The sequence below is a fragment of the Mumia sp. Pv4-285 genome, from assembly GCF_041320275.1.
Lineage (GTDB): Bacteria > Actinomycetota > Actinomycetes > Propionibacteriales > Nocardioidaceae > Mumia > Mumia qirimensis.
Genome location: NZ_CP162023.1, coordinates 4,021,278 through 4,136,620, shown reverse-complemented (window position 1 = coordinate 4,136,620; position 115,343 = coordinate 4,021,278). Strand labels below are relative to the sequence as shown.

Annotated in this window: 97 protein-coding genes (2 of these 97 cut by a window edge); 69 read left to right on the top strand and 28 right to left on the bottom strand. The window is 70.5% G+C overall.

The features are described from left to right. A protein-coding gene (locus AB3M34_RS19830; RefSeq protein WP_370616540.1) for a DUF885 domain-containing protein crosses the window boundary here: on the top strand, nt 1-1,316 show its 3' portion. Its footprint begins 376 nt before the window's first position; the window shows 1,316 of its 1,692 coding nt (coding positions 377-1,692); its start codon lies beyond the left edge, outside the window; it ends in the stop codon at nt 1,314-1,316. Further along, the gene (locus tag AB3M34_RS19825) at nt 1,313-2,227 is read left to right on the top strand and encodes a GNAT family N-acetyltransferase (protein ID WP_370616538.1); all 915 of its coding nucleotides are present in this window, start codon (nt 1,313-1,315) and stop codon (nt 2,225-2,227) included. Before AB3M34_RS19830 ends, AB3M34_RS19825 begins: the two co-directional genes overlap by 4 nt. Here AB3M34_RS19825 and AB3M34_RS19820 read toward each other — a convergent pair. After that, nucleotides 2,219-3,220 (bottom strand): N-acetylglucosamine kinase, encoded by a 1,002-nt coding sequence (locus AB3M34_RS19820; protein ID WP_370616537.1) that lies wholly within the window; start codon nt 3,218-3,220, stop codon nt 2,219-2,221. The two genes, AB3M34_RS19825 and AB3M34_RS19820, sit on opposite strands and share 9 nt — an antisense overlap. 103 nt (nt 3,221-3,323) lie before the next feature. Here AB3M34_RS19820 and AB3M34_RS19815 point away from each other — a divergent pair, with 103 nt between their 5' ends. The 8 genes from AB3M34_RS19815 (at nt 3,324) to AB3M34_RS19780 (ending at nt 12,406) form a co-directional block, all read left to right on the top strand. Beyond that, the gene (locus AB3M34_RS19815) at nt 3,324-4,295 is read left to right on the top strand and encodes a MurR/RpiR family transcriptional regulator (RefSeq protein ID WP_370616536.1); all 972 of its coding nucleotides are present in this window, start codon (nt 3,324-3,326) and stop codon (nt 4,293-4,295) included. Next, nucleotides 4,288-5,043, top strand: a complete 756-nt coding sequence (locus AB3M34_RS19810) for a sugar isomerase domain-containing protein (RefSeq protein WP_370616534.1) — start codon at nt 4,288-4,290, stop codon at nt 5,041-5,043. Before AB3M34_RS19815 ends, AB3M34_RS19810 begins: the two co-directional genes overlap by 8 nt. Before the next feature lie 29 nt (nt 5,044-5,072). Continuing rightward, complete coding sequence (gene ngcE, locus AB3M34_RS19805) at nt 5,073-6,491, top strand: N-acetylglucosamine/diacetylchitobiose ABC transporter substrate-binding protein (RefSeq protein ID WP_370616532.1); 1,419 nt, start codon at nt 5,073-5,075, stop codon at nt 6,489-6,491. Beyond that, nucleotides 6,488-7,480, top strand: coding sequence for a carbohydrate ABC transporter permease (locus AB3M34_RS19800; RefSeq protein ID WP_370616531.1), 993 nt, complete (start codon nt 6,488-6,490; stop codon nt 7,478-7,480). The genes ngcE and AB3M34_RS19800 overlap by 4 nt, the downstream gene beginning before the upstream one ends. Then, complete coding sequence (locus tag AB3M34_RS19795) at nt 7,477-8,379, top strand: carbohydrate ABC transporter permease (protein ID WP_370616530.1); 903 nt, start codon at nt 7,477-7,479, stop codon at nt 8,377-8,379. The genes AB3M34_RS19800 and AB3M34_RS19795 overlap by 4 nt, the downstream gene beginning before the upstream one ends. A gap of 231 nt (nt 8,380-8,610) precedes the next feature. Beyond that, a complete protein-coding gene (locus AB3M34_RS19790) occupies nt 8,611-9,435 on the top strand; it encodes a hypothetical protein (RefSeq protein ID WP_370616529.1) in 825 nt (274 codons plus the stop codon). 9 nt (nt 9,436-9,444) lie between these two features. Continuing rightward, entirely contained in the window at nt 9,445-11,073 is a 1,629-nt protein-coding gene (pgm, locus tag AB3M34_RS19785) for a phosphoglucomutase (alpha-D-glucose-1,6-bisphosphate-dependent) (protein WP_370616527.1), read from the top strand. Nucleotides 11,074-11,131: 58 nt separating this feature from the next. Continuing rightward, nucleotides 11,132-12,406 (top strand): C40 family peptidase, encoded by a 1,275-nt coding sequence (locus AB3M34_RS19780; protein WP_370616525.1) that lies wholly within the window; start codon nt 11,132-11,134, stop codon nt 12,404-12,406. 77 nt (nt 12,407-12,483) lie between these two features. Here the strand turns inward: AB3M34_RS19780 and AB3M34_RS19775 are convergent, their stop codons facing one another. Next, nucleotides 12,484-12,978 (bottom strand): inorganic diphosphatase, encoded by a 495-nt coding sequence (locus AB3M34_RS19775; protein ID WP_370620077.1) that lies wholly within the window; start codon nt 12,976-12,978, stop codon nt 12,484-12,486. 260 nt (nt 12,979-13,238) lie between these two features. Between AB3M34_RS19775 and dacB the strand changes: the two genes are divergently transcribed. Then, on the top strand, nt 13,239-14,720 hold the full coding sequence (gene dacB, locus AB3M34_RS19770; RefSeq protein WP_370616523.1) for a D-alanyl-D-alanine carboxypeptidase/D-alanyl-D-alanine endopeptidase: 1,482 nt from the start codon (nt 13,239-13,241) through the stop codon (nt 14,718-14,720). 12 nt (nt 14,721-14,732) lie between these two features. Here the strand turns inward: dacB and AB3M34_RS19765 are convergent, their stop codons facing one another. Then, nucleotides 14,733-16,346 carry an SLC13 family permease gene (locus AB3M34_RS19765; protein WP_370616522.1) on the bottom strand — a complete coding sequence of 538 codons (1,614 nt, stop codon included), beginning with the start codon at nt 16,344-16,346 and terminating at the stop codon, nt 14,733-14,735. 116 nt (nt 16,347-16,462) lie between these two features. On the opposite strand from AB3M34_RS19765, the gene AB3M34_RS19760 reads away from it, so the two are divergent. The 11 genes from AB3M34_RS19760 (at nt 16,463) to AB3M34_RS19710 (ending at nt 25,356) form a co-directional block, all read left to right on the top strand. Then, complete coding sequence (locus AB3M34_RS19760; RefSeq protein WP_370616520.1) at nt 16,463-17,545, top strand: zinc-dependent metalloprotease; 1,083 nt, start codon at nt 16,463-16,465, stop codon at nt 17,543-17,545. 9 nt (nt 17,546-17,554) lie between these two features. Next, nucleotides 17,555-18,559 (top strand): tRNA lysidine(34) synthetase TilS, encoded by a 1,005-nt coding sequence (gene tilS, locus AB3M34_RS19755; RefSeq protein WP_370616519.1) that lies wholly within the window; start codon nt 17,555-17,557, stop codon nt 18,557-18,559. Nucleotides 18,560-18,582: 23 nt separating this feature from the next. Beyond that, nucleotides 18,583-19,140, top strand: coding sequence for a hypoxanthine phosphoribosyltransferase (gene hpt / locus AB3M34_RS19750; RefSeq protein ID WP_370616517.1), 558 nt, complete (start codon nt 18,583-18,585; stop codon nt 19,138-19,140). 183 nt (nt 19,141-19,323) lie between these two features. Next, nucleotides 19,324-21,360, top strand: a complete 2,037-nt coding sequence (ftsH, locus tag AB3M34_RS19745; RefSeq protein WP_370616515.1) for an ATP-dependent zinc metalloprotease FtsH — start codon at nt 19,324-19,326, stop codon at nt 21,358-21,360. Nucleotide 21,361: 1 nt separating this feature from the next. Next, nucleotides 21,362-21,961 (top strand): GTP cyclohydrolase I FolE, encoded by a 600-nt coding sequence (folE, locus tag AB3M34_RS19740; RefSeq protein WP_370616513.1) that lies wholly within the window; start codon nt 21,362-21,364, stop codon nt 21,959-21,961. Next, on the top strand, nt 21,961-22,815 hold the full coding sequence (folP, locus tag AB3M34_RS19735; protein ID WP_370616512.1) for a dihydropteroate synthase: 855 nt from the start codon (nt 21,961-21,963) through the stop codon (nt 22,813-22,815). The genes folE and folP overlap by 1 nt, the downstream gene beginning before the upstream one ends. Further along, a complete protein-coding gene (locus AB3M34_RS19730) occupies nt 22,808-23,212 on the top strand; it encodes a nuclear transport factor 2 family protein (RefSeq protein ID WP_370616510.1) in 405 nt (134 codons plus the stop codon). The genes folP and AB3M34_RS19730 overlap by 8 nt, the downstream gene beginning before the upstream one ends. Continuing rightward, complete coding sequence (folB, locus tag AB3M34_RS19725) at nt 23,209-23,586, top strand: dihydroneopterin aldolase (RefSeq protein WP_370616509.1); 378 nt, start codon at nt 23,209-23,211, stop codon at nt 23,584-23,586. Before AB3M34_RS19730 ends, folB begins: the two co-directional genes overlap by 4 nt. Continuing rightward, nucleotides 23,583-24,146, top strand: a complete 564-nt coding sequence (gene folK / locus AB3M34_RS19720) for a 2-amino-4-hydroxy-6-hydroxymethyldihydropteridine diphosphokinase (protein WP_370616507.1) — start codon at nt 23,583-23,585, stop codon at nt 24,144-24,146. The genes folB and folK overlap by 4 nt, the downstream gene beginning before the upstream one ends. A gap of 5 nt (nt 24,147-24,151) precedes the next feature. After that, nucleotides 24,152-24,634 (top strand): DUF3180 domain-containing protein, encoded by a 483-nt coding sequence (locus AB3M34_RS19715; protein WP_370616505.1) that lies wholly within the window; start codon nt 24,152-24,154, stop codon nt 24,632-24,634. Between the two features lie 65 nt (nt 24,635-24,699). Beyond that, nucleotides 24,700-25,356 (top strand): hypothetical protein, encoded by a 657-nt coding sequence (locus AB3M34_RS19710; RefSeq protein ID WP_370616503.1) that lies wholly within the window; start codon nt 24,700-24,702, stop codon nt 25,354-25,356. Between the two features lie 28 nt (nt 25,357-25,384). On the opposite strand, the gene AB3M34_RS19705 is transcribed toward AB3M34_RS19710, so the two are convergent. Then, the gene (locus AB3M34_RS19705; RefSeq protein WP_370616502.1) at nt 25,385-26,518 is read right to left on the bottom strand and encodes a betaine/proline/choline family ABC transporter ATP-binding protein; all 1,134 of its coding nucleotides are present in this window, start codon (nt 26,516-26,518) and stop codon (nt 25,385-25,387) included. 3 nt (nt 26,519-26,521) lie between these two features. Here AB3M34_RS19705 and AB3M34_RS19700 point away from each other — a divergent pair, with 3 nt between their 5' ends. From AB3M34_RS19700 to AB3M34_RS19690, 3 genes are read left to right on the top strand one after another with little or no spacing between them, the layout of a single operon-like run. Further along, on the top strand, nt 26,522-27,241 hold the full coding sequence (locus AB3M34_RS19700; protein ID WP_370616500.1) for an ABC transporter permease: 720 nt from the start codon (nt 26,522-26,524) through the stop codon (nt 27,239-27,241). Then, on the top strand, nt 27,238-28,023 hold the full coding sequence (locus AB3M34_RS19695; protein WP_370616498.1) for an ABC transporter permease: 786 nt from the start codon (nt 27,238-27,240) through the stop codon (nt 28,021-28,023). Before AB3M34_RS19700 ends, AB3M34_RS19695 begins: the two co-directional genes overlap by 4 nt. A gap of 13 nt (nt 28,024-28,036) precedes the next feature. Further along, nucleotides 28,037-29,002, top strand: a complete 966-nt coding sequence (locus AB3M34_RS19690) for an ABC transporter substrate-binding protein (RefSeq protein WP_370616496.1) — start codon at nt 28,037-28,039, stop codon at nt 29,000-29,002. Nucleotides 29,003-29,023: 21 nt separating this feature from the next. Here the strand turns inward: AB3M34_RS19690 and AB3M34_RS19685 are convergent, their stop codons facing one another. Then, a complete protein-coding gene (locus AB3M34_RS19685) occupies nt 29,024-29,821 on the bottom strand; it encodes a metallophosphoesterase (protein ID WP_370616494.1) in 798 nt (265 codons plus the stop codon). A 244-nt stretch (nt 29,822-30,065) separates the two neighbouring features. Next, nucleotides 30,066-31,274: an NADH-quinone oxidoreductase subunit D gene (locus AB3M34_RS19680; RefSeq protein WP_370616493.1), complete on the bottom strand. Its 1,209-nt coding sequence runs from the start codon at nt 31,272-31,274 to the stop codon at nt 30,066-30,068. A 114-nt stretch (nt 31,275-31,388) separates the two neighbouring features. Between AB3M34_RS19680 and AB3M34_RS19675 the strand changes: the two genes are divergently transcribed. Beyond that, entirely contained in the window at nt 31,389-32,837 is a 1,449-nt protein-coding gene (locus AB3M34_RS19675; protein WP_370616492.1) for an Ig-like domain-containing protein, read from the top strand. A gap of 78 nt (nt 32,838-32,915) precedes the next feature. On the opposite strand, the gene AB3M34_RS19670 is transcribed toward AB3M34_RS19675, so the two are convergent. After that, complete coding sequence (locus AB3M34_RS19670) at nt 32,916-34,295, bottom strand: M14 family zinc carboxypeptidase (protein WP_370616491.1); 1,380 nt, start codon at nt 34,293-34,295, stop codon at nt 32,916-32,918. 249 nt (nt 34,296-34,544) lie between these two features. On the opposite strand from AB3M34_RS19670, the gene AB3M34_RS19665 reads away from it, so the two are divergent. Together AB3M34_RS19665 and AB3M34_RS19660 are read left to right on the top strand one after the other, a co-directional pair. Further along, entirely contained in the window at nt 34,545-36,194 is a 1,650-nt protein-coding gene (locus AB3M34_RS19665) for a long-chain fatty acid--CoA ligase (protein WP_370616489.1), read from the top strand. Nucleotides 36,195-36,199: 5 nt separating this feature from the next. Beyond that, nucleotides 36,200-37,039 (top strand): class I SAM-dependent methyltransferase, encoded by an 840-nt coding sequence (locus AB3M34_RS19660; protein WP_370616488.1) that lies wholly within the window; start codon nt 36,200-36,202, stop codon nt 37,037-37,039. Here AB3M34_RS19660 and AB3M34_RS19655 read toward each other — a convergent pair. After that, entirely contained in the window at nt 37,023-37,937 is a 915-nt protein-coding gene (locus AB3M34_RS19655) for an SAM-dependent methyltransferase (protein WP_370620075.1), read from the bottom strand. The two genes, AB3M34_RS19660 and AB3M34_RS19655, sit on opposite strands and share 17 nt — an antisense overlap. A 49-nt stretch (nt 37,938-37,986) precedes the next feature. On the opposite strand from AB3M34_RS19655, the gene AB3M34_RS19650 reads away from it, so the two are divergent. Beyond that, nucleotides 37,987-38,847, top strand: coding sequence for a TylF/MycF/NovP-related O-methyltransferase (locus AB3M34_RS19650; RefSeq protein WP_370616486.1), 861 nt, complete (start codon nt 37,987-37,989; stop codon nt 38,845-38,847). Nucleotides 38,848-38,861: 14 nt separating this feature from the next. Here the strand turns inward: AB3M34_RS19650 and AB3M34_RS19645 are convergent, their stop codons facing one another. Then, the gene (locus AB3M34_RS19645) at nt 38,862-40,649 is read right to left on the bottom strand and encodes a glycosyltransferase (protein WP_370616485.1); all 1,788 of its coding nucleotides are present in this window, start codon (nt 40,647-40,649) and stop codon (nt 38,862-38,864) included. A gap of 82 nt (nt 40,650-40,731) precedes the next feature. On the opposite strand from AB3M34_RS19645, the gene AB3M34_RS19640 reads away from it, so the two are divergent. Beyond that, the gene (locus tag AB3M34_RS19640; protein WP_370616483.1) at nt 40,732-43,032 is read left to right on the top strand and encodes a hypothetical protein; all 2,301 of its coding nucleotides are present in this window, start codon (nt 40,732-40,734) and stop codon (nt 43,030-43,032) included. Nucleotides 43,033-43,063: 31 nt separating this feature from the next. Here the strand turns inward: AB3M34_RS19640 and AB3M34_RS19635 are convergent, their stop codons facing one another. Genes AB3M34_RS19635 through AB3M34_RS19625 form a run of 3 tightly spaced genes read right to left on the bottom strand, consistent with a single transcriptional unit; the run spans nt 43,064 to nt 47,236 of the window. Continuing rightward, nucleotides 43,064-44,443 (bottom strand): sugar nucleotide-binding protein, encoded by a 1,380-nt coding sequence (locus tag AB3M34_RS19635; protein ID WP_370616482.1) that lies wholly within the window; start codon nt 44,441-44,443, stop codon nt 43,064-43,066. Then, a complete protein-coding gene (rfbB, locus tag AB3M34_RS19630; RefSeq protein WP_370616480.1) occupies nt 44,440-45,438 on the bottom strand; it encodes a dTDP-glucose 4,6-dehydratase in 999 nt (332 codons plus the stop codon). The genes AB3M34_RS19635 and rfbB overlap by 4 nt, the downstream gene beginning before the upstream one ends. A gap of 37 nt (nt 45,439-45,475) precedes the next feature. Next, nucleotides 45,476-47,236 (bottom strand): glycosyltransferase family 61 protein, encoded by a 1,761-nt coding sequence (locus AB3M34_RS19625; RefSeq protein WP_370616478.1) that lies wholly within the window; start codon nt 47,234-47,236, stop codon nt 45,476-45,478. Between the two features lie 69 nt (nt 47,237-47,305). On the opposite strand from AB3M34_RS19625, the gene rfbA reads away from it, so the two are divergent. From rfbA to AB3M34_RS19600, 5 genes are all read left to right on the top strand, one after another. Next, nucleotides 47,306-48,184, top strand: a complete 879-nt coding sequence (rfbA, locus tag AB3M34_RS19620) for a glucose-1-phosphate thymidylyltransferase RfbA (protein WP_370616476.1) — start codon at nt 47,306-47,308, stop codon at nt 48,182-48,184. Between the two features lie 17 nt (nt 48,185-48,201). Then, nucleotides 48,202-50,520, top strand: a complete 2,319-nt coding sequence (locus AB3M34_RS19615) for a CDP-glycerol glycerophosphotransferase family protein (RefSeq protein WP_370616474.1) — start codon at nt 48,202-48,204, stop codon at nt 50,518-50,520. Nucleotides 50,521-50,584: 64 nt separating this feature from the next. Further along, nucleotides 50,585-52,723 carry an acyltransferase family protein gene (locus AB3M34_RS19610; RefSeq protein WP_370616473.1) on the top strand — a complete coding sequence of 713 codons (2,139 nt, stop codon included), beginning with the start codon at nt 50,585-50,587 and terminating at the stop codon, nt 52,721-52,723. Between the two features lie 27 nt (nt 52,724-52,750). Further along, on the top strand, nt 52,751-53,698 hold the full coding sequence (locus AB3M34_RS19605; RefSeq protein ID WP_370616471.1) for a hypothetical protein: 948 nt from the start codon (nt 52,751-52,753) through the stop codon (nt 53,696-53,698). Between the two features lie 166 nt (nt 53,699-53,864). Then, nucleotides 53,865-54,800, top strand: coding sequence for a class I SAM-dependent methyltransferase (locus AB3M34_RS19600; protein WP_370616470.1), 936 nt, complete (start codon nt 53,865-53,867; stop codon nt 54,798-54,800). A gap of 10 nt (nt 54,801-54,810) precedes the next feature. Here AB3M34_RS19600 and AB3M34_RS19595 read toward each other — a convergent pair whose 3' ends face one another. Beyond that, complete coding sequence (locus AB3M34_RS19595) at nt 54,811-57,894, bottom strand: bifunctional glycosyltransferase/CDP-glycerol:glycerophosphate glycerophosphotransferase (protein ID WP_370616468.1); 3,084 nt, start codon at nt 57,892-57,894, stop codon at nt 54,811-54,813. An 83-nt stretch (nt 57,895-57,977) separates the two neighbouring features. After that, nucleotides 57,978-59,066 (bottom strand): mannose-1-phosphate guanylyltransferase, encoded by a 1,089-nt coding sequence (locus tag AB3M34_RS19590; protein WP_370616467.1) that lies wholly within the window; start codon nt 59,064-59,066, stop codon nt 57,978-57,980. A 155-nt stretch (nt 59,067-59,221) separates the two neighbouring features. Here AB3M34_RS19590 and AB3M34_RS19585 point away from each other — a divergent pair, with 155 nt between their 5' ends. The 7 genes from AB3M34_RS19585 (at nt 59,222) to AB3M34_RS19555 (ending at nt 65,372) form a co-directional block, all read left to right on the top strand. Then, nucleotides 59,222-60,271, top strand: coding sequence for a DUF6270 domain-containing protein (locus AB3M34_RS19585; protein WP_370616465.1), 1,050 nt, complete (start codon nt 59,222-59,224; stop codon nt 60,269-60,271). Nucleotides 60,272-60,392: 121 nt separating this feature from the next. Beyond that, complete coding sequence (locus tag AB3M34_RS19580; RefSeq protein ID WP_370616464.1) at nt 60,393-61,316, top strand: Rossmann-like and DUF2520 domain-containing protein; 924 nt, start codon at nt 60,393-60,395, stop codon at nt 61,314-61,316. After that, nucleotides 61,313-62,182, top strand: coding sequence for a pantoate--beta-alanine ligase (gene panC / locus AB3M34_RS19575; RefSeq protein WP_370616463.1), 870 nt, complete (start codon nt 61,313-61,315; stop codon nt 62,180-62,182). Before AB3M34_RS19580 ends, panC begins: the two co-directional genes overlap by 4 nt. After that, nucleotides 62,182-62,607, top strand: a complete 426-nt coding sequence (gene panD, locus AB3M34_RS19570; protein ID WP_370616461.1) for an aspartate 1-decarboxylase — start codon at nt 62,182-62,184, stop codon at nt 62,605-62,607. Before panC ends, panD begins: the two co-directional genes overlap by 1 nt. Nucleotides 62,608-62,632: 25 nt before the next feature. Further along, a complete protein-coding gene (locus tag AB3M34_RS19565) occupies nt 62,633-63,403 on the top strand; it encodes a type III pantothenate kinase (RefSeq protein WP_370616459.1) in 771 nt (256 codons plus the stop codon). Nucleotides 63,404-63,524: 121 nt separating this feature from the next. Next, nucleotides 63,525-64,982, top strand: a complete 1,458-nt coding sequence (lysS, locus tag AB3M34_RS19560; RefSeq protein WP_370620073.1) for a lysine--tRNA ligase — start codon at nt 63,525-63,527, stop codon at nt 64,980-64,982. A gap of 51 nt (nt 64,983-65,033) precedes the next feature. Beyond that, nucleotides 65,034-65,372, top strand: a complete 339-nt coding sequence (locus AB3M34_RS19555) for a histone-like nucleoid-structuring protein Lsr2 (RefSeq protein WP_370616457.1) — start codon at nt 65,034-65,036, stop codon at nt 65,370-65,372. 40 nt (nt 65,373-65,412) lie between these two features. On the opposite strand, the gene AB3M34_RS19550 is transcribed toward AB3M34_RS19555, so the two are convergent. Both AB3M34_RS19550 and wecB read right to left on the bottom strand, forming a co-directional pair. Then, complete coding sequence (locus tag AB3M34_RS19550; protein ID WP_370616455.1) at nt 65,413-66,282, bottom strand: FkbM family methyltransferase; 870 nt, start codon at nt 66,280-66,282, stop codon at nt 65,413-65,415. Nucleotides 66,283-66,360: 78 nt separating this feature from the next. After that, nucleotides 66,361-67,440, bottom strand: coding sequence for a non-hydrolyzing UDP-N-acetylglucosamine 2-epimerase (gene wecB, locus AB3M34_RS19545; RefSeq protein ID WP_370616453.1), 1,080 nt, complete (start codon nt 67,438-67,440; stop codon nt 66,361-66,363). Between the two features lie 80 nt (nt 67,441-67,520). Here wecB and AB3M34_RS19540 point away from each other — a divergent pair, with 80 nt between their 5' ends. Together AB3M34_RS19540 and AB3M34_RS19535 are read left to right on the top strand one after the other, a co-directional pair. Continuing rightward, nucleotides 67,521-68,780 (top strand): nucleotide sugar dehydrogenase, encoded by a 1,260-nt coding sequence (locus tag AB3M34_RS19540; protein ID WP_370616452.1) that lies wholly within the window; start codon nt 67,521-67,523, stop codon nt 68,778-68,780. A 27-nt stretch (nt 68,781-68,807) separates the two neighbouring features. After that, nucleotides 68,808-71,489: a bifunctional glycosyltransferase/CDP-glycerol:glycerophosphate glycerophosphotransferase gene (locus tag AB3M34_RS19535; RefSeq protein WP_370616450.1), complete on the top strand. Its 2,682-nt coding sequence runs from the start codon at nt 68,808-68,810 to the stop codon at nt 71,487-71,489. A 20-nt stretch (nt 71,490-71,509) separates the two neighbouring features. Here the strand turns inward: AB3M34_RS19535 and AB3M34_RS19530 are convergent, their stop codons facing one another. Beyond that, nucleotides 71,510-73,591, bottom strand: coding sequence for a glycosyltransferase (locus AB3M34_RS19530; RefSeq protein ID WP_370620071.1), 2,082 nt, complete (start codon nt 73,589-73,591; stop codon nt 71,510-71,512). 90 nt (nt 73,592-73,681) lie between these two features. Between AB3M34_RS19530 and AB3M34_RS19525 the strand changes: the two genes are divergently transcribed. Next, nucleotides 73,682-75,412 carry a class I SAM-dependent methyltransferase gene (locus tag AB3M34_RS19525; protein ID WP_370616448.1) on the top strand — a complete coding sequence of 577 codons (1,731 nt, stop codon included), beginning with the start codon at nt 73,682-73,684 and terminating at the stop codon, nt 75,410-75,412. A 44-nt stretch (nt 75,413-75,456) separates the two neighbouring features. After that, nucleotides 75,457-76,542: an acyltransferase family protein gene (locus AB3M34_RS19520; RefSeq protein ID WP_370616447.1), complete on the top strand. Its 1,086-nt coding sequence runs from the start codon at nt 75,457-75,459 to the stop codon at nt 76,540-76,542. 21 nt (nt 76,543-76,563) lie between these two features. Here the strand turns inward: AB3M34_RS19520 and AB3M34_RS19515 are convergent, their stop codons facing one another. Together AB3M34_RS19515 and AB3M34_RS19510 are read right to left on the bottom strand one after the other, a co-directional pair. Beyond that, a complete protein-coding gene (locus AB3M34_RS19515) occupies nt 76,564-79,800 on the bottom strand; it encodes a CDP-glycerol glycerophosphotransferase family protein (RefSeq protein ID WP_370616446.1) in 3,237 nt (1,078 codons plus the stop codon). Further along, nucleotides 79,797-82,196 carry a CDP-glycerol glycerophosphotransferase family protein gene (locus AB3M34_RS19510; RefSeq protein WP_370616445.1) on the bottom strand — a complete coding sequence of 800 codons (2,400 nt, stop codon included), beginning with the start codon at nt 82,194-82,196 and terminating at the stop codon, nt 79,797-79,799. The genes AB3M34_RS19515 and AB3M34_RS19510 overlap by 4 nt, the downstream gene beginning before the upstream one ends. Before the next feature lie 88 nt (nt 82,197-82,284). Here AB3M34_RS19510 and AB3M34_RS19505 point away from each other — a divergent pair, with 88 nt between their 5' ends. Together AB3M34_RS19505 and AB3M34_RS19500 are read left to right on the top strand one after the other, a co-directional pair. Further along, nucleotides 82,285-83,919: a glycosyltransferase family 2 protein gene (locus tag AB3M34_RS19505; protein ID WP_370616443.1), complete on the top strand. Its 1,635-nt coding sequence runs from the start codon at nt 82,285-82,287 to the stop codon at nt 83,917-83,919. After that, nucleotides 83,804-85,513, top strand: a complete 1,710-nt coding sequence (locus AB3M34_RS19500; RefSeq protein WP_370616441.1) for a glycosyltransferase family 2 protein — start codon at nt 83,804-83,806, stop codon at nt 85,511-85,513. Before AB3M34_RS19505 ends, AB3M34_RS19500 begins: the two co-directional genes overlap by 116 nt. Here the strand turns inward: AB3M34_RS19500 and AB3M34_RS19495 are convergent. Beyond that, nucleotides 85,493-86,458: a class I SAM-dependent methyltransferase gene (locus AB3M34_RS19495; protein ID WP_370616439.1), complete on the bottom strand. Its 966-nt coding sequence runs from the start codon at nt 86,456-86,458 to the stop codon at nt 85,493-85,495. The genes AB3M34_RS19500 and AB3M34_RS19495 overlap by 21 nt on opposite strands. Nucleotides 86,459-86,732: 274 nt before the next feature. On the opposite strand from AB3M34_RS19495, the gene AB3M34_RS19490 reads away from it, so the two are divergent. Together AB3M34_RS19490 and AB3M34_RS19485 are read left to right on the top strand one after the other, a co-directional pair. Next, nucleotides 86,733-89,270, top strand: a complete 2,538-nt coding sequence (locus AB3M34_RS19490) for an ATP-dependent Clp protease ATP-binding subunit (RefSeq protein ID WP_370616437.1) — start codon at nt 86,733-86,735, stop codon at nt 89,268-89,270. Between the two features lie 132 nt (nt 89,271-89,402). Beyond that, nucleotides 89,403-90,437, top strand: coding sequence for a sulfotransferase family protein (locus AB3M34_RS19485; RefSeq protein WP_370616436.1), 1,035 nt, complete (start codon nt 89,403-89,405; stop codon nt 90,435-90,437). Between the two features lie 6 nt (nt 90,438-90,443). On the opposite strand, the gene AB3M34_RS19480 is transcribed toward AB3M34_RS19485, so the two are convergent. After that, entirely contained in the window at nt 90,444-91,358 is a 915-nt protein-coding gene (locus AB3M34_RS19480) for an A/G-specific adenine glycosylase (protein ID WP_370616435.1), read from the bottom strand. A gap of 46 nt (nt 91,359-91,404) precedes the next feature. Between AB3M34_RS19480 and AB3M34_RS19475 the strand changes: the two genes are divergently transcribed. Continuing rightward, a complete protein-coding gene (locus tag AB3M34_RS19475; protein ID WP_370616433.1) occupies nt 91,405-92,154 on the top strand; it encodes a hypothetical protein in 750 nt (249 codons plus the stop codon). A gap of 10 nt (nt 92,155-92,164) precedes the next feature. On the opposite strand, the gene disA is transcribed toward AB3M34_RS19475, so the two are convergent. The 5 genes from disA to AB3M34_RS19450 form a co-directional block, all read right to left on the bottom strand. Beyond that, entirely contained in the window at nt 92,165-93,253 is a 1,089-nt protein-coding gene (gene disA / locus AB3M34_RS19470; protein ID WP_370616431.1) for a DNA integrity scanning diadenylate cyclase DisA, read from the bottom strand. A gap of 35 nt (nt 93,254-93,288) precedes the next feature. Further along, on the bottom strand, nt 93,289-94,698 hold the full coding sequence (gene radA, locus AB3M34_RS19465; protein WP_370616429.1) for a DNA repair protein RadA: 1,410 nt from the start codon (nt 94,696-94,698) through the stop codon (nt 93,289-93,291). 89 nt (nt 94,699-94,787) lie between these two features. Then, entirely contained in the window at nt 94,788-95,234 is a 447-nt protein-coding gene (locus AB3M34_RS19460) for a hypothetical protein (RefSeq protein WP_370616428.1), read from the bottom strand. Between the two features lie 97 nt (nt 95,235-95,331). Next, nucleotides 95,332-95,970, bottom strand: a complete 639-nt coding sequence (locus AB3M34_RS19455) for a VOC family protein (RefSeq protein ID WP_370616426.1) — start codon at nt 95,968-95,970, stop codon at nt 95,332-95,334. Nucleotides 95,971-96,024: 54 nt separating this feature from the next. Next, nucleotides 96,025-96,771: a hypothetical protein gene (locus tag AB3M34_RS19450; RefSeq protein WP_370616425.1), complete on the bottom strand. Its 747-nt coding sequence runs from the start codon at nt 96,769-96,771 to the stop codon at nt 96,025-96,027. Nucleotides 96,772-96,819: 48 nt separating this feature from the next. On the opposite strand from AB3M34_RS19450, the gene AB3M34_RS19445 reads away from it, so the two are divergent. The 10 genes from AB3M34_RS19445 to AB3M34_RS19400 all read left to right on the top strand — a co-directional run bounded on the left by AB3M34_RS19445 (nt 96,820) and on the right by AB3M34_RS19400 (nt 105,272). After that, on the top strand, nt 96,820-97,743 hold the full coding sequence (locus AB3M34_RS19445) for a Ppx/GppA phosphatase family protein (protein WP_370616423.1): 924 nt from the start codon (nt 96,820-96,822) through the stop codon (nt 97,741-97,743). 24 nt (nt 97,744-97,767) lie between these two features. Beyond that, entirely contained in the window at nt 97,768-98,607 is an 840-nt protein-coding gene (locus AB3M34_RS19440; RefSeq protein ID WP_370616422.1) for a sugar phosphate isomerase/epimerase family protein, read from the top strand. Nucleotides 98,608-98,686: 79 nt separating this feature from the next. Next, complete coding sequence (locus AB3M34_RS19435; RefSeq protein ID WP_370616421.1) at nt 98,687-99,280, top strand: TetR family transcriptional regulator; 594 nt, start codon at nt 98,687-98,689, stop codon at nt 99,278-99,280. Nucleotides 99,281-99,289: 9 nt separating this feature from the next. Then, nucleotides 99,290-100,015 carry an ABC transporter ATP-binding protein gene (locus AB3M34_RS19430; RefSeq protein WP_370616419.1) on the top strand — a complete coding sequence of 242 codons (726 nt, stop codon included), beginning with the start codon at nt 99,290-99,292 and terminating at the stop codon, nt 100,013-100,015. Further along, complete coding sequence (locus AB3M34_RS19425) at nt 100,012-100,749, top strand: ABC transporter permease (RefSeq protein WP_370616417.1); 738 nt, start codon at nt 100,012-100,014, stop codon at nt 100,747-100,749. The genes AB3M34_RS19430 and AB3M34_RS19425 overlap by 4 nt, the downstream gene beginning before the upstream one ends. A 46-nt stretch (nt 100,750-100,795) precedes the next feature. Then, on the top strand, nt 100,796-101,593 hold the full coding sequence (gene proC, locus AB3M34_RS19420) for a pyrroline-5-carboxylate reductase (protein ID WP_370616415.1): 798 nt from the start codon (nt 100,796-100,798) through the stop codon (nt 101,591-101,593). A 59-nt stretch (nt 101,594-101,652) separates the two neighbouring features. After that, nucleotides 101,653-102,843 (top strand): acetoin utilization protein AcuC, encoded by a 1,191-nt coding sequence (locus AB3M34_RS19415; protein ID WP_370616413.1) that lies wholly within the window; start codon nt 101,653-101,655, stop codon nt 102,841-102,843. A 123-nt stretch (nt 102,844-102,966) separates the two neighbouring features. Then, nucleotides 102,967-103,068, top strand: coding sequence for a 30S ribosomal protein bS22 (locus AB3M34_RS19410; protein ID WP_100414870.1), 102 nt, complete (start codon nt 102,967-102,969; stop codon nt 103,066-103,068). A gap of 16 nt (nt 103,069-103,084) precedes the next feature. Continuing rightward, nucleotides 103,085-104,068, top strand: coding sequence for an NAD-dependent epimerase/dehydratase family protein (locus tag AB3M34_RS19405; protein WP_370616412.1), 984 nt, complete (start codon nt 103,085-103,087; stop codon nt 104,066-104,068). Continuing rightward, nucleotides 104,061-105,272, top strand: coding sequence for a lysophospholipid acyltransferase family protein (locus AB3M34_RS19400; RefSeq protein ID WP_370616410.1), 1,212 nt, complete (start codon nt 104,061-104,063; stop codon nt 105,270-105,272). The genes AB3M34_RS19405 and AB3M34_RS19400 overlap by 8 nt, the downstream gene beginning before the upstream one ends. Here AB3M34_RS19400 and AB3M34_RS19395 read toward each other — a convergent pair. Next, on the bottom strand, nt 105,265-106,158 hold the full coding sequence (locus AB3M34_RS19395; protein WP_407070170.1) for an HAD family hydrolase: 894 nt from the start codon (nt 106,156-106,158) through the stop codon (nt 105,265-105,267). The two genes, AB3M34_RS19400 and AB3M34_RS19395, sit on opposite strands and share 8 nt — an antisense overlap. 63 nt (nt 106,159-106,221) lie before the next feature. Between AB3M34_RS19395 and AB3M34_RS19390 the strand changes: the two genes are divergently transcribed. The 7 genes from AB3M34_RS19390 to hemB all read left to right on the top strand — a co-directional run bounded on the left by AB3M34_RS19390 (nt 106,222) and on the right by hemB (nt 113,792). Beyond that, nucleotides 106,222-107,775 (top strand): AMP-binding protein, encoded by a 1,554-nt coding sequence (locus tag AB3M34_RS19390; RefSeq protein ID WP_370616409.1) that lies wholly within the window; start codon nt 106,222-106,224, stop codon nt 107,773-107,775. Further along, the gene (locus AB3M34_RS19385) at nt 107,772-108,026 is read left to right on the top strand and encodes a glutaredoxin family protein (RefSeq protein WP_370616407.1); all 255 of its coding nucleotides are present in this window, start codon (nt 107,772-107,774) and stop codon (nt 108,024-108,026) included. The genes AB3M34_RS19390 and AB3M34_RS19385 overlap by 4 nt, the downstream gene beginning before the upstream one ends. A gap of 131 nt (nt 108,027-108,157) precedes the next feature. Continuing rightward, nucleotides 108,158-108,856 (top strand): redox-sensing transcriptional repressor Rex, encoded by a 699-nt coding sequence (locus tag AB3M34_RS19380; protein WP_370616406.1) that lies wholly within the window; start codon nt 108,158-108,160, stop codon nt 108,854-108,856. Beyond that, nucleotides 108,853-110,172, top strand: coding sequence for a glutamyl-tRNA reductase (locus tag AB3M34_RS19375; RefSeq protein ID WP_370616405.1), 1,320 nt, complete (start codon nt 108,853-108,855; stop codon nt 110,170-110,172). Before AB3M34_RS19380 ends, AB3M34_RS19375 begins: the two co-directional genes overlap by 4 nt. Then, on the top strand, nt 110,169-111,092 hold the full coding sequence (gene hemC, locus AB3M34_RS19370; protein WP_370616404.1) for a hydroxymethylbilane synthase: 924 nt from the start codon (nt 110,169-110,171) through the stop codon (nt 111,090-111,092). The genes AB3M34_RS19375 and hemC overlap by 4 nt, the downstream gene beginning before the upstream one ends. Before the next feature lie 43 nt (nt 111,093-111,135). Next, entirely contained in the window at nt 111,136-112,812 is a 1,677-nt protein-coding gene (locus tag AB3M34_RS19365) for a uroporphyrinogen-III synthase (RefSeq protein ID WP_370616402.1), read from the top strand. A 2-nt stretch (nt 112,813-112,814) separates the two neighbouring features. Further along, nucleotides 112,815-113,792 (top strand): porphobilinogen synthase, encoded by a 978-nt coding sequence (hemB, locus tag AB3M34_RS19360; RefSeq protein WP_370616400.1) that lies wholly within the window; start codon nt 112,815-112,817, stop codon nt 113,790-113,792. A 5-nt stretch (nt 113,793-113,797) separates the two neighbouring features. Here hemB and AB3M34_RS19355 read toward each other — a convergent pair whose 3' ends face one another. After that, nucleotides 113,798-115,051, bottom strand: coding sequence for a lytic transglycosylase domain-containing protein (locus AB3M34_RS19355; RefSeq protein ID WP_370616399.1), 1,254 nt, complete (start codon nt 115,049-115,051; stop codon nt 113,798-113,800). 259 nt (nt 115,052-115,310) lie between these two features. On the opposite strand from AB3M34_RS19355, the gene hemL reads away from it, so the two are divergent. Continuing rightward, on the top strand, nt 115,311-115,343 hold the beginning of the coding sequence (gene hemL, locus AB3M34_RS19350) for a glutamate-1-semialdehyde 2,1-aminomutase (protein ID WP_370616398.1). Its footprint extends 1,281 nt past the window's final position; the window shows 33 of its 1,314 coding nt (coding positions 1-33); it begins with the start codon at nt 115,311-115,313; its stop codon lies off the right edge, out of view.

Here is a 115,343-nt window from a genome sequence, read left to right as displayed (position 1 = left end):
GGGCGCACATCGCGGCGCGTTTGGCGAACGTGCCGGACGCCGTCGGCGGATACGTCGAGTCGCTGCGCGCGGGGATGGCCGCCGGCACCGTGCCCGCGGTGCGGCAGGCCCGCGAGGTCGCAGGTCAGGCGCGGGCGCACGCGGCCGCCGACGGGTTCTTCGCCCGGCTGGCCGCCTCACCGTCGGCTCCGGAGTCGCTGCGCGGAGACCTCGAACGCGGGGCGCAGGCGGCAGCAGCGGCGTACGAGGCGCTCGCCCTCTTCCTCAGCGCCGAGCTCACCCCGGTCGCACCGACCACCGACGGGGTGGGCCGTGAACGGTACGCGCTGGCGTCACGCGGCTTCGTCGGCGTGGAGATCGACCTCGACGAGACGTACGCGTGGGGCCTGGAGGAGCTGGCCCGGATGGTCGCCGAGCAGGAGGCGGTCGCTGACCGGGTGTTCCCGGGCGCCAGCGTCGCCGAGGCGGTCGCCTACCTCGAGGCCGACGAGTCGCGCCGCCTGCACGGCACCGACGCGCTCCGCGAGTGGATGCAGGCGGCGAGCGACCGCGTCGTCCGCGAGCTCGGCGCGACCCACTTCGACATCCCCGAACCCGTGCGGACGCTGGAGTGCATGATCGCGCCGACGCACGACGGCGGCATCTACTACACCGGACCGACCGACGACTTCTCCAGGCCGGGGCGCATGTGGTGGGCGGTCCCCGAAGGCGTCACCGAGTTCGATACCTGGCGTGAGCTCACGACCGTCTACCACGAGGGCGTGCCCGGACATCACCTCCAGGTCGGCCTCGCGACGTACAACAGCGCGCACCTCAACGGCTGGCGACGACTGTCCTGGAACTCGGGCCACGGCGAGGGCTGGGCGCTGTACGCCGAGCGGTTGATGGCGGATCTCGGCTACCTCGACGACCCCGCGGACCGGCTCGGGATGCTCGACGGGCAGCGGCTGCGCGCGGCGCGGGTCGTCGTTGACCTCGGTGTGCATCTCGGCCTGCCGAAGCCCGACGGTTCCGGGCCCTGGACCGGTGACGACGCGCTGCCGTTCATGCTCCAGCACGTCAACATGGACGAGGCGTTCACCCGTTTCGAGGTCGACCGCTATCTCGGCTGGCCGGGCCAGGCGCCGTCGTACAAGGTCGGGCAGCGGCTGTGGGAGCAGCTGCGTGACGACTGGGTCGGGGCGAACGGGGGCGACGAGGCAGACCTCAAGGAGTTCCACCGTCGGGCGCTCTCGATCGGGAGCGTCGGCTTCGGGACGCTGCGCCGGTCGCTGCGCGACCAGCTCGGTGCTCCCGCGGTGGGGCGACTGTCATGACCGTCGTCCGACCGATCGCCCCGGACGACAGCGCCGACGTCCTCGAGCTGCTGCGCCGCGGGCTGCCCCACGACTCCGGCGACGATGCCGACGGACTGCGCCACGTCCTGTGGGGCGACCCGGAGGAGCACGCCCCAGCGTTCGTCGCCGAGGACGACGGGCTCGTCGGCGCTGCCTTCGGCAAGGTCGCGGAGCGAGACGGCGAACAGCGGGCGTACGTGACGGCGGTCGTCGTCGCCGACGGTCACCGGCGCGCGGGCCTGGGGCGTGACCTCCTGGCTGCGCTCGAGGCTGCGACGGCAGCCCGGGGGGCGACCACCATCCAGGCCGGCGGCAGCGTGCCGGCGTACTGGTGGCCGGGAGTCGACACCGCCGACGCCGACACTCTCGCCTTCTTCGCCGCCTGCGGGTACGCCGATCCGGGCACGGAGCCCGCTCCCAACCTCGACGTCGACCTCGTAGCCCACCAGGACCTCGTACGCCGCACCGCCCCGCCGAGCCTGCCGATGCACCGGTTGACGCCGGAGGAGTGGCCGGCGTTCGAGGCGTGGATGCGGTCCACCTGGGGCGAGACGTGGGCCGCGGAGGTGAGGACGGCGCTGCAGCGCGAGCCGGTCAGCTGCTTCGTCTCGCGGGAGGACGGCGAGTACCTCGGCTTCGCCGCGTACGACACCAACCGCGCGGGCTGGTTCGGGCCGATGGGATCCTCTCCCGGGGCGAGAGGTCGTGGCGTCGGCGCGGCGCTGCTGCGTGCGTGCCTGGCCGACTACCTCGATGCAGGGCGCACCACGTGCGAGATCGCCTGGGTCGGCCCGGTCGACTTCTACGCCCGCACCGTCGGCGCTGAGCCGGGCCGGACCTTTGTCGCGTTCCGCAAGCCGCTGCCAGCGGGAGGGGCCGCCTCAGCGTAGGGCGGCGAGGCTGCTCGCGACCCGGTCGAAGACCTCGTCGTCGACCGTCGTGCCGCCGTCGCGGAGCGCGAGGACGGCCGCGCCCGCGGTTCCCTCCTCGACCAGGCGCACCGGACCCGTACGCCCTCCCGTGCGCCAGGCCCTCTCCACGGCGCTGGACGCGACCTCCTGCCGGAGCAGCACGCTCCCGCCCAGCACGAGCGGGCCGTCGACGTCAGGGTCGATCGCGGCGTTGATCGTCGCGGTCAGGGCGGTCGTCGCTGCGTCGACGACGCCACGTGCGACCGGGTCCGCCGGGTACGCGAAGGCGAGCGGCGCGAACTGCGCGAGACGGACGGGGCGCATCTCGTACAGGACCTCCACGAGCCGGTGCAGGGCCTCCGGTCGCGGACCGGACGGCGGTGTGGCGCCGGAGGACAGGTCGAGCATCTCGAGCAGTGCCGGCGTCATCGGCGTCGCGGGGCCGCGGCCGTCGATGTCGGCGACGACGGCCCGGGTGACCGCGTGGCCGATCCAGAACCCTGACCCGGCGTCGCCGAGCAGCCAACCCATGCCGTCGACGACGTGCTCGACCTCGCCGGCACGCACCCGGACGGCAGCAGCTCCGGTCCCGGCGACCATCGCGTAGCCGTCGAGCGCAGGTGTCCCGGCGCAGAACATCGCGAGCAGGTCGGAGCGGAGACCGAAGGCCGCGTCGACGCCGCACCCGATGAGGGCGTCCGCGATCACACGGTTGCGAGGGTCGTCGGCGGCCAGGTGGGTCGACGCCCCGGCCATGGCGATGGTCGTGGACGCGATCGTCGAGGGATCGGTGCCCGCCTGTCCGATCGCGCCGCGGACCGCCGTGCCGAGCGACTCCGCGGCGGTCGCCGGTCCGGACGAGAGCGGGTTGCCGCCCCCGGCCCGGCCGTAGCCCAACGATCGGCCCGACAGGTCCACCACGAGGGCGCGGGTCGAGGTCCCTCCAGCATCGACGGCGAGGACGACAGACATCGTTACCGATCCGATACTGCGAGTGATCTTGACCACATGCACGTGATGGGAATAGTTTTCAACGAATTTCCAAGTCTCTGAGATCAATTTTCACGGAGTGCGCATGGACGATCTGATCGACGCCGTGGCGTCGACTCCGAGCGCGCTGGGAGTGGCCGAGCGGATCCAGGCTAGACGCCCGCAGATGTCGAGCGCCATGGGCAAGATCGCCGCACTCCTGCTCGAGCACCCGACCGCACCGCTCGAGCTCTCCATCACCGAGCTCGCGTCCCGCGCCGGCACGTCCCCCGCCACGGTCACGCGGTTCTGCCGGCTCATCGGCTACTCCGGCTACGTCCCCCTGCGGGTCGGGGTCGCCGCCGACGTCGGCCGAGGCGACGTCCATGCCTCGTGGCACACCGACATCGGTCGGGCGTTCGACCCGGAGGACTCCTCCCACGACATCCTCCACTCGCTGCTGCACGCCCACACGCGCTCCGTGCAGGCGACCGCGAGCTCCGTCGACCTCGAGCAGATCGACCGCATCGCGAGCGCGGTCGCGACCTGCCGGCACCTCGACATCTACGGCATCGGCGGCAGCGGCTTCATGGCGGACGAGCTGCAGTCCCGCCTGTACCGCATCGGCATCGACGCCCACGCCTGGTCCGAGGTCCACGCCGGCCTGGCGAGCGCATCGATCCAGGACGAGAGCAGCGTCGCCATCGGCATCTCCAACACGGGTCGCACCCGCGAGACGATCCAGATGCTGGCGCAGGCCAGCTCCTCGGGTGCATTCACGGTCGCGCTGACCAACAGCGCCGACTCCCCGCTGGCCGCGGTCTCCCGGGAGCACGTGCTCGCGGCTGCCCCGGAGCAGTACCTGCAGCCCGACGACCTCTCCGCGAAGCACTCCCAGCTCTTCGTGCTGGACCTCCTCTACCTGCTCATCGCGCAGCAGGACTTCGCGCGCACCACGACCAAGCTGGCCGCCTCCGCGATGGCCGTCCTCCCGCACCGCCGCTCCGTACGCTCGCGGCCCCGCCCCGCCACCCTCGGCACACCCTCCGACAGCTCAGGAAGCGAGCCGCATGTCTGACACCACCACCCAGTTCCTGCGCGAGACCACCAGCCGGCTCGACCGGCTCGCGACGCTCGCCGAGGAGGGCGCGCTCGACCCCGCGGTCGACCTGATCACCGCGTCCTTGCAGGCCGGGGGCATCGTCCAGGCGTTCGGCACCGGCCACTCGCAGGCGTTCGCGATGGAGATCGCCGGCCGCGCCGGAGGGCTGATCCCGACCAACAACATCGCCCTGCGCGACGTCGCGCTGTTCGGCAGCCAGGACGTGGCGATCCTGACCGACCCGACGCTCGAGCGCGATCCCTCCATCGTCGACGAGCTCTGGGAGATCTCCGGCCCGGGGCCCGACGACGTCTTCGTGATCGCCTCGAACTCCGGGGTCAACGGGTCCATCGTCGGCACGGCCCTCAAAGCGAAGGAGAACGGCAACCCTGTCATCGCGGTCACCAGCCTCGAGCACACGACGCGCGTCACGCCGAAGCACCCGAGCGGCAAGCGCCTCAGTGAGGTCGCCGACGTCGTCATCGACAACCTCGCCCCGTACGGCGACACGACCCTCGCGCTGGACGGCGACATCGGCATCGGCGCCGTGTCCTCCCTGACGGCCGCGTTCATCGCGCAGCTCCTCACGATCGGTGTCGCCGAACGCCTCGCGGGCGCCGGCTCCGTGCCACCGATCTATCTCTCCGCCAACATCCCCGGCGGGGACGACCACAACCACCGACTCGAGGACCAGTACGGCGACCGGCTCCGCCGCCACGCCTGACACCACACCACCACCGGGAAGGCACTCACATGACTATCGACAAGAAGACGATCGACCGACGCACCTTGCTTCGAGGCGCCCTCGCAGCAGCTGCCGTCGTCCCGTTCAGCAGCGCGCTCGCTGCCTGTGCGGGAAGCAACAGCGACAACGACGACGACAACGCGTCCAAGGGTGGCGAGAAGAGCGCCGACAACCCGTTCGGCATGGCGGCCGACTCGACCACCGACGCGGTCATCTTCGACGGCGGCTACGGCACCGACTACGTCGCCTTCGCCGCGACGATCATGCAGAAGAACCACGAGGGCTCGACCGTCAAGGTGTCGCCCACGACCGAGATCTCGCAGGAGCTGCAGCCGCGCTTCGTCGCCGGCGACCCGCCCGACCTCATCGACAACTCCGGTGAGAACTCGATCGGCTTCAGCACGATCCTCGACCAGGTCGAAGACCTGTCCGACGTCCTGGACGCCAACAACCTCGAGGGCACCAAGATCCGCGACACCCTCTTCGGCGGCGTCGAGGCTCCCGGCACCTTCGACGGCAAGCTGGCGGCCCTGAACTACGTGATGACGGTCTACGCGGTGTGGTACTCCGCGAGCCTGTTCGAGGAGAACGGCTGGACCCCGCCGAAGACCTGGGACGAGGCGCTCGACCTCGGCGCCAAGGCCAAGGCGAAGGGGAAGTACCTCTTCCTCTGGGGCAAGGAGGCCGCCACCTACTACCAGACGCTGGCCATCGGGTCGGCGATCAAGCAGGGCGGCGACGAGGTCCGGCTGGCGCTGGAGAACCTCGAGGCCAACTGCTGGTCGATGGAGCCCGTGCAGGCCGTGTTCGAGGGAATGGGCAAGATCATCGACGCCGGCTACGTCAAGCCCGGTGGCGCAGGCACGCAGTTCACCGCCGCGCAGGCGCAGTGGAGCAACAACCAGGACGCGCTGCTCTACCCGTCCGGGTCCTGGATCGAGAACGAGATGAAGGACCAGACCAAGGCCGGGTTCGAGATGAAGGGCTTCCCGGAGATGACGGTCACCGCCGACTCGGCGATGCCGTACACCGCCCTGCACAGCGCTGCGGGTGAGCCGTTCATGATCCCGTCGCAGGGCAAGAACGTCCCCGGCGGCAAGGAGCTGCTGCGGACGATGCTCTCCAAGGAGGCGGCGACCAACTTCGCCAAGACCAAGCTGGCTCCGACGATCGTCAAGGACACCGTCCCTGCCGACGGATTCGGCTCGACGGCGCTCGTGTCGCAGAGCGAGATGCTCACCGCGGCGGGCACCGACGTCTTCACCTGGTCGTTCGTCGACCTCTACGGCACGAACGTCGACCAGCTGGTCGTCTGGAACAGCTTCCTCGCCGGCAAGTCCAGCGTGAAGGAGCTGACGACGCGCCTGCAGGACATCACCGACAAGATCCGTGAAGACGACTCGATCAAGAAGATCCCCGTCACGTGATCGAATCCCCACTGGTCCCTGCCCCGGACACCGAGAAGCCGCGCAAGAAGTCGCGGCAGCCCTGGACGTTCGACCGCATCAGCTTCGTGCTGGTGTTCCTCGTCCTGCCGCTGGCGCTCTTCTCGGTGTTCGTGGTGTGGCCCTTCATCCAGGCGTTCTGGTACTCGCTGACGGACTGGTCCGGCTTCACGCCCGACATGAACTTCATCGGGCTGGAGAACTACCAGAAGCTGCTCGACGACGACATCTTCATGACGTCGTTGCGCAACAACGTCATCCTGGCGATCGTCGTGCCGTTCGTGACCGTCGTGCTCGCGTTCGCACTGGCCACGATGATCACGGTCGGCGGCTCGTCGCACGGCGCCACCCGCGGACTGAAGGGCTCGAGCTTCTACCGTGTCATCTCGTTCTTCCCGTACACGATCCCCGCGATCGTCATCGGGCTCATCTGGTTGCAGATGTTCGACCCGTCGAACGGACTGCTCAACGGTGTCCTCACCGGGATCGGGTTGGACCGGTTCGAGTCGTTCCCGTGGCTCGGTGACTCCAGAACGGCGATGCCCGCGTCGATGTTCGTCATCATCTGGGGCTTCGTGGGGTTCTACATGGTGCTGTTCGTCGCAGCGATCAAGAGCGTGCCGGGGGAGCTGTACGACGCGGCACGGATCGACGGCGCCGGTCGGCTCCGTACGGCGTTCTCGGTGACGTTGCCGCTGATCCGTGACAACGTCCAGACGGCGTACATCTACCTCGGCATCCTCGCGCTCGACGCGTTCGTCTACATGGCTGCTCTCAACCCGGGCGGCGGTCCCGAGAACTCGACGCTGGTCATGCCGCAGCGTCTGCTCGTGACCGCGTTCGAGAAGGGGCAGTTCGGGCTCGCGAGCGCGATGGGTGTCGTCATGGCCATCGCGACGCTCATCTTCGCCGCGATCGTCTTCTCGCTGAACCGCCTGCTGGGCGGCCGACAGGAAGGGGTGCGCCAATGACCGCGGGCACCGACACGTCGCGGCCCCCCGCCGCGCAGGAGTCCCCTCCGCCGGGCAAGAGGCAGCGACGGAAGGGTGACCGCAAGGTCTCGACGGCCGCGCACGTCATCCTCGGCATCTGGGCGGCGCTGGTCATCATCCCGCTGCTGTGGACGCTCCTGTCGTCGTTCAAGACCAGCAGCGAGATCTTCTCGTCGCCGTTCACGCTCCCCGCTCACTGGAGCTTCGACAACTACGTCTCGGCGTGGACGTCGGAGGGCATCGGACGCTACTTCCTCAACACCATCGTGGTGGTGGGGTCGGCGCTGGTCCTGGTCATGCTGCTGGGTTCGATGTGCGCGTACGTCCTGGCGCGCTTCGCGTTCCCCGGCAACCGGATCATCTACTACCTGATGCTCGTGGGTCTGACGTTCCCGATCTTCCTGGCGATCGTCCCGCTGTTCTTCGTGCTCAAGGGCTTCGGGATCCTCAACACGCTCCCGGGTCTGATCGTCACGTACGTGGCGTTCGCGCTGCCGTTCACCGTCTTCTTCCTGTACCCGTTCTTCAAGGTGCTGCCGCAGGACGTCTCGGAGGCGGCGGAGATCGACGGCGCGGGCGAGTGGCGGAAGTTCTTCCAGGTGATGCTGCCGATGGCGAAGCCGGGCATCGCCTCGGTGGCGATCTTCAACTTCCTGGGCCTGTGGAACCAGTTCCTGCTCCCGGTCGCGCTCAACACCAAGCGCGAGAACTACGTGCTGTCGCAGGGGATGGCGGCGTTCGCGTCGAGGGCCGGCTACAACACCGACTACGGCCGGTTGTTCGCGGCCGTCGTGATCACGATCGTGCCGGTGCTGATCGTGTACGTCATCTTCCAGCGGCAGCTGCAGGGCTCGGTGTCGCAGGGGGCGAGCAAGTAGACCACCCTCGTCGCCCCCGGGCGAGGGTTCGGCCGTGGTCCGGTGTCACGAGTGGCACCGGACCGCGGCTTCTCGTCCGTACGGCCGGGGGTCAGGGCCTGCGGTTCTGGGGACAAGGGGGTTCGCGGCCCCGTACGATCCGGCTGCCCCCTATGAAGGATCTCCCGTGATGCGTCTCCGTGCTCGGCCCCTCGCCCTGCCGCGGTACCCACGGCTCGTCGGAACGGATCGGTGGGTGACAGGTCAGTGGTGAGCAGCGAGGCGCCTGCACTCCCCGGCACGCTGCGCCGCCGCGTCGTGCTCGGGACCGTCGCGGCGGTCGTGGCCGGGGTCTTCGTCCTCGCGGCGATCGCCGTCGGCGTCCATCACAGCGTGTGGATGCAGGCGCGGGCGGAGTGGCTGGCCGCGAGCGAGCCGCACGTCACGGCGCGCTACCTCGGGTGGGACAGCGACGAGCACGATGGGGCCGGGATCCACCTATCGTTCTCGGACGACGAGTACGTACGCCTGGAGAGCGGGCGCACGCTCCGCCTGTGGCGCCCCGAGTACCCCGCTTCCGACGTCGTCCTGGACGACAGCGTCGAGGTCGTCGTCTTCCCCGGCGAGGACCGGGCGTTCGTCGCGGACGAGCTGCCGGACGCCACGTACCCGGCGTGGCAACGCATCGTCGACTGGCTGGGGTCGCTGGCGCTCGACGGCCTGCTGTTCTTCGCACTCGTCCTCTCCATCGCGTACGGCGCCGTGTGGCTCGTGCTCGGGTTCTCGCCGTTCGCCCTGCCGTCGCTGCTGCGCCGTCGCGAGCACGCGACTGCCCTGCTCGTCGACTACGCGCGACCGGTCAAGCCGAGCGAGGTGCTCCTCACCGCGACGATCGGCGACTCGACGTACCAGTGGGCGGCTCGCACCACCTCCGACGCCCCGCTACGGATCGACGGCACGCTGCACCTGGTCGGCCACCCCCGCGAGGGTGGCTGGGTCGTCGCCTGGACCGCCGACGCCCACCTCGTGCCGGCCGGGCCAATGCGCGCGCCGGACGCGGAGGCGGTACAGCCCTAGGCTGAGGCCATGGTGGATCCACGGGCCGGCAAACCGGCCGAGCCGAAGGACCTCGTCGATCTCGACGCCCTGGCGACGGCGTACTACGACCGCATCCCCGACCCTGACGACCCCGCCCAGCAGGTGGCGTTCGGGACGAGCGGGCACCGTGGCTCCAGCCTCGACGGTGCGTTCAACGAGGCGCACATCCTGGCGACCACGCAGGCGATCGTCGAGTACCGAGCCCAGGCAGGCATCGACGGCCCGATCCTCATGGGCCGCGACACCCATGCGCTCTCGTTGCCGGCCTGGCACTCCGCGCTGGAGGTCCTGATCGGCAACGACGTCGTCACCCTCGTCGACGCCGAGGACGGGTTCACGCCCACGCCGGCGGTCTCTCACGCGATCCTGCGGCTCAACGGTCTGGGTGCGCACGGGCAGGTCGACGGCATCGTGGTCACGCCGTCGCACAACCCGCCGCGCGACGGTGGCTTCAAGTACAACCCGCCACACGGCGGCCCTGCCGGGTCCGACATCACGGGCTGGATCCAGGACCGTGCCAACGACCTGCTCCGCGACGGGCTCCGCGGGGTGAAGCGTGCGACCACGGACGAGACTCGCGACCGGGTCCAGAGCTACGACTTCCTCACGCACTACGTGAACGACCTGGGGTCGATCATCGACCTGGAGGCGATCGCGGGAGCCGGGATCCGCATCGGCGCCGACCCGCTCGGCGGGGCGTCCGTCGCGTACTGGGGGAGGATCGGCGAGGAGTACGGCCTCGACCTGACCGTCGTCAACAGCGCCGTCGACCCGCAGTGGGGCTTCATGACCCTCGACCACGACGGCAAGATCCGGATGGACTGCTCCTCGCCGTACGCGATGGCGTCGCTGGTCGCGCAGCGGGAGCGCTACGACGTCGCGACCGGCAACGACGCCGACGCGGACCGCCACGGCATCGTGACTCCGGACGCCGGGCTGATGAATCCGAACCACTTCCTCGCGGTCGCCATCGGCTACCTGGCAGAGCACCGGGAGTGGGACGCCGCTGCGGGCGTCGGCAAGACGGTGGTGTCGTCGAGCATGATCGACCGCGTCGTCGCCGATGCGGGGCGTGCCCTGTACGAGGTGCCCGTCGGTTTCAAGTGGTTCGTCGACCCGCTGCTGTCGGGGTCGGCCGTCTTCGGCGGTGAGGAGAGCGCAGGCGCCTCGTTCCTCCGCAAGGACGGCGGCGTCTGGACCACCGACAAGGACGGTCTCGTGCTCGCACTGCTCGCCGCGGAGATCGTGGCGGTCACCGGACGGAGCGCGAGCCAGCACTACGCCGGGCTCACCGCGCGGCACGGTGACCCGGCGTACGCCCGCGTCGACTCCCCGGCGACCCGCGACGAGAAGGCCCGGCTCGGCGCCCTCGAACCCTCCGCGATCCGTGCCACGGAGCTGGCGGGCGACCCGATCACCCGGGTGCTCTCGCACGCGCCGGGCAACGACGCCGCGATCGGCGGGATCAAGGTCGAGACGGACCACGCGTGGTTCGCTGCGCGACCTTCCGGGACAGAAGACGTCTATAAGATATACGCTGAGTCGTTCAAGGGTTCCGAACATCTTGCCGAGGTCCAATCTGCAGCACGGGCTGTGGTGACCGAGGCACTGACGTAGAGTCAAAATCTGCCGGGTCGAGCTCTGCCGGTCCGGTACGACGAGTGAGGGGGACGACGTGAGGCTCGGGCGGCACGGAGGCACGGGCGCGCTGCGGCGTACGCTCGCGCCGCTGCTCGTTGTCGGCGCCCTGACCTTCACGGGCGTGACGGCTGCCCACGCGGACGAGATCCCCAGCGCTCAGAGCGTGGCTCAGGCGCAGGCCCGCGCCGCCGCGAAGGCAGACGACGTCACCGCGGTCCGCGCACGCATCGCCGCCGCGACCGCGCGCGTCGACACCCTCGCAGCCCAGGCCGCCGCGGCCTCCGAGAAGTACAACGGCGCCGAGTACGCGCTCCAGCTGGCCCAGAAGGCTGTCACTGCCGCGAAGGGCAAGGCCGGCGTCGCCGCTGGGGAGGCCGAGGTCGAGCGCCGCGTGGTCGAGCGGTTGACGCTCGGCGGCGTCGCTGCCCGCGAGCCGTACAGCCGGCTCCGCAGCTTCTTCTACGACGGTGGCCCCGGCGCGATCCTCAACGAGATCGCCGCGTACGACGCGGTCGGTGACGCGAGCCGAGCCGCCCTCGCGCGCTACGAGTCGAAGGAGTCCGTCGCCAAGACACTGCAGCGTGCCGCTGAGGTCGCGGTCGCCAAGCAGGAGAAGGCGACCGCCGCCGCGAAGACGGCGAAGCAGGAGGCACAGAAGGCGGTCGCCGCCGCCAGCGCCGCTCGCGCCGCGCTCCAGCGCGACCGCGACCAGCTCATCCGCGAGCTGGCCCACGCCGAGGGCATCTCGGTGACGATCGCCCGTAAGCGGCAGAAGGCGCTCGAGAAGCTCGCGCAGGCGGCGCAGGAGTCGGCGAACCGGCCTCCCGCCGACCTGTCGGAGCTCCCGCCGTCCACCAGCACGCCGGCACCCGTGCCGTCTCCCGCACCGGTGCCCGCTCCCGGACCGGCGCCCGCGCCGATCGATCCCAACCCCCCGAAGCGGGTGAAGGGTGTCGAGGCTGCCATCCGGTTCGCGATGCAGCAGGTCGGTGAGCCGTACGTGTGGGCGGGAGCCGGACCTGACGTCTGGGACTGCTCGGGGCTCACGATGCGGGCATGGGGCGCGGCCGGCAGGGGACTCCCGCACTTCAGCGGCGCCCAGTACGCCACGTCGGTGCCGATCGCGCTGGCCGATGCGAAGCGCGGCGACCTGCTGTTCTGGAGCCGAGGCGGTCCAGGCTCGATCTACCACGTCGCGCTCTACCTCGGCGACGGCTGGATGATCGAGGCGCCGCGACCCGGCAAGAACGTCCAGGTCGTTTCGGTGTACGCGTCGACCACGCCGGACCTCGCCGCCCGCGTGCGCTGACCTCGTACGAGGACGACGAAGGCCGCCGACCCGGGCGGGGATCGGCGGCCTTCGCGCGTGTCAGCGGTGGGGCGAGCTCAGTGCTCGGTGCCCAGATCGATGTGGCGCTTGAACGACGCCTCGACCTCGTCCTCGGCCTCGCGTCGTCCGACCCACTCGGCACCCTCGACGGACTTGCCGGGCTCGAGGTCCTTGTAGACCTCGAAGAAGTGCTGGATCTCGAGGCGGTCGAACTCCGGCACGTGGCGGATGTCCTGGAGGTGCTCCTGGCGCGGGTCGTCGACCGGCACGCAGAGGACCTTGTCGTCGCCGCCGGCCTCGTCCGTCATGCGGAACATGCCGATCGCGCGGCAGCGGATGAGGCAGCCGGGGAACGTCGGCTCCGACAGCAGGACGAGCGCGTCGAGCGGGTCGCTGTCCTGGCCGAGGGTGTTCTCGATGAAGCCGTAGTCGGCCGGGTACTGGGTGGAGGTGAACAGAGTGCGGTCAAGACGGATCCGGCCGGTCTTGTGATCGACCTCGTACTTGTTGCGTACGCCCTTGGGGATCTCGACCGTAACGTCGAATTCCAGCACTGTTCCTCCATTGGTTTCGTGCGAGTGCTCGATGCGGCATCGTCCGGGTCGGTCCGATCCGACGCGCGAGACCTGTCTAGTCTCCCCTACCTGGGCTGAGTGGCAGGACACGGGGGGACCGGCTGTGACGTAGGTAACAGCCTACGCTTGCGGCCACGAGAACGTACGACTCGGGACGAGAGTCGCACATAAGGGCCGGATCGCGATGAATCGTAGGTCCGTCTGGCCCCTCGGCGTCGCCGGATAGGCTCGCCCGCATGCGATCGCGAGCCTCCGAGTCCGGCCGAGCCTGGCCATTCGCGCTGCTGGCGATCGTCCTCGTCCTCACCGGGAGCGGTGTCGCCGCCTACAGCCTCGGCTACCTGGACCGCTGGGTCTGTGACGACGGAACCTGCGCCGCCCAGGACCCGGAAGCGGCTGCGGTCCCCGACACGCCGGCGGCACCCGTGCTTCGGCCGGCGCTCGAGGCCGTCACCGGCACGGCCGGTCTCGATGCGGCGGCGGTGGAGCGGGCGGTCGGTCCGCTGCTGTCGCGCAAGGCGCTCGGCGCACACGTCGGCTTCGCGGTGGCGGACCTGACGAGCGGCGAGCAGGTGTGGTCGAGCGGCACGGGCACCTTCGTCCCGGCGTCGACGCTCAAGATCTTCACGTCCCTGGCGGCGATGACGTCGATCGGCGCGGAGCACCGGTTCCGTACGACGGTCGTCCGTGACACGTCCACGACCGGTACGCCGTCCACGACCGGTACGCCGTCCGCGACGGCGACGGCGACGACGGCTCCCGCCGCCTCCCCCCAACGCATCGTGCTCGTCGGGGGCGGCGACCCGTACCTCACCGCCACGTCCGGCGAGGAGGCGCGCGCGGCCTACCCCCGGCGCGTCTCGCTCGCGCAGCTGGCGCGCCAGACCGCGACCGCTCTTCGCGCCGACGGCGTCACCGCGGTCTCGCTCGGCTATGACGCCTCGCTCTTCACCGGGCCCGCGGTCAACCCGCAGTGGGAGTCCGGCTACATCTCGTCGTTCGTCACGACACCGGTCAGCGCGCTCTGGGTCGACCAGGGCGCTGACGGCTGGCGGCGCAGCGCGACCCCGGACAAGCAGGCGGCGCAGGTGTTCGCGCGTCAGCTCCGTGCGCGCGGGATCACGGTGGACGGCGTCGTCGCGGCCACGAAGCCGACGGCGTCGGAGGAGATCGCCGCCGTCAGCAGCGGCACGGTCGCGCAGATCGTGCAGTCGGTCATCGAGCACAGCGACAACCAGGGTGCGGAGGTGCTCCTGCGCCACGTCGCGCTCGCCGACGGACAGCCTGCGAGCTTCGCCGGGGGAGTCGCGGCGGTCGAGAAGGTCCTGACCGGGCTGGGCGTGCCGTGGGAGGGCAACCGCATCTACGACGGCAGCGGCCTTGCGCGCAGCAACCGAGTCACGCTGACCTCGATGCTCGCCGCCGTGTCGACCGCGACCGAGCTGTTCGACCGCTATCCGGTCGCGGGGTTCAGCGGGTCCCTCGTCACGAGGTTCGCGGTGCCCGGGACGGAGGCCGGGCTGGGCGCGGTCCGTGCGAAGACCGGCACCCTCACCGGTGTCCACGGGTTGGCCGGCACGACCGTCACCGCCGACGGCACGCCGGTGGGCTTCGCCGTGCTCACCGACCGGGTCCCGGTGGCCAGGACCACGGCCGCCCGGGACACCCTCTCCCGGATCGCGGCGCGCCTGACGGCCTGCGCCTGCGGCACCAGCTGAGGTCGACCGGCGCTAGCCGCCCAGTCCGAGCACCGACACCATCACGGGCAGCAGGATGAGGATCAGGATCGCGCCGAGGACGTCGAAGGAGATGCCCGAGCGGATCATGCGGGTGATCGGGACGACGCCGGAGCCGTAGACGATCGCGTTCTGCGGAGTCGACACCGGCAGCATGAAGCCGAACGACGCCGCGAACGTCGCCGCGAGGGCGGGGACGAACGGGTTCACGTCGGCGGCCATCGCGATCGGGATGATGATCGGGACCACCACCGCAGCCGAAGCGGTGTTGCTCGTCGTCTCCGACACCGCGATCGCCAGCACCACCGCGAACGCGGTGAGGAGCAGCGTGCTGGTCAGGCCGAGCCAGTTGTAGGCGCCGTTGCCGATGGTCTCGGCGAGCCCCGTCGAGGCGAGCAGCGAGCCGAAGATGATGCCGGTGCCGAAGAGGACGATCGTGCCCCAGTCGATCTTCGCGGCGTCGCTCCAGCGGAGGGTGAACTCGCGCTTGTCCCAGTTCGTCGGCAACAGGAAGAGCAGCGAGGCGCCGAGGACTGCGACGACGCCCTCGTCCAGCCGGCCGGACACGGACTCGTAGGTGCTCGACTCGGCACCGGAGACGAGGGCGACGATGCCGGGGAGGATCCACAGGGTGACGGTCACCGTGAACGCGAACAGCGTGTTCTTCTCGGCGCGTGACAGCGGTCCGAGCTCGGCCTTCTCGGCGTCGACCCACTCCTCGACACCCTCCAGCTTCTTGATCTCCGGACGGTTGACGAGGAGAAGGACGACAGCGAGCGCGACGAACATCGCGGCGCAGATCGGGAGCGCGAGCAGCACCCAGTCGAGGAAGGGGATGGTCTCGCCGGTCGCCTCCTCGATCAGGCCGCGGCCGATGAGGTTCGGAGGCGACCCCACGGGCGTGAGCAGGCCGCCGACGCTGGCGCCGTACGCGAGCATGAGCATCAGCGCTGCCCCGACACGGAGGCGGAGGGGGTCGAAGTCCTCCTCGACGATGCCCTGCGACTGCATGAGCTTCGCGATCACCGTGAGGATGCCGATCGCGGTCGGGAGGAGCATGGCGACGGTGGCGGTGTTGGAGACGAACGCCGAGAGGAGCGCCGTGATCGCGCCGAACGCGATGATCACGCGGGCCGTGGACTTGCCGACACCCGGGAGGTTGAGCACGAACATGGCGAACCGCTTCGCGACGCCGTGCTTCAGCATCGCCTGCGCGAGGATGAACGCGCCGATGAACGTGAAGACGGTGGACGACCCGAACGGGGCGAGTGCGTCGTCGGCGGGGACCACCCCCATCAGCACGATCGCGGCGATGCCGAGAAAGCCGCCGATCGGGATCGGGACGGCCTCGGTGATCCACAGGATCACGACGCCGACGAGGACCGCTGCGAGCTTGTGCTGCTGGTCGGGCAGGTCGAACGGGATCAGCAGCATCACGATCGTCGCGAGCGGTGCGAGGACGAGACCCGACGTGCGTCTCGCCTTCTCGAAGCGCTCCTCGTGAGGAGACAGCTTCTGCTCGCCGAGACTTCGGTACGTGGCGGTCCCGAGGAACGCCTTGTCGACATCGGTGGGGGTCGGCCGTGGATCTCGATCGACCGTGCTCATGACGTCACTCCCTGGGGTCGGCCTCGTCATGCGTCTGAACAACCGTGTTATGTGCATCACACCACGCGACCCGCGGTGCGTCCGATCGCGAGGGCAGGCCACGTAGGCTCGTCGACATGACCGAGAGCATGATCGACTGGGACTTCGCGCTCGCGACCGCCCTGCGCATGACGCGGCCCGGTCCGGAGGTCGACACGGGGCAGGCCGCGGAGGCGGTCGCCGAGCTGCGCGAGGGTGCGGCGCGGTCGGAGGGTCCGGTCCGCGAGTTCACCGGGCTGTCCGCCACCGCCGCGAGCGCCCCCGTCCTCGTCGTGGACCGCCCGGGCTGGATCGCCGCCAACCTCGCGTCGTTCGAGGTCGTGCTGGCGCCCCTGCTCGAGAAGGCGGCCAAGGCTGCGCACAGCCGAGGCGAGACTCCAGGCCGCTTCGCCCGCTCGGTCGGTCCGCGGATCACGGGCGCTGAGCTCGGGACGGCGCTGGCGTTCATGTCGACGAAGGTGCTCGGCCAGTTCGACCCGTTCTTCACCGCTCCCGCGGTCGGGGACGGCCTTCCGACCGGCGGCCGGCTCCTGCTGGTCGCGCCCAACGTCGTCCACGTCGAGCGCGAGCTCGACGTCGACCCGCACGACTTCCGGCTGTGGGTCTGCCTCCACGAGGAGACCCACCGGGTCCAGTTCACGGCTGTGCCGTGGATGCGCGACCACATGCAGGGCCTGATCGACCAGCTCGTCGACGCCACGGACATGGACCCCGACGGTCTGTCGCGCTCGCTCAGCGAGGCCTCGAAGACCGCCGGCCGGTTCCTCCGCGGCGAGTCCGTGTCCTTGATGGACGTGCTCCAGAACGACGAGCAGCGCGAGGTGATCGAGAAGGTCACCGGCGTGATGTCCCTGCTCGAGGGCCACGCGGACGTCGTGATGGACGGAGTGGGGCCCTCGGTGATCCCGTCGGTCAAGCACATCCGCAAGAAGTTCGAGAAGCGGCGCAAGGGAGGAGGGGTCCTCGACCGGCTCCTCCGTCAGGTGCTGGGACTCGAGGCCAAGATGCGTCAGTACCGTGACGGCGCCGCGTTCGTCCGTACCGTCGAGCGCCAGGTCGGGCGCGAAGGCTTCAGCGCGGTCTGGGCCTCGCCGGTGAACCTCCCGACAGCAGCGGAGATCGAGAAGCCCGACCTCTGGGTCGCACGCGTGCACGGGTGACCGCGGACCGTGGACGGCTCAGCTGCCGGTGACGGCCGACCCGACCCGGCGGTGTCGCGCGGCCGCCGTGCCGTGTCCGACGCGCTGCTCGACCTCCCCGCCGACGCCGGTGTCGTCGTGGGTGTCTCCGGCGGCGCCGACTCGCTCGCCCTGGCGGTGCTGACGGCGTACGTCGGGACGCGCCGCGACCTCCGGGTGCGGGCGATCGTCGTGGACCACGGGCTCCAGGCGGAGTCCGCGCAGGTCGCGCAGGCCGCGGCCGACGCCGTACGCCGACTCGGCACGGAGGCCGACGTCGTCCGCGTCGAGGTCGGGTCGGCGGGCGGGCCGGAGGCTGCGGCACGTACGGCACGACAGACGGCGCTGGCGACGTACGCCGACGAGCACGGCTGCGCCGCTGTCCTCCTGGGCCACACCCGCGACGACCAGGCGGAGACCGTCCTCCTCGGACTCGCGCGCGGCTCGGGCGCACGATCGCTCGCCGGGATGTCTCCACGGACGGGTCTCTGGCGCCGGCCGCTGCTCGGTCTCACGCGTGCGGACACCGAGCAGGTCTGCCGCGCCGTCGGAGCGTCGTGGTGGGACGACCCGCACAACCTCGACCGCCGGTACGCCCGGGTGCGGGTGCGCCTCGACGTCCTTCCCGGGCTCGAGGACGCGCTGGGCCCCGGCGTCGGCGCCTCCCTCGCGCGTACCGCGGACCTCCTTCGAGACGACGCCGACCTCCTCGACGACCTCGCCGCAGCGGCGTACGAGCAGTCGGCCCGCGACGACGGCTCCCTCGACGTCGCCGAGCTGGTGGCCCTTCCTCGCGCACTGCGCACCCGGGTGCTCCGGGCGGCCGCGATCGCCGCGGGGTGCCCCGCGACGGACCTCACCGCCGCGCACGTCACCGACCTCGAGCGGCTCGTCGTGCGATGGCGCGGTCAGGGAGGCCCCGCGCTCCCCGGAGGGATCACGGCGGTGCGCGACGGCGCGGTGCTCGCGTTCGGCAGGGCGGGCACGCGGCGTTAGGCCCGCTGTGTCAGTCTGGATCCGTGGACGCGAAGCAGATCGAGGGTGACCTCGCGCTCGACCAGACCTACATCCCCGAGTCAGAGATCCAGGCGCGGCTCCGTGAGCTCGCCGGTGACATCTCCCGGGACTACGAGGGCAAGGACCTCCTTCTCGTGGGCGTCCTCAAGGGCGCCGTGATGGTGATGGCCGACCTCGCCCGCGCGCTCGACCGCGACGTCGAGATGGACTGGATGGCGGTCTCCTCGTACGGGTCGGGGACGACCTCGTCGGGCGTGGTCCGGATCCTCAAGGACCTCGACGCCGACCTCACCGATCGTCACGTGCTGATCGTCGAGGACATCATCGACTCGGGGCTCACCCTGTCGTGGCTCACCTCGAACCTCCGCTCGCGCAAGCCGGCGTCGGTCGAGATCTGCACGCTGCTGCGCAAGCCCGAGGCGCTGAAGATGGCCGTCGACGTCCGCTACGTCGGGTTCGACATCCCGAACGCCTTCGTCGTTGGCTACGGGCTCGACTTCGACGAGCGCTACCGCAACCTCCGCGACATCGCGACGCTCGCCCCGCACGTCTACTCCTGAAGGCGCCGCAGCACCCGAGAAGCCCCGCTGGCGTACGAGTTCGCCGATTCTGGGAACATGGGCGGGGGTGCCGGACGTTGAAGCACCAGGGGACGGAACGGCCTCCGCCGGTGTCGGCGCGGCGTGTACCGTCGTTTCCCGTACCCATTCCTACGCAGGAGGAGCGAGGCGCGGCCTCGGATCATGGACGTCAAACGCATCTTCAAGGGCCCGTGGCTCTGGATCATCATCAGTGTCATCGCGGTGCTCGCGCTTCTCCAGCTCGTGTCGTCCAACAACGGCTACGAAGAGGTCGAGACCGCCACGATGGTGCGGTACTTCGAGAAGGGTGAGGTCTCCGAGGCCACCTTCATCGGTGCCGGCGACAACGAGGTCCGTGCGACGCTCGACGACGACAAGAAGGTGCGTGCGAGCTGGCTGGGCAACCAGGGCAACCAGCTGCGCGAGCTCGCCGACCAGAGCGTCGCCGACAAGGAGATGAAGTCGTACGACGTCGACATCCCGAAGCCCAGCTTCCTCGGCAGCATGCTGGGGCTCCTGCTGCCGTTCGCGCTGATCTTCCTCCTCTTCATCTTCCTCATGAACTCCATGCAGGGCGGCGGCGGCCGCGTCATGCAGTTCGCGAAGTCCAAGGCCAAGCTCGTCGCCAAGGACACCCCGCAGACCACGTTCGCCGACGTCGCGGGCGCGGACGAGGCCGTCGAGGAGCTCGGCGAGATCAAGGAGTTCCTGGCCGACCCGCAGAAGTTCCAGGCGGTCGGCGCCAAGATCCCCAAGGGCGTCCTGCTCTACGGCCCTCCCGGCACCGGCAAGACGCTCCTCGCGCGCGCCGTGGCCGGCGAGGCAGGCGTGCCGTTCTACTCCATCTCCGGCTCCGACTTCGTCGAGATGTTCGTCGGCGTCGGCGCGAGCCGTGTGCGTGACCTGTTCGAGCAGGCCAAGGAGAACGCTCCCGCGATCATCTTCATCGACGAGATCGACGCCGTCGGCCGGCACCGCGGTGCGGGCCTGGGCGGCGGTCACGACGAGCGCGAGCAGACGCTCAACCAGCTGCTCGTCGAGATGGACGGCTTCGACGTCCGCGGCGGCGTGATCCTGATCGCCGCGACGAATCGTCCCGACGTGCTCGACCCGGCTCTGCTCCGCCCCGGCCGCTTCGACCGCCAGATCGGTGTCGAGGCGCCCGACCTGAAGGGCCGCATCCAGATCCTCCGCGTGCACTCGGCCGGCAAGCCGCTCGACGCCGACGTCGACCTCGAGTCCGTGGCTCGACGCACTCCCGGCTTCTCGGGCGCAGACCTGGCCAACGTCCTCAACGAGGCCGCGCTGCTCACGGCGCGCTCGGCGAGCCAGAAGATCGACAACCGCGCCCTCGACGAGGCGATCGACCGCGTCGTCGCCGGACCGCAGAAGCGCACGCGCCTGATGAGCGAGCACGAGCGCAAGATCACGGCGTACCACGAGGGCGGTCACGCGCTCGTCGCCGCGGCGCTGCCCGGCAGCGACCCCGTGCACAAGATCACGATCATGCCGCGCGGTCGCGCCCTCGGCTACACGATGGTCCTGCCGGACGAGGACCGTTACAGCCAGACGCGCGCCGAGATGCTCGACAAGCTCGCCTACATGATGGGCGGGCGAGCCGCCGAGGAGCTCGTCTTCCACAACCCGACGACCGGCGCCGCCAACGACATCGAGAAGGCGACGACCCTCGCCCGCGCGATGGTCACCCAGTACGGCATGACCGAGCGCATCGGCGCAGTGCGCCTGGGCGAGAACGGCTCCGAGCCGTTCCTCGGTCGCGACATCGGCCACTCGCGCAACTACTCCGAGGAGCTGGCCGCGATCGTCGACGACGAGGTGACCAAGTTCATCTCGTTCGCCCACCAGGAGGCCTTCGACATCCTCGCCGAGAACCGTGACGTCCTCGACACGCTGGTGCTGGCGCTGCTCGAGCGCGAGACTCTCGACAAGGGCGAGGTCGCCGCGATCTTCGAGGCGCTGCGCCGACGCAGCCCGCGTCCCGCCTGGACCGGTTCCGCCTCCCGCAAGCCCTCCGCGCTGCCGCCCGTGGCGTCGCCCAAGGAGGTCAACGGGCACGAGCTCGGCCACGACTCGGAGGAGGGCGCGATCATCCTCGCTCCCGGCGCCGACGGCGACGTCCACGGCCCGGGCGGATCGATGGGCGGAGCGCCCGAGCCGCCGACCCCGGGGGTCGGGTGACGTGACGGCGTACGACCGGTCGGGGCACGCGCTGCCCTCGTTCGACACCCCGCGCGCCGAGGCGGCTGTCCGCGAGCTGCTGATCGCGATCGGTGAGGATCCCGAGCGCGACGGCCTCCAGGACACGCCGGCACGGGTGGCCCGGGCGTACGAGGAGATCTTCGCCGGCATGCGCCGAGACCCCGCCGACGCCCTGTCGCGCACCTTCGAGGTCGACCACGACGAGCTGATCCTGGTGAAGGACATCGAGCTCTGGTCGATGTGCGAGCACCACCTGGTGCCGTTCACCGGTGTCGCCCACGTCGGCTACATCCCGGCTGAGAACGGTCGCGTGGTCGGACTCTCCAAGCTCGCGCGGCTCGTCGACACGTACGCCCGCCGGCCGCAGGTGCAGGAGCGCCTCACGACCCAGATCGCCGACGCGCTCACCGAAACCCTCAAGCCCCTCGGCGTGATCGTGCAGCTCGAGGCCGAGCACCTCTGCATGACGATGCGCGGAGTCCGCAAGCCGGGCGCGAAGACCATCACCAGCGCGGTGCGCGGCCAGCTCCGCGACCCCGCGACCCGGGCCGAGGCGATGTCGCTGATCAAGGCGCGCTGATGTTCGAGCGCCGTGTCGTCCGTGCACTGCCGGACGCCGGGCGGTGCCAGGTCATGGGCGTCGTCAACGTCACTCCCGACTCGTTCTCCGACGGTGGCCGCTGGCTCAACCCAGAGGACGCCGTACGCCGGGGGCTGAGCCTCGTCGCGTCAGGTGCGGACATCATCGACGTCGGCGGGGAGTCCACCCGCCCGGGTGCCCAGCGGGTCGATGCCGAGACCGAGCTCGCCCGTGTCGAGCCGGTCGTGCGTGCCCTCTCCGAGCGTGGCGTCGTCGTGTCCGTCGACACGATGCGTGCGGAGGTCGCCGAACGCGCCGTCGCCGCGGGCGCACGCATCATCAACGACGTCTCCGGCGGGCGTGCCGATCCCGGCATCCTCGACGTCGCCGCGCGCGCGGGCGTCCCGTACGTCGTCATGCACTGGCGCGGGCACTCCGAAGCGATGCAGGGCGCCGACGCCACGAGCTACGACGACCTGGTCCCCGACGTGGTCCGCGAGCTGTCGCGCTCCGTCGACGCCGCGCTGGCGGCCGGTGTGCGGCCTGAGCAGGTCGTCGTCGATCCCGGCATCGGGTTCTCGAAGCGCGGACCCCAGAACTGGTCGATCCTGGCTCACCTCGAGGCCTTCGCCGAGCTCGGCTACCCCCTCCTGGTCGCGGCGAGCCGCAAGCGTTTCCTCGGCGAGCTCCTCGCCGAGTCGGACGGGTCACTCCGCGACCCGCTCCACCGCGAGGCCGCGACGGCCGCGATCACCGCGCTGGCGGCTGCGGCCGGTGCCTGGGCCATCCGGGTCCACGAGGTCCCCGACAACGCCGACGCCGTCCGAGTCGCGGAGCGGTGGCGGCATGGCTGACGTGACGAAAGGCGTCCTCCGGACCCACGAGGCGTTCTACGACGCGATCGAGCGCGGCGACCTCGACCTCATGACCTCGCTGTGGCTCCCCGGCGACGACACCGTCTGCGTGCACCCCGGGTCGGCCCCGATCACGGGCACGTCGGCGATCATGCGCTCCTTCGCGATGCTGATGGCGAGCGTCGGCTACATCCAGTTCATCCTCACCGACGTGACGGTCCAGCACCGCGGTGGCATCGCGATCGTCTCGTGCACGGAGAACGTCCTTTCCGAGGCCGAGGGCGAGGAGCCGACGGTCTTCGCCGGCGGCCGCGGCGCCGCGACCGACGTCCTCGTGGAGACCGCGACCGGCTGGAAGCTGTGGTCCCACCACTCAGGGCCGGTGATGGAGGGATGAGCGTGCCCGAAGGCCTCGATCGGATCACCGTCACAGGGATCACGGCGTACGGCTATCACGGCCTCCTCCCGCACGAGCGCGAGCAAGGGCAGCCGTTCGTGGTGGACGTCGCCCTCGGGCTCGACCTGACGGTTGCGGCCGAGACTGGGGGCTTAGACGCGTCGGTTCATTACGGTACGTTGTCGGAGAGGGTCGCGGACGCCATCACGTCGGACCCCGTAGACCTGATCGAGACGCTCGCCCTCCGGATCGTCCGGATCTGTTTCGGCTTCGAGCCGGTGCAGTGGGCGAGCGTCACGGTTCACAAGCCCCATGCACCGATTCCGGTGACGTTCTCGGACGTCGCCGTGACGATAGAGCGGAGCCGTACGTGACCGAGACGCCCAACCCGCACATGCCCGATGCCGACACGATGACCGGGGGAATGCGCCCGATCCGGCAGGCAGTGATCGCGATCGGTTCCAACCTGGGGGAGCGCCTCAACAACGTCCAGGGCGCGGTCGCCGCGCTCGCGGACACTCCTGAGGTCACGGTCGTGACCGTGTCGTCGGTGTACGAGACGGTGCCCGTGGGCGCGCCCGCTGGATCCCGCGACTTCCTCAACGCCGCCGTCCTCATCGACACGACGCTGACCGTGCACACGCTGCTCGATCGCTGCCTTGCCATCGAGGACGCGTTCGGACGCGAGCGTGGTGAGCCCAACGCTCCGCGCACCCTCGACGTCGACCTGATCGTGGTCGGCGACCGCATCGCCTCCGACGAGCGGCTGACCCTCCCGCACCCGCGGGCGCACGAGCGCGCCTTCGTCCTCATCCCGTGGCTGGAGCTCGACCTCGAGGGCGAGATCCCCGGCAAGGGGTTCGTCGTCGACCTGGCCCAGAGCGTCGACACCAGCGGTGTGACGCGGCGCGAGGACCTCGAGATCCTCGTCTGACGTCCATGGGTCGTCCTGCCCTGCGCCGTTCTTCGGCAGCCCAGCTCGCGGTCCTCGGTGTCGTCGGTCTCGCCGTCGGACGGTCGGTCCGGCCGTTCCTCGAGTGGCGCGACGCGGTCGTCCCGACGGTGTCCTGGGTCGCTGCAGGGACGCTCCTGTTCCTCGCCGGTGTCCTCGCGTTCCTCGCGCGGTCGACGTACGTGGCGCTGCACCGTGAGCGGCGCACGATGCACTCGGCACGCGCCGTGCGACTGCTCGCGCTGGCGAAGGCGTCGGCGATCGTGACCGCGCTGATCGCGGGCTACTACATCGGGTTCGCGCTGTCGTTCGCCGGCGACACGGAGCTCTCGCTTCCCCGCGAGCGCGTCGTCCGATCAGCGGCAGCGGCGATCGCCGCGCTGCTCGCGCTGGCGGCCGCGCTGGCCCTCGAACGCGCCTGCGAGGTGCCGCGGGACGACGACGACGAGGACGCTCCGGCGAAGGCCTGAGGCACCTCCGGATCAGGTGGTGTCCGTCACGAAGGAGCGCCGAGCCGTAGCGTACTGTTCTGCCCATGCCCAACGTTCGCCGCCGCCAGCGCTCCACGCGCATCCTCGCCGCCAGCCTCTTGCTGGCGGCTTCTGCTGTGTTCGTCGCCGTAGCCGTGGTGGCGGCCTCGCAGGGCGTTCTGATCGCTGCGGCGATCACAGCGGTGGTCGCCGGAGCGGCCTCGGCGCGGATCGTCGCGGACGAGGTCATGACGACTCGCCGCGAGTGGTACAAGGACCGTGCTGAGCAGGCCCAGGCCTACCGCGACATGACGGTCGACCGCACCCGCGAGAACATGCAGTTCGTCGAGGCGGTCAACGAGACGCTGTCGATCACCACGAAGCGCATCGGCGAGCTGAACGGCACGCTGCGCCTCGCCGAGGCGCGGGCCGAGGAGTCCGACGCGTTGCGCAAGGTGCTCGCGAGCGAGGTCGAGTCGCTGCGCACCGCAGGCGAGACCTCAGAGTCCCCCGCTGCCGCGGCGATGGGCCTGTGGGAGGGCGCCGACGTGCCCACGATCGTCGACCTGCTCAGCTGGGAGGCCGCGGCCGCGGTCCGGGCGCAGGCTGCTGACGAGGCCGCCTCCGAGGGCGACGACGCCGACGCCTCGACCGGCGACGCCGAGAAGTCGGGCGACGACAGCGCCGCCGAGGACGATCTCCCCGAGGCCAAGGAGGCCTGACAGCGGCGGTCCGGCCGAGTGGCCGGACTCAGGCGGGCTCGGTGATCCGTACGGACCTGCGCAGTGCCGCGTGGAGCGACTCGGGGGTCAGCACACCGAGCAGCCGCCGGTCGTCGTCGAGCACGGCCACCCAACCGGCGTCGTAGCGGAGCATCACGGCCCACGCGTCCTTCAGCGTGGCCGAGCGGTGCACGGTGGCCTCCATCGGCCGCACCCTCATGCTGCTCGACCCGGCCGGCTGGTCGGCGGGCGCCCAGCCGGCGAGGCGGCCGTCGTCGTCCAGCACGATGGCCCACGGGACGTCCGTGCCGCTCGCGGCCTGACGGACGTCGTCGGCCGACGCGTCACGGCGTACGACCGGAGCGTCCTCCAGGTCACGGACCTCGATCGCGGTGACGGCGAGGCGGCGAAGGCCTCGGTCGGCTCCCACGAACTCGGCCACGAAGTCGTCTGCGGGGGAGCCGAGGACGGCAGCGGGGGAGTCGTACTGGCGCAGGTCGCCGCCCGAGGCGAGCACCGCCACGCGGTCGCCCAGCCGGACGGCCTCGTCGATGTCGTGGGTGACGAAGACGACCGTCTTGCCGAGCTCGTGCTGGAGGCGAAGGAACTCGTCCTGGAGCCGCTCGCGAACGATCGGGTCGACCGCGCCGAACGGCTCGTCCATCAGCAGCACGGGCGGGTCCGCGGCGAGCGCCCGTGCGACGCCGACACGCTGACGCTGGCCACCGGAGAGCTGGTGCGGGTAGCGGTCGGCGTACGTCGCCGGATCGAGGCCGACCATCTCGAGGAGCTCGTCGGCGCGGGCCCGCGCACGCTCGCCGTCCCACCCCAGCAGGCTCGGCACGGTGGTGACGTTCTGCCGGATCGACTGGTGCGGGAACAGGCCGACCTGCTGGATGACGTACCCAATGCCGCGCCGGAGCGCGACGGGATCGGCCTTCGTCACGTCCTCGCCGTCGATCAGGATCCGGCCCGTGGTCGGCTCGATCAGCCGGTTGATCATCTTGAGCGTCGTCGACTTGCCGCATCCCGACGGCCCGACCAGGGCAACCAGGGAGCCGCGCGGCACGGACAGGGACAGGTCGCGCACTGCGACGGAACCGTCGGCGTACTGCTTGCCGATGCCGTCCAGCACGATCATCGCGCCCTCGGTACGGTGCATGACGTGAGCCTAGCCGCCGGGGTCGTCCCAGACGCAGTGGTCGCCGCTGACCCGCCCTGCTACTCGCGCGCCGTCAACGCGTGGGTGTGCCCGGAGTACGTGACCCGCTACGCGCCCGAGCTCTGGGACGCGACGGTGCAGCACGTGCTGCTGACCGTGTCGGCGGTCGTCCTCGGCTTCGTGCTGGCCGTGGCGCTCGCCCTCGTGGCGCGACGCCGCGCACGGATGCGCTCGCTGCTGCTCGGCAGCACGACGCTGATCTACACGATCCCGTCGCTGGCGATGTTCTCGCTGCTCGCCCAGGCCACCGGGCTGAGCGCCACCACGGTGGTCATCGGTCTCGGCCTCTACTCCCTGTCGATCCTCGTCCGCAACGTGCTGACCGGGCTCGACGGCGTGCCGGACGAGGTCGTCGAGGCGGCGACCGGGCTCGGGTACGGGCGGGTCCGCCTGCTCCTGCGCATCGAGGCCCCGCTCGCGCTGCCCGTCGTCATGGCCGGGCTGCGGATCGCCACGGTCTCGACGGTCGCGCTGGTCACGCTCGGCACGATCGTCGCGTACGGCGGCCTCGGCAACATGCTGGCCAACGGCCTCGACGACAGCTTCAAGGCACAGGTGCTGACCACCAGCGTGCTGTGCGTCGTGCTGGCCGTCGCCCTGGACCTGCTGCTCGTCGCCTTCACCCGGCTCGTGACCCCGTGGACGCGGGGGGTGGCGACGTGAACGAGTTCCGCGAGGCGCTGGAGTTCCTGCTCGACCCCGCGAACTGGGAGGGCACGAACGGACTGTGGGACCAGCTCGTCCAGCAGGTCCTCCTCACGGTGACCGCGCTGGTCGTCGTCCTCATGGTCGGGCTCCCGCTAGGACTGTGGCTCGGCCACCGCGGTCGTGGCGGGACCTTCGCGATCAACCTCTCCAACATCGGGCGTGCCATCCCGGTCTTCGCCGTCCTCGGGCTGCTGTCGCTGGGTCCGGTCGGGACGGCCACGCTGGGGCCGTACGGTCGGGCCGGGATGGCGACGCTCATCGCTCTCGTCCTGTTCGGGCTGCCACCGGTCGTCACCAACGCGTACGTCGGGGTGCGCGAGGTCGACCCGGAGATCGTCGAGGCCGCCCGAGGGACGGGGATGAGCGAGTGGCAGGTGTTCCGGCGGGTGGAGCTGCCCCTCGCCTCGGGGCTGGTCGCGAACGGCGTGCGCCTGGCGGTGGTCCAGCTGTGGGCGACCGCCACGATCGCGGCCCTGGTCGCCGGGCCCGGCCTCGGCAACACGATCACGTACGGGTTCAGCAACGGCGACTACCAGTACGTGATCGGCGGCGCGATCCTCGTCGCCGCCGGTGCACTGGCGCTGGAAGGCCTGGCCGCACTCGTCGAACGGCGTGTCGACCCCATGCGTCGTGTCAGGGGTAGCGGCCATGATGGGATCGTCCAGGCACCGGAGATCGAAGCACGACCGCCGACAGACACAGCACCCAAGACAGACACCGCGGCCACAAGGTCGTGACGGAAGGGATCCGATGAACTCCACGACACTTCGCCGCGTACGCCGCGGTGCCGCCTCGATCGCAGCCGCGGTCGCGCTGATCGCGCTGCCGGCATGCGGCGGCGACGACGGTGACGGTGACGGCGGCTCGGGTGGCGAGTCCAAGGGCTCGGTGACGCTGTCCGGCCAGAACTTCACCGAGATGCAGATCCTCGCCGAGCTCTACACCCAGGTTCTCGAGGACACGGGTTACGACGTCACCCAGAAGCTGGTCGACACGCGCGACATCTACATGGCGCAGCTGACCGACAACAACGTGCAGGTCGTCCCCGAGTACCTCGCAGGCATCGGTGACTTCCTCAACAAGCAGGCCAACGGCGACACGGCGCCGCCGGTGACGAGCAACAACGTCGAGGAGACGGTTGCCGCGGTCAGCGAGCTCGCCGAGGCCGCGGGCGTGACCCTGCTCGAGCCGGCCGAGGCGACCGACCAGAACGCGTACGCCGTCACCAAGGAGTTCGCCGACGAGAACTCCGTGGCGACCCTCTCCGACCTCGGCGCACTCGGCACGCCCATCAAGCTCGCGGCGGCGCCGGACTGCAAGGACCGCCAGGACTGCGGCAAGGGCCTCGAGGAGGTCTACGGGATCGACCTGGCCGAGATCCTCCCGCTGGGGTTCGGCAGCCGCGAGGGCAAGGACGCCGCCACCAGCGGCGAGGTGCAGCTGGTGCAGGTCGCGACGACCGACGGCGCCCTCGAGGACGACGGTCTCGTGCTGCTCGAGGACGACAAGGGCCTGCAGCCCGCTCAGAACCTCATCCCCGCGGTCAACACGGAGTGGCTCGCCGACAACGAGGACGCAGCCAATGCGCTCAACGAGCTCTCCGCGAAGCTCACGACCGACAAGCTCGCCGAGATGAACGTCGCCGTCGACGTCGACCGTGAGAAGCCGGCCGACGTGGCCAAGCAGTTCCTCGAGGACGAGGGCCTTCTCGGTTAGCTCGCCCCCCCGGGCGACCTGTCAGCGGTGGTCGGCCACCTCGTCCAGGCGGACGAGGTGGCACGGCCCGCCGACGAAGACCCCGCCGTCGATGTCGAGAGCGAGCCCGTCCGCGTACACCACGGGTTCGTCGTCCGGTGTCACGGAGCCGCCCCGGATGAGCGCGCCGATCGTGTGTCCATGGACGATCCGGCGGCCGCCCAGGGTGTCCAGCACCTGTCGGGCAGTCTCGACCCCGTCCTCGCGTGCGAACGCGTAGCGTGACGTCAGCCTCCGCCAGATCTCCCACCACGTGTCGAGGTCGGGCATGTGCAGCTCGGCCCTGACCGCGGCGTTGATCTCGTCGATGGTGTTGCCCCACTCGAGGTACGCGGTCGTGTCGGAGTGCAGCAGCAGCTGGGACGCGTCCACCCCGACCACGGTCCGGGTCGTCAGCCAGTCGAGGAGCTCCTCGTCGAGGCCTTCCAGGTCGGTCACCACTCCGCCGTTGCCGACCCAGTTGGGCTCGAACGCGTAGCGAGGATCGCTCGGGACCGGCATCGGCCCGTAGCGGTGCATCCCGAGCATCAGGATCTCGTGGTTGCCCAGCAGCGCGGTCGCTGCACCGCCGGCGGCTGCAGCCTCTTCCTCGAGGCGTCTCGCCAGCCTGATCACGCCGATGCCGTCCGGTCCGCGGTCGACGTAGTCCCCGAGGAACCACAGCCTCGCCTCGCCGCCCGACCAGTGCTCGTGCTCGTCGACCAGCCCTGCCTTCGTCAGGGCCGCGACGAGGACGTCACGATGCCCATGGATGTCGCTGACCGCCCACACGTCGCCCACGCTTGTGAACACTAGAGCGCACGACCCAACTCGGCCCGTCGAAGTCGATCGCCGCATATCTGCGTCATCGACTCTCTGCTACTTGTCGATGTCTCCGACGACTTGATGGCGCGGGGAGCATCGACCGTTCGCTGCAGGGGCGACTTCGTCGACCCTTTCGCTCACTTGTCGATGTCCCCGACGACTTGATGGCGCGGGGAGCATCGACCGTTCGCTGCAGGGGCGACTTCGTCGACCCTTTCGCTCACTTGTCGATGTCCCCGACGACGAAGAACATCGAACCGAGGATCGAGATCAGGTCCGCCACGACGGCGCCGCGCACCACTTCGGGGAGGACGGCGATGTTGTTGAACGACGCCGAACGGAGCTTGAGCCGCCACGGCGTCTTCTCGCCGCGCGACACCAGGTAGTAACCGTTGATCCCGAGCGGGTTCTCGGTCCAGGTGTACGTCGAGCCCTCGGGCACCTTGACGATCTTCGGGAGCTTCACGTTGACCGGCCCCTGCGGCAGGTCGCGCATCCGCGCCACACAGGCGTCAACCAGGTCCAGGGACGCGCGCACCTGGTCGAGCAGGCAGGAGAACCGGGCATAGCTGTCGCCCTCGGTCCGCGTGACCACGCGAAGAACCTTGTCGGCTGCGAGCTCCCGGTACGCGAGGTAAGGGTCGTCGCGGCGCAGGTCGAAGTCGACCCCTGACGCCCGCGCGATCGGCCCGGACACGCCGTACGCCTGGGCGAGCGCGGGCGAGAGCACACCCACACCGCGGGTCCGGGCGATGAAGATCTCGTTGTCGAGCAGGAGGTCCTCGATCTGCCCGAGACGGCTCCGCACCGCCGTGGTTGCTGCGCCGACCCGGCCGAGCCATCCCGCCGGCAGATCCTCCTTGAGGCCGCCGACGCGGTTGAACATGTAGTGCATCCGCCCGCCGGAGATCTCCTCCATGACCTCCTGGATCGTCTCCCGCTCCCGGAACGCGTAGAAGATCGGGGTGATGGCACCGATCTCGAGGGGGTACGACCCGAGGAACATCAGGTGGTTGAGGATGCGGTTCAGCTCGGCGAGCAGGGTCCGTGCCCAGGTCGCGCGCTCGGGAACCTCGAGTCCGAGCATCCGCTCCACGGCGAGCACCACCCCGACCTCCGACGAGAACGCCGACAGCCAGTCGTGGCGATTCGCGAGCACGATGATCTGGCGGTAGTCGCGGACCTCGAACAGCTTCTCGACGCCGCGGTGCATGTAGCCGACGATCGGCTCGCACTCCACGATCCGCTCGCCGTCGAGCGTCAGCCGGAGCCGCAGGACGCCGTGCGTCGCCGGGTGCTGCGGGCCGACGTTCAGCACCATGTCGGTCGTGTCGATGTCGACACCGCCACCGCGCTCGTGGCCGAACCCGGCCGAGCCGGCGCCCACGCCGACCGTCAGCCTGCGGGGAGTGGGAGTGTCGCTCGACATGTCGCTCAGCCTAGCGGCGTGGAGTCGCTGGACGGCGGCGGAAGGACTGACCCAACGCGTGGCACAATGGTCGCGCGTTCGGGGGGACGCACCTTATACCTGTCAGGAGAGATCGTGCTGTCCTTTGTCCCGAATGCTTCGCGCCGCCTGCTCGCGGGCGTCCTGGCCGCGCTGCTCGCCGTCGGCCTTCTCGCCGCAGCGCCGCCCGCCAGTGCCGCGACCACGCTGACCTACAACGGCTGGACCGAGACGTGGGCGGACGGAGACCTCTGGATCTCGTTCACCGCTGCGGGCGACGAGCCCGTCGGCACGGCGACGGCAACGTTTGCGGGCAAGACGGTCACGCTCGAGCGCAGCGACGACAACCCGAATCCCCACCAGTACATGGGCACGATCAACGGGCCCTTCCCGGTCGGGACGCACACCGTGACCGGCAAGCTCGTCACGACCTCAGGCACGGTGACCGCGACCGGTTCGGCGACCGTGCTTCCGGCGCTGCGCTACGCCGCACCCGGCTCGGCGTTCAGCTGGGGAGTCGACCCGCTGCGGACGAAGGTGCTCGCCGAAGGTGGTTCGGTGGCGCTGTCCTCCGGCGCCGTGAAGGACACGACCGACGCAGCGAAGGTCAGCTTTCCGATGACCGACTACCTGAAGGGCAGCGGCCGGTACGAGACCGGTGGTCTGGCGCGGTTCGTCAGCAGGCACCGTGACGTCACCCTCTCGGACCTGCACTGGGTCACCGCGGGGCAGGGCGGCTCGCTCCGCGCCGACGCGACCTACCGGCACCCGGGCCAGGCGACTCGCAGTGAGCGCGGTGTCGTCATCGCCACGGCGCCTGTCATCTACGGCCAGAGCGGGGACCCCATGGGGTTCAGGGGCAGCGTCGACCTCGCTGCCACCGCCGCCGGCGCCCGGATCCTCGGCGTGTCCACCGCGGCGAGCCTCGGCACGATGACGTGGCGCGTCGCGCTGGCGCTGAACCCCTCGCCGGCCTCTGCTCGGGTGATTGTGAGCCCGACCAGCACGTCGTACGGGCGTGCAGCGCGGGTGACAGCGTCGGTCACGCGCGCAGGAACCTATGCCGCAGGCACGGTGGCCTTCCGTGCCGGGAGCCGCGGCCTCGGCACCGTACGCCTCTCCCGCGGTGCTGGCGCCATGACCGTCCCGGCGGGCATCGCCGTCGGTACGCACGCGATCACCGCCACGTACCGGGCCGACTACTCGCCGACGACGGCGGTGGCGCGGACCAGCCTCCGGATCACCAAGGCCGGCACGGTGACCAAGGCGAGGCTGTCGAAGAAGAAGGTCACCCGCAAGCAGCGCGCGAAGGTCACCGCCACCGTCGCCGGACGCGGGACGACGATCCGCCCGACCGGCACGGTGAAGATCTACGACGGCAAGAAGCGCGTCGGCAAGGCGACGCTGACGGTCGGCAAGCGCGGGAAGGTGACCGTGAAGCTGCCGAAGCTGAAGAAGCGTGGCAGGCACACCCTGCGGATCGTCTACAGCGGATCGTGGGCGTTCGGCGGTTCCTCGACGCGCGTGGTCCTGCGAGTGCGCTGACCGACCACCTGCAGACATGACTCGCAGCTGCGACCACGTCCTGGTCGCAGCTGCGAGTCCTGCGTGTTGCCGCGTCGGTCAGCAGGTCTGGAGCGGCGTCCCCTCGGCGATGCGGAACTCGTGCCGCTCGTCGAACATCAGCGGGACCAGCCCTCGGTTCGGCTGCGCGAGGCTGACCACGCGCCCGGCAGCGTTGCGGGTCGACTTCAGGTCGTGCAGGCGCAGAGCCTGGCGCACCTGCTGGAACGTCTCCTCGCTGATCTGGTAGGCGCACATCGGCTCAGGTTCGACCTCGTCCCCGCTGGTCGGCAGCATGTCGTCCTGGCCCGCGAAGTAGATGACACCACCCTGCGACGCACCCAGCTCGGTCTGTCGCTCAGCCGCTGCGGCGGTCTCCCGCGCCAGCGTCTCGCGGTTCTCTGCGACCATCTGGGTCGACCCGAGGGCGCTCGCGTAGTTGGTGTCGACGCGGCGGTTGTTGAGGACGCGGACGTCCGCCGCCTCCTCGTCGTTCAGCGGACGTGTGGCCGTCTCGCTCAGCATGCCGACGACGTTGACGAGACCGGCGTAGTTGCGCAGGATCCGGACCTGCTCGTCGCCGGCGACCTGCAGGAACGGCTCACCGTCCTTGACGTAGTGGCCGTAGATGCCGGCGGTGAAGCCCTCGCTGCGGGCCTGGGCCGCCGCGTAGTCCTCACTCATCTCCTGGCTGAGCGAGTGGACCTGGTCGTCGACGTTGCGGTTGCGGGGCCAGAGGTGGAGGAGGTCGGTCCGGTAGTACTCGCTCGGGCCGTACTCGTGGAGGTCGTTCAGGATGTCGGGGTTCCAGTCACGGATGACCTTCGTGACCGCGCGGCCCTCGGGTGTCGCGAGCTCGAGGTAGTCGCGGTTGACGTCGACGCCGTTCGCGTTGCCGCGGGTGTTGGCGACCCAGCCGTCGGGGTTCGCGTTGATCACGAGCACGGTGGTGCGCGACAGGAAGCGCGTCACGGTGGAGTCCGTGCTGGTGGCCAGGTCGCGGGCAAGCTTCATGCACGCCTCGCGGCCGGACGGCTCGTTGCCGTGGACGGAGCAGACGAACATCGCCACCGAGCCGTCGGCGGCCTCGGTCTGCGACTTGGGCGCCGGTTCGCCGATCGAGATGAGCTGGATCGGTCGACCCTGCGTCGTACGGCCGACGTTGCTGACGGCGACGCGCTCGCTGGCCGCGTCGAGCTGACGGTAGAACTGGAGGGACTGCGGGTGGGTCGTCCAGCTGGCGCCGCCGGACGTCTCGAACGGTGTCTGGAGGGCCGCGGGTGCGTCGTCCGCGGCGGCGGCGAGTGCCTTCTCGAGAGCGTCGTCGCGCTGGTCGGCGCCTGCGGTCGTGCCGCTGCCGACGAGGACGGAGGCCGCGAGCGCCGCACCTGCGGCGGTCGCGAGGACCTTTGACCAGGGTGTGAGTCGTGTCGTGCGCAAGGTCGTTTTCCTTTCGCGGGTGGTCGACCGTTCGCCGATGGCTCGAGCCCCCGCGGCGACCACGTGAGATTTCCCTCACGTTCCCGGCTGCGTTCGCTTCATGCAACTGGAGATCCGTGAAACTTCCAGACACAACTCGGGTTGCAGTGGTATAAGCGCCGCCGCTGCAAAGCGCGACGCAGAGGGTGGTCCCCTGCGCGCACCTCCGGCACACTGTGTGACCCAGGCCATGCTCCTCGGAGGTTCTCGATGCGCAGCACCATGCAGGACGTCCCCCTCAGCCTCAGCCGGATCTTGCGCTACGGGACGACGGCGTACGCCGATGCGACCGTCGTCACGGCGACGGCCGACGGCACGCGAAGCCGCTCGTACGGCGACGTCGGGCGCCGCGCCGCGCGGCTCGCCAACGCGCTGCGCGACATCGGCATCACCGGCGACGAGCGGGTCGGCACGTTCATGTGGAACAACGCCGAGCACCTCGAGGCCTACCTCGCGATCCCGTCGATGGGCGCCGTGCTCCACACGATCAACATCCGGCTGTTCCCGGAGCAGGTCGTCTACGTGGTCAACCACGCGGAGGACCGCGCCGTCATCGTCGACGCCTCGCTGGTGACGCCTTTCGCCGCGATGCTGCCGCAGATGGAGACCGTCACCCACGTCCTCGTCTCGGGGCCGGAGACGGAGCAGACCGACCTGTCGCCGCTCGAGGCGGCCGGCAAGGTGGTCCTGCGGTACGAGGAGGTGCTCGAGGCGGCGTCCGAGGACTTCGTGTGGCCCGAGGTGGACGAGCGCGACGCCGCCGCGATGTGCTACACCAGCGGCACCACGGGCAACCCCAAGGGCGTCGTCTACAGCCACCGCTCGGCGTACCTGCACTCGATGTCGATCGCGATGGGCGACAACGCCGGGATGGGCCCCGACGACCGCGTGCTGCCGGTCGTGCCGATGTTCCACGCCAACGCGTGGGGCCTTCCGTACGCCGCGGTGCTCGTCGGTGCGTCGTTGATCATGCCGGACCGGTGGCTCCAGGCCGAGCCGCTCGTCCGGCTGATGGAGGAGACGCGCCCGACCATCGCCGGCGGGGTGCCGACCATCTTCAACGACGTGCTCGGCTGGATCGACGAGCATCCCGCCGACCTCACGTCGCTCCGGGCGGTGCTGTGCGGCGGCTCCGCCGTCCCCGAGTCGCTCCAGCGTGCGCTGTGGGACCGGCACGGCGTACGCATCCAGCAGGCGTGGGGCATGACCGAGACCTCGCCGGTCGCGACCTCCGGCAAGCCGCCGGTGGGGCTGTCCGACGAGGAGGCATGGCCGTACCGCATCGGCCAGGGGCGGCTGCTCGGCGGTGTCGAGGGGCGGCTCGTCGGCGGCGACGGGGAGGTGCTCCCGCACGACGGTGAGGCCGTCGGAGAGGTCGAGGTACGGGGACCCTGGATCACCGGCGCCTACTACCTCGACGACGACCCGGAGAAGTTCCGCGACGGGTGGCTGCGCACGGGCGACGTCGGGACGATCGACCGACAGGGCTTCATCACGCTCACCGACCGCGCGAAGGACGTCATCAAGTCGGGTGGGGAGTGGATCTCGTCGGTCGAGCTCGAGAACGCGCTGATGGGGCACCCCGACGTCGTCGAGGCGGCCGTCGTCGGGATCCCGGACGAGAAGTGGCAGGAGCGACCGCTCGCGACCGTGGTGGTGCGCCCCGGCGCCGACGTGACGCCCGAGGCGCTGCGCGAGCACCTGGCGGGCTCGTTCGCGAAGTGGCAGCTGCCCGACGCCTGGACGTTCATCGAGGCGGTGCCGCGCACCTCGGTCGGGAAGTTCGACAAGAAGGTGCTTCGGAGCGCCTACGCCGACGGCGCGCTTGACGTGGTGCGTGGCGCAGACACGACAGGGTGAGGACCATGAGCCGGAGCGACAACGACCTCGAACGCTACTTCCAACGCAACCAGGGCCGTCAGATCCACAAGTGGGTCCACTACTTCGACGTGTACGAACGCCACTTCCAACGCTTCCGTGGCAAGCCGATCACGGTCGTGGAGTTCGGCGTCCAGTACGGCGGGTCCATGCAGATGTGGCAGGACTACTTCGGGCCGGACGCGCGGTTCGTCGGCGTCGACATCGATCCGCGCTGCCGAGCGTGGGCCGACGATCGGACGACGATCATGATCGGTGACCAGGCCGACCGCGGATTCCTCGCCGAGGTCGCCGAGGTCGCCGGCACGATCGACGTCATCATCGAGGACGGCGGCCACTACCCGGCCCAGCAGATCGCCACGTTCGAGGAGCTCTACCCGCGGATGTCGCCCGACGGAGTGTTCCTGATCGAGGACCTGCTCACGAGCTACAAACCCAAGTACGACGGCGGGCTCGGCCGCGACGGGACCTTCATGGAGTACGCGAAGGCGCTCACCGACCGGCTCAACGCGTTCCACAGCGTCGAACCCGGACTCGTCGTCGACGACTTCACCCGCACCACGCGGTCGATGCACTTCTACGACAGCATCGTCGTGTTCGAACGCGGTCCTGTCAGCGCCCCGAGGACGCAGAAGACCGGGCTCGCGAGCTGGAACCCCGCCGACCACGCCGCGTGGGAGGCGGAGCAGGCAAGGGCCGGCGCTCCTCTGCGGCGTCGGGTGAGGGCCATGGTGCCGCTGCCGGTGCGCGACGCGGTCCGAGCGGCCCGCCGCAACGTACGACGCCAGGTCAGGCGGCTCCGGAAGCGCCTCAGCGGACCTCGCTGACGACCCACCAGAAGTCGCCGAGCCCTCCCGCGGCGGTGAGCTCGGCGGCGCCCGAGGCCGCCGAGAGGGCGGCGACGTACGCGCGTGGATCGGTGGACGCGAGCCCGATGGGCGGACGCGTACCGTCGGTGCCCAGGTCCCGCAGGGCGTCCCGCTGACGGACCAGTGCTCCGTCCACCGCACGGGCCAACGCATCCACCGCGACGTGAGCGGTCACGTCGCACGAGCCGTCGAGGGCGACGGTGACCTCGTGGCCGTCACGGTACGAGCGCACGCTGCCGAAAGGCGGTCGGTCGGCACGCAGGTGCCCGTAGTCGATCGCGATGGCCACGCCCTGCTCGAGGCGTGCCACGGCGTCGCTCCACACCGCCTCGCGCGTCACGCCGACCTCGGCTCGCGCCCCGGCCTCGGTCAGCGGCCACCACCGCTCCAGCCACTCCAGCACGTCCGGGTCCCGCACCGGCTCGCCGAGCTGTTCGTCACCACCGACCGGGTCGACGAGCACGCCGCGCACGACACCGTCGGCGTCGCACTCGACGACGTCGCAGGGGACGTTGTCGAGCAGCTCGTTGGCGAACAGCAGCCCGACGATCCGATCAGGGAGCTCGCTGCTCCAGGTGATCCGCTCGTGCAGCTCCGGGGGACGTGGCCGGACGTCGACGCCGTGCAGCGCGAGCTCGCCCGGTGCCAACGCGTCGAGCGCGCCGAGGAGCTCGCCCCGTCCTGCGCCGAGGTCCACCACCGACCGCAGCCGGTGGCGGCGTGCGTACTCGAGGACGGCAGCGGCGAAACCGCCGGAAGCGTGCACGGACGTCCGGAAGTGCTCGGCGGGCGACTCGCGGCGGTAGAAGCCGTCCGCCCCGTAGAGGGCCGCTTCCCAGGCCGTCCGCCAGTCCATCACGCGGCGACGCTAGCAGGAGCGCACCTTCGTGGTGTTCGATGACTCCGTGCGTATACGACGAATCCGAGCGTCCCGGTGGTTCGGCCACCCTGACCAGCAGCCCGACCAGACGGACGACCAGGAAGACCTCCGGTCCAGGCTGAAGAAGGCCCGGCGGGCGCTGCGGCGCTCCCAACGCGACCTGGCGGAGCTCGAGGCGCAGCTCGCCGACGCCCGCCGCGGGCTCGTGCTGAGCGACGACGTCGAGAAGGTCGTCGCAGGAGTCCGCGAGGAGCACCTGAGCTACCTGAGCGCGACGTACCTGCGCACGCTGGCACTCGCCGTCCTCGACGCGGAGCGCTCCGGGCTCGAGGGAGCGGTCGTCGAGGCAGGCACGGCACGCGGAGGTTCGGCGATCGTGATGGCGGCGGCGAAGAGCCCGGACCGACCGATGTACGTCTACGACGTGTTCGGGATGATCCCGCCGCCCACGGAGTCCGACGGTGCCGACGTCCACCGTCGCTACGACAAGATCACGGCCGGCGGCGCCAAGGGCATCGGTGGGTCGACCTACTACGGGTACCGCGACGACCTCTACACCGAGGTGCAGGACTCCTTCGCGCGGCACGGCGTGACCGTCGACTCCTCGTCGGTCGAGCTGGTCAAGGGGCTCTTCGCCGACACGATCGACCTGGACGAGCCTGTCGTCCTCGCGCACCTGGACGGCGACTGGTACGAGTCGACGATGACCTGCCTGGAGCGGCTGGCTCCGCTGATCGTGCCCGGTGGGCGGATCATCCTCGACGACTACTACGCGTGGTCGGGCTGCCGCAAGGCCGTCGACGACTACTTCGAGGGCAGGGACGGGTGGCGTCGCGAGGAGCGAGCGAAGCTCCACCTCGTCCGTGAGACCCTGGGTCGCCCGTAGGCGAGCGCTGCCCGTCAGGCGCGCAGCGCGTCGACCGTGCCCGTCCCCAGGTCGAACTCGAGGCTCGAGTTCTGCCAGACCAGGACGAGCCTGGCGCGGACGACGGCGTCTCCGAGGGGAGCGACCTGCGACTCGGGCACGTCGCCTTTCAGGCGGACCAGGCCGGCCCGTCTCGACACCCGCAACGGGGTGCTCACGATCTCACCGGTCTCGTCGACGACGAGGTCCAGCGAGGCGGTGACCGATTGCGGGCCCGGTCGTGGGCCGGAGCCGAGGACGGCCACGACAGCGCTGACGAGCAGGCCCGCCGACGCCGGACCACGCGAGGGCCCGAGAGTCGAGCGGACGAGCCTGCTGGCCCTCAGCCGGGTCCTCGTGGGTGCCTGGTCGTGGACGCGTGAGAAGACCTCGGCCCAACGCGGGAGGATGCTCTCGGGCGTGTGCTCGTCGGCGCGGAGGCGAGCCGCGCGTCCCATCCGCTCGACCAGCTCCGGGTCGCGGGCCAGCTCGACCATCCTTGCGGCGAGGCCGTCCAGGTCACCGTCCTCGACGAGGAACCCGTTCTCGCCGTCGGTGACCTGCTCGCGCATGCCGTACTTCACGTCGAAGCCGACGACCGGGCAACCGCTGCTCATGGCCTCGAGCGTGGCGAGCGGGTAGCCCTCGTGGCTGCTCGTCACCACGAGTGCCGTCGCCGACTGCAGCTTCTTGCGTGCGCCCGGGTCGAACCCGTAGAAGGTGACGCGCTCAGCGAGCCCGAGCTTGTGCGCGAGGGCTTCGAGCCGGGCTCGCTGACTCCCGTCGCCGTAGACGCTCAGCGTGGCGTCGGGCACCGACGGGAGCACCAGGGCGAACGCTCGGAGGGCCTGGCCGATGCGCTTCTGGCGCTCCAGCCGGGCAAGGACGACGAACTCCGAGCGGTCGTGCGGCACCGAACCCGCGTCATCGGCAGGGCGGATGGGATTGGGCACCGTGAACAGGTTGTTGGTGGCCCCGAACTGTCTCGCGACGTCCTGTCGCTGACGGTCGGTGAGGAGCACCAGACCGTCGAGCCGGTCGAGATGGTCGAAGACGCGCCGGAACGTGTCGAGGACGGGCCGGTCCCACCGGTGGTCGCCACGGGTGTGCGGGTTGTGAACGACCTCGAGGAGGCGAACCCGGGGCGACCGGATGCCCATCAGGAGCAGACCGGTGAACCGGTTGTCCGCGGTGACGAAGACCTCCCCGTCGGGCACCAGGTCGAGCAGCCACGTACGAAGCAGGGCACGATGCCGCCGCCACGTCCGGACGACGCGACCGTCGTGGTCGACGAGCGCGTACGGCGTGCGGGAGGTCCCGGAGGGAACCCGCAGGAACACTGACCCGTCGGGTCGTAGGTGGTCGACCGCGACGACCGATCCGTTGGACCTGACGTGCTTCCGGGAGCCCGGTGTGCCGTCGGACCGCGGCCGGTCACGCGCCGTCGTCCGGGCGATGCCGCGGAGGGGTCGGGATCCACGGCCCAGGTCTGCAGGGGAACGCTCGCGGTAGAACTCGAAGAGGTTCACGAGGTCCGCGGGATCACGGAGCTTCCCCTGCTCGACCAGCGTGCGACGGACCCGGTCGTACTCGGGGTAGTCGTCGTAGGTGGCGAGCAACGAGCGCCGGCCGCCGAGCTCGGACAACATCTTGGTCCGCATGAGGACCGCGCTGGTCCGGCCGCCCTTGTTCAGGCGAACCCTTCGTGCGGCGGCGACATAGGTGCCTTCGGGCAGGTGGGTCTCGGACCCGAGGGGTTCCCGTACGATCTTGGTGCGCGCCACGCCGATAGCGTAGGTGCGCCAGCGGTCGATCTGCGACTCTTGCTCGCACATGGGACGAAAACGCCAGATGTCTGGAGAACGCATGACCACGACGCCCCCCCGTCGGATCCGCCGCCGTGCGAGGCGATGGGCCGGTCGGCTCCGCCGCGTCCCCGTCGTCGGGGCGCTGCTGCCTCGACCGCGGGTGTCGAGCCGCGGTGCGACGCCTCCGCCGGCGGTCGCCTCGGCGGTCGCGGCGTACGAGGCGGGCCACCTGGCGCTGGCGTGGGACCGGTTCCAGGACGTCCCCACCGCCGACTGGCGTCGCTGGGCGCTGGAGGAGTACCTCCGGTCGGGTCTCGCCCACGACCGAGCAAGCGTGCTCACGAGCCTGCGCGAGCTCGTCGCCGACCCGACCGCCGACGTGGCACCCGGCGGGTGGGACGTCGCCGTCGGTCTCGCCTTCGCCGAGCGCGAGAGCGACCTCGCCCGGTCGCTCTACGCCCGCCTCGACGACGCGGTGACGTCGCGTGACCGTACGGAGCGTCACGTCCGCGAGTCGCGCGACTGGATGCGCTCGTGGGTCGAGCGTGACCCCGTCTCCGCGTCGGCGCCTGCGGTCGCGCCGGGGACGGTGCCGTTCGCGGTGCTCGCCTACGGCCACCCGGGCCGGCGTCGCGCGTCGGCCAACATCGGCGACCACGTCCAGAGCCTGGCGGTGCTGGGTCACCTGGTGCGCCGCACCAAGGTTCGGTTCGAGGGCGACGAGAGGCTCGCCACCGCGCTGACCGAGCTCCAGGGACGGGTCCCCGATCGCCTGAGGCACGACGGGCCGGCCGCCGACGTCTCCGTCATCACCGTCGACAGGGACGCGTCGGCGTACGCAGAGGTGCCGCCGCAGACGTGGACGATCGCCTTCGGCTGGTACATGCACGCGCTGTTCGGGACGAGCCGGTACGGCCTGCCGTTCCACGCGAACCTTCTCCCGGTCTTCGTGAGCTTCCACTGCAGCAAGCGCGACCTCCTGACGCCCGAGGTGGTCGACTACCTGCGCGAGCACGGTCCGATCGGCTGTCGCGACTGGACGACGGTCGACCTCCTCCTCTCGATGGACGTCCCGGCGTTCTTCTCGGGATGCGTGACGACGACGGTCAGCACGGTCTTCCCCGATCTCGTCGACGTGCCGGCGGCGGACGCCCCTCGTGCGTACGTCGACGTCCCCGCGGACCAGGTCCCCGAGGGCGGCGTCACCTACCGCCACGGCGACGACCGGATCCGTACCACACCGTTCGTCGACAACCTCCTCCGCGCGGCCGCCCTGCTGGAGACCTATCGGACGCAGCACAGCGGTCTCGTGACCAGCCGCCTCCACGCCTACCTGCCGGCGCGTTCCTTGGGCATGGACGCCGAGTTCGTGCCGCCGAAGCCGTCCGACCCGCGCTTCGCCGGTCTGATCCCCCTCGACGACCAGCGGCTCTCCGACATCCGCACCGGCATCACGGGGCTGCTCGAGCAGGTGCTCGACTCCATCCTCGACGGCGCAGCGCCCGACGAGGTCTACGCGTTGTGGCGCGAGGTGACGGCCGAGCGGGTGGCAGACGCGCGCAGCCGTCACGAGGCGCCTGCCGCGACGCCGGTCCGGTCGCGCCCGCTGCCGGCCGTCCGTGCTCGCGGCGTGCTCGTGTCTCGCGCAGGGCAGGCTCCCGCGGCGGTAGAGCCGGCCGCGAACGGTCACGAGGTCGTCGTGGTCGTCGGCCGCGGCGCGGTGACCGACCAGCTCACCGCTCTGCTCGCGTCGCTCGACGCGCACAGCCGCCAGCCGGTCCGGGTGACGCTCGTCGGCCCGGGTGCCGGTGACGTCGAGATCGCCGCACAGCCTGCCGTCGAGGTGCGTACGGTCGAGACGAACGGATCGACCGTCGACATCGTCCTGACCCTGGGCGACCTGCTGCCCGACGTCGACCTTGCGGTCGTCCTCCCGGCCGGTGCCGTCGTGCACGAGGACCTGGCCGCGCTCGCCGGTCTCGACCTCGGCGGACGTGTCTTCGCGGCGCCGAACACGCAGGCACTGCGCAGGTCGAGCGGGTTCGGCGTCATCGAGGCGGCTGCCGTACGCCTCGGGGCGGACACAGACCGGTCGACCGAGCTGCGACGGATCGCCTACCAGGCGCACGCCTTCGACTTCGACGCGTTCGACGTCGACGTCCTCGTGCTCGACCTGGCGGCGATGCGGGGCTCGGGCCAGGTCTCCGACGCTCTCGCGCAGGTCGAGGCGTACGGTCTGCGGCTGCGCGAGGCGCTCCAGCTGCTGGCCGGCCCCGACCGCGCTCTCGTCCCGGAGCGGTGGGCCGTACGACGTGGGCTCGCCCCTCGGACCGGCGCCGCTCTCGAGATCCGCGCCTGAGCCGGCGGCCGGCGCGCAGGCTCTGGCGCGTTCAGGCCAGGTAGGCGTCCAGCGACTCCTTGACCGGGGTCGGGACGAATCCCGTCGCCTCGATCTTGGAGAGGTCCAGCACCGAGTGCCGGGGGCGGGGCGCGAGATCCTTGCCCTTCCCGTACGCCTCGGTCGAGGTCGGCGTGACGTCCTCGGCGGCGCGACCGCACCGGACGAACACCTCGCGCGCGATGTCGCACCACGACGTCGGGTCACCGCCGCCGCTGAGGTTGTAGGTGCCGTACGGTGCCCCGCTCTGGAGCAGGTGGACGATGCCGCGCGCCAGGTCGGGCGTGAAGGTGAGCCGTCCGACCTGGTCGTCGACCACCGAAGGGCTGACACCGTCGCCGGCGAGGCGCGCCATCGTCCGTACGAAGTTGCCGCCGTCGCCGATCACCCAGCTGGTCCGGACCACGTAGTGGCGGTCGATGGTCGCCACCACCGCGTCACCGGCTGCCTTGCTCTGCCCGTAGACGCCGAGCGGCGAGAACGGCTCGGACTCGTCGTGGACCTCGCGCGTCCCGTCGAAGACGTAGTCGCTGGACACGTGGACCACCGTGAGCCGGTGCGCGGCCGCGACCCTCGCCAGGTGGACGAGCGCGGTGGCGTTGGCGGCCCACGCGGCGCGCCGGCCGTCGGGGGTCTCGGCTGCGTCGACGGCCGTGTAGGCGGCGGCGTTGACCACCGTGTCGTACCGGGTCCAGTCGACGCCGGCGTACGCATCGGCGTCGGTCATGTCGAAGGTGTCGAGGTCGACCGCGTCGGCGGTCGGGAGGACGTCGCGCAGGGCGCGCCCGAGCTGGCCGTACGCCCCGAGGATCAGGGTTCGCCGCGGCTCCATCGGTGTGACGTGCTCGAGGCGGGGGTTGTCGCGGTCCTTGTCCGACACCTCGGCGTCGGCGATCGGGATCGGCCACTGGATCGCGAGCGCCGGGTCGTCCAGGGCCACGGCCGCGTACGTCACGTCCGGGCGCCAGTGCTCGTTGACGAGGTAGGCGTACGTCGTGCCGTCCTCCAGCGCCTGGTAGGAGTTGCCGACGCCGCGCGGGACGAAGACCGCGACCCCGGGGTGGAGGTCGACGGTCGCGGTCGTACCGAACCCGGGCCCGGGCCGCAGATCCACCCATGCGCCGAACGCCGTGCCGGTCATCAGCGACACCAGCTTGTCCCACGGCTCGGCGTGGATACCGCGGGTCGCGCCCGCACGGGCGTTGTAGGAGACGTTGTTCTGGACGGGGCCGAAGTCCGGCAGCCCGAGCGCGAGCATCTTCTCCCGCTGCCAGTTCTCCTTGAACCACCCGCGGCTGTCCCCGTGGAGCGGGAGATCGACGACGAGCAGCCCGTCGATCGGGGTCGCACGGACGGCAGGGCCCGAGGTCACTGGCCGGCCTCGGCATAGCGGGCCTCGACAGCGTCCTTCTTGGGCCGCCACCAGGCGTCGTTGTCGCGGTACCACGCGATCGTCGCCTCCAGGCCGGAGCGGAAGTCGGTGAAGCGGGGCGCCCAGCCGAGCTCCGTCCGCAGCTTCGTGGAGTCGATCGCGTAGCGCATGTCGTGGCCGGGACGGTCCGTCACGAGGTCGTACGCGTCCGCCGGCTGCCCCATGAGCTCGAGGATGGTCTCGACCACCTGACGGTTGCTCTGCTCGCCGTCGGCGCCGATGAGGTACGTCTCGCCGATCCGGCCGCGCTCGAGGATGGTGCGGACGGCGCTGGAGTGGTCCTCGGTGTGGATCCAGTCGCGGACGTTGAGCCCCTGCCCGTACAGCTTGGGGCGACGACCGTCGAGGACGTTGGTGATCTGGCGCGGGATGAACTTCTCGACGTGCTGGTACGGCCCGTAGTTGTTGGAGCAGTTGCTCAGCGTCGCCTGGACGCCGAACGAACGGACCCAGGCGCGTACGAGGAGGTCCGAGCCCGCCTTCGTCGACGAGTACGGGCTCGACGGGTTGTACGGGGTGGACTCGGTGAACCGGGCGGGGTCGTCGAGCTCCAGGTCGCCGTAGACCTCGTCGGTCGAGACGTGGTGGAAGCGGGTGCCGTGCTTGCGGACGGCCTCGAGCAGGGTGAACGTGCCGATCACGTTGGTCTGGACGAACGGGCTGGGGTCTTTCAGCGAGTTGTCGTTGTGCGACTCGGCCGCGAAGTGCACGACGGCGTCGTGATCGGCGACGAGTCCGTCGACGAGCGCCGCATCGACCACGTCGCCCGCGACGAGCTGCACGCGGTCGGCCGGTAGCGCGTCGATCGCCTCGCGGTTCGCGGCGTACGTCATCTTGTCGAGGACGGTCACGGCGAGATCGGTGGTCGCGACGAGATGCTGGACGAAGTTCGAGCCGATGAACCCGGCACCGCCGGTGACGAGGATGCTGCGCACCCGAAGGAGTCTAAACGAGTTCGTCGTGCGGCCGTGCTCAGCGCATCAGACGGCGAAGCGCGCGTGAGCGCCGTCGCAGGTCGAACGTGAAGTCGTCGGCGAAGACGACGCGGTCCTTCGTCGGGTCGGGTGCCGACCGCAGCGTGCGGCCCCAGAAGTAGTGGACCTCCTGCCCTCGTGCCGCCGCGATCAGGGCTTCGTTCTGAGCGAGGTAGCCGTCTCCGGAGATGAGGATCACCTTGGCGCACGGCGCGTACGCCATCGTGAACATCCCGCTGCCTCCGTAGCCGGCGATGATCCGCGCCTGTGCGAACAGGGCCACCTGCTCGTCGAAGGGATGGTGCTCGGGTCGCAGGATCGCGAATCCGTGCCTCGCGAAGAACGCCTCGATCTCCGCCGCCTCGCGCGCCGACCGGCGGCGTCCACGCGCGATGAAGATTCGCTCCGAACGGATCGGGGGGACGACGGCTTCGAGGCCGGCCCCGATGCGCTCCCAGGTCTCGGTGATCTGAGGCGCCACGAATCGCGGGTTCTCGAACTCCGGGTCGGCGGCGTACAGCGTCTCCACCCGCAGTGCCTGGTCACCGGGCTGGACCACGAGCGTGCTGTTGTCGATGCCGTACGCGTCGAGGATGGTCCGGAGGAAAGGAGGAGGTTCCTTCTGTCCGCGCCGCAGGCTGACGACGGGGCGGAGGTCGGGGTGCTCGCGCCGGGCCAGGTCCCATCCCCACAGTCGGGAGACGACCTCGGTGCACACGTGGCCGAAATGGCCGGGGAACTCCGTGTCGAGGTAGTAGAGGGCGCCGTCCCACCGTCCCTCGGTGGTCGGCTCCCAGGCCGGCAGCGTCGCAGCCAGGTTGCCCGAACGGATCATCGACCGGTGACGCAGGCGCGGCGCGTGCTGGTGGCGGAACGTGTCAGGCAGCCAATAGTCGTCGTACCGGACCCGTTGGCGGGGGTAGGCGAGGACGTCGTCGTAGCGCCGGAGCTCGAGCCCCGGCACGGCGATCCCGCCCTCGATGACGGCAGGCCCCTTGCCGTGCGACCGGATCCGGCCACGGGCGGTGAACGTCTGGGAGGGGCGTCGTGCGAGGGTCTCGAGCGGGTTGTCGTCGCCGAACCGCGCAGCGAGCACGGGCGCCGCGTCGGCGGTCCGGAGCAGCGCCGTGAGGGTCGCGCGCTTGGTGGCGAGCGCTAGGTCGTCGTAGAACCGTACGTCCGCCAGCGTGAGAGCGAGGGCGTCGTGCCAGGTCGTCCAGCCACGTGCCGGCAGCGGAAGCACCGACTTCGCGAGCGCACCCGCCAGCACCGAGCGCGCCGAGGTGTCGGACGGGGCGGCCCTGCGTTCTCGGCCCGCCCGGTCGACCTGCTCGACCGCCAGCAGGCCTCCGGCCGCTACGTAGCCGTGGAGACGGCGGATGCCGCCGACGCGGCGGCCGGGCCGTGTCGCGTACCCCAGGACGAGCAGCTCGGGCCGCGGAATCGTGAGGAGGACCGACTCCTGGTCCTTGCCGGCACGACAGGGGTGGACGACGACGTTCGGCGGGAGGGGAGCGTCAGGGGCGGACGACACGGCTGCGTCACCGTGCGCGAGCAGATGGACGGTCGCCGCCGGGAACCGCTCGGCGAAGGTGCTCGCGGTGTCAGCCCCGCCCCGCCGGAGCGCGAGCACGATCGTCGCCGGCGGCTCGCCGAGCTTCGCGAGCTCGCGCTCGTACGCGTCGAGGTATCCGAGGCCGTCGGAGGACTGGCGCGCCCCGCGACGTCGGCCGATGTCGTCCAGCGTCTCCACTGCCATGGCGCACATTGTGCCGCGCGCACGGGTCGTTCGGCACAGGCCGAGCGGCGAGGCCCGTACGATCTGCGCATGAGGGGCATCATCCTGGCCGGCGGCACCGGCTCCCGCCTGCACCCGATCACGCTCGGCACGAGCAAGCAGCTCGTGCCCGTGTACGACAAGCCGATGATCTACTACCCCCTGTCGACCCTGATCCTGGCGGGGATCCGCGACATCCTCGTGATCACGACCCCCGAGGACGCATCCCAGTTCGACCGTCTGCTCGGCGACGGCTCCCGGTTCGGCGTCTCGATCTCGTACGTCGTGCAACCACGGCCGGAGGGTTTGGCTCAGGCCTTCCTCCTGGGCGCCGACCACGTCGGGGACGACCGCGTCTCCCTCGTGCTCGGCGACAACATCTTCTACGGTGCCGGACTCGGGACCCAGCTCGCCCGCTTCCACGACCTCGACGGGGCCGCCGTCTTCGGCTACCAGGTCACCGACCCGAGCGCGTACGGCGTGGTGGAGTTCGACGCGGACGGTCGCGCGCTGTCGCTCGAGGAGAAGCCGACGAGACCCAAGAGCAGCTACGCGGTCCCGGGGCTCTACTTCTACGACAGCGACGTCGTGGAGATCGCCCGAGGGCTGCGCCCGTCCGCCCGGGGCGAGCTGGAGATCACCGACCTGAACCGGGTCTACCTGGACGAGGGGCGTCTCCAGGTCGAGATCCTCCCGCGCGGGACGGCTTGGTTGGACACCGGGACGTTCGACTCGCTCAACGACGCCTCGAACTACGTGCGGACGATCGAGAGCCGGCAGGGTCTCAAGGTCGGATGCCCCGAGGAAGTGGCGTGGCGCGTCGGATTCCTCACCGACGACGAGCTGCGCGAGCGGGCCGAGCCGCTGGTGAAGAGCGGCTACGGGGACTACCTCCTCGGGCTGCTCGCTTCCGAGGACAGCAGGCGTTGAGAGATCGACTCCGCCGCATGGCCTCCCGCCTGCAGCGGCGTGCACCCGCGCCCGTTGCGCCCCCGCGCGCCGAACGCGACGCAGTGGTCGTGCTCGAGAGCGCCCGCTGCGAGGATCCGAGCACCCTCGTCGTACGCGGGTGGGCTTATGTCGAAGGGGCGGAGGCGCTCGCGGTAGTTTCGGTCGTCGCCGTCGGGCCGCGCGGCGAGGTCGTAGCCGACGGGCACGTCAACCGCGTGAACGACGCCGCCGCCGACCTGTATCCCGGCGACAAGCGGGCGTCGCATGCGGACGCCGTGTTCGAGGCGACGCTCGACCTGACGGCCGTGCGCGACGGACGGCTCGTCGTCGAGGCCGTCTCCCGCGACGGCGGTGCGCTCGTCCGTCGCCCCTTCGCGACTCGACCTCCGAGCTCCCCGTCGCGGCACCTGCGGGCGTCGGGAGCAATGGATGGTGCCAACGTGAAGCTGGCCTGGTCCGATGAGGACGGACTGGTGCTGACCCGCACAGCGGTGGCAGCCGTGCTGTCGCGGTGCCAGCCGGTGGGCGACGCACTTCTCGTCGAGGTCAAGACGGGCGACGGCGCCGAGCTTGCGCTGCTGGGGGAGGGAGCGGAAGCCAAGCCGCGTCCAGTGGGGATGGTGACCGAGGGCATCGCGCGCGCCACGCTGACTGCCGATGACAACCCGTCGCCACGGCGGATGCTCGTGGCGGTCCGGGCAGACGGCTCCGCCGCGCGCGTCGTCCTTCCGGCGGGCTGGTCGTCGGCCGAGGCCACCGCCGCGGACGGGCTGCGGCTCGTGCCGCGGCCGTCGGGAGCAGCAGAACTCAGACGAGGACCGGTTCTCTCCGTGACAGCGGTTGAGATCACGGCAACGAGCATCACCATCAGTGGCCTGGCTGCGGGGTTGCCGGCGGGGGCGATCCTGGAGCTGCGGGGATCCCGCACCCGGGTCATGGTCGATCTCGACGCGTCGTGCGGTGACGTCGTCGTCGTGATCCCGACGACTGTTCGCGACTGGTACGGCGAACGGGTGCCGCTTCCCTCCGGTCGCTATCGAGTGTGGGTGGCGTCGGACGGGGTCGAGGCACCGGTGGAGCTCTCCTCTAACCTCGTCGATCCCGGCGGCGGATGGGTCGGGTCGGACGAGGTGCGCCTCCGACTCCTTCGCGGGCGCGGTGATCGGATGGTGGTCGAGTCCTCGCCTCCCCTCGCCGACGACGAGCGCAGCGATCGGGCGCAGGCGATCCTGGAGCACCGGTACGCGACCTCGTCCCCGTCGCCTCGACGGGTGGCGTACTTCGAGTGCTACTACGGGACGAGTGCGACCGACAGCGCGCGAGCGATCCACGAGGAGCTGCGCCGCCGCGGGTCGGATCTCGAGCTGGTGTGGGGCGTCGAAGATCGCTCGGTGGTTGTCCCGGAGGGCGGCCGCGCCGTGGTCCGAGGCTCGCGCGAGTGGTGGGAGGTCCTGGCTCACGCCCGGTTCCTGACATTCAACGCGGGCCTGCCCTACGGACTGCGTCGCAGGGAGGGCCAGACGGTGGTCCAGACCTGGCACGGGACGCCGTTCAAGCGGCTCGGGAGCGACCGTCCAGGCTTCGATGACCCGAGCACGGCCATGGTGCGCAGCGTCGCCCGCTGGGACGCCCTTCTCGCCGGCAACCCGCACAGCGCCGAGGTCTTCGGGCGCGTGTGGGGCTACCACGGTCCGATCCATCAGCTCGGCTACCCCCGCAACGATGCTCTCGCTCGCGCAGGGGCTACGGATGTGGCTGGGGCGCGGCGCACGCTGGGCATCGACGACGACCGTCTCGTGGTGCTGTACGTGCCGACCTGGCGTGACGGGAACCGGGTGATGGACCAGCTCCTGGACACCGAAGCTCTGGTGAGCGGGGTCGGGCGCGAGGTGACGGTGCTGGTCCGGGGGCATATGAACATCTCCGGATGGTCGACGCGCATCGGTGGTCACGACGTCCTCGACGTCACAGGCTACCCGGAGATCAACGACTTGTTCCTCGCCGCCGACGTGGCCGTGACCGACTACTCCTCGATCATGTTCGACTACTCGGTCACGGGGAAGCCGTTGGTCTTCTTCGTCCCCGACCTCGACGACTACCGGGATCGTCGCCGCGGCACCTATCTCGACCTGGAGGAGTCCGGACCTGGACCGGCCGTGCGGACGACGGAGCAGGTGATCGACGTCCTGCGAGACCTCGACTCCACACGGGTCCGGTTCGCGGAGCGGTACGCGGCCTGGGTGGCGACGTTCAACCCCTTGGACGACGGCCGGGCAGCGGCACGTGTGGTCGATGCCTTGTACGAGGCGCGTTGAGGCGCCACCTATCATCGACGAGAACGCCCAGCCCCCTTTGACGAGACCCTGAGGTACGAACGACGTGAGCAGCAGGTCGCTGGTCGAGCGCTCGCCGCGAGCGCGCGACGAGCGCGTGGTGTCGGGCACCCGTACCGACATCCAGGCGCTGCGCGCGGTCGCGGTGTCTCTTGTCCTCGTGTACCACCTGTGGCCCAACCGGCTCACCGGTGGATTCACCGGCGTCGACGTCTTCTTCGTGATCTCCGGCTTCCTGATCACTTCGCACCTCCTCGGCAGACCGCCCCGGACCGGCCGCGATCTCGCCGGATTCTGGTCGCGACGGATCCGACGTCTCCTCCCGGCCTCGCTGCTGGTGCTCGCCGTCACGCTGGTCGCGTCGCGCCTGGTCGCGCCGGAGACCCAGTGGGCGGCGACCGCGAAGCAGGCCGGCGCGGCCGCCCTCTACGTCGTCAACTGGCTGCTCGCCTCGGACGCGGTCGACTACCTGGCCGCCGAGAACGCTCCGTCGCCGGTGCAGCACTTCTGGTCGTTGTCGGTGGAGGAGCAGTTCTACATCGGCTGGCCCCTGCTCATCCTGGTGCTGGTCGCCCTGGCGTCGCGTCTCCGTCGGTCGCCGACGGCCGTCGTGGCACTCGGGCTCGGTGCCGTGGTCGCCGCGTCCTTCGCCTACTCGGTCCACGAGACCGTGACGGAGCCGGCGCGTGCCTACTTCGTGACGCCCACCCGCGTGTGGGAGCTCGGGGTCGGAGGGCTGTTGGCCGTCCTGGTGGGGCGGCACGGCTTCGGCCGTGGCCGCTCCGTCGAAGCCGTCGCGTGGTCGGCGACAGCGCGGGTCGTTCTCGCGTGGGCGGGCCTGGCGGCGATCGTGTGGACCGGCTTCGCCTACACGGGCGCGACGCCCTTCCCGGGCTGGCAGGCCGCCGTCCCGGTGCTCGGTGCCGCCGCGGTGATCGCCGCGAACGCACCCGCAGCGACGGGCTCGCCGGCCGGGATGATGGCCCTGCGTCCGGTCCAGTGGCTGGGCGACGTCTCGTACTCGGTCTACCTCTGGCACTGGCCGATCATCGTCCTCCTCCCGTACGCCACAGGATCCGCGCTCGGGACGCTCGACAAGCTCGCGATCCTGGCGTCGTCGCTGGTCCTCGCAGGACTGACGAAGCGGTACGTGGAGGACCGGTTCCGGGCGCCCGAGTGGGGACGGCCGCTCCGCAAGCCGTACCTGCTCGGTGTCGCGGGCATGGCGGTCGTCGTGGCCATGGCCGCCGTCCAGCTCGCGGAGGTCGACCGCAAGGAGGCCGAGGCGCGCGACGCCCTCGCCGCCGCGGTCGCGACCGACGACCCCTGCTTCGGCGCGGCCGCGCTCACGCCCGGGTCCGACTGCCCGCGCACGACCGAGGGCCCGGTGGTGCCGGCGCCGGCCCAGGCGTTGAAGGACAAGTCCGACGCGTACGAGGAGGTCTCGGGCGGCAAGGACTGCTGGTCGAGCGCCCCGCGGTTCCCGATGACGGTGTGCGAGTTCGGCGACCCCGAGGCCGAGACGTCGATCGCGCTCGCCGGCAACTCGCACGCCGGACAGTGGCTGCCCGCGCTGCAGGAGATCGCGCGCACCCGCGGATGGCGGATCACGACCTACCTCGCGTCCCAGTGCGCGCTCGCCGAGACCGACCAGGAGTTCGACGCGACGGCGAAGACCGAGCGGTGCTCCTCCTGGGGACGGCGGGTCACGCGCCGCCTGGTGTCCGAGGGCTACGACATGGTCGTCTACACCAACCGCATCTCCGTCCCCGCGGTCGGCAAGGACATCGCCGGGAGTCAGGACGCCTACCGTCGTGGCTACGAGAGCGTCCTGGCGACGGTGCGCTCGTCCGGGGTTCCGGTCACGGTCATCCGAGACACTCCTGCCTCCGGCGACATGATCCCGGACTGCCTGGCCGCGAACGACGGCGACCTGACCCGCTGCTCGGGGTCGAGGAGCGAATGGGAACCGGCCGAGCCCGTCGTCGACGCCGTGAGCGACCTGGACGACCGGGGCATCGTGCTGGCCGACCTCAACGACCGGATCTGCCGACCCGACCGCTGCGACGGGGCCGTGGGCGGCGTGGTCGTCTACTTCGACCGCTCGCACCTCACGGCGACGTACGCCCGCACCCTGGCACCCGCGTTGGAGGGTCCGCTCCGGAAGGCGCTCGCGCGCGGCTGATCCCGCCGCAGTCGCTAGGGTGGTGGCGTGGACACGCGGACGATGAACGGACTGCCGGCACGCCGAGATCCGGCCAGGTGGCGACAGCCCGTTCACGACTATCCCTCGATCGACGCGCTGATCTCCGACCCGCAGCCGCCGACTGGCGTGCTGGCAGTTCGCGCCGCCGACACGGTGATCGACGTTCTCTACGATCCACGTGGTGCGGCCACGACGATCGTGAACTTCCACGCCGCGATCACGACGACCGGTGTCTCCCTGCCGTACTTCACGGGCGGCAGTCTTCACGGCGACACTGCCGTCAACCGCATCCTGATCGCGGACCCCGCGTTGTATCGGCACGAGTCGCTCACGCTCGCCTGGTACGCCGGCACGGACAAGCTCGACCTCCAGCACGAGCTGCCGCGACTCATCAACCACCTCCACGACGCGGCCGACGGGAGTCGCCGGCTCTACTTCGGCGGGTCCGGCGGAGGATTCGCGGCGCTGTTCTACGGCGCCCCTCAGGAGGACGTGCTCTCTGTCGCCGTCAATCCCCAGACGATCATCGCGAACTACACACGCGCTCACGTGGAGCGGTACGCGCGAACGTGCTTGGGCGCGAGTGACGACGCTGCGATCGCAGATGCCCTCGCACCGGTCGTGTCCGATCTTCGACCGGTCTACCGCGAGGCCCGCAATCGTGTGCTCTACATCCAGAACACGGGGGACACCCATCGAACCTTGCACATGGAACCGTTCATGGAGTCCGGACTTGACCGTCAGCGCATCTGGACGATCGAGCGATCCTGGGGTTCGGGCCACGTCGCTGTCCCCGCCGACGAGCTGCGCCGCATCGTCTCGACGATCGTGGCGGCGCCCGGCGACTGGGGGACCGTGATGCGGAAGCTCCAGCAGAAACCCCGCCGCTGGTGGCGACGAGCATCCGATCCGGCAGATCTCGGGATCTCGGCGGGAGCGCGCTGGGAAGCCTGATTGAGTGGCGGGAGGCCCCTGGACCGCACGCGATTCGAGACGCTACGGTCCTGTGATGTCGAGTAGAGCAAGAGCACAGACCTTGCCCCGTCGGGCCGCCGCTGCACTGGCAGATCGACTGCCGCCACCTCGTGACGACGCGGCCCGCGCGCTGATGAGGTCGACGATGGACCTCGTTCTCGGCCGTCGACCTGCCCAGACGCGCCGCGGTGGTCGTCCGTCCGCTTCGAAGCGCGTCGTTGCGCCAGAGCCACCGCCGAACGAGTCCGGTGCGCCGTTGTTCGTCCCGCCCGGGCACTACTACTCGCCGATCGTCGATGTCCGCCAGCTCCGCGGTCGCGGAAGTGAGGTCGAGGGACGCGCGAACATTCCCGGGATCGAGCTCGACCTCGATGCGCAGGCCGCTGTCTGGGCTGCGTGGGTGCCGCACGTCCGCCGGTGGAAGGCAGGAGAGGGGAGCGAGACCCGTCGCTACCACTCGAACTCGATGTTCGGCACGCAGAGCGCCCGCCTCCTCGCGGGAGCCATCGGTGGGATCAGTCCGCGTCGCTACATCGAGATCGGCTCGGGCTTCAGCTCGGCGGTCCTCCTCGACGTCAACGACGAGTGGCGGCCGGACGATCCGATCGAGCTGACGTTCATCGACCCCCATCCAGAGCGGCTCGAATCCCTTCTCCGCGAGTCCGACCGCGCCACCTGCACCATCATCACGGAGCAGGTTCAGGGCGTCGATCTCGCCGTCTTCGACCAGCTGCAGTCCGGCGACGTGCTCTTCATCGACTCGACCCACCTCGCGAAGACCGGCAGCGACGTCCTCACCGAGGTCTTCGAGATCCTCCCGCGGGTTCCGGTCGGAGCGATGATCCACCTCCACGACATCCCGTACCCGTTCGACTATCCGATGAGCTGGCTCCACGAGCAGAACCGCTCCTGGAACGAGGCATACTTCCTCCGAGCGTTCCTCATGTTCAACTCGCACTTCAGAGTGCACATGTGGACGGACTTCGTCGGCCGCTTCGCCGCAGAGCTGGACGATGCCGACTCGCCCGAGCTGATCGGTCCTGGGACCTCGTCCATCTGGCTGACGCGGGTGGCCGAGTGAGAAGGGAGCCCTAGAGCCCGCGTACCAGGAGGGCGGCCGCCCGCTCTGCCGCCCGCCCGTCAGCGAGGGCGTTGTACGTGCGGTTGACGTGATCGAACGCCGCGCTGAAGGTGGCGGCGAGCCCGTCGGGGTCCTTCAGTGCGCGAGCGGCCTCCAACGTCGACGTGACGACCGGACCTGTCTCGGTCTCCTCCCACGGCACCAGCGGGGGGTGGGATGCCGAGTACGCAGGTAGGTCCGGCTGGTGGAAGACGACGGGCTTCCGAGTGAGCGCCCACGTCAGTCGCAGCGGCGTGTAGTCGAGCACGGCTGCATCAGCCGCGAGAACGAGCTCGGCCTCCTCCGGGTAGTCGGTCACGTCGACGACGCCACGGACTCCCACGATGCGCTCGTTGCCGTGCGCGACCGCGGGTCCTCCCCGCACGAGGACCACCGACGAAGGACCGAGGGATGCTTGGAGCTCCTGCACGTCGAGCAGGCGAGTGAGGCGAGCGGTGCGTGCGCCGGTTGCGCGGTCGGGGCGATCGGCGGGCGCGTACAGCACGACGAACGCGTCGGGGGCCAGGCCGAGCCGCGCACGGACGCGAAGCGTGTCCGCCGCCTCTGCGTTCACGACGAGATCGGTCTCCGGGTCACCCAGCACCGCGACGTCACCGCCGTAACCGAGGTCCGCGCTGATCGCCCTCGCAGCGTAGGGTGCCGCGGCGACGAGGACGGCCCAGCGCGCGAGCCGACGCTCCTCCTCCCGCACGTGCGCGGGCGAGAAGCCGTCTGCCGCCCATCGCGAGCGTCCGTACGAGGTGAGCGGATGGAGTGCGGCGAGGCTCATCCAACGCCGGCCGGACGGGGGAGGGAGAACGTCGACGGGACCGTCTGCGACCACGAGGCGTGACCGGTGCACCTCCTGCGCCCATTCCGCACTTCCGACGATCACACGCCGGGCGTCCCGCGGGACGGCGACCGATCGGTCGGCCGTGGACCAGACGACGGAGAGGTCGGGACGAAGCCGGGCGACCGCGCGGGCGACCGCTGCGGGCGCACCCCCGGCGGCCAGTCCGCTACGGCTGTGCAGCAGGATCTGGTCGGCTGCGGGATCCGTCGAGCGCTGGTAGCCGTGGAGAACCTGCCTGCGGGCCCAGCGGCTTCGCTCACGCGGCCCGAGACCGGACATCACGGTCAGCCGGGTCTCGCCGGCCCGGGTGACGGTCCAACGGACGGTTGTGTCGCGCGTGGTCTGTTCCAGCGGGAGGCGGGCACGGAAGCCGGAGGTGGCGCCCACGGGCGTCCCGTCGGCGAGGCGGAGCGAGTACGAGCCGGACGGAAGCGGCAGCACGGGGCCCCCGAGGACCGACGCGCGCAAGGGGAGGAGGAGCGTCGGCCGGGCCTGCTCGCCACCCTCGGCCGCGACAGTGAGGCGTTCACCCTCGAGCACAAGCGCTGCGGCGTCGGTGGGAGCGCCAGTGATCGTGACCGCGAGCGATCCGTCGACGGTGCTCGCACCGTCGACAAGGGGAGCGGCGGCGGTCTCATCGTGGTCAGGGCGAGACGACGGCGCCACGTCGAGCACGAACCCTTCGCGCGATTGCCACGAGGGAGTCACCCGCTGGCCCCGAGCAGTCGTGGGAGTGAGGGACTGGGACGCTGCAGAGCTCCCCCCGACGGCGCCGGAGAATCCCCCGCTTCTCGTCACAGCGCCGATCGAGACGTCCGCCTCGAGGACCCACCGAGCAGCCGGTCCGCTCTCGGCACGGAGCAGTGGTTCGACGTCGACCACGACCTCGAAGCCCATCGGCGCATGGTCTGCCTCAGGCTCGGAGACCGTGGCGTTCGCCCGCGGCTCGTCGACCTGGACGGGGGCGAGGGCGAGGGTCTCGTCGCTGCCCGCCCGCCGGAGCGACAGGGTCAGCCGGTGCTCGCCGCTTCCACCGCCGACGGCGCGTACGGTTGCCCAGCCGCGAAGGCGCAGGAGAGCGGGATCGTCCCACGAGGCGCGGAGCAGGCGTGCGTCGAGTGCGGTCTCGCTCTCGGACAGCTCGAAGAGCTCGTGCGGTGTGTCCGGGTCGAGGGCGCCGGCGATGGGGAGGTCGGCGAAGACTCGCCCGTCGCGGACGACTGCTCGCGGCGGGCGGCCGTAGTCGCGAACGTGTTGCTGGATCACCTCGACGTCATCCCACCGCTCCATTGCAGCGTGCCAGGCGCGGAGCTTGTGGAACACGCGGACCGACTGCCATGCGTGCGGCGTTGCCATCGCGATGTGGCGTCGGTACGCCTGAGCGAGGACGGCACGGTACTCGTCATCAGCGATGAGGGCGTGCTTGACGTACGGCGGGAGGTCGAGGTCCAGCACGCGTCCGAGCCAGGTGGAGAACACGATCTCCGACGCCTCGCGCTCCAACAGGTCCTGTGCCTGTGCCTTCACCGCGACTCGGTCGCGAAGGTTGGCGAGCTGGTGCTTCTGCTGGCCGGTCGACGTGCGGTTCTCCCGGATGCGCCAGTAGTAGGTGACACGCTTGAGCACGTCGATCCGCGCCGCCCGGACGTACGCCTTGACCATCGGGACGTGGTCCTCGTAGGCGCCGCGGCCCTCGAACCCCCCGACCTCGTCGTTCCAGAACCGGCGACGAAACACCCGGTTGCAGGCGATGACGTCCTGCAATGCGTCAGGGAAGTCGTCGATGGTGATGCCGAGGCGGTCCCGCTCGTGGACGGAGGCGGCCCACGGTGGTGCGGAGCGGACGCCGTTGCGCACCCGCTGCACGTCGCCGACCACGAAGTCCGAACCGGTGCGCCTGAGCGTCTCGACCGCATGCTGGTACGCCGTCGAGGGCAAGGTGTCGTCGGCGTCGAGGAAGGTGAGGAAGGTGCCGGTGGCGAGGGTGACACCGAGATTGCGGGCAGGTCCTTGCCCGGCGTTCGCCTGGCTCACGACTCGCAGGCGGCTGTCGTCCTTGGCCCGGCGGGAGAGGATCTCGCCCGAGCCGTCGGTCGAGCCGTCGTCGACCGCGATGACCTCGATCTCGCGGAGGGTCTGGGACAGGACGCTGTCGAGGCACTCGTCGAGGTAGGGAGCCACGTTGTACACGGGGATCACCACGCTCAGCACCGGCGAGCGGCGGCGAGCCCGCGCTGCTCGGACCAGACGCCGCAGGGGATCGGCGGTGCGTGCGCGTCGGGTGCTCAGAGGAGGTCCTCGCGTCCTGCGTCTCGCCAGTGGTCGACGAGCTCCTTGACCTGCTGTGCCCGTGCTCGGGTCGTGACGAGCAGGGCGTCCGGCGTGTCGACGACCACGATGTCGTCGACACCGAGAAGGGACACTGCTCGTCCCGAGGTCACCACGATGCCGCTGCTGTCGATGGCCGCGACATCCCGTGGGTCGCCGACGATCCCGAGGTCGGTCTCCCCGGCGTGAACAGCACCGGAGACGGCGGCGAAGTCGCCGATGTCGCTCCACCCGAAGTCGGCCCGGACCATCGCGACACCTCCCGCTGCTGCGACCGGCTCGGCGAGGGCGTGGTCGATCGCGATCTTGGTCAGCGTCGGCCACGTGCGTTCGAGGACGGCGTCCCGGTCGGAGTCGCCCCAGGCGGCGGCGATCTCTTCGATCCCAGCGTGCAACCTCGGTTGCTCCCGCCGTAGGTGGTCGAGCATCACGTCGGCGCGGGAGACGAACATCCCCGCGTTCCACCGGAACGTGCCGGCGCGCAGGTACTCGCGGGCAAGATCGACCTCGGGCTTCTCGACGAAGCGCAGCACAGTGGCCGCATCGGGTGCGGCGGTCAGCGCGTCGCCTGCCTCGATGTAGCCGTAGGCGGTGGACGGCGAGGTCGGGCGGAGCCCGATCGTCGTGACAAAGCCCTCGCGCGCCACGTCTGCCGCCTGTCGAACCGCGTCCTGGAACCTGTCCTCGCCACGGATCAGGTGATCGGCGGCGAAGGACGCGACCAGCGCGTCAGGGTCGCGTCGGCGGATCAGCGCAGCCATCAGGCCGATCGCCGGCATCGAGTCGCGTGGCGCCGGCTCGGCGACGACCTGGTCGCCCGGAAGGTCGGGTAGCTGGGCGACAACGGCGTCTCGATGGCGGGCTCCCGTGATCACGTTGACCCCCGCCGTGCCGACGAGCGGCACCAGACGGTCGTACGTCTGCTGCAGGAGGCTGCGGCCGCTGCCGGTGAGGTCCAGCAGGAACTTGGGGTGACCGGCACGCGACACCGGCCAGAGGCGGGTGCCGGCACCGCCCGCAGGGATGATGGCGTGCAACGAGGGCACAACTGCTTCCACCGGGCCGTCCCTCCTCTACGTCCTCGTCGCGTCCGGTCCAGAGTAGTGGGCCGCAGATGTACGATCGCCTGTGGCGTACACCCATGCGCCCGCAGCCAGGATCTCGGCGCGCCGCACGACTGATGAAGAGGTCACTCGCACGCATGGACCGCACGTCCGACGCCGGGCCGAGGACGGTGGCCGTCTTCGGGAGCTGCATCACTCGGGACTGCTTCAACTCGCGGTTCAACCCGGACTACAAGGACACCTATCGGTGTGACCTGCTGCAGAACCAGATGTCGCTCCTCAGCCTGATGTCGGATCCGGTGCTCGAGGCTTGGCAACCCACGAGGGTCATGTCCGAGTACGACCTCTGGAACGTCCGCACGGAGTTCAGCAAGGAGTTCCTCGACAAGGTCGTCCGGCTGCAGCCTGACTACCTTGTCGTGGACTTCTTCGGTGACGCCCACTTCGGTTGCGTACGCCTCCCCGACGGTCGCTTCCTGACCGACAACCGTTGGAAGGTACGACACACCGACCTCTACCGGCGCCTCCGCGACGAGGGGCGCCTCGAACAGGTGCGAGGGCGCGAGAACCCCGATGCCTATTTTGAGCTGTGGTCACAGGCGCTCGATCGGTTCGCCGAGTTCGTGGGCGAGCACCTCCCTCGGTCGAGGGTCGTCGTTCACCACGGCCACCACACCGGGTGGCTGGATCTTCCCGACCGCCCGCAGCCCGTCCCCTTGCGCGGCCGGGCTCGCAGCGAACGCCGGCTCCACAAGATCGACGTGGATGCCGCCAATGCCCTGTGGAGCCGTCTGGACGCACGGGCCGTCGAGGTCCTAGGGGCAGCTTCGATCGATCTCACGGGCGAGAGGTTCCCGACCTACGACGATCACCCGTGGGGGCCGTTCTACGTCCACTACCCCGACGACTACTACCAGCGCTTCCTCGCGGAGCTGCACAAGATCGTGGTGGCGAACGAGGGAAGTGCCTCGCCGCGGATGGTGGCGGAGATCGAGAGCGGTACGCGGTCCACTCTTCAGCGCGAGCTCCGTTCCCGGACGGCCCAGCGTGACGAGATCGACTACCGATTCGGTGAGCTCGAGGAGGAGGCGGCCCGCCTCCGCGACCGTGTCGCGCGTCTCGAGCGCACTCCGTGGCGTCGCGCCGTCTCCCGGCTCCGCCGCAGGCGCCCCTTTCGTGCGAGCTGACGAGGTGCCTCACGGTGTGAGGCGCGCCACAGCCGGGTTACAGCAAGGTTTCGCGCACGTAGACTGAAGACGTCCGTTTGTCTGGTACCCCGACCCGGGGACTGGAACGAAAGGCACGTCGATGAAGTCCCTTCACACCGTCGGTGTGGTCGGTGCAGGTCGCGTCGGAGCGGTGCTCGCCGCCCGGCTGCGCGAGACCGGCCACGAGATCGTCGCCGCCAGCGGCCGGTCCACCGCCTCCCGCACCCGCATCGACACCCTGCTCCCTGGCGTGCCTCTCATGGCTCCTGCCCAGGTCGCACGGCGCGTCGACGTGCTCCTGCTCGCCGTTCCCGACGACGCCCTGCCGGCGCTCGTCGCCGAGCTGGCGCTTGACGGTCACCTCCGGCGTGGTCAGATCGTCGTGCACACCAGCGGTCGCCACGGTCTCGGCGTGCTCGCGGCTGCGGCACACGTGGGTGCCCGGCCCGTCGCGCTGCACCCCGCCATGACGTTCACCGGCAGCGACATCGACCTTGCCCGGCTCAGCGGCTGCGTCTTCGGGCTCACCGCGGGCGCCGACGACCGTGAGGTCGCCGAAGCCCTGGTCGCCGACCTCGGCGGGCGCCCGATGTGGATCCGCGACGAGGACCGTACGACGTACCACGCGGCCTTGGCCCACGGCTCGAACCACCTCGTCACGATCGTCTCGCAGGCGATGCAGATCCTGCGACGGACCGGCGCCGACGATCCTGCGGCCGTCCTGCGCCCCCTCCTGACGGCCGCCCTCGAGAACGCGCTGCTCTACGAGGACGCCGCTCTGACCGGCCCGGTCGTTCGCGGCGACGTCGAGACGGTTCGCGCACACCTGTCTGCCCTCGAGGAGCAGCCCGTCCCCACGATGGACGCGTACGTCGCGATGGCGCGAGCGACCACAGCGCACGCCGTGGCCGACGGTCGCCTCGACGAGCTCCGCGCCCGGGCGATCCGCAAGGCCTTGCGTGAGTCCGAGTGGGACGTCCTTGCCACGCTGGTCGCCGACGAGGCCTCGCGGACCGGCGCATGAGAGGTGCCCCGGTCGTCGCCACCACGCGTGGCGATCTCGACGCTGCGCTCGCCGCCGGACGGGCGAAGGGCCGTTCGGTCGGTCTCGTCCCGACGATGGGTGCGCTCCACGATGGGCACCTCGCCCTGGTCGAGCGTGCCCGACAGCTCGCCGACCTCGTGGTCGTCTCGATCTTCGTCAACCCGACCCAGTTCGGCGCGGGCGAGGACCTCGACCGCTATCCGCGCACGTTCGACTCCGACCTCGAGCAGCTGGCCCAGGTGGGAGTCGACGTCGTCTTCCACCCGGCGGTCGCCGAGATGTACCCCGACGGTGCCGACGGCCCGGGCGTCACTGTCGACCCGGGACCGCTCGGGGCGGAGCTCGAGGGCGTCGTACGACCCACCCACTTCCGCGGTGTCCTCACGGTCGTCGCGAAGCTCTTCGGCCTCGTGCGACCCGACGTGGCCGTCTTCGGCGAGAAGGACTACCAGCAGCTCGTCCTCATCAAGCAGATGGCGCGCACGCTCTGCCTGCCGGTGGTCGTGGAGGGGTGCCCCACGGTCCGCGAGGTCGACGGGCTGGCTCTGTCGTCGCGCAACCGCTACCTCGACGGTCCTCAGCGCCAGCTCGCCGTGGCGCTGTCGCGTGCTCTCGACGCCGGCGCGGACGCTGGCCCGTCCGGCACGGTCGCCGTCCTCGAAGCCGCCCGGAAGACGCTCGGCGAGGTGGACGGCGTCGATGTCGACTACCTCACCCTGCGTGCTCCCGACCTCTCCGACCCCGTCCCCGGGCGGGAGGCGCGGCTGCTGGTCGCCGCTCGCGTCGGGTCGACCCGCCTGATCGACAACGTCGCCGTCTCCCTCGGCGCCGAGGAGGACTCCTGATGCTGCGGACGATGATGAAGTCCAAGATCCACCGGGCGACGGTGACCCAGGCCGACCTGCACTACGTGGGTTCGGTGACGGTCGACGCCGACCTCCTGGAGGCCGCCGACATCCTGCCCGGCGAGCTCGTGCACATCGTCGACATCGACAACGGCGCGAGGCTCGAGACCTACACGATCGAGGGCGAGCGCGGCTCGGGCGTGATCGGCATCAACGGTGCTGCTGCCCGGCTCGTCCACCCCGGAGACCTCGTCATCCTCATCGCGTACGCCCAGGTGACCGACGCCGAGGCGCGCGCGATGGCGCCTCGCGTGGTCTTCGTCGACACCGAGAACCGCATCCTCGGCACGGGGTCGGACCCCGCCGAGCCGGTCCCCGGCTCGGGCACGGTCCGCGGCGACCTCACCGCCGCCCCGACGGCCTGAGCGCTGCCTGCGCCATGATGAGACCGTGACTCTGCTCTGCCTGGACGTGCGCAACAGCCAGACGGTCGTCGGCGTCTTCGAGGGCGACCGGCTGACGAGGAGCTGGCGGGTGGCGTCCCTCGACTCCCGAACGGCCGACGAGTGGCACCTTCTCCTCCAGGGACTGCTCGCCCAGTGCGACGTCGGCCCGGTGCAGGCGGTCGCCCTCGCGTGCACGGTGCCCGCCGTCCTCCACGAGATGCGCCTGCTGCTGGAGCGCCAGTACGCCGAGTGCGCCGTCTCGATCGTCGAGCCGGGCACCCGGACAGGCGTCTCGATCCTGATGGACAACCCCCGCGAGGTCGGGGCGGACCGCATCGTCAACGCGGCGGCCGCCGGCGTCCTGTACGCGGGTCGTCCGTGCATCGTCGTCGACCTCGGGACGGCGACGACGTTTGACGTGATCGACGCCCACGGGCGCTACGTCGGCGGGGCGATCTCCGCCGGCATCGGCATCTCGCTGGATGCGCTGGCCCGACGCGGGGCGCAGCTGCGGTCCGTCGAGCTCGTCCGCCCCCGGGGCGTCGTCGCCAAGAACACCGTCGAGGCGATCCAGTCGGGGATGGTCTTCGGGTTCGCCGGGCTCGTCGACGGGATCGTCACGCGGATGATCGAGGCCCTCGGGGCAGACGACGTGACGGTCGTCGCGACCGGGAGCAACGCCGACGTCGTGCTCGGCGAGTGCACGACGGTCACCGCGCACGAGCCCGACCTCACGCTCATCGGCCTGCGGATCGTCGCCGAACGCAACGCCTGAGCGGTGTCACCGCACGAGGCGGTGACACCTCCGGCGGACGGCCGCCACGAGGGTGCCCACTACCCTGGTGCGCATGACCGACGCCGTCCCGACCCAGCACACTGACGACCTCCCGGAGCAGATGCGCGTCCGGCTCGAGAAGCGTCAGCGCATGATCGACGCCGGCGTCGCCCCGTACCCGCTGACGGTCCCGTACACCCACACGATCACCGAGATCGTCGGCGCTCACGACGCCGACGTCCTCGGTCCCGACGCTCACACGGGGCTCGAGGTCGCCACCGCCGGCCGGGTGATCTTCCTCCGCAACACCGGCAAGCTCTGCTTCGCCCGGCTGCGCGAGGGCAACGGTAGCGAGATCCAGGCGATGCTCTCCCTCGCGGAGGTGGGGGAGGAGTCGCTCGCCGACTTCAAGGCGCTCGTCGACCTCGGCGACCACCTCGCCGTGGAGGGCGAGATCATCACGAGCCGACGCGGCGAGCTCTCGATCGCCGTCCGCCGGTGGCAGGTCGCCGCGAAGACGCTCCGTCCGCTCCCGAACGAGCACAACCCGCTGTCCAGCGACCTGCGGGCGACGATGCGCTACGTCGACCTCGTCGTACGCCCGGAGGCCCGCGAGATCGTCCGGGCGAAGGCGACGATCCTGCAGTCCCTGCGGCGTACCCTCGACGGTCGCGACTTCGTCGAGGTGGAGACGCCGGTGCTGCAGTTCACCAACGGCGGGGCCGCCGCCCGTCCGTTCAAGACGCACATGAACGCGTTCGACCAGGAGATGCTGCTGCGCATCGCGCTCGAGCTGCACCTCAAGCGTGCGCTCGTCGGTGGCGTCGACCGGGTCTACGAGATCGCCAAGACCTTTCGCAACGAGGGCGTCGACAACACCCACAACGTCGAGTTCGCCATGCTCGAGGCCTACCAGGCGTACGGCGACTACCACACGATGGCGGACCTCCTCCGCGACCTCGTCCGCAACGCGGCGCGTGCGCTGGACCGTACGGTCGTTCCCGGACGCGACGGCACCGAGATCGACCTCGAGGCCGACTGGCGCTGGGCGAGCATCCACGAGCTCGTCGGCGAGGCGGTCGGAGCCGCCGTCGACGTCGAGACCGACGCGGACACGCTGCGCAAGCACGCGGCCGAGCACGACGTCGCGCTGCGCGACGGCTGGGGCGCCGGGGAGATTGTCCTCGAGCTGTTCGAGAAGCTCGTCGAGCACACGCTGATCCAGCCGACCTTCGTCGCCGACTATCCGCAGGCGGTGCGCCCGCTCGCCAAGCCGCACCGCAGCAAGCCGGGGTTGGCAGAGGCGTTCGACCTCATCATCAACGGCGTCGAGCTGGCTCCCGCCTACTCGGAGCTCAACGACCCGGTGCTCCAGCGCGCCATGCTGGTCGAGCAGGCCGAGCTGGCCGCTGCCGGCGACCCGGAGGCGATGGAGGTCGACGAGGACTTCCTGCGCGCGCTGGAGTTCGGCATGCCCCCGGCCGGCGGGATGGGGCTGGGGGTCGACCGCCTGGTCATGCTCCTGATGGGAGTCGGAATTCGGGAGGCAATTCTTTTCCCCGCAGCACGCGAGGTGTGAATTTATGAATACGGAATTGTCGCCGAAGAAAAGGCGGCGTATATTCCGAGCATGGCCCAGAAAATTCAGGTGATCCTGGTCGACGACATCGACGGGGGCGAGGCGGAGGAAACGATTTCCTTCGCACTCGACGGCGTTTCGTACGAGATCGATCTTTCGGCAAAGAATGCGAAGAAGCTTCGGGACGCGGTCGCCCCGTACGTCGCCGAGGCGCGCAAGGCCCGCGGCGGCCGCCGGCGTGCCGCCGGCACCGCCCCGCGGCGCCGTGGCTCGTCGACCGGTGCGTCCGCAGCCGACGTGCGCGAGTGGGCCCGCGAGAACGGCTACGAGGTGTCGGAGCGCGGGCGCGTCTCGGAGGAGGTGCGTTCGGCGTACGAGGCTGCGCGCTGACGGCGCGCGGCATCGAGACCGACGACGCCTGCAGAGGCGGTCAGTCCGCCTCGCGGCTCCCCAGCTGCCCCGGGACGAGCAGGACGTCGGTCGTCTTCCTGATCGCGGCGATGTCGACCGGCCCGCCGTCGAGATCGCGTGCTTCGTACCCGAGGTTTGCGAGCTCGTCGAACACAGCCAGCTCCTCGTCCCACGCGGGGTGAGTCTCTCCCCAGCCGATCTCGCAGAGAATCACCGGCAGAGCTGCCCAGGAATGCAGCGCCGGGAGGAGCCCGCGCAGGACGAGGTACTCGGCGCCCTCGACATCGATCTTGACGAAGTCGGGGACATCGGAGATCCCAGTTCCGCTGAATGCGCGGATCGCGATCGGGGCGGTGGTCATCTCGGGCTGCGTCTTGTCGGCGATGAGTGTGTTCCAGCCGAGGTTCCCGTCGGCAGCGACGAAGATCTCTGTGGTCTCGTCCTCTGCGCCCAGCCCATAGGCGTGGACGACAGCGGTGTAGTCCTTGCCGGAAAGGTTCTCGGTGCAGAGGTCGGCGAGATTCTTCAACGGCTCGAAGAGGTGGACGGTGCCGCGGAAGCCGACCGCATCGGTGAGCACCTCGGTGAAGAAGCCGACATTGCCACCGACGTCGAACACCACTCCGTCGGCCGGCACGTAGGGCCGCACGCTCTCCGCGAGGCGTTCGTACGTGGGGCGGCGTCGCTCGAACCAGGCTCGTGCCGTCGTCGCGTCGACCGTCGCGCCCGACGGGGGAGCCGCCGGAGCGGCCGGGCGGGACTGCGCGGCGGGACGCGAGGGCCGCTTCGTCGGCGGAGCGCCGCCGAGTCGCCTCAGCCTCTGCCAGGCCTTGTCGCCAACGATCGGCTTGACGATCTTTGCCGCAGCGCGCTTCACGGATGAGCTCACGTGGACTCCGTCCCGGGGGTGTGGATCGGATCACACTACCGAGGAACGGAGAGCCTGGAAAGGCTGCTTCGTCGTGTGTCAGTCGAGCAGGCTCACCACGTCGCGAGCGATGCGTTCGCCCGCGTGGCCATCCCACAGCGGCGGGATCGGCCAGGTGGTGGGCCGGCCTTCGGCGAGTGCCTTGGCAGCGGTCGCGGGAAGCGACGCAGGAGTGACCAGCTGGTTGGTGCCGTCCGTGATGGTGACAGGACGCTCGGTGTTCGGACGAAGGGTCAGGCAGGGCACGCCGAGGACCGTCGTCTCCTCCTGGATGCCGCCGGAGTCGGTGACGACCAGCGCCGACTCTGCAACCAGTCCGAGGAACTCGGTGTAGCCGACGGGATCGATCGCGTGGACGTTCGGGTGAGCGAGGAGGCCCGACTGCTCCAGTCGCGCCGCGCCACGCGGATGAAGCGGTAGCACGACGTCGACCTCGTCAGCGACCGCCGAGAGCGCGGCGACGAGCGGGGTGAGCGCGGCAGGATCGTCCACGTTCGCAGGACGGTGGAGGGTCGCGACGGCGTACCTGCCCGAGAGACCGAGCTGGTCGCGAACGCGCGAGCCGTCGAACCGGTCGCGGTGCGCCAGGAGCGTGTCGATCATCGGGTTGCCGACCAGCCGGATCTTGTCAGCGCTGACGCCCTCGTTGCCGAGGTGCGCGACCGCGTCGGCACTCGTCGCGTAGAGCCGGTCGGCCAGACGGTCCGTGACCACCCGGTTGATCTCCTCGGGCATCGTCCAGTCGAAGGAACGGAGGCCCGCCTCGACGTGCGCGATCCCGATTCCCAGCTTCGAGGCGACGAGCGCGGCGGCCAGGGTGGAGTTGACGTCGCCGTAGACCATGACGAGGGCGGGACGGTCCTCCAGCACGACGGTCTCGAGCGCGGTCATGATCGCTGCGGTCTGCGACGCGTGGCTCCCCGAGCCGACTCCCAGGTTGACGTCGGGCTGAGGAAGCCCGAGCTCGCGGAAGAACACCGCGGACATGTTGTCGTCGTAGTGCTGACCGGTGTGGACGAGCTTCTGCGCGACACCACGGTCGGAGAGCGCGGCGATGACCGGAGCAGCTTTGGGGAAGTTCGGCCGCGCACCGGTGATGTGCATGACGAGGTCGGACATGGTTCCTTCTGGGCTGGACGTGAGGGCGGGGTGGATCCCTGTGTCAGACTTGGGCGCGAAACAGGGAAAGAGGTTCTGAGTTGACCACTCTAGTCATCGTGGGCATGGGCTACGTCGGCCTGCCCCTGGCACAGCAGGCCGTCCGCAAGGGCTTGGACGTGATCGGACTCGATACGTCGAGCCGCGTCGTCGACGGCCTCACCGCCGGCGTCTCTCACGTCGACGACCTGAGCGATGCCGAGATCTCCGAGATGCTCGACGGCGGCTTCCGAGCCACGACGGACAGCTCGGTCGTCGCGACGGCCGACACCGTGGTCATCTGCGTTCCCACACCGCTCGGCCCGGCCGGGGGTCCCGACCTCGGCGCCGTGCTGGCGGCCGGACGCTCCATCGCACTTCACCTCTCGACCGGGACGCTGGTCGTCCTTGAGTCGACGACGTATCCGGGCACGACCGACGAGGTCCTGCGGCCAGTTCTCGAAGAGGGCTCGGGCCTCACGGCCGGGGAGGACTTCGCCCTCGCCTTCTCGCCCGAGCGTGTCGATCCGGGCAACCAGACCTTCACGATCGCAAACACACCGAAGGTCGTCGGAGGCCTCACGGAACGGTGCGGCAAGCAGGCTGCCGAGTTCTACGCGCAGCTCGTCGAGCAGGTCGTTCCCGCCCGGGGAACCCGCGAGGCGGAGATGGCGAAGCTTCTCGAGAACACCTACCGCCACGTCAACATCGCCCTTGTCAACGAGATGGCACGGTTCTCCCACGAGCTCGAGATCGACTTCTGGAACGTGATCGATCTGGCCGCAACCAAGCCTTTCGGCTTCCAGGCTTTTCGGCCGGGGCCCGGCGTCGGCGGCCACTGCATCCCGATCGACCCGAACTATCTGTCGCACCGCGTCAAGGAGCAGCTCGGATATCCGTTCCGGTTCGTCGAGCTCGCGCAGGAGATCAACGCTGGGATGCCCCGCTACGTCGTCCAGCGCATCCAGGACCTGCTCAACGAGGACGCGATAGCCCTGCGAGGTGCTGGGGTCCTGCTCCTCGGCATCACCTACAAGCCGGACATCGCAGATCAGCGTGAGACCCCTGCAAAGCCTCTTGCGGAGCAGCTGCTCGCCCAGGGTGCGGTGCTGAGCTATCACGACCTCTACGTCGACGACTGGGAGGTCGAGGGTGCGCGCCCGGTCGGGCGCGACTCGGTCATCGAGGCTGCCCGGTCCGCGGACGTCGTGGTTCTCGTCCAGAACCATGCCGGTTTCGACCTTCCCGCGCTGTCGGGAGCGGCGCGCCGGTTCCTGGACCTGCGTGGCGTCGTCGACGAGCCAGGTGTCGAGCGTCTCTGACCTGGTGCCGGGCGGTCCTCGGCTCGCGTGCTCTCGTGTGCCGATGCCAGGGCGGATCCGACAGGTAGGTACGATCGTCCTTCGTCCGGCCTGGCACCGGTCTCCTCTGTGCGAAATCCAACGGAAGGTCTTGTCCGAGTGGACGAATCACCGCGACCACGATTCTCGATCGTGTCTGCTGCGTACGACGTGGCGCGCTACCTCCCCGACTTCATCGCGTCGATCGAGCTGCAGATGGCGGAGAATCCGGGGCTCATCGAGGTCATCATGGTCGATGACGGCTCCAGCGACGACACGCTCGCGGAGCTGCGCGCGTGGGAGGCCAGGCGACCCGGGGCCGTTCGGGTCCTGACCCAGCCGAATGCCGGACAGGGTGCCGCTCGCAACGCAGGTCTCGAGGTCGCCCTCGGAGAGTGGGTGACGTTCCCGGACCCCGATGACATCCTCGATCCAGGTTATGTCCGCAGCGTCGTCGAGTTCCTCGAAGGCGATGACGACATCGACATGGTGGCCACCAACCGCGTCCTCTTGAACGACTCGACCGGAGCCATCGCCGACAAGCACCCGCTCCGTCGCCATTTCGCGGCCGGCGATCGCGCTCGTCGTCTGGCCGCGTTTCCCGACCACTTCCACGGAAGCGCGCCGGCGGCCTTCTACCGTGTCGACCGTCTCCGTGAGAGCGGATTGCGCTTCGATCACCGGATTCGCCCCAACTTCGAGGATGGCCACTTCAGCAGTCGCTACCTGCTGCTTGTGCCCGATCCCAAGGTGGCATTCCTGGCGACGGCGCGCTACCAGTACCGCAAGCGCAGTGATCAGAGCTCAACCCTCCAGAGCTCGCAGCGACACCCTGGACGCTTCACCGCTGTCCTCCGTCACGGCTACCTGGACGCCCTCGAGACGGCGGAGCGCGAGTGGGGCCACGTGCCCGAGTGGCTGCAGAACTTCGTCTTGTACGAGCTGAGCTACTACTTCGCGGCGGAGGACTCGGGGTCGAAGGTCGTCGCCCCGGCGTCGGAGGCCGACGAGTTTCACGCCCTGATGAGGCGGATCGTCCGATACCTCGATCCGGAGGTTGTGGAGTCGTTCTCCGTCGTCCCACTGCGGGGCGCCGCCCGCGACATCCTCCTGCATGCCTACCGCGACGAACCCTGGGTCTCCTCGTACGCCCTGGCAGATCGTCTCGACTCCCGGCAGGGGCTTGTACGCATCGTCTACCGGTTCACCGGAGAGACGCCCGACGACCAGGTCCTGTCGGGCGGCGAGGTCACCACGCCGGCGTACACCAAGGTCCGTGCGCTCTACCACCACGGTCGTCCGTTGCTGCGCGAGCGCATCCACTGGGTGCCGGCAGCGCGTGCGTTGCGACTGGTCGTCGACGGTCGCGTGCGCGAGCTCAGGTTCTCACAGCCGCCAGTCCCGGCGAGATCGCTCTCACCGGCGCGTCTTCGACAGGCTCTGCAACCACGTCGCAAGGTTGGTGGCACGACGAGCGGCGTGGCGTGGCGAGATCGTCTTCTCCTCCGTGTGGCTCGGAGCCGACCTGTGAGTCGGCGGTTGCGAAAGTCATGGGTGCTGATGGACCGCATCCACAACGCTGACGACAGTGCCGAGCATCTCTTCCAGCACCTGCGGAGCACCCGTACGGACATCGACGCCTTCTTCGTCGTCCAGCGAGGGACCCCGGACTGGAAGCGCCTCCGCGCAGCGTACGGCCGCAGGGTGGTTGCCCATGGGTCCGTCCTGTGGAAGCTCCTCATGCTCAACTGTCGACACCTGGTGTCGTCGCACGCCGACATCGCCGTCTGCCGCCCGCCGGCGATCACGTCGCTCGCGACGCCGGCCTACCGCTTCACCTTCCTGCAGCACGGTGTGATCAAGGACGACCTGTCCAGCTGGCTCAACCACCGACCGCTCGACGTGTTCGTCACGAGCACGCAGCAGGAGCACGCCTCGATCGTCGGGGACGACACCCCGTACATCTACACCGGGCGCGAGACGAAGCTGACGGGCTTGCCGCGCTTCGACCTGCTGTTCGAGCAGGGTCAGCGGTTCGGGCCTGCGCAGCGAGACCTGGTGCTGGTCTGCCCGACGTGGAGGGTGTGGCTGGTGCCTCCGCTGAAGAGCGGCTCTCAGCGCAGGGAGCTCGTGGACGGTATCGAGGAGACCGACTACGTGCAGGAATGGTTGGCCGTGCTGCGCTCGAAGGAGCTCGCCGACGCCGCCGCCCGCCACGGACTCAAGCTTGCTTTCCTGCCGCACCCCAACATGGACGTGCTCGCGGGGAGGCTCGATCTACCGGCGCACGTCGAGGTCATGAGCTTCGAAGGCCGCGACGTCCGCGAGCTCTTCGCTCGGTCGGCTGTCCTGATCACCGACTACTCGTCGGTGGCCTTCAACGCCGCCTATCTTGATCGGCCGGTCGTGTACTTCCAGTTCGACCGGGAGCGCATGACCCAAGGAGGGCACGTGGGGCGCGCCGGCTACTTCGACTACGGCCGTGACGGGTTCGGCCCAGTCACGGAGACCGCGGACGCCGCGGTGGCCGCCGCGGTCGACATCGTCGACCGCGGTCGCACGCCGGACCAAGTCTTCCTCGACCGCGCCGCAGCCACGTTCCCGCAGCGTGACGGCCGTTGCCGCGAGCGCGTCGTGGCCGCGATCGAGGAGTCGTCCCGGAAGTACCGGGCGCCCGCCGCCGACGAGTGACGGTCGGCGCCCGGCCTCCCTCACTGTGAGACGGGCTCGAGACCTCGATCGTCGAGCATGCGGCGCACCTCGCCGACGGCGGCACCGGCGTCGCCGAGGGGCGATCGATAGGTCGTCGGCATCGTCGACAGGATGCTGCCCTCCTCGACGACAGCCCAGACGTCGCTCCCGCTTCCGGCGTAGTCGGACCACTTCGACGGGAGGAACGGGTTGACGTCGAAGTGGTCGCGAGTCCTCGCGTCGTTGACGAGGAGAACGTCCATGCGGGTGGTCAGCTCGAGGAACTCGAAGTAGGAGACGTACGGTTTGGCGACCACTGTGTCTGCCAGACCGTGCGTGGCGAGCTCCTTGGCCAGCGTCGTCGGATCGCCTGTGAAGACGTGGAGGCGGACTTTTGCCCGCTCTGTCGGCGCGAGCGCCTTGAGCGCGTCGACGACCTCAGTGAGGCCTCGCGTGGCATAGAAGGCGCCGAAGTAGGCGATGTTGAGAACTCCGGTGCCGAGCTCGTACTCGCCGTCGACGCGATGGTAGAAGTGCTCGGGAAGCGTCGGGTGGTGGGAGACCTGCGAGCGCTCCAGGACGCGTTCGACCAGCTGCTGCTCGGGGAGGTAGCCGAGCATGATCGTGCGCTGGTGCTCGTTCGTGAAGACGATCTCGTCGGCGAGCGCGTACGCCAGAAGCTCGACGAGGTGGGGAATGTTGCGATCCGCAGGTGCGTCGATGCCGACAGCCGCCAGTCCGGCGGCCAGCTGCTGCCACAGGGCATCGTCCTTCGCCTGTCCTACACGACGCTGCCCGTAGGCGTTGAAGAGCTGCGGGTCGGAGAACTCTGCGATCCAGCGGAGCTCGGGTCGATGGAGCTTGAGGAGGGCCGCGACAAGGTTCGAGCCAGGCCACATGGTCCGGCTGTAGACGCTGCGGTAGAGGCCCTTCTCGTCCTCCCACTCGGCTACCTTGGCCAGCGCCTTGCGGGTGAACGCCTTCAACGGTCCCCACTCGAAGGCCGCGGTGCGGCTATCGATCTGGAAGGTCTGATCGAGGTTCTCGCGTGCGATGACGCCGGCGGCCCAGTCGATGGGCTTGTCCGCCCCCATCTTGTTGGACACGACGTCGACGACGACACCACGATCACGGATGCGGCGCGCGGCCACGAGCGCGCTCGTGTCGGCGTACGGCAGGAACGAGTACAGGATGCCGAGGTCGCGCGCCAGCCCGGCGTTGAGTCGACGCCACGGGATCGCGTCCTCGAGGCCGCGAGCGCGGATGTCCGCGACGACTCGCGCGTGGTCGTCCGGCTCGAGGCGCAGGTGGGCGTTGACGAGAGAGATCTGTCCGGCGATGAACGATGAACGGAGCTTGCGGCTGCGGGGATCCTGGGCATCGCGCGACCAGAGCCGCTCGATGACGTCGAGGCGCTGGGTCACCGAGAAGTCGTAGGAATGGGCCTGCCGGGAGACCGAGTTGGCGACGACGTGACGGAGGTAGACGCCGTCGGAGTCGAGGGCGACGGGCCTGATCCGGAACGGGGCCGCCTCGAACACGTCGAACCAGTAGAGAACGTCCTCGCCGCTGCGAAGAGAGGTGTCGAACCTGCCTGCACGGGCCACCGCGGTCGGGATGATCTTGCCGGCGACGAATCCGAGCGAGGACGGGAGCGACGTCGGGTCGGTCACGTCACCTGCGTGAGTGACGAGACGGTTCGAAAGGTAGTTGTCGAACGAGGGTGCAGCGCGGTCATGCGTGACGTCGGCAACGGTGGCGACGGGGACGATCCCGAGCCCGGCGTGGCCGAGCAGTGCCTTGAGATAGCCCGGCGTGACCTCGTCGTCGGCATCCACGAACGTCACGGCTCGCCCGGCGGCAGCGTCGAGGCCGAGGTTGCGCGCATTCCCTGCCCCCGAGGTGGTCGACTCCACGACACGCACTCGGAGGGCCGGAAACTCCGTGCGGACATCGTCGATGACCGTCCGGGACTCGTCCTCAGGTCCGTTGAGGACGACGACCACCTCGAACTGCCGCGGGTCGAGAGTCTGCCGCGCAAGAGAGCCGAGGCTGGTGGGCAGAAGCTTGGCGCCGAGATAGCTCGGGACGATGACGGACACCGTCGGCTGATTGCGGCGGTCGTGCTGAGTCAAGTTTCCCCCGGGGGCGTTCGAGGCAGGGCCGGTCAGGCCCGCGATCGAGCCCGTGCAATGCTATCCGAGGCCCGGTTGCGACCGGCGCATCGGCGACGAGGAGGACACGTGGACGGTAGGCACGGCATCCATGTTCGGGGCCGGCTCGTCCTGGTCTCCGACCAGCCTGGGACGACCGTAGGCGCACTCCGCGACAGCTGTGACGATCTCCTTGTCGTTGACCAGGAGATCCCCCGCAGCGTCGGAGTGGAGTCGGGAATCCTGGTGTCGGGCAGCGTTTCCTCCGACCTCGTCGCGCTTGCGGTCGCACGCGTCGCTGACGATCCGCAGCTGCAGCTCTTGGTGGACCTGGGCCGTCTTCAGGGGGATCTGAGCTCGTTCGCTCCACTCGGTGTCGAGGGCGTCGGTTGGCTCGGTGACGTGCCTGTCATGGCGTTGTCGGTCGGATCGTCTCGTTCTGCGAGCGAGGTCGACGACCTGTGGGCGCGCCTGCTGGTGGAGGATCCTCGGCAGGCGACGGAACGTGAGCCCGAGGAGGTCGCGCGTCTTCATGCTGTCGTCGCCGATCTGCGCAACATCCTGGAGGACAAGAACGAGCGACTCGCGGCTCAGCGGGAGCGCGTTCAGCGCGTCCGGGAACGCCTCAAGCGCGAGAAGGCTGCTCGTGCCAAGGCTGAGCGCCGGCGGGACGCGGTCGAGAGGTCTCGTGGGGCCCGTGCAGGACGGGCGATGGCGACGTTGACGAGACGTCTGGGAGGCCGCCGAGTCGTCGCTGCCGCGGCTGCTGTGGCGTTCGTCGTCGTCGCGGTCGTGGTGGGATGGCTCGCGGCGGTCGGCGGCATCGGCACGGGGATCCTTGCTGCGCTCGGTTTCGCCGGTGCGGTCGTCGCTCTCGCTGTCGTCCTGTGGGCGGTGCGGCGTACCGGCTCCACCGCCCGAGGACAGAGTCACGCCGTTCGAAAGGCCCTCGAGAACCTGGTTGAGCGCCACCACGAGCTCGCCGACGAGCTCGAGGCGGAACGGACCCGGCACGCAGAGGAGTGGCAGGACATCCTTGTCTCGATGCGACGCCTCGAAGCGGGGCAGTCCCGCACGGCGACCGCGGTGCGGACCCTCGAGACGAACCTGACCAAGGATGTCAGCAGGCGGACCGTCGAGAACTCGGCACAGCTTGCCCAGATCCAGTCGGCCATGCATCTCTTCTCGCTCCTGCCGGTCGAGGGCAGGATCCCCGCCATGGGTGGCTGGGCGGCTTCTCCAGATCTGGTGGAGGTCGTCGTCGACGAGCTGATCTCCCGCCGTCCCTCGCTGGTGGTGGAGTGCGGAAGCGGTGTCTCGACGCTGTGGTTCGGTCTCGCCATCCGTCATTTCGGTCTCGACTGCAAGGTTGTCGCACTCGAGCACCACGAAGGGTTCGCGGAGCAGTCTCGCGGTGTCCTCGCCCGGCACGGCCTCGGCGACATCGCAGAGGTGCGCGTCGCGCCGCTGACCGAGGTCGACGTAGCCGGCTACCACGGACGGTGGTACGACCCCGCTGCGCTCGAGACGCTCTCCGATGTGGGGTTGCTCCTCGTCGACGGTCCGCCCGCCGCAACCGGCGTTCACGCTCGGTTCCCGGCCGTGCCGATGCTGCGCGATCGTTTCGCCTCCCGGGTTTCCGTCGTCCTCGACGACATGATCCGCAACGATGAGCAGGAAGTCGCCCAGATGTGGGAGGGCCTGCTGCCTGATTTCTCGCGGGAAGACCTCCGGCTGCAGAAGCGAGCGACGGTGTTCCGGCGGGGTTGACCTACCCTGAGTGCGGCTCGAGCGATGTGGCACAGTGGACGATCGTGTTGCCTTCTTCCCGCATCGAGCCCCGTGCGACTGCTCCTGCGGAGATGCGCGACCCCTATCTCGACAACGTCAAGGGCGCGCTCATCACCCTTGTCGTCGTCGGCCACGGGTTGGGTCAGGTTCTCGCTGCGCCGGGAGCGTGGGACGTCTACTTCGCGATCTACCTCTTCCACATGCCCGCGTTCGTCATGGTGTGCGGGATGTTCGCCGGACGGAGCCTCGACGGTCGCCGAGCCAGGGGCATCGTCCGTAGCATCGTCGTCCCGTACGTCCTGTTCCAGGTTCTGTACATGGTGTCCTTCCGCGCGCTCGGCGATGGTGCGGTCGAGCTCTCGGGGAACCAGCTCCTGACTCCGCTCTACCAGCTGTGGTTCCTGCTCTCCCTGCTGGCGTGGCGCCTCCTCGCGCCGCTTTTCGCCCAGCTCCGACCGTCGGTGGCGATCGGGCTCTCGCTGGCGATCTCCGTCCTCGGTGGCGCTGCGTCGGACCTCGGATTCCTTCTCTCGCTCAACCGGACGTTCGCCATGCTGCCGTTCTTCGTCATCGGTCTCTGCCTGACGAGGAGGAGCCCGCACCGCATCCCGCCGCGTGCGGGCCGGGTCGTAGGCTGGATCGTCCTCGCACTGCTGCTCGTGCCCCTCGCTCTCTATGCACGAGACCACGGGATGATCGGTTGGCTGGGCTACATCGCGCCCTTCTCCGCCTACGGCATCGGGATCGGCGAGGCGACGTTGACGCGGCTTGCGGTGCTCGCTGCCGGAGTGGTTCTGGCTGTTGCGTTCGTCGCCGTCCTCCCGCGACGCGCAACCCCTGTGCTTACCGCGGTCGGCGCCGCGTCGATGTACCCGTTCCTCGTCCACGGGCTCGTGATGAAGGCGTTTGCTGCGAGCCCGCTGAACGAGCGGGTGGACGATGTGGTCGGCCTCGTCGTCGTCGTCGCCGGGTGTGTCATCCTCACGATCGCCCTCGCGTCGCGGCCGGCGCGAGCCTGTCTCCGTCCGCTCGTCGAGCCGCGGTGCGACTGGCTGTTCGGGAACGAGAACGTCCGCCCGGAGACCCGGGAAGCGGTCCGCGCGACCTAGCGTCTGCCCGCGTCAGCGCTCTCACGGCGGTCCGAAGACGGCGTCCAGAACTCGCTCGGAGGCCGAGCCGTCGTCGAGCGGCGCGAACCGAGCCCGGAAGTCCTCGCGTGCTCTCGCGTAGCCGTCGCTGCCGGCCAGCGCCTCCGACAGCGCGTCGGCGACCTCGTCGCTCGTGCGGACGAGCGGCCCCGGCGCTACCTCCTCGAACGGGAGGTAGAACCCGCGAAGGTCGTCGCGGTAGTGGTCCAGGTCGTACGTGAAGAACACCATCGGCCGGTCCATCGTCGCGAAGTCGAACATGACCGAGGAGTAGTCCGTCACCAGGACGTCGGCGAGCAGCAGGAGCTCTTGGGTGTCCGGGTACCGAGAGACGTCCATCGCGAAGTGCCGCAGCTCCTCGGGCACGGGCGGTCGTCCGCGGACGACCGAGTGCATCCGCAGAAGGACGACGACGGAGTCGCCGAACCGGGCGTGCAGCCGCGCCAGGTCGAGCTCGGCCTGCGGCGCGAAGCCACCGCCGCTCGTACGGTCGTCCCGGAACGTCGGTGCGTAGAGGACGACCCGTCGACCGGCGGGGATCCCGAGCCGTCGGCGGACCAGGTCCGCCCTCGCCTCGCGGTCCGGGTGGTGCAGGACGTCGTTGCGGGGGTAGCCGGCCTCGATCACACGACCCGAGTAGCGGAACGCAGTGCGGAAGGCCGCGGTGGCGTACGGGCTCGGGGAGACGAGGTCGTCCCAGTAGCCGGTCATCTTCGTGACCCGCTCGAGGTAGCCGTCGCTGCGGCCGTGGACGTGCTCGAGGTCGTGCTGCATCTTCTTCAGCGGCGTGCCGTGCCACGTCTGCACGTAGCGGGTGCCCCGAGCCGGGCGCAGGTAGTGCGGGAAGTTCTGGTTGTTGATCCAGTGGCTCGCGCGCCCCAGCAGCCAGAAGTAGCGCGGCGTCAACCGTCGCACCTTGCGCGTGCCCGGGTCGGGGAGCCGGACGGTGGAGTCGTTGACCCACACCAGCGTGCTGTCGGTGCCGCGCTCGAGGAGCTTCTCGTACAGGTAGCGGGGGCTGTCGCCGTACTGCTTGCCGTTGGCGCTCTCGAAGACGACGAGGTCGCGACGCGGCAGCAGGGTCGCCAGGCGGTACAGCACGCGCATCGCCGGGAAGTAGGCGCGGCTCTTGCGGAACCTGTTGAAGAGGGCACGGGACGGCGCCGCACTGCGCAGGCGTCGCCACGACGTGAGCGGGGACCAGGCGCGGCGCACCTCCTCGTAGATCCGCGCGTTGTTGTCGCGGTCGCGGTGATCGAGGAATGCGTCGGCACGCGCGCGGTTGCGGTCGGAGATCGTCATCCCCGCGTCGAGGACGTCGTCCAGCCGGTCGAGCACCTCGTCGCGCGAGAAGGCGATCTCGCCCGGGAGGTGCGAGTCGAGGTCGAGGTGTGATCCGCGTGCGCCGAGGAACCGCGCGCGGTCGAACTGGAAGTAGAGCACTGGACGGTGGAGGAAGCTGAAGTCGAACCCCACGCTGGAGTAGTCGGTGATCATGACGGCGCTGCGTTTGAGCAGGTCCTGGACCGGCGCGTCGCCCTGCTGCAGGACGACGACGCCCGAAGCGTGGAAGCGCTCGGCGTAGTCGCGCATGTTCGGGTGGAGGATGAACCGGACGGTCAGCCCGTGGCGGCGGATCATCTCCTGGAACCTCGCCGACGTCAGCAGCCCGTCCCACTGCTCGAAGAACTCGCTCTCGCCGAAGTCGCGCGCTCTCAGCCAGTCGCGCCAGGTCGGGATGATCAGCAGGGCACGCTCGACGTCCACGTCGTCGGCGAGCAACGTGTCGAAGCGCGGCAGACCGGTGACACGGACCTGGCCGGGGAAGAACTCGAAGTCGTCGACCACCATCTCGCGCTCGCGCTCGGAGCTGACCAGGAACAGGTCCGTCCGGAAGTCCGTCGAGGCACGCCGGCCGTAGTTGCCGGTCATGTTCTTCGTGCCCATCACCCCGTGCTGCAGGAACACACGGACGCCGCGCGACCAGCGTACGAAGCGAGGGCTGCGCGAGGCGAGGAGGTACTCGGCGTGGTGCGAGCCGACCAGACGCGAGGCGACGAGCGAGTAGAGGATGTGCCGGCGAGACCGGTGCGTGACGACGTTGCCGTACGGCTCGACCTGCGCGCGCTCGGGAGAGTCCTCCTCGATGACGTAGTACGCGCGACGACGGGGGTGGTTGAGGCGCACCCAGCGGAAGAAGTGGTAGCCGGTGTCCTGCGCCTTGTACGGGAGCTCGCCGATCAGCCAGATGCGGGTGAACGGTCGCACGACCTCGAACGCCCACGCGAACCGCAGCAGCCGGCGCATGAAGTCGAGGTCCGCACCGGCGTACGTCTCGACGCGCAGGCAGAGCCGCTGGGCCTTGAAGCTGAAGTACGGCGTGACGAGATGGCCCGCCTCGCCGTCGGAGACGTCGGTGGCACGCAGGCGACGTCGCACGCGGTACGGCGGGATACGGATCCCGCGTTCGAGAGGTTCGGTGAAGCCGTCGAGCGTGAGGACGAGGGCGAGGTCGTAGATGTCGCTGTCGTGCTCGCCGGTGCGGGCGAGGATCCGCACGTCGAAGTCGGCATCGACGCGGTAGCGGATGAGACCGTGGAGTCGACGTGTGTCCTCGGCCAGCAGCCGGAGGCCGACCGGGAGGTCGGTGGACTCGCCGCTCTCCCGGGAGGTCACGGTCAGGACAGCCGACACCGCGCGCACGTTGTGCGTGACGACGTCCGCGGCGAAGGCGATCCGTCCGTGGCGCAAGGTGAGGCTGCGCGTCCACAGAGCCACCTCGCGCGAGCGCTCGGCCTGGACCCGGATGCTGACGTTGCCCTTGTGCGTCATGTGGACGGTCGCGGTCAACCCGTCGACGTCGGTGGGCGTGACGGCGTCGCCGCGTTCGGTCGAGGCGAACCGTCCGGCGCGACGAGGGGCCTCATCACCGGCGACCGCGAGCCACAGGTCGATCCACTCGCACGACGGGTCCGCTCGGACTGCGGCGGGGACGTCCACGTCGAAGCAGGTGCCGGTCTCGCCCGCCTCCGGAGCGACGGGGGCGAGCGTGGACTCGCGGCCGGTGTCGCGGTAGCGGAGCAGGAGCCGTTCGGCTCGCAGCCCGTCGCCGAGGGTGACGTCCACACGCAGGCGGTCGCCGACCAGGCGCAGCCTCAGCGTGCTCTCGGGAGGACGGTCGGCGCCGCGGCGAGGGCGGCTGAGTAAGGAGGCGCTCACGAGGCGACGTGGTCCGGCCAGACGGCGTCGACGGCCCGGGCCGTGGCCGAGCCGTCGTCGAGGGGGACGAAGCGTGACTGCCAGGCGACGTACGCGTCGTGGTGCTCCGCACGCAGCGACGTCAGGTCGGCGAGCGCGTCGGCGACTGCCTCGCTGGAGTGCAGCACCGGCCCGGGAGCGATGTCTTCGAGGGCGAGGTACAGGCCGCGGGTGACGTCGCGGTAGTCCTCGATGTCGGGTGCGTAGAACACCATGGGCTTCCCCGTCACGGCGAAGTCGAACATGACGGACGAGTAGTCGGTCACGAGGGCGTCGGCGACGAGGAACAGCTCGGAGACGTCGGGGTAGAGCGTCACGTCGAGGAGGTGCGGGCCCTCGATGCGTCGATCGTGGCGGATGTTCTCGGCGTGGCCCCGCACCAGGAGCGTCGTCGACGGCCCGAGCCGTGCTGCCAGCGTCATCGGGTCGGGCGGCGGCGGCGTCGAGCGGTCCTTCTCGTCGCGCCAGGTGGGCGCGTAGAGCACGACGGTGGACTCCTCGGCAAGACCGAGGCGTTCGCGCACGATGCGGCGGCGTGCGGGCGCGTCGGGATGGGCCAGCAGGTCGTTGCGGGGGTAGCCGACCTCCAGCACGGGCCCTTCGTACCCGTACGCCCCACGCAGGGCCTCCGTCATGAACGGGCTCTGGCTCACAAGGACGTCCCAGTGCGACGTCTCCTCACGGACGAGGGCTTGGTACGCGGGATCGAGTCCCCGTGGCCGACGGTCGAGGGCGAGCTTCTTCAACGGCGTGCCGTGCCACGTCTGCACGAAGGTCTGGAACGGGCGGTGCTCGAAGCGGCGGAGCCAGTCGTTGGTCACGACGTAGCGAGCGGAACCGCGGGCGTCGCGCCAGGCCCGGGTGCCGATGACGACCTTGCCGTCTCCGTCGGGCACCGGCACGGAGCCCTCGAACACTCCCCAGACCCGCCGGAGGCCCGGACTCCGACGAGCGACCTCGTGCCGGATCGCGAGCGGGTTGCACGCTGCTCGCTTGCCGAGGAAGCTCTCGAAGAACACGAGATCCTCCTGCGCGTACGCCCTCCGGCGGTAGGCGTCGTCCTCGCGCCGCTGCCCCAGCTCGCTCCACTCGTCCGGGGCACGCGGTGGAGCCAGCCGAACCTCGAGGCGGTTGTTGGAGCCTCTCTCGGGGCGTGCCATCACCGCCGGACCGAAGGACCAACGTCCACAGGCATGCTCCAGCACGTCCTGGGTCAGGCGGACGTGGAGAGACCGGTCGTCGGGGTCGCGTGCCTCGGCGCGGTACGTCCCGATCGGGAGCGGGAGCGGGCCGCTCGACCAGAGGTCGGACGTGGTCGAGAGCGGAAGGCGGACATCGAAGCGTCCGTCGGCCACGGCCACCTCCACGACGCTGGCGGCGCGGCGACCGTCCAGGCGAAGGGTGAACCGGCCTCCGGGCGGGCTGGCCCGTCCACGCAGGATCACGGCGGGATCCGCGCCCGTGTCGACGTCGATGTCGTCGACGACGACCTCGTCGGCCGGATGTGTGAGACGAAGCATCCCGGTGGGCGTCACCGCGATGTTCACGTCCGCCGTCGAGGCGGCAACGTCGGGACCGGACCAGTGGACCGGACGTCGGCTGCCGCCCGAGAGCCTGACATGAGGGGACCAGTCGCCGCTGCCTGCTGCCGGCAGCGGGAAGCGCAGCCGGGCGTGCCACACGCCGGCGTCCCTGCGCACGTCGAGGACCTCGCCTTCGACGGAGCCGTCCGGGCCCTGGAGGTCGGCGGCGACGGGACGCCTGCCCGTGCTCGTGGTCTCGCTGCACCACGCCGTGGTGCTGGAGCTGGAGGACCGGGCGGTGACCTGGCGCCGTACGACCTGCAGGACGAGGCCACGCTGAGGGACCCAGGTGGGATTGATCTGAGCGCCGCCGTCGAGGAACCGGCGGGCCATCGAGCCGGGTGAACCGCGGCGGAAGAGGTCGGTCAGCGGGCCGGTCCACAGCTGTCCGCCCACCGCGAGGCTGACCTGGACGTCCCACTCGTGGCCAGAGTCTTCGGGCGGCATGGGGAGCTCGGCCCCGAAGGCGCCGTCGGCATAGTCGTGCTCGGGGTCACCTGCGACGTGGTTGACCTCGTGGTCGTGACGACGACGAACGTCCGCGGAGAGCGTCCGACCCGAGGCGACGTCGACCAAGGAGACCTGCACCGTCGCCTGAGAGGTCGTGTCGATCCCGTCGACGTAGACCCAGCCTCCGATCGTGAGCCCGCAGGCGCTCCACCGTGCCGATCGAACCACGGCTGTCCAGCCGGTCGGGGCGGGTGGGCGGCTGGCCACGCCGGGGGACTTCGGGCCGCGCAGCAGGACGCGAGAGCGCTCCCGGATCCAGCTCACGCGCCGCCCCCCTCCTCGGAAGCCCTTCGCCGGTAGCCAGCGAGTCTATCCTGAGTCTCGTTCTGTCTCGGGTTTGTCGACGTGGTGGGTGGTTGACGTGGGCGGGGCTGGTTGGTGGGAGCGGGTTCGGGGTGGGTTGCCGTGGGGTGGGCCGCGGGTGTCGGTGGTGGTGCCGGTGTTCGAGCCTGGGTCGAACATCGTGCCGTTGTTGGCGTCGTTGGATGCTCAGTCGTTGGGGCGGCGTGCGGTGGAGCTGGTGTTCGTCGACGACGGGTCTCGTGATGGGGAGACGTTGGGGTGGTTGCGGGCGCGGGCGGCGGAGCGTTCGAACATGGTGGTGGTGTCGATCCCGGGTTCGGGGTGGCCGGGTCGTCCGCGCAACGTGGGGTTGGAGCGGGCGCGGGGGGAGTACGTGTTCTTCTCCGATCAGGACGACGAGCTGTTTCCTGAGGCGTTGGAGCGGATGGTGGCGATGGCTGATCGCAACGGTTCGGACGTGGTGGCGGGCAAGGTGGTGCGGGTCGGTGGGGGGACTCCGTACTGGGGGTTGGCCGGCGGTGATGTGGAGCGGGCTGATCTGGTCGGTGACGGGGTGATGCAGTCGCGGACGGTGCACAAGCTGTTTCGGCGGTCGTTCCTGGTGGAGCACGGGATCCGGTTCTTGGAGGGTCGGGTGCGTCTGGAGGACCACCACTTCATGGGTCAGGTGTTCGGGTGCTCGCCGGTGGTGTCGGTGCTGGCGTCGTCGCCGTGCTACCGCTGGATCGACAGGCGCGACGGCACCAACAGCTCGGCCGCCACGGTCACCCAGGCGGCGTACTGGGAGCACTACGGCCGCGCGGTCGACGCGGTGGACCGCCCCGGCGCCGACCCTGCCGTGGTCACCGCGCTCCGGACGGTCGGCGCAGCCCAGGCGATGGGGCGAGCCGTCGTCGCGAACATGGACCGTATCCCGGCCGATGACGCGGCCGAGGTCTTCGCGGCCGTGTCAGGCTTCGTGCGACGGTCCGTCCCCGAGTCGGTGGACGCCGGACTCCCGGTGTGGCGCCGTGCGGAGGTTGGCGCTCTGCGTCGCGGTGATGCCGCCGACCTCTTCGCGATCCGGCGCGCGGCGCGCGCGACGGTCGTCGATGCCGAGCTGATCGACGCCTCGTGGGACGACGGCCTCCTGCGGCTGGTCGTCCTGGCTCGCCTGCGTACGAACGATCCCGCTCTGGTCCGGACGGTGCCGGGGACCGGCGTGGACGGCGTCTCCGAGATCGTCGTGCCGGCGTACTCGGAGCCTGCGCTGGCGGTCGGCTCTCCCGATGCGGGCTGGGCGGAGCTGTCGATCCGTGAGCGTGACTCCGGGATCGAGTGGCCGGTGTCGACCGTACGGTGCGTGGTCGAGACACCGCGTTCAGGCGACGTCCTGCAGACGGCGACCGTCGAGGCCACGCTCGATCCCCAGGAGGGCTCGTTCGGGCAACGGCTCGACGCCGGGCAGTGGACGCTCCACGTGCGATCGCGGCTGATCGGCCGCGGTGCGGTGCGGCCCGTCCCCGTTCCGCCCGGGCACGCCGTCCTGGCGGGCCGCGCCCGCGTGCGGTCGAAGGGCGCTCTGCGGCGTGCCCGGGTGCGCCGCGGGACCAGGGGAGCGCTGGTCGTCGTGCTGCGCGACGGCCGATCGGGCAGGCGTGCTGAGGCCCGACCGGAGCCGAGCGTCGACGTGGTGGGTGGTTGACGTGGGCGGGGCTGGTTGGTGGGAGCGGGTTCGGGGTGGGTTGCCGTGGGGTGGGCCGCGGGTGTCGGTGGTGGTGCCGGTGTTCGAGCCTGGGTCGAACATCGTGCCGTTGTTGGCGTCGTTGGATGCTCAGTCGTTGGGGCGGCGTGCGGTGGAGCTGGTGTTCGTCGACGACGGGTCTCGTGATGGGGAGACGTTGGGGTGGTTGCGGGCGCGGGCGGCGGAGCGTTCGAACATGGTGGTGGTGTCGATCCCGGGTTCGGGGTGGCCGGGTCGTCCGCGCAACGTGGGGTTGGAGCGGGCGCGGGGGGAGTACGTGTTCTTCTCCGATCAGGACGACGAGCTGTTTCCTGAGGCGTTGGAGCGGATGGTGGCGATGGCTGATCGCAACGGTTCGGACGTGGTGGCGGGCAAGGTGGTGCGGGTCGGTGGGGGGACTCCGTACTGGGGGTTGGCCGGCGGTGATGTGGAGCGGGCTGATCTGGTCGGTGACGGGGTGATGCAGTCGCGGACGGTGCACAAGCTGTTTCGGCGGTCGTTCCTGGTGGAGCACGGGATCCGGTTCTTGGAGGGTCGGGTGCGTCTGGAGGACCACCACTTCATGGGTCAGGTGTTCGGGTGCTCGCCGGTGGTGTCGGTGCTGGCGTCGTCGCCGTGCTACCGCTGGGTCCGTCGACGCGACGGCACCAACAACTCGAGCAAGGCCGTCGATCCTGACTGGTACTGGGGCTACTACACCGCCGCCCTCGACGTCGCCGACGAGCGCGGCGCCGATCCTCACGTCTCGAGGGAGCTGCGGCGCGAGGGCGCGCAGCAGTGCTTCAGCCGTACGTTCATCAACCGGTTCGAGCGCCGACCGCCGGCCACCCGGCACACCTACTTCGCGTCCACCGTCGCGTTCGTCCGCCGTACCTTCGGCGAGGAGGTCGACCGCGACCTCTCGGTCCTGAGACGGCTGCGCTTCCAGACGCTGCGGGCTGAGGACGAGCCTGCGTTCCTCGCCGTGTGCCAGGCGCTGAGCAGCCTCGAGCGCCACGTCGACGTCGAGGAGGTCGGCTGGTCCGGTACGGCGCTGGACGTCCGGCTCCAGGTCCAGGTCCGCAGCGACGACGACCGGATCACGGTCGCGCAGGAGCCGGACCGGGCGACAGCGGTGATCGCGGCGCCCAGCGGCGTGATCAGTGCCGCGCTGGGGCAGCACGACGCCCCCTGGGGGTCGCTCTCCGTCCGGAGCGTCCAGTCCGGGATCGAGTGGCCGGTGGAGTGCCGCTCGGTCGCCGTGCAGCCTGGCGCCGGCGACGGCTGGCTGCAGTCGATCCGGATCGAGGCGCGGGTGCAGCCCTTCGTCGGGTTCGTCGGGCCCGCGCTCGAGCCCGGGACCTGGCGGCTCCAGGTGCGCAGCAGCTTCTTGGGCGAGCCAGCGGTGCAGGCGGTGCCGCTCGATCCCGACGTCCACGCCGAGGTGCTCGCCCAGCGGGTGGAGGAGCGCGACGGCGCCGACGTCGTACGCGCACGCCTCACGCGCTCGTCGGCCTCCTCCGCGATGCTCCGGGTCCGCCGTCCGGGGCGGGCGTCAGCCTCCGACGGGCAGTGAGCGCAGCTGGTCCCAGACGTCGTCGAGGGGCTCGTTGTCGGACTCGCGGCGCTTCACGAGCGTGTCCCAGACGCTCAGCTCGAGGAGGGCTCTCGCGTTGACCGCGGTCGACCGGTCGAGATACTCGGAGGGCACGTCCTGGGGGTCGGGCGCCAGGCAGTAGGCGAGCTCGGCCTCGTACACGGCGTCCTTCAGTGCCGTCGCGGGGTCGACCCCGGCCACGACGACGGTGCCGGTCGGAGAGGTGTTGACGAGCAGCACCACGAGGTCGGGCCGTCGCCGGCGCAGCACCTCAGCCACCTTGTAGACGTCGCCGGCCCACTGCGCCGTACGCCGGACGCGTGCGGCCTCGAGCGAGTTGCGGGGCAGCATGTCGTCGAAGACGACGACGCCGGTGCGGGCCAGATGGGGTTCGGTGTTGAGGAAGTCGCGCAGAGCGAACTCCGAGAGGTGCATGCCGTCGATGAACGCCAGATCGACCGGGACGCCTGCGAAGTGCGCGAGCGGGTCCTCGCGAGCGAAGAAGTCGTCGCTGGTCGCGCGGACGAGCTGGACGTCCGCCTCGATCTCGCGGTCCACGCTGTAGGCCGGGTCGACGCCGATCGAGCGGGTCGACGACAGCGCGAGGCTCTCGCCGTTGCGCACGCCGACCTCGAGGTAGGTGCGGGGCTGCAGCCGCTCGTGCAGACCAGCGAGCAGGTCGTGGCGCGACATCGTGGGCTCGGGGTGCGGGGTGAACGGATCCGAGGGCTGGAACGTGGTGCGGGCGACCGGCTTGGGCTTCGCCGGCTTCTTCGCGGCCTTCTTCTTCGGCGGCGGCGCAGCCGGGGCGATCGCGGAGGCGAGGCGCGTACGTACGGCGCGCTCGGTACGCGCTGCTGCGCGCACGCGCTCCTCACCGACGACCGACTCGAGACGGGAACGAACAGTGCTTCGGATGCTCATCTGCAACTCCACCTGGTGTGACCGACGTCGAGAGGATCTCAGCCTCCTCGCGGGACGGCGATCACGCTACCAGCGGGAAGCCTGTTCGCTCTCGGTGAACATCGGTCCCCAGGGTGTTCGCCCTGCGTGAACACCGGAAGCACGCAGGCCCCGGATCCCTTGAAATAAGGCGTAACAACCGATGTGGGGCGCTCCACCGGCGTTGGTGGTCGTGACTAGCATGGGATGGACAGAGACCCGACCCGCAGAAGGGTCTCGGATCAAGGGGAGTTGCATGTTCGAGAGGTTCACCGACCGCGCCCGTCGTGTTGTCGTGCTCGCCCAGGAAGAGGCGCGCATGCTCAGCCACAACTACATCGGCACCGAGCACATCCTTCTTGGTCTCATCCACGAGGGTGAAGGCGTCGCTGCGAAGGCGCTGGAGAACCTGGGCATCTCGCTCGAGGCCGTGCGTGAGCAGGTCGAGGAGATCATCGGCCAGGGCCAGCAGGCACCCAGCGGCCACATCCCGTTCACCCCGCGCGCCAAGAAGGTCCTCGAGCTCAGCCTCCGCGAGGCACTGCAGCTCGGCCACAGCTACATCGGCACCGAGCACATCCTGCTCGGCCTGATCCGCGAGGGCGAGGGCGTCGCCGCGCAGGTCCTGGTCAAGCTCGGCGCCGACCTCAACCGCGTCCGCCAGCAGGTCATCCAGCTGCTCAGCGGCTACCAGGGCAAGGAGACCGCGGCCGCAGGCGCGCCCGCGGGCGAGTCCGCCCCGAGCAGCTCGTTGGTGCTCGACCAGTTCGGTCGCAACCTCACGCAGGCTGCCCGCGAGGGCAAGCTCGACCCGGTCATCGGGCGTGAGAAGGAGATCGAGCGCGTCATGCAGGTGCTGTCGCGCCGCACCAAGAACAACCCCGTGCTCATCGGTGAGCCGGGCGTCGGCAAGACGACGGTCGTCGAGGGTCTCGCCCAGGACATCGTCCGCGGCGACGTCCCCGAGACGCTGCGCGACAAGCAGATCTACACGCTCGACCTGGGCGCGCTCGTCGCCGGCTCCCGCTACCGCGGTGACTTCGAGGAGCGGCTCAAGAAGGTCCTCAAGGAGATCCGCACCCGCGGTGACATCGTGCTCTTCATCGACGAGATCCACACCCTCGTCGGTGCGGGTGCGGCCGAGGGTGCCATCGACGCCGCGAGCATCCTCAAGCCGATGCTCGCCCGCGGTGAGCTGCAGACGATCGGTGCCACCACGCTCGACGAGTACCGCAAGCACTTCGAGAAGGACGCCGCGCTCGAGCGCCGCTTCCAGCCGATCCAGGTGGCCGAGCCGTCGATCGCGCACACCATCGAGATGCTCAAGGGTCTGCGTGACCGCTACGAGGCTCACCACCGCGTGACGATCACGGACGAGGCCCTGGTTGCGGCGGCGACGCTCGCCGACCGCTACGTCTCCGACCGGTTCCTCCCGGACAAGGCCATCGACCTCGTCGACGAGGCCGGCTCCCGCCTGCGGATCCGCCGGATGACGGCGCCGCCGGACCTGCGCGACTTCGACGACAAGATCGTCGACGTCCGCCGCCGCAAGGAGAACGCGATCGACGTCCAGGACTTCGAGTCCGCAGCGGCGTTGCGCAACGAGGAGCGCGAGCTGCTCACCGCGAAGACCGACCGCGAGAAGCAGTGGCGCGCCGGTGACATGGACGAGGTCGCCGAGGTCGACGACGAGCTCATCGCCGAGGTGCTGGCGCTCGCCACCGGCATCCCGATCGTGAAGCTGTCCGAGGAGGAGTCGTCGCGGCTGCTCAACATGGAGCAGGAGCTTCACAAGCGGGTCATCGGCCAGGAAGAGGCCATCAAGGCCCTGTCGCGGGCGATCCGTCGTACGCGCGCCGGCCTCAAGGACCCGCGCCGCCCCGGTGGGTCGTTCATCTTCGCCGGGCCCTCGGGCGTCGGCAAGACATGGCTGTCCAAGGCGCTCGCCAACTTCCTGTTCGGCGAGGACGACGCCCTCATCCAGCTCGACATGAGCGAGTTCTCCGAGAAGCACACCGTCTCGCGGCTGTTCGGTTCGCCTCCCGGCTACGTCGGCTACGAAGAGGGTGGCCAGCTGACCGAGAAGGTCCGCCGCAAGCCGTTCTCGGTGGTCCTCTTCGACGAGGTCGAGAAGGCGCACCCGGACATCTTCAACTCGCTGCTGCAGATCCTCGAGGAAGGTCGCCTGACCGACTCGCAGGGACGGGTCGTCGACTTCAAGAACACCGTCATCATCATGACGACGAACCTCGGCACGCGAGACATCGCGAAGGGCGTGAACCTCGGCTTCAGCCAGGCCAGCGACGTCGCGGGCTCGTACGACAAGATGAAGGCCAAGGTGTCGGAGGAGCTGAAGCAGCACTTCCGCCCGGAGTTCCTGAACCGCGTCGACGAGATCGTGGTCTTCCCGCCGCTGACGCAGGACGAGATCATCGACATGGTCGACATGATGCTCGACTCGGTCGAGAAGCGGCTCAAGGACAAGGACATGGCGCTCGAGCTGACGCAGGCGGCCAAGAACCTGCTCGCCAGCCGAGGGTTCGACCCGGTCCTCGGTGCTCGACCGCTGCGCCGTACGGTTCAGCGCGAGATCGAGGACACGCTCGCCGAGAAGCTGCTGTTCGGCGAGGTCCGTCCGGGGCAGATCGTGCTGGTCGACGTCGAGGGCGAGGGCCCGAGCGCGACGTTCACCTTCAAGGGTGAGCCGAAGGCCGAGCTGCCGGACACGCCCCTCGAGGCCGCCGCCGGCACCACCAACGGCGGCACTGCCGGAGACACCTCCGCAGCGGGCTGATCCACACCGTACGAAAGGGCTCGCGACCTCCCGTCGCGGGCCCTTTCGTCATCTCGGGCGGTGGTCTCCCGGCCCTCGTCCCTGATAGCATTGGCGCGATTTCCCTCTCTGTTGAGATCGAGGTTCATCTTCATGCCCACGGGCGGTACGGACGCTCCGCGACTGGTCGTGGTCAGTGGCGCAGGTCGCAGCGGCACGAGCACGGTGGCGGGCACGCTCTCGCACCTCGGCGTCTACAGCCCGCAGCCGAGCATCAAGGCCAACACGTCGAACCCCCGCGGATTCTTCGAGCCGCGGTGGTCCGTGAAGTTCCACAACCGTCTGCTCGAGCAGGCCGAGGTCGACCTCACGGACGGTCGCCCGTACGCGCTCGACCTGGTCTCGCGAGTGGTGGACGAGTCTCGACGTCGCCGCCTGCACGACTGGCTGAAGGAGCAGACAGAAGGCCGGGCGCAGACGGTCGTGAAGGACCCACGGACCGTGTGGACGCTGGAGCTCTGGCACGCGACCGCCGCTGATCTCGGGCTCGTCACGAGCGACCTGATCATGCTGCGTCACCCCACCGAGGTGCACCGGAGCCGAGCCACCCACTACCGGGAGCGACGCGACCGCCTCGGTGCGAGCTTCGTCGCGACGAACGTCGCCGGCTGGGTGAACGTGAACCTCATGGCCGAGCGCGCGTCTCGCGGCCATCCGCGAGTCTTCCTGCCCTATGCCGACCTGGTGGCCGACTGGAGGACCGCCGTAGGCCGACTCGAGCCCGCGCTCGGGCTGTCGTTGCCGGTGGACGCCGGGAGAGCAGCGGTCGTCGACGCGTTCGTCGATCCCGGCCTGCGCCGCTCGGTCCAGAGCTGGGACGGCATCGAGCTGCCTGCGAGGTTGCGCGAGATCACCGATCAGGTCTGGGAAGCCCTGGTGCGCCTCGCCGGCAGCCCGGACGGTCGCGACGGCGTCGCCGAGAGCTCTCTGGACGCGCTCGCTGAGCGCTACGCCGTCTACTACCGCGAGGCGGAGGCACTCACCTGGTACACACGCTCGGCCGCCGAGCGCCGCGGACGCCGGCTCGAGCGCCAGACGGTGGCCGCGGAGGCACAGGCGCGGCCCGGCGACGGCGTACGCCGCCGTCTTCGGAGGTTGCTCGAGACGCGCGGGCCCCGCGCACGCTGACGCCGATCAGCCGGGCAGCGCGTACTCGTCGTCTGCGCCGGTGGTCACGACGAGGCCGTCGTCGAGCAGGCTGTCGAGCGCACGCTCGCGCTGCGTCGCGTCGTCCCAGACCTGACGCAGCGCCGATCCTGGGACGGCACCCTCGGCGTCGCGCAGGACCGCGAGGAGGCGACCGCGGCACTGGCGGTCCGTGCCGGCGTACGTCTGACCGCGCCGGGCGGGACCGTCGTACGCGGGCCTGCCCGCCGCGTGCCACTGGCAGAGGTCGCGTACGGGGCAGCCGCCGCACACGGGCGCCCGTGCGGTGCACACGAGGGCACCGAGCTCCATGAGCCCGATCGACCACCGGGCGGAGATCGCAGGGTCGACCGGCAGGGCGGCCTTGGCACGTGCCCGCTCGGCGACCGAGAGCGACGGGGCAGGGAGGGCGTCACCGCCCAGGGCACGGCCCAGGACGCGGCGCACGTTGGTGTCGAGGACGGCCTGCCGCTGCCCGTAGGCGAACACCGCGACAGCGGCGGCCGTGTACTCACCGACGCCGGGGAGCGCGCGCAACGCCTCCAGGTCGGACGGGACCTCGCCGTCGTGTCGCTCGCAGATCGCCGCGGCGGCGGCGTGGAGCCGGAGTGCGCGGCGCGGGTAGCCGAGGCGTCCCCACGCGCGCACGGCCTCTCCGGACGGCACGGCCGCGAGCGCTCCCGGTGTCGGCCAGCGAGCGATCCACTCGTCGTAGACAGGGGCGACGCGGTCGACGGGGGTCTGCTGGAGCATGATCTCCGAGACCATGACGTGCCACGCTGTCGTGGTCGGGCGACGCCAGGGGAGCGGGCGGGCGTGTGCTGCGTACCAGTCGCAGACGGCATCGTGCATCTGGTCGAGGGCGGGGCCGGCGACCTGTTGCGGTGACGTGGAGAAGACCATGGCGAGTCGATCCTGCCACGGCGCCGCGGGAAGTTAGTTTGAGGGCGTGAGCTCGGTGATGAGGCCTTCGGGCAAGCTTCCCCCGGCGGTGTACTGGCGCCGGCGCCTGCTGCTCCTCGCGGTGGTGCTCGTCCTGGGCTGGTTCGTCGTCCGCCTCCTCGGGGGCGACGACGACTCGTCGGCAGAGGAACCACCTCCGACCGCCGCGACCCCCACCGCGGCCGCGTCGTCGACTGCTCCCGCACCCGCACCGAAGCCGCGCAAGGCGAAGGACGTCCAGGTCGACGTGCGGCTCGCCCCCGTCGAGGGTGCTTGTCCGCCCGAAGCCGTGTCGGTCTCGCCGTCGGTGCGGGTCGGCGCCTTCGCCGGACGCGCGGTGGCAGTCACGCTGAGGGTCGTCAGCGTCGCGCCGCAGCCGTGCACCGTACGCATCGACCCGTCGACGTTCGTCCTGGGCGTCAAGGGCGAGAGCGGCTCCGTGTGGAGCACCCAGACGTGCGAAGGGGTCAAAGGCCGAACGGTCGACGTCCACCCGTCCTGGGCCACCGTGGTGGAGCTGGCGTGGGACGGTCGGGCCGATGCCGACTCGTGCGACGACGAGGGGGCGTTCGTCGACCCCGGTCAGTACACCGCACAGGCGGCGCTGCTGGGCGGAGACCCCGTCAGCGCGCGGTTCACGCTGACGGCGGCGCCCACGCCGACACCACCGACTCCCAGCACTCCGGCTTCCCCGAAACCAGACAGCGCGGCCACGCCGAAGCCGGGAAGCACACCGACGACGTCGCGGACACCCTGACGGGGTCGGCTCAGACGTAGCGCTCGAGGATGCTCGATTCCGCGAGCCGCGACAGGCCTTCACGGACGGTGCGCGCGCGCAGCTCGCCCACGCCGTCGACCGCCTGGAGATCCTCGATGCTCGCGGCGAGGAGCTTCTGGAGCGTGCCGAAGTGCTCGACCAGCCGCTCGATGACCGAGTTGGGGAGGCGAGGGACCTTGGCGAGAAGCCGGTAGCCGCGCGGAGAGACGGCCGACTCGAGGTGCTCGCCGGTGCCGAGGCCCAGCGCCCGCGCGACCGCCGCGAGGTCGACGAGATCGCCCGACACGATCTGAGAGAGGTCGTCGAGGACCTCTGCCGGCGGCTTGCCGCGTCGGCCACCCGGCGCGTAGTCGCGGACGATGAGCTCGCGCTCGCTCTCCACCCCGGTCACCAGCTCGTCGAGCTGCAGCGACAGGAGCCTGCCGTCGGTGCCGAGCTCGAGCACGTAGTCCTCGATCTCGGCGGCGATCCGGGTGACCATCTCGAGCCGCTGCGCCACTGCCGCGACGTCGCGCACCGTGACGAGGTCCTCGATCTCGAGCGCGGACAGCGCTCCGGAGACCTCGTCGAGCCGGAGCTTGTAGCGTTCGAGTGTCGCCAGGGCCTGGTTGGCACGGCCGAGGATGGCGCCGGCCTCCTCGAGGACGCGGCGGGTGCCGTCGACGTACAGGGCGATGATGTGCATCGACGCCGACACCGAGATGACGGGGACGTTCGTCTGGCGCGCGACCCGGTCGGCCGTGCGGTGACGGGTGCCCGTCTCCTGCGTCGGGATCGACGGGTCGGGCATGAGGTGGACGCCGGCCTGGAGGATCCGGGTCGCGTCCTTGTCGAGGATGATCGCGCCGTCCATCTTGGCGAGCTCGCGCAGCGCAGTGGGCGTGAACGGGACGTCGAGGGTGAACCCGCCGGTGGACAGGGCATCGATGTCCTTGTCCTGACCGAACACGATCAGCGCACCGGTGCGTCCGCGGAGGATGCGCTCGAGTCCCTCGCGCAGCGCCGTCCCAGGCGCGACGGAGGCGAGAGTGGCCCGGAGGATCGACGGCGTCCCGCTCGCCCGATCGTTGATCGACACCAGTGGCCCCCGCTTGGTCGGTTCGATGACTTCGATCAGTGTAGTGGCTGCACGTTCGGAACCAGCGGGCTCACGGCGGCCAGGGCACGCTGGATCGTGGCGACCTCGGTGACCTGTGCCTTCAAGGACGCGAGCGGCACCTCGTCCCTGGTGCCGAGCGGGACCAGGATGCGGCGGTAGCCGAGCCGATCGGCCTCGCGGATGCGGTGGCCGATCATCGTCACGCGCCGGATGTCGCCCGACAGCGAGACCTCGCCGATGGCGGCGAGGTCGAGCGGCAGCGGGGCACCGCTGGCTGCGGACGCGATCGAGAGGCACACCGCGAGGTCGCTCCCGGGGTCGTTGGACCGCATGCCTCCGACCGTGGCCGCGAACACGTCCTTGTCATGGAGGCGCACACCCGCGACGCGCTCGGTCACGGCGATCAGCATGGAGACGCGGGACGAGTCGAGCCCGCTCACGCCACGGCGGGGGTTGGGAGCGTTGGTGGACGACACGAGCGCCTGCATCTCGGCGATCATCGGCCTGCGGCCCTCTGCCGTCACCGTGATGCAGGTGCCGGGGACCGGCTGGTCGCGGACACCGCGGAAGAGGCCGCTCGGGTCCACCACCTCGGTCAGCCCGTCGTCGGTCTGCTCGAAGCAGGCGACCTCGTCGGCGGGCCCGAAACGGTTCTTGACGGCGCGGAGGAGGCGCAGCGGCGTGTGCCGGTCGCCGTCCATCGAGAGGGTCGTGTCGACGACGTGCTCGAGGGCTCGCGGACCGGCGACGTTGGAGTCCTTGGTGACCTGACCGACGAGGCAGAACGGGATGCCGCGCGCCTTCGCCAGCCGGGTCAGCGCGGTCGCGACCTCCATCACCTGCGTGACGCCGCCCGACCTGCCGTCGACGTCGGTCGAGGCGATCGTCTGCACCGAGTCGACGATGACCAGTGCGACATCAGGCCCGAGCGCGTCGAGGTGGCCGATGGCCTCACCGAGGTCGTTGGTGTCCGCGAGGTAGAGGTGCTCGCTGGTCGCCCCCACGCGGCGCGCGCGCGTGGCGATCTGCTGGACGGACTCCTCGCCCGAGACGTAGAGGACCGGTCGGCCCGTCGCAGCGGCGACGGCGTTCGAGGAGGCGAGGAGCAGCGTCGACTTGCCGGCGCCCGGCTCGCCGGAGAGCAGGAGGACCTGGCCGGGCACCAGGCCGCCGCCGAGCACCCGGTCGAACTCCTTCAGGCCCGTGCTCAGGCGCGCGCCGACCTCGTCGTCCCGGATCTCCGAGACCCGGCGGGCCGGCCGACGCGGCGCCGAGCCTTGCGAGGACGCCTTCAGGCCGGTCTCCTTGGCGACGACGGTCTCCGCGATCGTGCTGAACTCCTGGCACTTCGGGCACCGCCCGTACCACTTGCCGAACTCGGCGCGGCAGCTGCCGCAGGAGTAGGTCGTCCGGGCTCTGCTCACGTGACGTCCTCGCTCCTCACCATGTCGCACACGCTAGGCGAGAGGTCGGACAGTACGGCGAGGGCTCGCCCGGGAACCAACGCCGGAGGTCAGATGCGGCCGCGCCAGGAGCGTACGGCGGCGTCCTCACGGCGGCTCTCCAGGTGGGCGTGGACGGCGGCGTAGATCGGGATCCAGGTGCTGGGCAGGAGGAGCACGAGTGCTCCGAGCGCCGGGGAGACCGGGTCAGCAGCACCGCTGGTGCCGTGCTCGCTCACGAGGAGCCCGGCGGCGAGGACGGCGATCAGGCCGGGAAGGTAGCCCCATAACGCCGGCCGGAGGCAGCCTGTCACGCGGAGCAGCGCGATCGCCCCGGCGAAGCAGCACAGTGCGATGCCACCGGCCGTCACTGCAGCGGCGAGGTATCCGGAGCGGTCCGGGCTCTGCGTCACCAGGAGGTTGGCGCCGGTCGCGCCGAGCACGACGGTCGCGCCCATGGCGATCACGACGACGGCCGCCTCGCTCGGGTGCCCGGGGATCCGCAGGACGCTGCTCATCCGTCCAGGGTGGATCGCGATCGGCGCGCGGACATCCGCGCTAGTACTCAGTTCAACTATTCATCGGGAGAATTCCGGCACGGACGGCACGACCGGGTCAGACGCGTACGTCACCGGTCGGCGTCGCGAACGTCGCCGCCACGATGCCCGGTGTCCCGTTCGGCGCGACCCACTGCACGTCGACGTCGGTGAGCGCACCGAGCACGGACTCGCCGAGGTAGGCGGTGACCCGGTCGGGCGAACCGGCGATCTCCAGCGACCTCAGCGCGACCGCAGGATCGGCGGCGCGCGAGGGGTGCTCGGTGTCCGGCACGTCCCACTGGACCACGAACGGCAGCTGGGGGTCGGCCTGCGTCCCGCGCACGCCGATCTGCTTCCACTCCAGGTTGAACCCGTCGGGGCGTCGGCGGTTGCCGGCGACGGCGTGGCGGCCCATCCGGCGCTCGACCGGGTCCATGTCGTCCACCCGCACGACCCAGCCCAGCCAACCCCCGCCGAGCTCGGTGCGGGCACGTACCGCCTGTCCGAACGGTGCCTTGTCGGAGGCGGGGTGGTCCAGGACGCTGACGACCTCCAGGTACTGCTGGCCCTCGAGCGGAAGGACCATGTTGCGGGTCCCGAACCGGGGGTGGTTGCCCCCGTCGACGAAGGCGGATCCGAGAGCGTCGCTCAGGCGGGCGGTGGTCGCGGCGAGACCGTCAGGACCGGCCGCGAAGGAGAGGTGGTCCAAGCGCATGCCTCATTGTGACCTGAGCCACATCGCGCCGGACGGACGGGGTCCGCGGGGCGCTCAGGCGCCGGGATCGGCGCGGTGACGCGTCCGGCGGTGGTCGCCGGCGAGGTGCTCCTCGCACAGCGTGACGAGCTGCGCGTAGGCCTGGGGGCCCATCAACGCGGTCAGCTCGGCGGAGCTCGACACGTAGACCGGCTCCCGGCCGACGTGCGCCTCCGTGTTGGCGGAGCAGTACCAGTCGAGGTCGTGGCCGCCAGGGCCCCAGCCGGCGCGGGTGTACTCGCCGATGGCGACCTCGGTGTACGAGGTGCCGTCCCCGCGGTCGACGTCACGGAACTGCCGGCGGATCGGCAGCTGCCAGCACACGTCCGGCTTGGTCTCGACGAACGAGATCCCTCGGTCGAGGGCGAGCTTGTGCAGGGCGCAGCCCGTCCCACCCTCGAAGCCCTCGCGGTTGTGGAAGATGCAGGCGCCATCGTACGTCCGGGTCTTGAGGTCGCCCTCGTCGTCCGTCTCGGTCCACCCGTGCTTCTTGCCCTCGGCGCGGTGCTGCCAGTCCTGCGGGCCGAGCTGCTTGACGTACTTCTTCACACGCCGGTAGTCGTCGTCGTCGGAGAAGTGCGCGCCGAGGGTGCAGCACCCGACGTCGGGGGCGTCGGCGTAGATGCCGCGGCACCCCTGCCCGAAGATGCAGGTCCATCGCGAGGTCAGCCAGGTGAGGTCGCAGCGGAACACCTGGTCGCCGTCGGCGGGGTCTGGAAACTCCGCCCACGCACGCGGGAAGTCGAGCAGAACCTCGGGCACACCCTCACTGTAGACCGGCGCGACGTACTCGGTCGGTACCCTCGAACCATGCGTATCGGAGTCCTCGACATCGGCTCGAACACCGGGCACCTCCTGGTGGTCGACGCCTATCGGGGTGCGCCGCCGCTCCCTGCGTTCACCTACAAGGAGCCGTTGCGCCTGGCTGAGCACCTCGACGACGAGGGTGCGGTCGACTCGCGCGGCGTCAAGGCGCTGGTCCGGTTCGTCGACGAGGCCCGAGCTGTCGCCGCCGACAAGGGCTGCTCCGAGGTGATCGCCTTCGCCACCTCGGCGGTCCGCGACGCGGTGAACGCCGACAGCGTGCTTGCCAAGGTCGAGTCGCAGACCGGCGTCCGCCTCGAGGTGCTCCCCGGTGACCAGGAGGCGCGGCTGACCTTCCTCGCCGTACGCCGGTGGTTCGGCTGGTCGTCGGGCCGGCTCGGGGTGTTCGACATCGGCGGCGGGTCCCTCGAGATCGCGACCGGGCGCGACGAGACGCCCGACGTGTGCACGTCGCTCCCGCTCGGCGCCGGGCGGCTCACGCGCGAGTGGTTCCCCGAGGGGGTGCCGACCGATGCCCAGTACGACCAGCTGCGCCTGTTCGTGCGCCAGCAGGTCGCCGACAACGTCGGTGCCCTGCGCCGCGGCGGCGACTTCGACCACGTGGTCGCGACCAGCAAGACCTTCCGCTCGCTGGCGAGGCTGTGCGGTGCGGCGCCCTCGGAGGCGGGCCCGTACGTCCGCCGCGCGCTGTCGCGCGACCTTCTCGGAGCGCATCTCGACGAGCTCCGGGCGATGTCGGTCGCCGACATCGCGGCGCGGCCCGGGGTCTCCCCGAACCGTGCCCACCAGATGGTCGCCGGAGCCGTGGTCGCCGACGCGCTCATGGACCTGTTCGACCTGCCCGAGCTCGAGATCTGCCCGTGGGCCCTGCGCGAGGGTGTGCTGATCGAGCGACACGACCACATGTGACGCCACCCCCGTAACCTTGGTGGCGTGTCCGTGCCCGAGTCCGACCTCGCCGTCTCCGTGCCTGCCGCGCGGGTGACGCTCTCGACGTCGTCGGTCTACCCGGAGCCGACGGAGGTCGGCTTCGAGCTCGCGAAGCGGCTCGGCTACGACGGGGTCGAGGTGATGGTCGGGACCGACGCGACCAGCGCCGACATCGATGCCGTCGTCGGGCTCCAGGAGAACTACGACGTCCCGGTGCTGTCGGTCCACGCGCCCTGCCTGCTGATCACGCAGCGCGTCTGGGGCACCGACAACTGGGTCAAGCTCGAGAAGAGCGCGGAGATGGCGGCCGCGTGCGGAGCCGGTCTCGTCGTCGTGCACCCGCCGTTCCGCTGGCAGCGCGACTACGCTCGCGCGTTCGAGGACGGCGTCGCAGGCCTCGAGGAGCGCACGGGCGTCGTCTTCGCGGTCGAGAACATGTACCCGTGGCGTACCGGGAAGCGGGTCTTCCAGGCGTACGCGCCGGGGTGGGACCCGGTCGGCTTCGGCTACGACCACGTGACGCTCGACGTGTCCCACTGCGCGACCTCGGGGAGCGACCCGGTGGAGATGGCGGTCGAGCTCGGGCGCCGGCTCGCCCACGTGCACCTCGGTGACGGCACCGGTTCGGCCCGCGACGAGCACCTGGTCCCCGGACGCGGGCACCAGCCGGTCGGGGAGCTTCTCGGACTGCTGGCCGAGGGAGGCTACGCGGGCGACGTCGCGGTCGAGGTGACCACCCGCAAGGCCGCGGACCGCGCCCAGCGCGAGGGCGACCTCGCCGAGGCGCTCGCGTTCGCGCGGCTCCACCTCGCCGCCGCTGCTCCGGCGGCACCGGACGCCTGAACGGTCCCGTCGCCGTCGCTGCACACGAGGTTTGCACAACCTCCGGTCAGGAACCTCGCGCGGTCGTACTCTTCCGCTTATGGCAGGCAGACGTCCGGGCGCACCCGACACCCGCGGCGAGATCGTCGCCGCCGCTCGCGCGGAGCTCGCGCAGCACGGATACGACGGGACGTCGCTGCGTGCGGTGGCGCGACGGGCCGGTGTCGACCCCGCTCTGGTGCACCACTACTTCAAGGACAAGCAGCGCCTGGTCACGGCCGCGCTGTCGCTCCCGGTCGCTCCTGCCGAGGTGCTCGGACCGGTGCTCGTCGCCCCGTCGGACGACGTCGGCAGCGCGTTCATCCGTGCCCTGGTGACGTCGTGGGACGAGCCCGCCAACCGCGAGGCCGTCGTCGCGATGTCGCGCAGCGGGCTCGGCACGGCCGGGCAGGGCGAGATCGTCCGTGACTTCGTCCTGCGCGAGACGATCGCGGAGGTCGTGCAGCGGCACCGCCCGGACGCCCCGCCGGAGGTCGCGGCCCTGCTGCTCGCCCTGATGGTGGGCCTGGTCGCGGCGCGCTACCTGCTCGAGGTCGAGCCGCTGGCGTCGATGTCGGTCGACGAGGTCGTCCGTGCCGTGGGACCCGCGGCCCAGCTTCACCTGGACCTCGACCGCGTGGTCGGCAGGCCCTAGCATCGCCGCATGACGCGCACGGAAGAGCCGGCGATCACGGTCGAGCGCCTGCACGTCGTGCGCGGCGGCCGCGAGGTCATCCCGGATCTCTCGTGCACGGTCCCGGCCGGGCGCGTCACCGGGCTCCTCGGTCCCTCCGGCTCCGGCAAGTCGACGCTGATCCGTGCGATCGTCGGTGTGCAGCAGGTCGCGGGCGGCTCGGTACGAGTTCTCGGAGAGGTCGCAGGCTCGGCGGCGCTCCGTGACCGCGTCGGCTACGTCACCCAGTCTCCGAGCGTCTATCCCGGCCTGACGGTCGGCGAGAACGTCCGCTTCTTCGCCCGGGTCCTGGGCGTCGCGACCGACGACGTGGATCGGGTGCTGGAGGTCGTCGACCTCACCCGGTACGCGGACACGATGGTCGACCGCCTCTCGGGCGGAGAGCGGAGCAGGGTGTCCCTCGCGTCGGCGCTGCTCGGCTCGCCGAGGCTGCTGGTGCTCGATGAACCGACGGTCGGCCTCGACCCGGTCCTGCGGGTGCGGCTGTGGAGCCTGTTCGCCGACCTGGCCGGCCAGGGCATCTCGCTCGTGGTGTCGAGCCACGTGATGGACGAGGCCGAGCGGTGCGACCACCTGCTCCTCCTGCGAGACGGTGGCCTGCTGGCCGAGGGGGCGCCCGCCGAGCTGCTCGAGCGGACCCGTACGGACGACGTCGAGGCGGCGTTCCTCGCCCTGATCGAGCCGGGTGCCGCGTGACGGGCCGGATCACCGCCGCGATCGCGGCGCGCGTCCTGGGTCAGCTGCGCCACGACCACCGGACCATCGGCCTCATGCTGGTCGTGCCGTGCGCGCTGATCACGCTGCTGTGGTGGGTCTACACCGACAACAGCCGTCTCTTCGACACGATCGGCCCCCAGCTTCTGGGCGTGTTCGGGCTGGTCGTCATGTTCCTGGTCACCTCGATCACGACGCTCTCCGAGCGCACGTCCGGCACGCTCGAGCGCCTCTTCACCCTGCCGATGGGCAAGCTCGACTTCCTCCTCGGGTACGCGCTGGCCTTCGGGGCGGTCGCGCTCGTCCAGGGCTTCCTCGCCGCCGGCCTCTCGGTGTGGGTGCTGGGTCTGGACGTGCAGGGCGGCGTCGGTCCGCTCGTGCTCGTGGCGGCGCTGTCCGGCGTCCTCGGCACGGCCCTCGGCCTCCTCGTGTCCGCCTTCGCGGCGACCGAGTTCCAGGCGGTCCAGTTCATGCCGGCCTTCGTGCTGCCACAGCTGCTCGTGTGCGGGCTGCTCGTCCCGCGTGACGAGCTGCCGACCGTGCTGGAGTGGGTGTCGTACGCGACACCCCTGTCGTACGCGGTGGACGCGACGACCGAGGTGACCCAGCACGCGACGTGGACGACCGCGCTGACCTGGGACGTCGTCGCGCTGATCGCCTTCACGGTCGGCGGTCTGCTGCTCGGCTCGGCCACGCTGCGCCGCCGTACCCCCTGACGCTCCGCCTCCGACCGAGCGTCGTCGCCTCCCCTATCCTCGGTCCATGAGCACAGTTGCCGTGGTCGGTGCCGGCGCGATGGGGGAGGCGATCGTCGCGGGGATGCTGGCGAAGGGCTGGACCCCCGCGGACCTCGTCCTCGCCGTCCGGCGTGAGGAGCACGCCGTGGCGCTGCGCGAGGCGTACGGGGTCGAGGTGACCGACGCGGTCTCGGCGACCGCCAAGGCCGACGTGGTCCTCGTCGGCGTCAAGCCGGTCGACGTCCCCGGGGTCCTCGGCGAGATCGGCCCGCACCTGCGTCCCGACGCCCTGGTCGTCTCGCTGGCGGTCGGGCTCACCACGTCGGCTCTCGAGGCGGCACTGCCTGCAGGCACACCCGTCGCGCGCGTCATGCCGAACACCCCGGCCCAGGTCGGGGCCGGTGTCTCCGTCATCTCCGCCGGCACCTACTGCGACGACACCCGGCTCGCCGTGGTGGACGAGATCATGAGCGCGGTCGGCACCGTCGTACGCCTCCCCGAGAAGCTGCAGGACGCAGCGGGCGCCGTCTCGGGGTCGGGGCCGGCATACGTCTTCCTGGCGATCGAGGCCCTGGTCGAGGCCGGCGTCCACCTCGGGTTGCCCCGTACGACGTCGACGGAGCTCGCGGTGCAGACCTTCGCCGGCGCGGCTCGGCTGGCCGCCGAGACCGGTGAGCACCCCGCCGTGCTCCGCGAGCGCGTCACGTCGCCGGGTGGCACCACCGCCGCCGGTCTCCGACAGCTCGAGGAGCGCGGCCTGCGCGCCGCCTTCCTCGCCGCTGCCGAGGCCGCCCGCGACCGCTCGCGCGAGATCGGCGGCTGAGCGGCCTCCGCGACGGATGCCGACGAGACGCGCATCACGCGCGGGCTACGCTGGGTGGCATGGATCACGGAGCCGGCCCCGCGTGCGTCGTCAGCAGCGACAGCCTCACCGGGTACGACTTCGGCCCGTCCCACCCCATGGCTCCCATCCGCGTGGGCCTCGCGATGGAGCTGGCCGGTGAGCTCGGGGTCGTCGGCGCCGACCTCGTCGAGGTTCCCGCCGTCCCCGCCGACGACGACCTGATCGCGACCGTCCACACGCCCGACTACATCGCGGCGGTGAAGGCGGCGAGCGACGACCCGACGGTCTCCAACCTCGCGGTCGGCCTCGGCACCGACGACAACCCGACCTTCGCCCACATGCACGCCGCGAGCTCGCTCATCGTCGGCGCGTCGGTCGAGGCGGCACGCCAGGTGTGGACCGGCGGCAGGCTCCGTGCGATCAACGTCTGCGGCGGCCTCCACCACGCGATGCCCGACCGGGCCAGCGGGTTCTGCATCTACAACGACGTCGCCGTCGCGATCCGCTGGCTGCTCGACCACGGGGCCCACCGTGTCGCGTACGTCGACGTCGACGCCCACCACGGCGACGGAGTCCAGAAGGTCTTCTACGACGACCCTCGCGTCCTCACGATCTCGCTGCACGAGACCCCGCAGACGCTCTTCCCGGGCACCGGGCTGGCCTCCGAGACCGGCACGGGCGACGCCGTCGGCACCTCCGTCAACGTCGCGCTGCCGCCGGGCACCTCCGACGCGGGCTGGCTCCGGGCCTACCACGCCGTCGTCCCCGCCCTCGTCCGCGAGTTCAAGCCCGACGTCCTGGTCACGCAGCAGGGCTGCGACTCGCACATGGACGACCCGCTGACGAACCTGATGCTGAGCGTCGACGGCCAGCGGGCGTCGTACCTCGCGCTGCGCGGCCTCGCCGACGAGGTCTGCGGCGGGCGCTGGGTCGCGTACGGAGGTGGCGGCTACGCCGTGACCGACGTCGTCCCGCGGTCCTGGGCCCACCTCATGGCGATCGTCGGCGGCCACGAGATCGACCCCACGACGCCGACCCCGCCGCAGTGGCGCGCCCACGTGTCCGAGCTCAAGAGCGGCGGTGCTGCTCCGCTCCGGATGACCGACGGACGCACCCCGTCGTTCCGCGACTGGCGCGAGGGCTACGACCCCGCGAGCTGGCTCGACCGCCAGATCCTTGCGACCCGCAACGCCCTCTTCCCGGCGTACGGCCTCGATCCGATGCCCTGACGATCCGCCCGCGCCACGGGTCGGTTCACGCAGGTGCCCGGCCTGCCCGTACGCTTGGCGGGGGTTGTCCCACGTCCGGGGCATCTCACGACCCAGGCTGTGTGAAACAAAAGAAGGTGAACCGTGGGTTCTGTCATCAAGAAGCGCCGCAAGCGGATGTCGAAGAAGAAGCACCGCAAGCTCCTGAAGCGCACGCGCGTCCAGCGTCGCAAGCTCGGCAAGTAGCCCTCGGCGCACCGCGATGGGCCGCGTCGTCCTGGTGACCGGGGTCGCGCGCGACCTCGGGTCGAGGCTCGCGCGCCGCCTTGCCGTCACGCCTGGCGTGGACAAGGTGGTCGGCCTCGACGTCCAGCCGCCGACCGGCGACATGCACGGCATCAAGTACGTGCGTGCCGACATCCGGACGCCGGTCGTCGGCAAGGTCCTCGCCGTCGAGGACGTCGACACCGTGGTGCACACGAACGTCGCCGCGCCCCAGCGTCAGCTGGGGTCGACCAGCGCCGTCAAGGAGATCAACGTCATCGGGACGATGCAGCTCCTCGCGGCCTGCCAGAACTCCCGGACGGTGGAGCGGCTGGTGGTCGCCTCGTCGACCGCGGTCTACGGCACCTCCGCCCGCAACCCGGCGATGTTCACCGAGCAGACGCCGGCCCGGGCGGGGACGACGCACGGCTTCCCGAAGGACGCGGTCGACGTCGAGGCGTACGTCCGCGGGTTCGGCCGCCGACGGCCCGACGTCGCCGTCGCGACGTTCCGGCTCGGCAACGTCCTCGCGGGCGACGTGCTGTCGCCGTTCAGCGAGTACCTCCGGCTCCCGGTGCTGCCGGCGATCCTCGGCTACGACCCGCGCCTGCAGTTCCTCCACCCGTACGACGCCCTCAACGTGCTCGCGCTCGCCGCGACCGGCAACGTCGACGGCACCTACAACGTCGTCGGCCCGCAGGTCGTCACGCTCAGCCAGGCGGCGCGCCGGCTCGGACGGCCGATGCTGCGCCTGCCCTCGGTCGGGTTCAACGGCGTCACGCACCGGATGGTGCGCCTGATGAGCTCCGACTTCACGCCCGAGCTCACCCGCCTGTTCATGTACGGCCGCGTCTGCGACGGGTCGAAGCTCGAGCAGGAGCTGGGCTACGAGGTGCTCTACTCCACGCCGCAGACGTTGGACGCCTTTGCCGAGGCGATCGACCCCGGCCTTCTCTCCGCCCTCGGAGGCACCTATGCCTGACGCCCCCCAGGACCCCCAGGCCCCGCTCGGCACGAGGGGTCGTCCGGGCCGCGGCACCGGCAGCGCGACGCCGTCGTCCGCCGCACGCTCGCTCGCCGGAGGCACACCGGTGAAGCGGACCACCAAGAAGGCGGCTGCCGACCCGACGCCGGACCCCCCGAAGACCGTGAAGCGGACCACCAAGAAGGCTGCGCCGGAGCCCCCGACCGAGCCCACCCCACCGGTGACCGCCGACGAGGACGTCTCGTCGCGGCGGTCGGCGTTCTCCCTGATCGTGAACGACGCTCCCGAGCCGGCGGACGAGGATGGTCCCGGGATCCCGCTGGCGGACCTGGTCGCCGCCCTCACCCACGGCGCGCGCTCCGTCCTCGGCGAGGACTGGGAGGGCAAGGCCGCCCAGCTCCTCTCGACGCTGCGGCGGCGCCTGACCGGCGGCTACGAGATCGACGAGTTCGGGCTCGACCCCCAGCTGCACGCGATCGGCATGGCCGCGCTGCGCCCGATCGCGGAGAAGTGGTTCCGGATCGAGGTTCGCGGGGCCGAGCACATCCCGTCCGACGGTGGCGCGCTCGTGGTCGCGAACCACTCCGGCACCGTCCCGGTCGACGCCCTGATGACGATGCTGACCGTCAACGACCACGCGCACCGTACGCTCCGGCTGCTCGGCGCCGACCTCGTGTTCGACCTGCCCTTCGTCGGCGAGCTCGCCCGCAAGATGGGCGCCACGCTGGCCTGCAACGAGGACGCCGAACGGCTGCTCGGCGACGGGCACATCGTCGGTGTCTGGCCGGAGGGCTTCAAGGGCATCGGCAAGCCGTACAGCGAGCGCTACAAGCTGCAGCGCTTCGGCCGGGGCGGGTTCGTCTCGGCGGCGATGCGTGCCGGCGTGCCGATCGTCCCGGTGTCGATCGTCGGCGCCGAGGAGATCTATCCGCTCGTCGGCAACGTCCCGTCGCTGGCCCGCCTGCTCGGGATCCCGTACGTGCCGATCACCCCGTTCTTCCCGTGGCTCGGCCCGCTCGGGATGATCCCGCTGCCGAGCAAGTGGATCATCGAGTTCGGGGAGCCCGTCCGGACGGACGCGTACCCGCCCGAGGCCGCGGACGACCCGATGCTCGTCTTCAACGTGACCGACCAGGTGCGGGAGACGATCCAGCAGACGTTGTACGCGCTCCTCGTCGACCGCGGCCACCCCTTCATCTGACCCGGCGGGCTCGTGCGACGGCGAGAGCCGCGCCGGTGAGCGCCCCGGCGACGGCGGCACCGAGCATCCCGGCCTTCGCCGCTTTGCGCCCGGTCCGGTAGTCGTGGATCTCCCACCCGCTGCGCCGTGCGTGGTCGCGCAGACGGGAGTCCGGGTTGACCGCGCAGGGGTGTCCGACGAGCGAGAGCATCGGGAGGTCGTTGGACGAGTCGGAGTACGCCGAGCAGCGGGCGAGGTCGAACCCCTCCTGCCGCGCAAGCGCGACGACCGCCTCGGCCTTCGCCGGACCGTGAAGCATGTCGCCGACGAGCCGTCCGGTGTAGACGCCGTCGACCGACTCCGCGACCGTCCCCAGTGCACCGGTCAGGCCGAGCCGGCGTGCGATGATCCGCGCGATCTCGACGGGCGCCGCGGTGACGAGCCAGACCTGCTGACCCTCGTCCAGGTGCATCTGGGCGAGCGCGCGGGTGCCCGGCCAGATCCGGCCGGCCATCGTCTCGTCGAAGATCTCGTTGCCGACCAGCTCGAGCTCGCTGACCGGGTGGCCGGCGATGAACGTGAGCGCGGCGGCCCGCGCGGACTCGACGTGCTCCGGGTCCTCGACCCCGGCGAACCGGAAGTAGGCCTGCTTCCAGGCAGCGCTCGCGAGCTCGCCGGTCGTGAAGAACTTCCGCTTGTAGAGTCCGCGAGCCAGATGGAACAGCGAGGCGCCCTGCATGACCGTGTTGTCGACGTCGAAGAACGCGGCGGCGGTCGTGTCCGGCGGGACCGCGAACGCGTTCTCGACCTCGGCGGCCGCAGCGGACGCCTCGCCCGCCAGCATCGAGCGTGCGCGGAGGTTGCGTGCGCGGGGGTTGCGCGGCCGGTGGTACTCGTGTGGGTCCACGGGGGTGAGCCTACCGAGGCACGCGACCTTGCACGGAGACTCTGCTGTGCCAGACTCGTCGCCATGACGGTGAACGTCGCGGAGCTTGTCCGGCAGCAGGCAGAGCGGACCCCGGACGGCGTGGCGTTCGTGGAGGGATACGGCCCGCGCCGCACCCTGACGTGGGCCGCGTTCGACGCGCAGGTCTCGCGGGCGGCGGCGTGGTTGTCGGCCCAGGGTCTGGTCGCCGGGCAGCGCGTCGCGCTCGTCCTCTCCAACCGGATCGAGCTACCGGTCGTCTGCTTCGCCGCGCTGCGTCTCGGGCTCGTCGTGGTTCCCGCCAACCCCCGTGCGCCGCACGACGAGGTCGCTGCGCTGTGCGCGACGACCGGCGTACGCGTGGTGGTCTGCGACCCCGACTGGGCTCCGTTGTTCGCGCGCGCCGGCCTGCTCACGGTGGTCGCGGGCGCGGCCGACGGTACGGAGACGTCCGGCTCGGTCCGGTCGTTCGCCGACATCCTGCAGGTGAGCCCTGGGCCTCGCGGCCTCCCGCCCGCGCCGCAGGACCCCGAGGCCACCGCGCTGCTGATGTCGACGTCGGGCACGTCCACCGAGCAGCGCATCGTCGTGCTCAGCCACCGGGCCCTGCTCGCGAACCTCGACCAGGTCGCTGCCATCGACCCGCCCGCGATCCGTCCCGACGACGTCGTGGTCGTCATGCTGCCGCTCTTCCACGTGTTCGCGCTGAGCGCCGTGCTGATCCAGGCGGTCCGGCAGGGGGCGACCTCGGTCCTCGTCGACCGCTTCGACCCACAGAGCACGCTCGACGTCGTGGCTCGCGAGAGGGTGACGGTCGTCCCGGTCGCGCCGCCGGTCGTCGTGGCCTGGAGCGGCCGCCCCGGTGTCCAGGCCGCACTGGCCGACGTCCGTGTCGTCCTGAGCGGCGCGGCCCCCATCGAGCCGGACCTCGTCGAGGAGTTCAGCACCACCGCAGGGCACCAGCTGCAGCAGGGGTACGGCCTCACGGAGGCCGCACCCGTGGTGACCACGACGCTCGGCCGGCCCACCAAGCCAGGATCCGTCGGCGCTCCCGTGGCCGGACTCGAGCTCCGGCTGGTCGACAAGGACGGCGCCGACTCCGAGCTCGGAGACCCGGGAGAGATCTGGCTGCGCGGCCCCAACCTGCTCAGCGGGTTCTGGCCGGACGGCGCGGGCGGTCCGGACGAGGACGGTTGGTTCGCGACGGGCGACATCGGCATCTTGGACGCCGACGGCGACCTCACGCTGGTCGACCGGCTCCGTGAGCTCGTCATCGTGTCCGGCTTCAACGTGTTTCCTCGCGAGGTCGAGGAGGTGCTCGCCGATGCGCCGGGGATCGCGGAGGTCGCGGTCGTCGGCGTCGAGGACCGCGAGACCGGCGAGGCCGTGAGGGCGTACGTCGTCCCTTCCCGGGGCGTCGACGATCCGGAGGCGTTCGCCGAGGGGCTCCGCGAGTTCGCTCGCGGGCGGCTCGCCCGGTTCAAGGTGCCGCGTGAGATCGTCGTGGCCGACTCGCTCCCGCACACCACGACGGGCGAGATCTCCAAGAGCCGCCTCCGCGCGGCGGAGGCACGGCGAGGAGTGCTGGGACTGCAATGACCACCGGACCCGACGAGGCGGCGCGCGTCGTCGTCTACAGCAAGCCTGGGTGTCACCTCTGCGAGGACGCGGTCGCGCTGGTCGCGCAGGTGTGCGACGAGCTCGGCCAGGCGTGGCGGGAGGTGGACATCAGCGGCGATGCGGAGCTGATGCGGACGTACGGGGAGCAGATCCCCGTCACGTTCGTCGACGGCCGTCAGCACGACTTCTGGAGGGTCGACCCGACGCGGTTGCGTCGCGCCCTGGGGTGACCCGAGTCACTCGCGGAGGGCACTGCTCGATTTTGTTCTCACGTTCACAAGCTCTTACAGTGGATGCGCCGGGTCGACCGGCGTTAACCCCCCAGTAACTTCCGGATCCGCACCGCGGTGCCAGGAGCAATGTGAACCAGCTGCGAGCGCAGGCCAACGGCCGCCCCGTGTCGTCGGGGATCCCCGAGGCGACGGTGGCGCGACTCCCGGTGTACCTCCGGGCGCTGACGGCGCTCGGCGAGTCGGGCCTGCGTACGGTCTCCTCCGAGCAGCTCGCCACCGCAGCGGGTGTGAACTCCGCGAAGCTCCGCAAGGATCTCTCGTACCTCGGATCCTATGGCACCCGTGGTGTGGGCTACGACGTGGAGTACCTCCGCTACCAGATCGCCCGCGAGATCGGCGTCAACCAGGACTGGGCCGTCGTCATCATCGGCATCGGCAACCTGGGCCAGGCCCTCTCCAACTACGGGGGTTTCCGCTCGCGCGGGTTCCGGATCGTCGCTCTCGTCGACGGCGACGCCTCCCGCGTCGGCGAGATGCACGGCGACCTCGCCATCGCACACATCGACGACCTCGACCAGGTGGTCCGCGAGCGAGGCTGCTCGATCGGCGTCATCGCGACCCCTGGTGACGCAGCCCAGGGGGTCGCCGACCGGCTCGTGGCCTCCGGTGTCACGAGCATCCTCAACTTCGCGCCCGCCGTCCTGACCGTCCCCGCGGGCGTCGACGTCCGGAAGGTCGACCTCTCGATCGAGCTGCAGATCCTGGCCTACCACGAGCAGCGCAAGCGACCGCCCCTCGTCCAGAGCGAGGAGGTGGTCGAGTCGTGAGCGTCCTCGTCGTCGGTGTCTCCCACCGAAGTGCCCCGGTCTCCGTCCTCGAGCGCGTCGCGCTGGACGGCGACGCGGTCGCCAAGGTCGCGCACCACGCGCTCGACGCCGACCACGTCAGCGAGTCGCTGGTCGTGTCGACCTGCAACCGCGTCGAGATCTATGTGGAGGCGGACCGTTTCCACGGCTCGGTGGAGGACATCTCGGAGCTCCTGGTCGAGCACTCCGGCCTCACCCGCACCGACCTGCTCCGTCACATCTACGTCCACTACGACGACGCAGCGGTCGCCCACCTGTTCTCGGTCGCCTCCGGTCTCGACTCGATGGTCGTCGGCGAGAGCCAGATCCTCGGCCAGGTCCGTACGGCGCTGCAACGCGGCCAGGACGACGCCACCGTCGGTCCAGCCCTCAACCTGCTGTTCCAGCAGGCCCTCCGCATCGCCAAGCGCGGCCACGCCGAGACCGACATCGACAAGGCCGGGCCCTCGTTGGTGGCGGCCTCCCTCGAGGCGGTGGCGCGTTCCGGTCACCGGCTGGAGGACATGCGGGTGCTCGTCGTCGGCGCCGGTGCCATGGCGGCGCTGGCAGCCACGACGGCGGCGCGCCGCGGTGTCGCGAGCGTGGCCGTCGCCAACCGCACCGATACGACGGCCGAGCGGCTCGCCGAGTCCGTCGGCGGCACCGCTGTCCGCTGGGCGGACCTGTCCGCCGCGCTGGCCGACGCCGACCTGGTGATCTCCTGCACGGGCGCCACCGGCACCGTCATCAGGACCGACCAGGTGCGCTCGGCGATCGCGAGCCGGACCACGCCGTACGTCCTCGTGGACCTGGCCCTTCCTCGCGACATCGAGGAGGAGGTCGCGGACCTGCCGGGCGTGATGGTCCTCGGGCTCGCAGAGCTCCAGGCGATGCTCACCGACGAGCACGGCGCCGCGGACGTCGAGGCCGTACGCGGGATCGTCGCCGACGAGGTCTCGTCATTCCTCTCGGCGCGGCACGCCGCGAAGGTGACACCGACCGTCGTCGCGCTGCGCTCGATGGCCACGTCGGTCGTCGACGCCGAGCTCGAGCGCCTCGAGGGGCGCTTGCGCGACGTCGACCCGCAGGTCGTCGCCGAGCTGCGCCAGACCGTGCGCCGCGTCGCCGACAAGCTGCTCCACCAGCCCACCGTCCGCATCAAGGAGATGGCAGGGCGGCCCGACGCGCTGACGTACGCGAACGCGCTCGCCGACCTGTTCGCCCTCGACCCCGCCACGGTCGACGCCGTGAGCGCGGTCGAACGCGCCCGCTCCACGTCCGGGGGTGACCCCGCATGACGCTCCGTGTCGGGACCCGGGCGAGCGCGCTCGCCACCACCCAGTCCTCCCAGGTCGCCGCCCTGCTGACGGAGCTGACGGGCGTCGAGACCGAGCTCGTCACCGTGTCGACCGAGGGCGACCGCAGCACGCGTCCGCTCGCCGAGATCGGGGGCACGGGCGTCTTCGTGTCGGCGCTCCGAGACGCCCTCCTCGCCGGCGAGGTCGACGTCGCGGTGCACTCGCTGAAGGACCTGCCGACCGCTCCTGCCGACGGCATCCTCCTCGCAGCCATGCCCCCGCGCGTCGACCCGCGAGACGCGGTCATCGCTCGCGACGGCCTGACCCTCGGGGAGCTCCCGGTCGGCTCTCGCGTCGGCACGGGCTCCCCGCGCCGTGCCGCCCAGCTCAACGCGCTCGGCCTCGGGATCGAGGTCGTCGGACTGCGCGGCAACGTAGACACGCGGATCGCCAAGGTCCGTGATGGCGAGCTCGACGCCGTCGTGCTCGCCGCAGCCGGTTTGCGTCGGCTTGGCAGGATCGAAGAGGCGACCGAGCTCCTCGACCCGCTCCAGGTGCTCCCGGCCCCCGGGCAGGGCGCCTTGGCGTGCGAGTGCCGTTCCGACGACCGCGAGGTCGCCGGGCTGCTCGCCCGCCTCGACGACGACGCCACCCGCGCCGCCGTCACCGCAGAACGCAGCCTTCTCGCCTCGCTCGAGGCGGGTTGCTCGGCCCCCGTGGGGGCGTGGGCCGAGGTCGTCGACGACGACGGATCCCTTCAGCTGTGGTTGCGGGCCTTTGTCGGAGATCCCTCCGGCGCACCGTCCATCCGACTGTCCGCGACCGGGTCCGTCCAGGACCCGATCGGGATCGGCGAACGTCTCGCTGCCGAGATGATCGCCGAGGGTGCGGACTCGCTGATGCGAGCCACAGCCCCATGACCACCGACCCCCGTGAGCCCAACATGCCAGAGGCAGACGAGGAATGAGAACCGTGAGCACCACCACCGCCACCCGCAACCGCAAGGTGACCGAGCCGGAGCAGGCCGCGCCTGCCGCGGCTGCCGACGGCGCGACCCCGATCGCTGCCACGCGGCCGATCGGGCACGTCAGCTTCGTCGGCGCCGGCCCTGGTGACGCCAGCCTGCTCACCGTGCGCGCCAAGGAGCTCCTCGACGCCGCTGACGTCGTCATCATCGAGTCCGCGGACCAGGCGCACCTCGTACGCGAGGGCGTCGAGGTCGTCGAGGGCGGCCACGGTGAGGACGGGGGCGTCCTGACCCCCGCCGCCCGTGGCCGGCTCGTCGTCAAGCACGCCAAGCGCGGCAAGAACGTCGTCCGCCTGCTGGTCGGCGACCCCTTCACCTTCGCGTCGGGGCCCGAGGAGGCCCAGGCGTGCGACAAGGCCAACATCTCGTTCGAGATCGTTCCCGGCGTGTCCTCGGCGTCGGCGGTCCCCACCTACGCCGGTGTCCCGCTGACCACGCGCACCCACCGCGAGGTCGCCGTGATCCGGATGGGCGAGACGAAGGTCGACTGGGCGCCGTACGCCGGCGACCAGACGCTCGTCCTGCTCAGCGCGGTCAACACGATCAAGGACGTCGCGAACGGCCTCATCGAGGCGGGCCGCGACCCGAAGACGCCGGTCGCCATGACCCGCGTCGGCACGACGACCGAGCAGTCGACCCTCGTGTCCACGCTCGACGCGATCGCGGCGGACGCGAAGGCCGCCAAGATGGCCCCGCCCGCTGTCACGGTCATCGGTGACGTCGTGGACCTGCGCGACACGCTGTCGTGGTTCGAGACGAAGCCGCTCTTCGGGTGGCGCGTGCTCGTCCCGCGCACCAAGGAGCAGGCAGCGACGCTCGCCAACCGCCTCCGCGGCTACGGCGCGGTCTCGGAGGAGGTCCCGACGATCTCCGTGGAGCCCCCGCGCAACCCGCAGCAGATGGACAAGGCCGTCCGTGGTCTCGTCGAGGGCCGCTACGAGTGGGTCGCGTTCACCAGCGTCAACGCCGTCAAGGCCGTCCGCGAGAAGTTCGACGAGTACGGCCTGGACGCCCGCGCGTTCTCCGGGCTCAAGGTCGCGGCGGTCGGCGAGAAGACCGCCGAGGCGATCAGCGCGTGGGGCATCCGCCCCGACCTCGTCCCGGACGGGGAGCAGTCCTCGCGGGGGCTGCTCGAGGAGTGGCCGCCGTACGACGAGCTCCTCGACCCGATCAACCGCGTGTTCCTGCCGCGGGCCGACATCGCCACGGAGCAGCTCGTGGCCGGTCTGATCGAGCTCGGGTGGGAGGTCGACGACGTCACCGCCTACCGCACCGTGCGCGCCGCGCCGCCGCCGGCGCCGACGCGTGAGGCGATCAAGTCGGGCAAGTTCGACGCGGTCGTGTTCACGTCGAGCTCGACGGTGCGCAACCTCGTCGGCATCGCCGGCAAGCCGCACGCGTCCACCGTGATCGCCTGCATCGGCCCCGCCACGGCGCAGACGGCCGAGGAGCACGGCCTCCGCGTCGACGTGGTCGCCCCGTCGCCGTCGGCCGACACCCTCGCCGACGCGCTGGCAGACTTCGGTGCCCAGCGCCGCCAGACGATGATCGACGCCGGCGACCCGGTGACGAAGCCGTCGCAGCGGACCAAGGGCTCGCGCCGGAGGAGCTGACGATGGGGTTCGGAGAGGTCAGGCCGCGTCGGCTCCGCACCACGCCGGCGATGCGTCGGCTGGTGTCCGAGACGTCGGTCGAGGTGCGCAGCCTGGTGCTGCCGATGTTCGTCGCCGAGGGCCTGACCGAGCCGCGCCCGATCGCCAGCATGCCCGGAGTCGTGCAGCACACCCGCGACTCGGCCCGCAAGGCCGTCGCGGAGGCTGCCGAGCTCGGGCTCGGCGGGGTGATGCTGTTCGGTGTCCCCGAGCGCAAGGACGCCACCGGCTCCGGGGCCCTCGCCGAGGACGGCATCCTCAACGTCGCGATCCGCGACGCCCGTGCCGAGGTGGGTGACGCGCTGGTCGTGATGTCCGACCTCTGTCTCGACGAGTTCACCGACCATGGGCACTGCGGCGTCCTGGACCAGCAGGGCCGCGTCGACAACGACGCGACACTCGAGGTGTACGCCGCGATGGCGCTCGCCCAGGCCCAGGCCGGGGCCCACATGGTCGGCCCGAGCGGCATGATGGACGGGCAGGTCGGCGTGATCCGGCGCGCTCTGGACGGCGCCGGGTTCACGGACACGAGCGTGCTCGCCTACGCGGCGAAGTACGCCTCCGCGTTCTACGGCCCCTTCCGCGAGGCTGTCTCGTCGTCGCTGCAGGGCGACCGCCGCACGTACCAGCAGGACCCCGCCAACGGCCGCGAGGCGCTGCGCGAGGTCGCGCTGGACGTGGCCGAGGGCGCCGACGTCGTGATGGTCAAGCCCGCGATGGGCTTCCTCGACGTCGTCGCCTCCGTGCGCGCGGCCGTCGACGTGCCGGTCGCCGCGTACAACATCTCCGGCGAGTACTCGATGGTCGAGGCTGCCGCCGCCAAGGGTTGGATCGACAGGGACGCGGCGATCGCGGAGACCCTGCTGTCGATCCGCCGCGCGGGCGCCGACATCGTCCTCACCTACTGGGCGAGCGAGTACGCCGCGCGCCTCGCGCGCTGATCAGCTCAGGAGATCGTCGGACCCGTCGGTGACGGGCTCGGCGGCGTGGGCTCGGTCGTGTCCGTCGGATCCGAAGGCGTCGGCTCTCCGGTGGGCTCCGTCGGAGTCGGGTCCGGCGTCGGGCTCGGCTCGGTCGGAGTCGGGGTAGTCGTGGGATCCGTCGGCGTCGGAGTCGGGGTAGTCGTGGGATCCGTCGGCGTGGGTGTCGGCGTCGTGGGCTTCGTCGGAGTCGGCTTGGTCGGCTTCGTCGGAGTCGGCTTGGTGGGCTTCGGTGTCGGCTTCGTCACCAGGCCGCCCTCGTCCACCGGCGCGGGCGTCGGGGGCTTCTCGATGCCGATGACGGCCAGCGGGGTCGGCTGCGAACCGCCGGCTCCGGGGCCGCCGGGCACCGAGCCGAGCGGCGGCTGCGTCCCGATCGGGCCGAGCGGGGCGCCCGGGGTCGTCGGGTACGGGAAGCCCGGAAGCACAGCGAGCGGGTTCGACGTCGCGTACGACCTGGCGATCGTCAGCACCTGGTCGGCGTAGGCGGTGGATCGGTTGTAGGAGAGCAGGGCAGCCCGCGCGCCGACGTCCGTGCTGAGGTCGTGCCCACCGACGCAGAGGTAGACGGCTGCGCCCAGCGCCGCGTCGTTGATGTTGTTGGGGTCGGACTTGCCGTCACCGTCCGCGTCGACACCGACCGATGCCCAGGTGGACGGGATGAACTGCATCGGACCGACCGCGCGGTCCCACTTCGTGTCGCCGTCCCACGCGCCCTTGTCGGTGTCGGCGATGGTGGCGGTGTTGTTGGTGCCGTCGAGCGGGATGCCGATGATGGCGCGGGTGGTGGCACCCGTGCTCGTGACGGTGGCGCCGCCGAACTGGCCGTGGTTGGACTCCACCCGGCCGATCGCGGCGAGGAGCGGCCACGTCAGCTTGCACTCGGGCTTGGTGGCCGCCATGACGCTGGCCGCGCGCTGGTAGGCGAGGAGAGCGGGCGTGGGGATGTCGGAGGGCGCGTTCGGGAGCGCGGCGGGGGTCAGCAGGTTGCTCTTGGACTGCTGCTCGACCGGGTCCTGCAGGGGAGAGACCTCCAGCTGCGGTCCGGTGACGGGGACCTCGGGCGACTCCTCGGCGTACGCGCTGTAGGCGGCGCTGTCGACGGGGCTCACCTGACCGGGCATCGCGACGGCCGCACCCCAGGCCCCGGCGATCATGGCGCACGGGACGAGGGCGGCGGCGGTCTGCCACCAGCTCGTGCGCTTGGTGGAGGAACCCACCTTGCGACCGTGAATCGCCATCTCGTCGATCAACTCCTGTGAGCCCGAACTCATAAAGGTCTGCCGCGACAGGTTGTGACACCGCGGGTGCTCCGTCAACCCTAAGCGAGGTGGCGCGTTCTAGCCACCACTCTCAGACATTGGAACTCCACCGTAGGCCGGACCGGGGTTCTCGGGGGCCTTTGCGCCAGACGTTCGCCTCGACTTCATACGTTCATCCCCATTCTCCCCGACTTGGGCGGTCGGGGAGAATGGTCGGGTGTCAGGATCCGAGATCTCCCAGCAGCTGTTC

Coding starts and splice junctions, on each gene's coding strand:
- AB3M34_RS19625 (WP_370616478.1), bottom strand. CDS start 47,236: ATGGCAGTGGAGACGCTGGACGACATCGGCCGACGTCGCGGGGCGCGC.
- proC (WP_370616415.1), top strand. CDS start 100,796: ATGAGCACAGTTGCCGTGGTCGGTGCCGGCGCGATGGGGGAGGCGATC.
- AB3M34_RS19525 (WP_370616448.1), top strand. CDS start 73,682: ATGCTATCCGAGGCCCGGTTGCGACCGGCGCATCGGCGACGAGGAGGA.
- AB3M34_RS19665 (WP_370616489.1), top strand. CDS start 34,545: ATGCGCAGCACCATGCAGGACGTCCCCCTCAGCCTCAGCCGGATCTTG.
- AB3M34_RS19390 (WP_370616409.1), top strand. CDS start 106,222: ATGACGGTGAACGTCGCGGAGCTTGTCCGGCAGCAGGCAGAGCGGACC.
- AB3M34_RS19615 (WP_370616474.1), top strand. CDS start 48,202: ATGGCCTCCCGCCTGCAGCGGCGTGCACCCGCGCCCGTTGCGCCCCCG.
- wecB (WP_370616453.1), bottom strand. CDS start 67,440: ATGTCCGACCTCGTCATGCACATCACCGGTGCGCGGCCGAACTTCCCC.
- AB3M34_RS19430 (WP_370616419.1), top strand. CDS start 99,290: ATGACGCGCACGGAAGAGCCGGCGATCACGGTCGAGCGCCTGCACGTC.
- hemC (WP_370616404.1), top strand. CDS start 110,169: ATGACGCTCCGTGTCGGGACCCGGGCGAGCGCGCTCGCCACCACCCAG.
- panD (WP_370616461.1), top strand. CDS start 62,182: ATGCTGCGGACGATGATGAAGTCCAAGATCCACCGGGCGACGGTGACC.
- folB (WP_370616509.1), top strand. CDS start 23,209: ATGAGCGTGCCCGAAGGCCTCGATCGGATCACCGTCACAGGGATCACG.
- AB3M34_RS19495 (WP_370616439.1), bottom strand. CDS start 86,458: ATGAGCATCCGAAGCACTGTTCGTTCCCGTCTCGAGTCGGTCGTCGGT.
- ngcE (WP_370616532.1), top strand. CDS start 5,073: ATGACTATCGACAAGAAGACGATCGACCGACGCACCTTGCTTCGAGGC.
- AB3M34_RS19710 (WP_370616503.1), top strand. CDS start 24,700: ATGCCCAACGTTCGCCGCCGCCAGCGCTCCACGCGCATCCTCGCCGCC.
- AB3M34_RS19660 (WP_370616488.1), top strand. CDS start 36,200: ATGAGCCGGAGCGACAACGACCTCGAACGCTACTTCCAACGCAACCAG.
- AB3M34_RS19585 (WP_370616465.1), top strand. CDS start 59,222: ATGGACCGCACGTCCGACGCCGGGCCGAGGACGGTGGCCGTCTTCGGG.
- AB3M34_RS19680 (WP_370616493.1), bottom strand. CDS start 31,274: ATGTCGAGCGACACTCCCACTCCCCGCAGGCTGACGGTCGGCGTGGGC.
- rfbA (WP_370616476.1), top strand. CDS start 47,306: ATGAGGGGCATCATCCTGGCCGGCGGCACCGGCTCCCGCCTGCACCCG.
- AB3M34_RS19485 (WP_370616436.1), top strand. CDS start 89,403: ATGCCCACGGGCGGTACGGACGCTCCGCGACTGGTCGTGGTCAGTGGC.
- AB3M34_RS19400 (WP_370616410.1), top strand. CDS start 104,061: ATGCCTGACGCCCCCCAGGACCCCCAGGCCCCGCTCGGCACGAGGGGT.
- AB3M34_RS19490 (WP_370616437.1), top strand. CDS start 86,733: ATGTTCGAGAGGTTCACCGACCGCGCCCGTCGTGTTGTCGTGCTCGCC.
- ftsH (WP_370616515.1), top strand. CDS start 19,324: ATGGACGTCAAACGCATCTTCAAGGGCCCGTGGCTCTGGATCATCATC.
- AB3M34_RS19825 (WP_370616538.1), top strand. CDS start 1,313: ATGACCGTCGTCCGACCGATCGCCCCGGACGACAGCGCCGACGTCCTC.
- AB3M34_RS19765 (WP_370616522.1), bottom strand. CDS start 16,346: ATGAGCACGGTCGATCGAGATCCACGGCCGACCCCCACCGATGTCGAC.
- AB3M34_RS19690 (WP_370616496.1), top strand. CDS start 28,037: ATGAACTCCACGACACTTCGCCGCGTACGCCGCGGTGCCGCCTCGATC.
- AB3M34_RS19580 (WP_370616464.1), top strand. CDS start 60,393: ATGAAGTCCCTTCACACCGTCGGTGTGGTCGGTGCAGGTCGCGTCGGA.
- panC (WP_370616463.1), top strand. CDS start 61,313: ATGAGAGGTGCCCCGGTCGTCGCCACCACGCGTGGCGATCTCGACGCT.
- AB3M34_RS19555 (WP_370616457.1), top strand. CDS start 65,034: ATGGCCCAGAAAATTCAGGTGATCCTGGTCGACGACATCGACGGGGGC.
- AB3M34_RS19385 (WP_370616407.1), top strand. CDS start 107,772: ATGACCACCGGACCCGACGAGGCGGCGCGCGTCGTCGTCTACAGCAAG.
- AB3M34_RS19600 (WP_370616470.1), top strand. CDS start 53,865: ATGGACCTCGTTCTCGGCCGTCGACCTGCCCAGACGCGCCGCGGTGGT.
- AB3M34_RS19760 (WP_370616520.1), top strand. CDS start 16,463: ATGACCGAGAGCATGATCGACTGGGACTTCGCGCTCGCGACCGCCCTG.
- lysS (WP_370620073.1), top strand. CDS start 63,525: ATGCGCGTCCGGCTCGAGAAGCGTCAGCGCATGATCGACGCCGGCGTC.
- AB3M34_RS19655 (WP_370620075.1), bottom strand. CDS start 37,937: ATGGACTGGCGGACGGCCTGGGAAGCGGCCCTCTACGGGGCGGACGGC.
- AB3M34_RS19815 (WP_370616536.1), top strand. CDS start 3,324: ATGGACGATCTGATCGACGCCGTGGCGTCGACTCCGAGCGCGCTGGGA.
- AB3M34_RS19445 (WP_370616423.1), top strand. CDS start 96,820: ATGCGTATCGGAGTCCTCGACATCGGCTCGAACACCGGGCACCTCCTG.
- AB3M34_RS19435 (WP_370616421.1), top strand. CDS start 98,687: ATGGCAGGCAGACGTCCGGGCGCACCCGACACCCGCGGCGAGATCGTC.
- AB3M34_RS19795 (WP_370616530.1), top strand. CDS start 7,477: ATGACCGCGGGCACCGACACGTCGCGGCCCCCCGCCGCGCAGGAGTCC.
- folP (WP_370616512.1), top strand. CDS start 21,961: ATGTTCGAGCGCCGTGTCGTCCGTGCACTGCCGGACGCCGGGCGGTGC.
- AB3M34_RS19810 (WP_370616534.1), top strand. CDS start 4,288: ATGTCTGACACCACCACCCAGTTCCTGCGCGAGACCACCAGCCGGCTC.
- AB3M34_RS19480 (WP_370616435.1), bottom strand. CDS start 91,358: ATGGTCTTCTCCACGTCACCGCAACAGGTCGCCGGCCCCGCCCTCGAC.
- AB3M34_RS19820 (WP_370616537.1), bottom strand. CDS start 3,220: ATGTCTGTCGTCCTCGCCGTCGATGCTGGAGGGACCTCGACCCGCGCC.
- AB3M34_RS19640 (WP_370616483.1), top strand. CDS start 40,732: ATGACCACGACGCCCCCCCGTCGGATCCGCCGCCGTGCGAGGCGATGG.
- dacB (WP_370616523.1), top strand. CDS start 13,239: ATGCGATCGCGAGCCTCCGAGTCCGGCCGAGCCTGGCCATTCGCGCTG.
- AB3M34_RS19705 (WP_370616502.1), bottom strand. CDS start 26,518: ATGCACCGTACCGAGGGCGCGATGATCGTGCTGGACGGCATCGGCAAG.
- AB3M34_RS19455 (WP_370616426.1), bottom strand. CDS start 95,970: ATGCGCTTGGACCACCTCTCCTTCGCGGCCGGTCCTGACGGTCTCGCC.
- AB3M34_RS19730 (WP_370616510.1), top strand. CDS start 22,808: ATGGCTGACGTGACGAAAGGCGTCCTCCGGACCCACGAGGCGTTCTAC.
- AB3M34_RS19715 (WP_370616505.1), top strand. CDS start 24,152: ATGGGTCGTCCTGCCCTGCGCCGTTCTTCGGCAGCCCAGCTCGCGGTC.
- AB3M34_RS19460 (WP_370616428.1), bottom strand. CDS start 95,234: ATGAGCAGCGTCCTGCGGATCCCCGGGCACCCGAGCGAGGCGGCCGTC.
- pgm (WP_370616527.1), top strand. CDS start 9,445: ATGGTGGATCCACGGGCCGGCAAACCGGCCGAGCCGAAGGACCTCGTC.
- AB3M34_RS19405 (WP_370616412.1), top strand. CDS start 103,085: ATGGGCCGCGTCGTCCTGGTGACCGGGGTCGCGCGCGACCTCGGGTCG.
- AB3M34_RS19415 (WP_370616413.1), top strand. CDS start 101,653: ATGGATCACGGAGCCGGCCCCGCGTGCGTCGTCAGCAGCGACAGCCTC.
- AB3M34_RS19365 (WP_370616402.1), top strand. CDS start 111,136: ATGAGAACCGTGAGCACCACCACCGCCACCCGCAACCGCAAGGTGACC.
- hemB (WP_370616400.1), top strand. CDS start 112,815: ATGGGGTTCGGAGAGGTCAGGCCGCGTCGGCTCCGCACCACGCCGGCG.